We start from the raw sequence: 112,692 nt of genomic DNA on the forward strand, positions 1-112,692 counted from the left end.
CCTGCCGGACCCGGCGGACCTGGGCAAGGTGATCCTGGTGGCGGCCTTCGGCCCCGCGGTGGTGGCCTCCGGGGCCAAGGCGGGGGCCTTCATCGGTGGCATCGCCAAGCTTTGCGGCGGCGGCGGCGGTGGCCGGCCCCAGCTGGCCCAGGCGGGGGGGCGGGACGGCGCCGCCCTCGATGGGGCGCTGGCGGAGGCCCGTCGGCTGCTGACCGCCCAGCTGGGTGGCGGCTGACGCTCCCTGGCTGAGGCTCGCTGGCTGAGGCTCAGAAGCGGTAGTTCACCCGGGTGTAGAGCCCCTGGCCCAGGAGCCAGTCGTTCCAGGGGCCCAGGTTGTCGGTGGTGGAGAAGGGCACGGCCCAGCCCAGCTCCACCGACCAGTGGTTGCTGGCCAGCCAGCGCAGCAGCACGCCACCGGAGCCCACCGTGTCGCCGAAGCTGCCACCGCTGAAGCTCGTGCGGATGCCGCCGGCACCGATGAAGGGGACGAGCTGGAGGGCACTGGTCTTGCTGTCCCAGAAGGTCCAGACCGCTTCGGTGCTGGCCAGCCAGCCGCTGTCGCCGCTGATCAGCTGGCCGGGCAGCCCGCGCAGCCCCACATCGGAGCCGAGGGTGAACTGCATCGAGGAGGTCAGCGGGGCAAAGGCCAGCTGGGCGGCGGTCCGCAGGTTGACCTGCCAGCGGGGGGAGACCGTCCAGGAGGCGGAGAGGAAGCCGCCGATGGCGGTGGCCCGGCCCGCCACGATGCCCGCTTCGGCCAGTTCCTGGCGCTGGACGGTCGGGGTCGCCGCGGCGACCCCCTGCAGCAGGTAGGCGCTGCCGCTCCAGCTGCTGTGGCGGCTGGCGCCGCTGCCGTTGACGCCCAGCCGCAGGTAGCCGCCGGCGGGGGCGCGGACGCTGGCGGGCACCGAGACCGGCAGGGCGCTGCCCTGCTCGTAGATGTTGCTGCGGCTGTTGCTGTAGCCGGCGAAGAGGCTCCAGCGCTGGCTGAGGGATTCGCGGAACACCCACTCGAACTGGGCCAGGGCCTGGTACTGGTTCGTGGAGAACCCGTCGGCCGGGGCCGGCAGTTCCACCAGGTTGCGGCGGCTGAAGCCGATGCCGCCGGTGAGGCTGAGGTTGTCGCTGAAGGGGTAGGTGTAGCTGAGGGAGGCGATGGCGGCGCCCAGCTCGGGGGTGTCGGTGGCATCGAGCTCGCCGTAGACCAGCAGGGTGTCCCCGCGCCGCAGCAGGCTCGGCTTCAGCAGCGTGGCCACGGCGCGGAACTCCCCCGAGCCGCTGTTGCCGTCGTTGCGCAGGGACAGATCCCCCTGCCAGGGCTCCCGCGAGGGCTCCACGGCGACGCGGAACACCCCTTCGGAGGGGTCGCTGCCCAGCCGGGCCAGGGTGCCCCGCACGCTCTCGATTCCCGGCTGCCGTTTGAGCAGCTGCAGCTGCAGCTCCACCGTCGACAGCCGCAGGATCTGGCCCCGCAGGGGGCGCAGCAGCCGGCCGACGCGACGGTTCAGCCAGGGATCGCTGCCGGAGACCTGGATGCCGACCACACGGCCTTCCACCACATCGAGATACCCCGGCGCCGGGTCGCTCACCACATAGACACGGCTGCTGACGTACCCGTCGAAGACGAGCCGGGTGCTCAGGGCCACGGCGCAGGCCTTGAGCCGTTCCTGGGGATCGGTGATCCGGCTGCATTCGGCCAGGATCGTGGGCACCTGCTCAGGGGTGTAGAGCGTCAGCCCGCGGATCTCCGGCAGGGGGGCCGGTGCCAGTGAGGTGGGGGGCTTGAGGGCCGGTTCCGGGGCGGCGGGGCCAGCGCCGGCGGGCGGGGCTCCGCCGCCGTCGGGCTGGGGGGCGGGAGTCTCCAGGGGGAGGACGTCGACCGGAGGGGCCGGCTGGGGCTCGGCGGGAGAGGGCCTTTCCAGCTGGCGGGGCGGGCCCGGAAGGCGGATCGGCCCATCCTGCAGGGGCGGAGCCACCAGCTGGGCGAGAAGGAGGAGCATGCAGGGTGGGCCGAGTTCCCGCTCACAAAGAGAGGCTGGTAGCTTGCTGAGGTGTTGATGAGATCAGGTGGACTAACACCTGAGGCGTGAATGATGACCCAGCAAGTGGTTCAGCCATCGGCGCCTAGGGAACCTACCTGCGGTGGTGAAGAGTGGGGCCAATCTTGAGTAACAACCGCTACTTTTTGCCCGGTGAGTTGGTCCGGATCCGCCTCATTTGTCCGGCATGGCTGACGCAACGGCGCTCTCGCCTCCTGCCGCTGGGGCTCACGGTTGTGCTGGGCCTGCTGGCCTCCCCCGTTGCCGCCGGTGAGATCACCGCCACCGGCGGGATCCTCGGACTCGGCAGTGTGGTCAATGGCCAACTCGGCGGCAGCTGCTCCAGCGGGGCCTGTGCGATCCGGGGGGGCACCTCCGCCGGGGCCAACCTCTTTCACCGTTTCTCCGCCTTCGACACCCGCGGGGCGATCACGGGCGTCACGCTCGATGTGGGTGGGCATCGCAACGTGATGGTGGGGGTCACCCACCCCCTGGGCAGCTTCATCGACAAGGCCGTCACCCTCAGCGGTCCGGCCAACCTGGTCTGGCTCTCCCCGGGGGGGTTCCGACTCAGCGGCGCCGGCACGTTCACCAACGTCCAGCAGCTCAACCTGACGACCGCCACCACGTTGCGGGTGGGCGACGGACGCTTCGACGTGCTCGGCACCACGGCCGCCGCCGCCGCCGCCTTGACGGGCACTCCGCTTCTGGGCCTGTCCGGTCTCAGCACCGACCCGGCCAGCCTGGGTCAGCTGGGCCTCTCCGCCCAGGGGGACCTGGCCATCGACGGCGGCCTGCTCACCGTCGATGGGGGCCTTCTTCTGGATGCCCAGGGCGGCCATGTGCTGCTGGGGGGATCCCGGCTGCAGGCTCCTGGCGGCAACGTGGCCCTGCAGGGGCAGGCGGTGTCGCTCCAGGACAGCACGGTGGAGGTCTCCGGCCCGGACGGCGGCCGCATCCGGCTGGCCGGGGAACGGGTCTCCATGGCCGACTCCAGCCTGCGGGCGGATGCCAGCGGCGCTGGCCTGGGCGGGAGCATCGAGATTCTGGGCAAGCAGCGGGCCGAGGTCCATGGCGTCATCAGCGCCCGGGGCGGTCCCCAGGGCGGCGATGGCGGCTTCGTCGAAACCTCGGCCAACAGCCTGGTGCTCTCCACCGCTCCCGATCTTTCGGCGGCGCGGGGGCGGGGCGGCACCTGGCTGATCGACCCCCGCGACATCGACATCGTTCCTGCCGGATCCGGTGGCGGTCCTCCGCCCGGCGGTTCCGGTGGCGGACTGCCGGGCTCGGCGTCGCTGATCGACGTGGGGCTGATCAACACCGCCCTCAACGGCGGCCAGACGGTGATCGTGGACACCACCGACCCTGCCGGGACCCAGTCGGGGACCATCTCCCTGCTGGCCCCGGTGCAGAAGACGGCCGGGGCGAACGCCACCCTGGAGCTGAGGGTCGACGGCAACATCCAGATCCACGTCCCGGGCGTGGATCCCACGGCCTTCTCGAACACTTCCGCGACCGGGAGGCTGGATGTCAATCTCTGGTACCAGAAAAGTGCCGATCCCTCTGCCCCCGTGGGAGCGATCAGCTGGCAGAAGGGCGCGGTGGACATCAACACCGGAACCCTGCGCACCTTCCAGGGGGCGTCCCGGATCGACGGCAACATCGAACTCACCGGAGCCATCGAACCCTTCCAGCTTCGTTCCGGCACCATTCGAACCGGAGAATTCAGCTGGAGCCCCACAAGTTTCGGGGCCATTCAGCTATCGAGCTTCAATGATGGCCGGCCGGCCGTTCTGGATATCTCCAGGCGTTATGTCCAGGGGCCCGGCCGCAACGTCACCGCCTTCTCGACGGCGCTGCTGCAGATCGGCCCTTCGGCCCTGAGCAGCCTCATCGACGGCGGCACGGTCACGGATCTCACACCCGTCAAGACCACCCTGATCAATGTCGCCACGGGGGCGACCCTGGCGCTCAACCAGGCCACGATCGCCGGCCCGAATCTGGCCGTGGAGAGCGGGGCCCAGCTCCAGCTGTCGGGGGCCAACCAGCTGGCGGCCCTCGAGAACGCCGGATCGATCGTGATCGCTCCCGGCTCCACCCTCGACCTGCAGAGCGCGGCCGTCTCCCCCGGGGCCTCCATCGTCCTGCAGGGCACTGGTTCGGCGCGGCTCCTGATCGACGGCGCCGCCTTCCGGAATGAAGGAACGATCCAGGGATCCGGCCTGATCGAGGTGGGTTCCGGTCTGGGGACGTTCACCAACGGAACCTCCCTGCTGCCGGGGGCACCGGAGGCGTTGCTCGATCCGGTCGGCGCGCTGCAGATTCGTGCCCGCAGCCTCACGCTGGAGCCCAACAGCCGGCTGCTGTTCGATCTCTCCACCCCCGACGAGCTCTCCGTCTTCGGCGACACCTTCCTCGGCGGGGGGCTGGAGGTGGTGTCGCCCCCGGTCGTGGGGGTCATCACCCCCTTCGAGCTGATCCGGGCCCGTGGCATCACCGGCGCCTTCGATCCCGCCCAGATCGTCCTGCCGATCGGTTTCACGCTTCAGGGCGTCGTCACGACCGGCGATCCCCAGCTGCCATTCAGCTTCGGTGGCGATCTGGCGGCGACGCCGCCGCCGCCCCCGGCCCCGCCCGATCCGCCCGTCATCCCCACACCGCCCGTCACCCCGCTCCCACCCCAGGCGGTCACGCCTCCGGCAACCCCTTCACCGTCCTCCCCGCCGAGCCCCTCGAGCCCGCCGGCCCCGTCGTTCCTCCTGCCCGATCTCGGCTACCGCATCTTCCCCTCGACCCAGACAACCCCCTTCGGCTCCACCGTCAGCAGCAACCGGCGCGGGGTGGGCTCCGATGCCCTGGCGGTGAACCTCTCGGAGGCGGATTTCAGTCTCACCGGCGGGTCGGTGCCGGTGCCCGGCCCCCTCACCACCACCACCAGCAGCCTCTCCACGGCCCAGGTGGCCGCGGCGATCACCGACGGCGATCAGCAGCGCACCGAGGACGTGCGCCGGACCCTCGGGGATGTGGGAATGGCCGGAGATTCCGGCGGGACCCTGCGCCTCGAGGAACTGCAGCAATTGCTGAGCAAGGCCTCCCAGAAGGGGGACCGGGATGACGAGCGCTTCAATCCGGCCGTGCTGATGGTGTCCTTCACCGAACAGAAGCCCGCCGCGGGCGAGGAGCCCAAGGCCGCCGACTCCAGCGGCAAGAAACCGACCAACTCGTTCCTCGATCTGATCCTGCTCAGCCGCCGGGGGGAGCCCGTCGGCAAGCGTGTCGAGCTCTCCAGGGAACGCTTCGGGGAGCAGCTGCGGGCGCTCTACCGCCAGCTGGCCCGCCTCGAGCCCCTCCAGGTGGAGAATCCGGACTCCCCGTCACGGCAGATCCACCGGGCCCTGATCGAGCCCATTGCTGCGGAACTGCGGGCCAAGGGCATCACCACCCTGGTGATCGTCGCCGACCGGGGCCTCCAGGGCCTTCCCTTCGCGGCCCTCCACGACGGCACCAGCTATTTCGGAGATCGCTATGGCTTCTCGATCACCCCGTCCCTCAACCTCACCTCCTTCGGGCCTCCGCGCCAGACCCGGGGGCGGGTGCTGGCGGCGGGAGCCTCGGAATTCGAGGGGCTCAGCCCCTTGCCCCTGGTGCCCGAGGAACTGGCCGGCATTCCGGAGGGGGTCGGGGTCGACCGGTTCCTCAACAAAAACTTTTCCCCGGAGGTGCTGCTGAGCCGGGCCGCCGACCCGCGCTACGAGCGCCTGCACGTGGCCACCCATGCCGAATTCCTGCCCGGTGGCCCCTCCCAGGCGCGCATCTACACCGGCACCGGCTCGGTGAGCCTGCAGGAATTCGCCAGCCTGCGCCAGCAGCGCAGCGGCAGCCCGCTGGAACTGTTCGTGCTCAGCGCCTGCCGCACGGCTCTGGGCGACAGCGACAGCGAACTCGGATTCGCCGGCCTGGCCCTGCAGGCGGGATCCCGCAGTGCCATCGGCACGCTCTGGTATGTCGACGATGTCGCCACCTCCGCCTATTTCCTGCAGCTCTATCGCTTCCTCGACCAGGGGATGCAGAAAGCCGATGCCCTGCGGGCCACGCGCCAGGCCATGTCCACTGGCAAGGTGCGGCTGGAAGGCGATAAGGTCATCGGGTCCGATGGCGTTCCCCTTCTCACGGAGTTGAGCCCATCCCAGCGGCGTCGGATTGCGGCAGGCGTGACCCATCCCTACTTCTGGGCCGGGGTTCAGTTGATCGGGACTCCCTGGTGAGGCCTCACCCACGGGTTCCGTGGCCCGGTTCCCTCCCCCTGCCTCACCTGACGCGCCTCTCCGGCCACCCCGGTTCTTCATTCTGTGCCTGATCTTCCAGCCGTCTTCAACGTCTTTCTGATGCTGGCGATGGCCCATTTCGTCGGGGATTTCGGGCTCCAGAGCGATCGTATGGCCCGGGAGAAATGCCCCGGTTGCGGTGTGACCCTCGGCTGGGGTTGGTGGCTCACCTCCCATGCCGCCATCCATGGGTTTCTTGTGGGCGCGATCACCCAGTCCCCCCTTTTGGGTGTGGCAGAGTGGATCGTGCATCTGTTGATTGACTTCGGCAAATGCCGTCGTCTCTGGACCCTGTCGTTCGACCAGGCCCTTCACATCATCACCAAGCTCCTCTGGGCCTGGCTGGCCATCCAGCATGCATCGCCTGGGTTCTGGTTGTCATGAAACGTTGCCGTCAACTGTGGTCATGAAGACAGTTTTCATGCGGAAATCGGTTATTCAGAAAGCGATCCTGGACAGAGGGGCCATGAGCAAAGCCGTTGTCGACCAACGCCAGGCTGCCCGTCACACGGCTGTCCGTCATATGGCTGGAATTCGCCCCGGCCGAAGGGGCCTGATGGTGCTGGCGGCCGGCCTGCTGACCCTGGCCCCGCTGGCGGTGCTGGAGCCGCCGCAGGCGCAGGCCCAGAGCGAACTGCGCAAGACCTTCCCGGGGCGCCGCGTCGGCGGAGGAACCCGCGGTGACTGCTCCAGCCGCCTGCTGGCCCACCTGGTGCCGGACAGCAGCGTCTTCGCCCCCGGCAAGGACCGCTACCTCGGCCTGCTCGAAGGCCCCAGCGCCTCCCCCAGCCCGCTGGAAATCACCTTCCGGCCCCTGAGCGGACGCGGCACCGCGGATGGTTCGATGACCTCGGGCCAGCGCCGGGTGCTGCCGGCCTCCGGCCCGGGCATCACCCTGATCAGCCTCCCCTCGGTGAAGGTGCCGACGATGTGGGAGTCGAGCTACCTCTGCCCCGGGGCCGCGGCGACCGCCACCCCCGCCGATCCGCTCAGCTTCGTGGCCGCCGAATCTCCGCCGGCCCTCAGCCTGCTGGTGACCGATGCCTCCAAGGAGGATGGGGCCGTGCAGGCCTCCCTGGCGAAGCTGCGCCGCTCCTGCGGCGCCAGCGTGCCCCGGGCGGAGGTCGGCACCGCCTTCGGTCTGTCCGACCTGATCACGGCCCAGTGGCCCGAGCAGATTCCAGTGCGCTGTCCCGCCTGAGGCCACCCCGCAGCTCCCAGATCCGCAGGGGCTCGGTGCGCCCCTTGACATTGAGCTCCCCCCAGTCGAGCCACTCCAGCGGCAGGCCCTTGGGCAGCAGATCCAACGTGCTGGAGGACACCAGCACCCGGCAGAGATTGGTCTGACGCTGCTTGTCGAGGCTCTCCAGCCGGGCGGCGCAGTTCACGGCATCGCCGATCACGGCGTACTCCAGCCGTTCGCTGCTGCCCATCGATCCGGCCAGCACGGCGCCGGAATGGACGCCGATGCGCAGCCCCATCGCCGGCAGTCCCTCCTTCTGGAGCTCCTCGTTGAGGCTGTCCACGGCCCGCTGGATGGCCAGGGCGGCATCGATGGCCGCCTTGGCATCGGCCTCCTCGCCGCTGCTCAGGGGGGCCCCGAAAACCGCCAGCAGGCCGTCGCCGGTGAACTTGTTGACCATCCCGCCCCGGCGCGTGATCGCGGGGACGAACAGGGCCATGCCCCGGTTCAGCCAGTCGAGCAGCTCTCCGGGACTGAGCCGTTCCGACACGCTGGTGAACGAGCAGGTGTCTGACATCAGCACGGTGACCGGCAGCTGGCGCCCCTCGAAGCGCCCGTCGCTGAGCAGCCCATCCCGCTGGTTCCAGAGCTGGCGCGCCACGGCCGGGGAGGTGGTCTGGCCCAGCAGCCGCTCGATCTGCTGGCGCTGCTTCTGGCTGGAGGCACCGCGGCGCACCCAGCCCGCGCCGGCCATGGCGATGAAACCCGTCAGGGGCAGGCTCAGACCCACCCAGACGAAGTTGTAGAGCAGCAGCACGGCGCCACCGACCATCAGGCTGGCCACCAGCCCCACCACGAGCACGCTGCGGCGCAGCAGCAGGAAGGCTTCCCCCAGCACGATCCCCAGCACCACCGCCACCACTTCGGCGACCCGCTCCACCCAGCCCGGCAGCGTCCGCAGGCGCCGGGGGTCGCCGGCGACGCTGCGGTCCATCAGGGCGGCCAGGCGATGGGCATGGATCTCGACGCCCGGCACGAGCAGTTGACTGGCCCCGAGGGTGGAGCGGGTCTGGGGCACCGGGAACAGGTCCCGCAGGCTCGGCGCGGTGCTGCCGATCAGCACGATGTGGCCACGGATCTGGTCGGCGGGGATCGGCCGGCGGCCGAGCACATCCTGGAGGTTCCAGAGGTGGAAGCTGCCGAGCTGGTGGAAGGACAGCATCTGCTGGTATCCAGCGGCATCGAGCTGGTCGTAGCCCCCCGACGCCGGCTCCAGCCAGGGGCCCGGTTCGCTCCCCTTCTCGAGCCGCTGCCGCAGGCTCCGCTGGCCCTTGCCCACCTCCAGCAGGCGCAGGGCCAGCGACACGGTGGCTTCGTCCTGCCCGGCCACATGCACCAGATCGCGGCGGAGCACCCCGTCGGTATCCAGCACCAGATCGTTGAACCCCTGGCGATCGGCCGGCGTCCCGGGCACCGGGCCGATGGCTTCGGCCACGTTGAAGATCGAAACGAGGCGGGGATTGGTGCGGAACCGTTCGCGCAGGCAGGCCTGGTCGGGGCCCACGCCCTGGTCGCGGTAGATGTCGAGGCCGATCGCCACCGCCCCTCCGGCGCTCAGCCGGTCGATCGCCTCGCACAGCACCCGATCGTCGATGGGAAAGCCGTAGGTGGCCAGGTCCGACTCGTCGATGCCGATGATCGTGATCGGCTTGTCCGTGCCCGGCGGCGCCGGCCGCAGGCTGGTGATCAGGTCGTAGAGCAGCAGGTTGAGGGTTTCGTTGACGGGGCTGCGCTGCAATGCCAGCAGCAGCAGGCCGGCGGCGGCGTAGGGGACGAGCGAGCGGAGGCCATCCCCCAGATGCAGGGCCTTCAGCCGGGCCAGCCAGGTGGCTGCCTTGGAGTCGGGCGGGGTTCCGCTGTCCATCAGCTGCCCTTGAAGGCGTAGAAGAGTCGCTTCATGGTGTCCAGCAGAGCATTGGAGCGCTCCGCGTGCTGTTCGCGGTCGAGGCTCTTCAGTTCCGCCTGGCGCTCCTGGACCATGGCGGCGAAGCGCTCCAGCAGGTCCGGATTTTCGTCCAGAAGGCCACTGATGCTGTCCCGGTCCACCTCCAGCAGCAGGCACTCCTCGGTGGCCCGCACCGTGGCGCTGCGCGGGGCGTCGAGGAAGAGGGTCATCTCGCCGAACACCTCACCCGGCCCCAGCCGGCGCACGGCCACGGTGTGGCCCGGCTCCAGCTCCTTGAGGATCTCCACGCTTCCCCGCAGCACGTGGAACATCGAACGCCCCTCGGCCCCCTCCTGCACCACCGCCTCGCCGGGCCCGTAGGCCACCTGGTGGCTGCCTTCCACCAGGGTCTCGAGCTGCTCGCTGCTCAGGTCGGTGAAGATGCCCACGCTGGCCAGGGTCTGGCAGCACTGTTTGGGGGACGGCCTGGCGGGGAGCTGGGGCCGGTCCCGGGAGCGGCGGGGCTGCAGCTCACGCACCGGGAAGGGGATGCTCTGGCCTTCCCGGGCCAGGGCATACCAGATCTGCTCGAGCAGGTCGCTGCGCAGGTCGCCGATGGCGCCGTCCCCCAGCTCCCGCTGCCACACCTGCAGCTCGTAGGCGATGGCGCTGTCCTGGAACTCCTGGACGCGGATGCGGGGGGCGGGCTCCCGCAGCACCTTGGGATGCTGCAGCACCACCTTCTCCAGCAGGGCCCTGGCCTGAGCGGGCGGCAGGTCGTAGTCGAGGCCGACGCTGAACCGGTTGCTGACGGCCCCGGAGCGGCCCAGGTTGCGCAGCACCCTCTCGGTGACGAGGCTGTTGGGCACGACCACCAGCTGGCCGTCCATGTTGCGGAGCATGGTGTCCCGCCAGCTCACCTGGACCACCACCCCGCGTACCCCCTCGTCCAGCTCCAGGAAGTCCCCTTCGGTGAACTCGTCCCCCAGCTGCAGCTCCAGGCCGGCGAACAGGTCCTTGAGGGACTCCTGGGCGGCCAGGCCGATCACGGCGGTGAGCACGGCGGAGGTGGTCACCAGGCCCACCAGATCCAGCCGTGCCGACTGGCGCACCAGCACCACCGTGGCCAGGGCGCCGCTGCCGAGGGTGAGCAGTTGCATCAGCAGCTGCGGCGGCGGCCGCCACAGACCCAGGTGGGCGGGCACCTGCAGGGCTGCCCAGAGGGCCAGGAGGATGGCGGCGTAGGTGAGCAGCAGGTCGTCGGTGAGCAGCACCCACACCCGGTAGGCCGGCGGCAGCCCCTGCAGCGGCAGCGAACTCAGCAGGGCCCAGGTGGCGATCGCCAGCAGCGGCAACCGCAGCGGCACGGTGGGCAGGGCCCGGTGGCGGCAGAGGCGGGCCAGCACCAGCAGCCCGGCCGTGGCGGCCAGGGCGCCGATCCAGATCTGCAGCAGGGCCAAGGCGCTCGCTTCGATCGCCCCATCCTGCCGCCGATCCTGGCCGTCGGCTCCATGGCGGAGCAGGCTGGAAGCAACCGTCCCCCCCAAGTCGATGCGCCCGATCTGCCTGCGCTCCGTCGTCCCGCTGCTGGGCCTGACGGCGCTCGCTTCCTGGCCGGGCACCGTGGTCGCCCAGGTGCAGCTCCGTTGCGAGGGCACCCTGCTCGAGGCCAGGGGCAGCGCTGAACAGGAACGGCCCACCCGCCGACTGGCCTTCTCCCTGTCCCTCGAGGCCGAGGCCGCCACGGCCGATGGGGCGCTCCAGAGCCTGCAGGAGCGGCTGGCGGCGGTGCGGACCGCCCTGCAGGGGCAGCAGGTGGAGGAGCTGCGGGTTACCTCCCCGAGCACCTGGAAGCGTGAGGCCGAACGCAACCGGCCGGCGGCGGTGACGGCCAGCCTGCAGGTCAGCGGCCGGTTGGTGCCCCAGCGGCTGCAGGCCCTGATCCGGGAGGTGGGGGCCCTGAGCGGGGTGCGGCTGGCGCCGGTGGCCACCGAAGCCGATCGCGGCCTGGATGGGGCGGTGCGGCGCCAGCTGCTGCGGGCGGCCTACCAGGACGCCCTCGAGCAGGCCAGGGAGGTGGCCGCCGCCGTGGGTCTCAGCCGGCTGGCCCCCCTGGAGGTGCAGGTGGACGGCAACGACCTGCGGCCGATGATGATGCGGGCCGCCGCCGCCGAGGCCGCTCCCCCCTTCGATCCCGCCGAACTGGCCCAACCGAAGGATCGGCTGGGCCTGATGGTGCGGTTCTGCGCCCGTTGAGCAGAATGGGCCATCCGCACCGGAGCCCTGAGCCCATGCGCCGCCGCCACCTGCCGAGCCTCTCGATGGTGCCGATCCTGGTGCTCCTGGTCGGTCCCGCCCTCGGGCCCCTGCCGATGCGAGCCTCCGAGAGCGCCGTGGTGCAGGAGATCCTCGATGGCAACGAGCTGTTCATCGATGGCAAGACGGCCAAGGTGAAGGAGAAGGCCGTCGCCCCCCAGAAGGTCAGCACCCAGAACAGCCGGGGCCAGATCCGCTTCGACAGCGGCGCCGCCGGCCGCCTCAACCGTTTCGCCCTGCTCAAGCTGGGCCAGGGCTGCTTCCTGATCGAAAAGGGTCAGATCCTGGTCTCCGGCAAGCAGAGCGGCTGCACCCGCTCCGCCCGCCTCAGCGTGCGGGGCACCAACTACCTCCTCGACGTCAACGAGTCGGGGGAGGCGGAGATCTCCGTGCTGGAGGGGTCGGTGGAGGTGGAGCCCCTCGCCGACGGGGAACCCACCGGAAAGCCCGCCACCACCGTGGAAGCGGGCCAGAAGCTGCGGCTCTCCCCCGCCGGGGTGGTGCTGGCGATCCTGGGGTTGAGCGTCAGCGACTACAACAGCATCCTGGGCGGTCCCCTGTTCCAGGGTTTCCGGGTGCCGCTGCCCGCCTACGGCTCCCTGGAGAGCTACATCCGCTCCCGGGTGCCGGGGGTGAACCTGCCCGTTCCGGTCAGTCCGCCGTCGCTGCCCTTCGGCCTGCCGCGCTTCTTCTGAGCCGGTGATCCGACCCCACCGGCTTCTGTTGACGACCCTGGCGGCGGCCCTGGCCTGGCCCAGCGCCAGCGTGGCGAGCCCGACTGGATCGGCCGTCGTGCAGGAGATCCTTGATGGCCGGGAGCTGTACATCGAACGGCGCCAGGCCCAGGTGCAGGAGCGGGCCTTCACACCCGAGCTGGTCCGCACCCAGAAGAGCCGCGGCCAGCTGGGCTTTGCCGGTGGTGCCGCCGGCCGCCTCAACCGCTTCACCCAACTGCGCCTCGGCAGCACCTGTTTCCTGCTCAGCAGCGGCCAGATCCTGGTGTCCGGCCAGCAGAACGGCTGCACCCGCTCCTCGCGGCTGAGCACCCGGGGGACCAACTACGTGATCACCCTCCTCGACGGCGGCGAGCAGGAGGTGGCGGTGCTGGAGGGCTCGGTGGAGCTCCAGCCCCTGGCCGATGGACGGCCCCTGCCTGGGGCGCCGATCCTCGTGGCGGGGGGCACCAGGGTGCGGCTCTCCAGCCAGGGGGCCCTGCTCGGGCAGCGACCGCTGACGGCGGACGACTATGCCGCCATCCTCCGGGGGCCCCTGTTCGAGGGGTTCACGGCCCCCCTGCCAGGCATGGCGGCCCTGGAGGCCTTTGTGGAGCGCCGTTTTCCCGGGGTGATCCCCACCGCGCCCAGGCCGTCGGTCAGCCGTGACCCCCTGGTGGAGATCATCAACCGCTACCGGGCCCAGGCCGGGCGCCCCGCCCTGCAACCCCTGCCGGCGCCCCTGGCTGCCCAGAACGCCGCCTATCTGGCCCCGGTGCTCGAGGGGGTGCTGGCCAGCCGCGACTGCGACCACGACCGCTCCCGCTGGGGGGCGTTCCAGGAGCGGATGGCGGCGAAGGGCAGGCTCATGCCCACCAGTGAGGTGATCGCCTGCCCGATGCCGGCCGCCGCCTGGAATCCGGAGGTGATCGTGTCCCGCTGGATGGGCTCAGCCCTGCACACCCAGATCCTGATCAACCGTCCCAAGGCCCGGGCCATCGACTGCGTGCGGCTGGAGCGCTCCGGCCGGGCCGTCGCCATCTGCACGCTCTGGAGCCCGCTGCCGCGATGATGGCGCGACGCCGCACCTTCAGGGTCCTGGTGGTGGTCGTGCTGGCCTGGGTGGGGGTCAGCTCCGGCTGGCCGGGGCCCCGGATGCGGGTCTGGGAGCGGGGGGTGGAGCAGCAGTTGCTGCTGCTTCGCGGCCCGCGCCGACCACCACCCAAGGTGGTGCTGGTCACGGTCGATGACGCCACCCTCCAGCAGGGGGACTGGTTCGAGGAGGAAGGCAGGATCCCGGAATGGGCGAAGGGCGTCGGCAGCCTGCCCTGGCCCCGGGCCACCTACGGGATGGTGGCGGAGAAGCTGCTGCAGGCCGGCGCCAGGGCCGTGGCCGTGAATGTGGTCTTCGAGGGGCCCAGCGGCAAGGGGCCGGCCGATGACGATGCCCTGGAGCTGCGGCTGCGGCGCTACCCCGGCCGGGTCGCCCTGGCGGCGGAGATGCTCGAATCCAGCGACACCCAGGGAGCTGGAGCCCTCACCTTCGTGCGGCCGGAGCGCTTCCTGGCGGCCATCGGCGGCACCGGCTCCCTCGGGCTCACCAACATCCTCGCCGGCACCTCCAGCGAGCCCAGCCGCCACCCCGAGGCCTATGCCAGCGGCGTGCTCCCCGCCCGGGGCGCCGAGGGCCACAGCGCCCTCTCCTCCACCCTGCTGCGGCTGGGGGGCCAGCGGAGCCGCCAGGATGACCGGGCCAGCGCGCTCAATTTCTATGGCCCGGAGGGCAGCTTCCAGCGCCTGCCGGCCTGGGAGGTGCTCGACCCCGCGCGCTGGAAGACCCATGCCCTCCGCAAGGAGATCCAGGGGGCGCTGGTGCTGCTCGGCCCGGTGGTCGCCCAGGGAACCGACGGCTACCCCACCCCGTTCGGCACCCTGTCGGGACTGGAGGTGCTGGCCACCGCCACCGCCAACTCGCTGCAGGGGGACGGGCTGCAGCCCTGGCCCCGCAGTGCGCCGGGACGGGCCCTGCTGGCCCTGGTGCCGCTGCTGCTGGTGCTGGGGGCGGCCCGGCGCTGGACGGACCTGCGCTGGCGCCTCGCCCTGGTGGTCCTGGTGCTGGTTCTCCAGGGGGCCCTCGTCGCCGTGGCGCTGCAGCAGGCCAACCGCTGGCTGCCGCTGCTGGCGCCCTCCTCGGGCCTGGTCCTGCTGGGCCTGCTCTACGGGGGGGATGCCTACCTGCGGGAGGGGCAGGAGCGGCGGCGGCTGCGCCGCACCTTCGAGCGCTACGTGGCCCCCGGGGTGGTGGCGGAGATCCTCTCCGACCCGGAATCGGCCCAGGGCATCCTGCGCGGCCGCCTGCTGGAGGTGACCGTGCTGATGACCGACATCAAGGGCTTCACGGTGCTCACCAAGCAGCGCAGCGGCGAAGGCCAGAGCGAGCTGCACGTGCTCCAGCTCAACGAGTATCTGGGCGCCATGGTGGAGGTGGTGATGGCCCATGGCGGCACCGTCGACAAGTTCATCGGCGATGCGGTGATGGCGGTCTTCGGCTCACCGGTGAGCCGGGGGGTGGCCGAGGAGGCCAGCCAGGCGGTGCGCTGCGCCCTGGCCATGCGGACGGCCCTGGCCGGCCTCAACGAGGACTGGGCGCGGCGGGGCATCGCCACCCTCGACAACGGCATCGGCCTGGCCAGCGGCCAGGTGATGGTGGGCCAGATCGGCAGCCCCAAGCGGATGGAGTTCACCGTGATCGGCGACACGGTGAATCTGTCGGCCCGGCTCGAATCGGCCACCCGGACTGTGGACGCGGCGGTGGTCTGTGACGCCCAGACCGCCAGCCTGATCGCGGCCGACCCCGGTCTGGCGGCCCGCTCCCTGGGCCCACAGGCGGTGAAGAGCCTCGGGGAGGTGGAGATCTTCACCGTCGCCCTGGCGGATCAGGTCGTGGCCGGGGATCAGGCCTCCAGGTAAGTCGTCTGCTCCAGGCTGGCCTTCAGGTGGGCCATCAGGCGACGGGCATCGCTGATCGCCAGGTCGCCCCGGCCGATCGCCTGCTCGCTGGCCAGCCGCAGCCGCTCCAGCAGCAGGTCGGGGTCGTGCTCCATCGCCTCGAGCACCTCGGCGTTGGTGTTGCCCCGCACCACGTGGTCGACCCGGTAGCCGCCGCCGGCCGCCAGCCGGATGTGCACGGCGTTGGTGCTGCCGAACAGGTTGTGCAGGTTGCCCATCACCTCCTGGTAGGCGCCGCCGAGGAACAGCCCGATCCAGTAGGGCTCGCCGGGCCGCAGGCCGTGCAGTTCCAGCAGGGGCTTGACCTGGCCCCGGTCGATGAAGCGGGCGATCTTGCCGTCGGAATCGCAGGTGAGGTCGGCGAAGCTGCCCAGGCGGGTGGGGCGCTCGTCGAGCCGGTGGATCGGCAGCACCGGGAAGAGCTGGTCGATCGCCCAGGTGTCGGGCGCCGAGCGGAACACCGAGAGGTTGGCGTAGTAGGTGCCGGCCAGCGCCGCCGGCAGGGCCTGCAACTCCTGGGGGATCACGGTGCCTGGGGGCAGGCCTTCGAGCTGGCGGGCGATCGCCTGGCAACTGGCCCAGGTGAGGCGCTCGGCCGTGGCCCGCTCCGGCAGGCTCAGGTAGCCGAGCCGGAAGGCGGTCAGGGCGTCCTCCTTGAACTTGAGGGCATCGTTCCAGGCCTCCTGGAGCCGTTCCACCACTGCCCGCTCACCGGCGTCGTCCCCTTCAAGACCACCCTCGGCGGCGATCGCCGTGATCAGGGCGTGGGTGTCGCGCAGGTTGCGCAGGATCAGCGCCTCCCCCTCGGCCGGCGGCGGCACCGTTTCGCCGCGGCCGCCGGCCCCGAGCACGTCGAACACCAGCACGCTGAAGTGGCTGGCCAGGGCCCGGCCGCTCTCGCTCACCAGGGTGGGCGGGCGGATGCCGTGGGGCTCGCAGCACTCCCGGATCGTGGCGACGACGTCGTTGGCGTAGTTCTGCAGCGAGTAGTTGGTGGAGGCGGCGGTGGCGGTGCGGCTGCCGTCGTAGTCGATGCCCAGGCCGCCGCCCACATCCAGAAAGCCCATCGGCGCCCCCAGCCGGGTGAGCTCGGCATAGATCTGCCCGGCCTCCTGCAGGGCGTCCTTGAGGACGGCGATGTCGTTGATCTGGCTGCCGATGTGGAAGTGCAGCAGGCGCAGGTCGTCGAGCAGGCCCGCCTCCCGCAGGCGTTCCACCGTGGTGAGCACGTCGGGGATCGAGAGGCCGAACTTGGCCCGCTCGCCCACCGAGCTGCCCCAGCGGCCGGTGCTGCGGGCCGAGAGTTTGGCGCGGATGCCGATGAACGGGGCCCCGCCCAGGGCGCTGCTGGCGGCGATGATCCGATCCACCTCATCGGCCTGCTCGATCACCACCACCGGCTGGCGCCCCAGGCGCCGGGCCAGGATCGCCGTCTCGATGTAGCGCCGGTCCTTGTAGCCGTTGCAGATCATCAGGGCGTCGGGATCGTCCAGCAGGGACAGGGCGATCAGCAGCTCGGCCTTGCTGCCCGCCTCCAGGCCGAAGTGCCAGCGGCGGCCGCTCTCCACCAGCTGCTCCACCACGTGGCGCTGCTGGTTGCACTTGACCGGGAACACCCCCTGGTAGCGGCCGTTGTAGCCGTACTGGGCGATGGCCCGCTCGAAGGCGCCGTGGAGACGCTCGAGCCGGTCCTCGAGGATGTCGTCGAAGCGGATCAGCAGCGGCAGGGACAGGTCGCGGCCCTGCAGCTCCCGCACCAGCTCCACCAGATCGAGGGAGCCGCCGCGGTCGCCGCGGGGCTGCACGATCACGTGGCCCCGGGCGCCCACCCCGAAGTAGGGCTCACCCCAGCGGTCGAGGCCGTAGAGGGCCGCCCCGTCGGCGGCGCTCCAGGCGTCGGGCCGTCCGGAAGCGACGGAGGGCACGCCCGGGGGGCTGGTCGGTTCGGCGAACACCATCGCAGCCTTGGTTTGGCTCAGGCCTCAGGCGGGCAATCTAGGCGGGGCGCCGCGGCCGGCAGGCCCTGCCAGTCGCTCCAGGCGGCGACGGCGTCGTGCAGCCCGATCACCGGATCGACGAGCCGGCCCAGCTGCCGGGCCAGGGGGTCGCCGCCGGTGTCCGGGCGGGGGCGCTCCGGCGGGTCCGGGGGCCGGCTGTGCTGCTCCAGCGCCGTGGCCAGGGCCGCCAGCGACGCCGGCAGCCGCTCCCGCAGCGCCCCGAAGCGGGGCGGCAGGGGCCGACCGTCACGGCGGGGATCGCCGCGGCCCAGCACCACCGCGGCGTCGATCAGCCGCTGGCTGTGCAGCAGGAAGGCCATCAGGGGCACCGCCATCGCCCGGTGGGCGGGCTTCTCGCTCAGGAAACGCTGGATGGAGACATGGGCGTTGCCCATCTCCAGGCGCACCTCGGCTGGGGTGGCCAGCGGCCCGGGGGCGGCCTGGGGCGGCTCCTGCAGCCGGTCGAGCACCTGCTGCACGAAGCGGGCATTGCAGCGGAGGCTGGCCGCCAGCCGGGCCGGCAACTGGGACCGTTCCCAGCGCGGCAGCACGAGATGGATGGCGGCCAGGGCCAGGGCGGCGCCGATCAGGGTGTTGGCGATCCGCCACAGGGCCAGGTTCCAGTCCCCGGGCTGGTTGATGTCCTTGTAAAGGACGATCCAGGGGGTGAGGAAGAAGACGAACAGGCCGTAGTTCACCGGCAGCACCGCCATCATCACGAGGGTGAGAGGCACCAGCAGCAACACCAGCATCAGCGGGTGGGGGAAGCAGGTGGCCAGCACGATGGCCAGGATTCCCCCCAGCACGGTGCCCAGCACCCGCTGTCCGGTGCGCGACAGGCTCTCCCCCGCCGAGGGCCGCAGGATCACCGAGACCGTCAGGGTGATCCAGTAGCCGATCGGCAGGGCGAACAGGGTGTAGACGGCCACGGCGGCCGCCGAGGCCACGCCGAAGCGCAGGCCGTGGCGGAACACGCTCGACTCCAGGGTCAGGTTCGCCCGCAGGGTCGCCCAGCCCTGGGCCAGGGCGGCACGCCCCCCGGCGCCTGGAGACGTCGTCGGCGCCTGGGCCGGGGTCAGTGCCGTCAGCGGGATCGCCTCGCCGGCCCCGTCCAGGGTGGCGATCCAGTGGGCCTGGTTCGCCTGAATCTGCCGGTAGGTGTCGCGCAGCGCCGGATCGAGGTCCTCGATTGCCCCGGCGATCCCCTCCAGCTCCTGCCTGAGCTCCCGCAGAGCGGGCAGGGGGCCCCGCCCCAGCAGCGCCTGCTCCAGCTGCAGCAGGGCGTCGACGCAGCGGCCGTTGAGCGCCTGCAGGCGCCGGTGCAGGGGGGATGCCTCCGGCGCCGGCAGGGCCGCCAGCAGGTCCCCCAGGGCCGCGCTGGTCACGAACAGGGCGTCGCTGGTCTCGATCAGGCGGGTGAACGCCCCGTCGGCGGGGCTGGCCCCGAGGCGGCCGCTGCGGGTCTCCGCCAGGGTGGCCCGGGCGCTGCCGAGGGCGTCGCGGACCCTGAGCTTTTCGGTGAAGAGCTGGGCCTCCGCGGCCGGCGGGCCGCCATCGGCCGGGCAGGCCAGACGGTGGTACCGGGCGACGGCCCGATGGGCAGCGGCCAGGGCGATCCGCACGGGCCGGTAGGGCCGCAGCGGCCAGAGGGCGAGCGCCAGCAGGGTGGCCCAGCCCCCGCCGGCCAGGTAGAGGAGCGACCAGGCCAGAGCCTTGGCCGGATCGGGATCGCTGACGTTGATGCCGATCAGGAAGCACCAGGCCGTCACCAGCCCGATCAGGGCCCCGCTGTTGCCGTAGAGGGCCAGCATCCCGCAGCCCAGCGCCACGGCGGCCATCGCCGGAACGCACAGCCAGGGCCAGGCCGCCAGGCCGATGCCGCCGCCGAGGGCCAGGGCGCCGAGCAGGGAGGCGAGCCCCATCGCCGTGGCCTTGGTGCGGTAGGCCCCACCCGTGTCGGCCATGTTCACGTACAGCCCCCCGAGGGCCATCCAGATCAGGGCGGGTTCGTGCAGCTGGGCGGCGGCCAGCAGCGGCGGCACGCTGGCCAGGGTGGTGCGCAGGCCGAGCCGGAGATTGGGCCCGGCCCCCGGCGCCGCCAGCCAGGTGGCGCGCCCAGTTGCTGCTCCGGGCATCCGCGGCGGCCGGGGTGGCCCCGATCGTATGGCGCCCGGCGGTCACGGGGTTGCTTGCCAAGCGGCAGCCCCAGCGCGGACGATGGCCCGAACAACTTCCCTTCCCCATGGCCACCGAACGCACCTTCCTCGCCATCAAGCCCGACGGGGTGCAGCGGGGCCTGGTGGGCGAGATCCTCGGCCGCTTCGAGCGCAAGGGCTTCAAGCTGGTGGGCCTCAAGCAGCTGGTGCCCAGCCGGGAACTGGCCGAGAGCCACTACGGCGTGCACCGGGAGCGCCCCTTCTTCGCCGGCCTGGTGGAGTTCATCACCAGCGGGCCTGTGGTGGCCATGGTGTGGGAAGGGGATGGCGTGATCGCCAGTGCCCGCAAGCTGATCGGCGCCACCAAGCCCCTGGAGGCCGAACCCGGCACCATCCGCGGCGACCTGGCGGTGAACATCGGCCGCAACGTCATCCATGGCTCCGATGCCCCGGAAACCGCCGTCTTCGAGATCGGCCTCTGGTTCCAGCCCTCCGAGCTGTGCGAGTGGACGCCGGCCGACCAGGTGTGGCGGGTCGAGCCCTGAGCGGCCATTCTGGGGACCTTCGGGTCCCCAGGTCATGCTGCTGCGCAGAAGCCTCCGGCCTCCCAGGCTGATGAAGCTGGCGCCCGTGGCCGTGCTGGTCGCCGGCCTTGCATGGGCTCTGCCCGCTGCCGGCCCCCTCGCCGGGGCCACGGCGGCCCCCCGGGTGCCCCGGGTGGTGGAGGTGCCGTCACGGCCGGCCTATGTGATGCCGCCGGCGGCGCCGGAGCGCCCGGCCCTGGTGGGTCAGGTGCTGCGTCCGTCCACCGTGCTGCGCACCGAGAATCCTGGCCGGCTGCAGATCCTGCTGGCCGATGGCCGCAGCTTTCGCCTTGGGGGCAACGCCCTGCTGAGGATCGAGCCGACGCTGCTCGAACTGGTGCGCGGCCGGATCATCGCCTGGATCGCTCCCGGGACGAAGAGTCCCACCCCCCTGCAGATCCGGACCCGGGTGGGCACCGCCTCGATCCAGGGCACCACGGTCTTCATCGAGGACACCGCCGACTCGGTTCTCTTCCTGAGCTGGGAAGGGCAGGTGGAGGTGCGCGCCGATGACGGCACCGTCTACCAGCTGGCCAGCGGCCAGCGGCTGGAGGCCACCCCCGGGGGCTGGAAGGGCCCGCGCCGGATCGACGCCAGCGAGGCGAGGCTGCGGCGGCGCAACAGCGAGCTGCTGAACGGTTTCGGGGCGCCGATGGAGACGCTGCCGGTGCTCGAGCGCGAACTCGGACTCACCCCCTGATGCCCCCCTGGCCCGGGCTGGGGCGCCGGCTCTGGTGGCTGGCCCTGGCCGCCCCCCTGCTGGCGGGCCTCGACCGGGCGCCCCTCACGCCCCTGGGCCAGGGGCCGCGGCTGCTCGACGACCAGCTCCTCCAGACCTTCTTCCTGCTGCGGGGGGCCCGTCCCGCCCCGGCCGACCCGGTGATCCTGGCCATCGACGCCGACTCCCTGGAGCTGGGGGAGCTGCTGGCCCCGGGGGAGCGCCAGGCGTCGCCCCTGTGGCGCCAGATGGGTCCCTGGCCCTGGCCCCGGGCCCTGCAGGCCCGGCTGGCGGCCCATGTGCTCGAGCAGGGGGCGGCCCGGGTGCTGTTCAACATCGAGTTCAGCCAGCCCAGCCGCTTCGGCCCCGCCGACGACCGGGCCTTCGCCGCGACCCTCGCCCCCTGGCGCCAGCGGGTGCACCTGGCGGCGGTCTACGGGGTTCAGGAGGAGGGGGGGCTGGTGCAGAGCCGGCTGCGGCTGCCCATCCAGCCGCTGGGTGCCTCCGGCCTCACCACCCTGCTCCAGTCCCCCCGGGGGGTGGTGGAGGCGGTGCCGGGCCAGGACTGGATCGCTGCCCGGCTGGGCGATTTCCCGCCGCCCCTGCCCCGGCCGATGGCCTTCCTGGTGCGCCCGGCGCCGCCGCCGCCGGCGCCGATGGGGCTCGACTTTCCCGGTCCCGCCGGCACCATGCCCCGCGTTCCGGCCTGGAAGCTGCTGGAGGCACCGCCGTCCACCTGGCGGGGCCGCACGGTGCTGATCGGCGTCACGGCCCCGGGCCTGGGGGACCTGCAGGAGACCCCCTTCGGCCCCATGGCCGGCACTGAGATCCAGGCGGTGGCCCTGGCCAACGTGCTCCAGGGCCGGGGGCTGGGGCGGTTGCCCCTGGCGGGGGACGGGCTGCTGCTGCTGGGCTGGGGCGCCCTGGCGGGGCTGCTGCTGCGGCGCCCCGCCAGCGCCGGCGGCACCCTGCAGCTGGCGCTGGCCCTGGCAGGGACGGTGCTGGTGGCTGGCTGGGCGGCGTGGGCCCTGGCCCTGTTGCGCCTGCCCCTGGCGGCCCTGCTGCTGGCCCCCGTGGCCGGGGGCGGGGTGCGGGCCGTGGGCCAGGGGCTGGCGGAAAGCCGGGAGCGGGCCTACCTGCACCAGGTGCTGAGCCGGCGCGTCTCCCCCACCCTGCTGCGCGACATCCTGCGCAGCCCCGGGCCGGTGTGGAACCAGGCGGTGGGCAGCCGGGCCCGCTGCGCCGTGCTGTTCAGCGACCTGGTGGGGTTCACGCCCCTGAGTGCCGTGCTGGAGCCCGCCGAGCTGTTCGCCCTGCTCAACCGCTACTTCGAGGCCATGGCCGGGGCGGTGCTGGAGCAGGAGGGCCTGCTCGACAAGTTCATCGGTGACGCGGTGATGGCGGAGTTCGGGGTGCCCCGCAGCCGGGGGGATGCCGAGGAGGCCCGGGCGGCGGTGCGGGCCGCCCTGGCGATGCAGCAGCGGCTGGAGGCCCTCAACCTTGAGCTGGCGGCGGCGGGCATCCCACCGATGCGGCACGGGATCGGGCTCCATTTCGGCGAGGTGATCGCCGGCAACCTGGGCTCCTCCCAGCGCCTGGAGTTCACCGTCGTGGGGGCCAGCGTCAACGTGACCAGCCGCCTGGAGGGGCTGACGCGCCTGTTCCCCGAGCACCCGATCCTGGTCAGCGGCGATCTGCTGGCCCTGCTGCCGGAGGAGCTGGAGGTGCTGCCGCTGGGGAGCCACCGGATCAAGGGCTGGCCCGTGCCCCTGGAGGTGTATGCCCTCCAGGGGTTGCGGCCGGCGGCGGCCGGGCCTGGCTAGGCCGCCGCCGGGAACGGCCGGTCCCAGCGGAAGGGCGCCAGCAGGGCGTCGGGCGCCGCACCTGTCCCGGAGCCGGCCGCGGTGATCGCCGCAGCGATCCGCTCCGCCGTGATCGCCGCCAGCAGCACGCCGTTGCGGTGGTGGCCCGTCGCCAGCCAGAGCCCCTCGATGGGTCCGGGGCCCAGCAGTGGCGCGTCGTCGGGGGTGCCGGGCCGGAAGCCCCACCAGCGCTCCATCGGCGGCCAGAGCGCCGCCTCCGGCAGCAGGGCGGCGATGCCGGTCTGCAGCTGCTTCTGGCCTTCGGGGGTGAGGCCGTCGTCGAAGCCGGCCTGCGGTTCACTGGTGGCGCCCACCACCAGCAGGCCGTCCTCACGCGGCACCAGGTAGGTGCCGGGCCCGAACACGACCCGCTCCAGGCTGGCCCTGGGGCCCTGCAGCGACAGCATCTGGCCCTTCACCGGATGCACCGGCAGCGACGGCAGCAGCCGGCCGCTCCAGGCGCCGCAGGCGAGCACCGCCGTGGCGGCGGCGATGGCGTGCTCGCCCCCCTCGGCCCGGCGCAGCCGCACCCCCCGCAGGCACCCGCCGCCTTCGGTGAGCAGCTCCAGCACCTCGGTGCCCTCCTCGAAGCGCACCCCCAGGGCGGCGCAGGCCCGCTCCAGGGCGCGCATCAGGCGGCGGCGGTTGTCGATCTGCCCGTCCTGGGCGAACAGCAGCCCCGCCCGCCAGGCGGGTCCGATCCCCGGCACCTCCCGCTCCAGCCCCGCCCGGTCGAGGGGCTCGCCGAAGGGGGCCGTGGGGTAGGCCTCCCGCTCGGCCGCCCCGGTGAAGGGGACGACGATGCCGCAGGGGCGCAGGCCGCAGGGGAGGCCGCTGTCGGCCTCGATGCGGGCCACCCAGGCCGGCACCCGCTCCAGGCTGGCCTGGCCCAGGGCCAGCATCGGCCCGCTGAGCCCCTCGGCGTGGGGGGCCAGCATGCCCGCAGCCACGAAGCCGGCCGCCTCGCTGCGGCGGCGGCTGAGCACGGTGGTGGAGCGGCCGAGACGGGCCAGCTGGTGGGCGATGGCCAGACCCATCAGGCCACCGCCGAGGATCAGGACGGGTTCAGCGTCGGGAGGGGGGCCAGCCAGGGCGCTCGTCTCCAGCTCGGAAGGCCCCCATTCAAGCGGCCGCCTGCCGCTGCCTAGGATCGCCCCCAGTGCCTCCGGCCGAGCGCGGGGGGCCGACAGCGCCGGCAGGACTCGCGACCATGGCTGAAGCAAAGGAACAGGGGGCCTGGGAGGCCGTCATCGGCCTGGAAACCCACGTGCAGCTGGGCACCGCCAGCAAGATCTTCACCGCCGCCTCCACCAGCTTCGGCGACGATCCCAACACCCACATCGACCCGGTGGTGTGCGGCCTGCCGGGCACCCTGCCCGTGCTCAACCAGAAGGTGCTCGAGTACGCGGTCAAGGCGTCCCTGGCCCTCAACCTGCAGGTGGCCGAGCACAGCAAGTTCGACCGCAAGCAGTACTTCTATCCCGACCTGCCCAAGAACTACCAGATCTCCCAGTACGACCAGCCGATCGCCGAGGACGGCTGGATCGAGGTGGAGGTGGCCGAGAAGGGCAAGGAGACCTACCTCAAGAAGGTGGGCATCGAGCGGCTGCACATGGAGGAGGACGCCGGCAAGCTCGTTCACGCCGGCAGCGACCGCCTGGCCGGCTCCACCCACTCGCTGGTGGATTACAACCGGGCCGGCGTCGCCCTGGCTGAGATCGTCTCCAAGCCGGACCTGCGCACGGGCCGGGAGGCGGCCGAGTACGCCTCGGAGATCCGCCGCATCATGCGCTACCTGGGCGTCAGCGACGGCAACATGCAGGAGGGCTCCCTGCGCTGCGACGTCAACATCTCCGTGCGCCGCGGCCCGGACGCCCCCTTCGGCGTGAAGGTGGAGATCAAGAACATGAACTCCTTCTCGGCGATCCAGAAGGCCATCGATTTCGAGATCGCCCGCCAGATCAAGGCCTACGAATCCGGTGAGCCGGTGGTGCAGGAGACGCGCCTCTGGGATGAGGCCAAGCAGCTCACCAAGAGCATGCGCAGCAAGGAGGGGGCCAGCGACTACCGCTACTTCCCCGATCCCGATCTGGGGCCGATCGAGGTGAGCCCGGAGCAGCGCGAAAGCTGGCTGGCGGAGCTGCCCGAACTGCCGGCGGCCAAGCGCCACCGCTATGCCGAAAGCCTGGGGCTCTCGATCTACGACGCCCGGGTGCTCACCGATGAGCGTTCGATGGCCGAGTACTTCGAGGCGGCGGTGGCGGCCGGGGGCGACCCCAAGGCCGTGGCCAACTGGGTCACCGGCGACATCGCCGCCCACGTGAACGCCAACCGGCTGTCGATCGCCGAGCTGCCGCTGAAACCCGAGCAGCTGGCCGAGATGGTGCAGCTGATCGAGGCGGGCACCATCAGCGGCAAGATCGCCAAGGACCTGCTGCCCGAACTGCTCGAGAAGGGCGGCTCGGTGGCGGCGATCGTCGAGTCCCGCGGCCTGGGCATGATCTCCGACCCGGCGGCGATCGCCGCCATCGTGGCGGAGCTGCTGGCGGCCCACCCGGAGGAGGTGGAGGCCTTCCGCGGCGGCAAGACCAAGCTGCAGGGCTTCTTCGTCGGGCAGCTGATGAAGCGCACCGGCGGACGCGCCGACCCCAAGCTGGCCAACCGGATCCTCAGCGAGCAGCTGAAGGGCTGAGCGCCGCCTCCACCTGCGGCGCCAGGGCCTCCGGCCAGCCCCGGTTGTCGAGCACCACCGTGGCCAGGGCCCGCTTGCGGGCCAGGGGCCACTGGGCCGCAAGCCGGGCGCGGGCGTCGGCCTCGCCGAGCCGATCACGTTCCATCAGCCGCTGCAGCTGCTGGTCTTCGTCGCAGTCCACCAGCCAGGTCTCGCTGCAGAGCGTGTCCAGCCCCGCCTCGAACAGCAGCGGGATCATCAGCACCACGGCCGGCGCCTGCCGCAGCCGCTCCAGTTCCGCGGCGAAGCGCCGGCGCACCAGCGGATGCACCAGCTGCTCCAGCCAGCGGAGCTCGGCGGCGTCATTGAACACGATCCGGCCGAGGGCCGCCCGGTCCAGGGCCGGCAGCGGCTCACCGGGCTCCCCCGCTCCCTCCGCCACCACTCGCTCGCCGTAGCGCTCCGCCACGGCCCGGGCGCCGGGGCTGCCGGGGGCCAGGGCCTCGCGGGCATAGACATCCGCATCCAGCACCGGCAGGCCACGGGCGGCCAGAAGGCGTCCCACCGTGCTCTTGCCGCTGGCGATGCCGCCGGTGAGGCCGATGCGGCGCTGTGCCATGGAACGGTTGGGTGGCAGCGGTGGCTGGAGGCGTCGTCGTCGGGACGACGGAACGTGAGCGTTCGCCCGGGTCTGCGGACAGATCCGCCGGTGCGCCGCAAGCTAACGGCTGGCCCGTCCCCCGCCGGCGCGATGCAAGTCTTCAGCTCCTGGTCCGAGCAACAGGCCCGCCTCACCCGCTGGGTGCTGCTGGTGGGCTGGCTGGGGCTGATCGTCAGCCTGTTGCTTCCCGGCGTCGATCCCTGGCCGTTCGACCTGGATCGCTGCGGCCCCCTGCTGGAGTGCCACAGCCGGGAGGGCAACCAGATCTTCTGGGGCCTGGTGGTGCCCAGCGGTCTGCTGATCCTGGTGGCGCTCAGCCACGAGGTCTGGCGCCGCATCTGCCCGCTGGCCTTCCTCTCCCAGCTGTTCCGCGCCCTCCGCTGGCAGCGCACCGTCCCCGGCAAGGGCGGCCGCCGCGACGTGGTGAAGATCGAGGCGGACTCCTGGCTCGGACAGCATCACGTGCAGCTGCAGTGGAGCCTGTTCATCGCCGGTCTCAGCCTGCGGCTGCTGGTGGTGAACAGCAGCCCCCTGGGACTGGGGCTGTTCCTGGCGCTCACGGTGGCGGCGGCCCTGGCGGTGGGCTGGGCCTACGGCGGCAAGGCCTGGTGCCAGTACTTCTGCCCGATGGCGCCGGTGCAGGCCGTGGTCACCGGCCCCCGCAGCCTGCTGGGCAGCCCCGCCCACCTGGAGACCACCTCCCGCATCACCCAGTCGATGTGCCGCACCATCGGCGAGAAGGGCAAGCTGCAGAGCGCCTGCGTGGCCTGCCAGGCCCCCTGCATCGACATCGACTCCGAGCGGGCCTACTGGCAGACCTTCAGCGGCAAGAAGGGTCTGGCCTGGGCCTGGGCCTCCTATCCCGGCCTGGTGCTGGCCTTCTTTCTGCTGATCCGCGCCGCGGGGCCCGGCGGCATCGACTATCTGCGCAGCGGCCTCTGGGCCTATGACGCCCGCGCCGTCGATCAGATCGCCCAGCCCCTGGTGCTCTGGGGCTGGGACAGCGTGCTGCCCCGCTGGTTCACCATGCCCGCCCTGCTGGTGCTGGGCGGCGTCCTCTCGGTGGCCCTGTTCGGGGCTCTGGAGCGCTGGCTGCGATCCGGCCTCGCCGGGCTGCCGGCCGAGCGGGCCGCGGCCGTGGCGGGCCATCGCACCCGCCTGGCCGCCACCTTCCTGGCGGTGAACATCTTTTTCTGGTTCGCCGATCCCTCGCTCGGCCTCCTCGGCCCGAGGGGCGGGCAGCTGATCCGCTCCCTGGTGCTGGTCGTCAGCGGCATGTGGCTCTACCGGGGCTGGTCCCGCGACAAGGCCACCTACACCCGCGAGAGCACCAGCGCCAGCCTGCGCAAGCAGCTGGAGAAGCTGGTGCCGGAGATGGGCGATCTGCTGGACGGGCGCTCCCTGGCGGAGCTCAGCCCGGGGGAGGTGTTCACCCTCGCCAAGGTGCTGCCCAGTCAGATCAGCCAGACCAAGCGCGGGATCTACCGCGAGGTGCTCTCCGACCTGTTCGGCAGCGGCCGGCTCGATCGCGCCGCCGCCCTGGTGCAGCTGGAGGAGCTGCGCCAGTCCCTCGACCTCAAGGAGGAGGACCACCACGCCGCCGTGCGCGAGCTGGCGGTGAGCGATCCCAGGATCCTGCAGCTCGACCATCGCCAGCGGGAGATCCGCAGCCTGCGCCAGGAGGCCGCCGCCGAAGCGATCGAGGATCTGCTCGAGACCACCGGCCTCGGCGACCTGAGCACGGCCCTGGCCGACGGTGACCACGGCGATCGGCTGGAGCGGATCCGCCAGGAGTACGCGCTCGATGAGGCCAGCTGGTCGGAGCTGCTGGCCTCCTTCGGTCCCGCCTCGAGCTTCGCCCGCGAGCGGGCCGAGGAGCAGCTGCAGCAGGTCCGGGACAGGCTCGCGGCCCGCCAGGCCCTGGCGCAGGCCGCCGCCGGCGAACCCCTGCTGCGGCCGCTGCTGCCGGTGATCGACCGCGAGCTGGTCAGCCTGTTCGTCACCGTCGCGCCCTCCCTGCAGCCCTTCGCTGCCGACGACCCCCTGGTGGAGCGCTTCCATGGGCTGCTCCCCCATGTCCCGGAAGGGGTGCTCACCCAGCTGCGGCGCCAGGACCGGGAACGGTGGGCCCCGTCCAGCGCAGAGGCCCCTGCCCCCCTCGACCCGCTCCCCGACCCGGCGGACGTGCTCGATGGACTGTGGCGGGACCCCGATCCGGACACCGCCCTGTGGGCCCTGTGGGTGCAGGACCAGCGGGATCCGGCGCGGGCGGCGGCCTTGCGGCGGGAGCCGAGGGTGGGTCTGCCCAGCAGCGCGGCCCTCGACCGGCTGCGGTCCGGGGAGGGGCTCGCCCTGGGCGGGCGCCTCCGCCGGCTCCTCGAGGTGCCGCTGATGGCGGGATTGTCGCCGGCGGCCTTGATCAACATGCTGCACTGGGGCGAGGAGCGGCAGCTGCAGAACGGCGAGGTGCTGTTCTCGGTCGGCGATTCCCCCGACACCGTGGCGATCCTGCTGGAGGGCCGCTGCGAGGTGCGGCGCCCCTCGGCCAGCGACGGCGGGCTCGAGACGATGGCCCGGATCCACAGCGGCGAACCGATCGGAGAGGTGTCCTTCCTCGTGGACCATCCCCGCCGCGCCGCGGTGCGGGCCATCGACGGACCCGCCACGGTGCTGGTGTTCGAGAGTTCGGAGTTCGAGCAGTTGCTGCAGCAGTCCTCGGAGTTCAACCGCGGTCTGCTGCATACCCTCGCCCTGAGGCTCGAGGACTCCTACGGCAAGCTGGGCACCACCAACGTCCCCCGCTGAGTCCGTGACCCCTCCCTCTCCGTGGCAGCCGATCCCCGGAGGCGTCACGGCCCCGGAGGGCTTCCTGGCCGCCGCCGTCACCGCCGGCCTGAAGGCCTCCGGCCGGCCGGATCTCTCCCTGCTGCTCTCCCCGCCCGGCGCCGTCTGCGCCGGCACCTTCACCACCTCGCTGGTGCGGGCCGCCTGCGTGGATCTGTGCGCCGAGCGCCTGACGGCCGGCGGCGGCCACGCCCGGGCGGTGCTCACCAACTCCGGCCAGGCCAACGCTTGCACCGGTGAGCGCGGCCTGGCCGACAGCCTGCGGGCCACCGCCGAGCTGGCCGGGCGGCTGGGCCTGGCGCCCGAAGAGGTGCTGATCTGCTCCACCGGCGTGATCGGCGTGCCGATCCCGATGGAGGTGCTCGTGGCGGGCCTCGATCCCCTGGTGGCCGCCCTCGGCCCCACGGGAGGCGGCGCGGCGGCCGAGGCGATCCTCACCACGGATCTGGTGGCCAAGGAGATCGCCCTGGAGGCCCAGCTGGGCGGCCGCCTGGTGCGGATCGGCGGCATGGCCAAGGGCTCGGGGATGATCCACCCGGACATGGCCACGATGCTGGGCTATCTGACGTGTGATGCCGGCGTGCCGGCCGACATCTGGCAGGCGATGGTGAAGCGGGCGGTGGATCGCTCCTTCAACGCGATCACGGTGGACGGCGACACCAGCACCAACGACACGTACCTGGCCTTTGCCGCCGGTGAGCCCCTGGGCCCCGAGCACTTCGACGCGCTGGAGGCCGGCCTGACGGCGGTGTCGCAGCACCTGGCCCGGGCGATCGCCCGCGACGGCGAGGGCGCCACCTGCCTGATCGAGGTGCGGGTGGAGGGCGCCGCCGACGAGGCCGGCGCCCGCGCCATCGCCCGCACCGTGGCCGGCTCCTCCCTGGTGAAGTGCGCCGTGCACGGCCGCGACCCCAACTGGGGCCGGATCGTGGCCGCCGCCGGCCGGGCCGGGGTGCCCTTCGACCCGCAGGCCGTGGCCCTGTGGCTGGGGGAGCACCAGCTGATGGCGGCGGGCCAGCCCCTGGCCTTCGACCGCCCCGCCGCCTCCGCCTACCTCAAGGCCCGCGCCGCGGGTGCCTATCTGCAGGACGACACCGTGGCGATCCGGCTGCGGGTCGGCGAGGGCCCGGGCAGCGGTGTGGCCTGGGGCTGTGATTTGTCGGATCAGTACGTGCGCATTAACGCGGATTACACGACGTAGGGGGGCTTCTAGGTTGCTGCTGGGCCTGGCCTGCTGTTTCGCACGAGATGTCGGCACCTTTCGTCGGATGGCAAGAGACTGGGCAGGCACTTAGGCGGGACCGATGCAGCTGATTCAACTGGAGCGCTCTGACTGGAACTTCTTCTGCCCAGCTACTGGCCGGCCTGTGTACCGCGAGGACGGCGAACCCAACACCCCGGCGTTCCGAGGCAGCTGGTGTGACGACCTCCCCGAGGATCCGCTCCATCTGGCGGAGGAGCTCAGCCCGTTATGGGAAGCCCACCTGGAAGCCCAGGAAGCCATCGGTGCTCCCTCAGATGTGGTGGCGTTTCTCCGATCCTTGGATCAGCCGAACTGGGTCGCGTTTGAGATCAGCACATCAGGGATGGCATGCGGACCGGTGTGGAGCACCACCTGGACCGTGCTGGATCTCACGGGCCAGGGGGGTAGAAGCTGAGCGTTGAGAAGCTGCGGATCCAGCAGGTGGTCCACAATGTCCCTGACTGTGCCTATCGTCCATGGGCGGTCAGAAACCCTTGTGTCAGAGCGTGGCGGCGCAATGCCTGAAGTGTTCATCGGTGCCGCTAATCACGGCCAGACCAGCCAATCAGGCGTGACTCCATTCATGGGCCTCAAGCAACTCTGCACCCCCCGCCCCTCGGTCTTTGCGGCGGATCGCCGTGCCACGGTGCTCAGCCTCGACACCTTCCTCAAGGGCGAGGTCGATGGCCGGTCGTTTTTTGAGGAGAACTACTTCACCGGGGGGATGCTCACCCTGGTGGACCGGGCGTTCCGTCACCTGAGCGGATCGGGTGCCGGCTCCTCGGTGTTCCAACTCTCCCAGGCGATGGGCGGGGGCAAGACCCACAGCATGATTTCGCTGGGTCTGCTGGCCAGGGATCCGAATCTCCGTCAGGAGGTCTTTACCCAGATCGAGGGCGGCAACCCGGCACCGAGCCTGGGAGCTTGCCAAGTTGTGGGCTTCAACGGCCGCAGCACTGATGCCCCTGGAGGCATCTGGGGCTCGATCGCAGAGCAGCTGGGTAAGGGCGAAAAGTTTGCCAAGTACGTCTCCCCCCTGCTGAGTGCACCTGGACCGCAGGCGTGGAAGGAACTCCTCGGCGAGCAGCCGCTGGTGATCTTCCTGGATGAGTTGCCGCCCTACCTTGAATACGCCGTGGCGGTGCCGGTGGGCAACGGCAACCTCGCCACGGTGACAACGGCCGCGCTGGCGAACCTGTTCGTGGCGGTTACGGAGATGCCAAACGTCTGCCTAGTGCTCTCCGACCTGGGCGGCACGAACTACGCCGCCGGCCAGGACAACATCAACCAGGCGGTGAGCAATGCGATCCAGCAGCTGACGGGTGAATCGCGGCGGATCGCCGTGCCGATCACCCCGGTGAATCCCAACGGCGACGAGCTTTATCACATCCTGCGAAAACGCCTGTTTGCCGAGGTGGCACCTCAGAGCGCAGTGGATGGCGTCGCCAGCGCCTATCGGGAAGCGCTGCGAGAAGCCTCGAACATGGGGCTCACCACCACCACACCGGAGTCGCTCTACGCCCGGGTTCAGGACTCCTACCCGTTCCATCCTGACCTGCGGGAACTGGTGGGCAAGTTCAAGGAGAACGAGGGGTTTCAGCAGACCCGTGGCGTGATCCGCCTGATGCAGATGGTGGTCTCCGACTTGTGGAAATCGGAGAAGGCGACGGGTCTGGATCTGATCCACCCCTACGACCTCGACCTCAACCAGGACGAGATCGCTTCAGAGGTGCGCACGATCAACCCCAGCCTCAGCGAGGCGATCGCCCACGACATCGCCCATGGTGGCGACGCCGAGGTGGAGCTGATCGACGAGACCAACGGCAACAGCGACGCCTCGGACGCCGCCCGGCTGATCCTGGTGGCTTCGCTCTCCACCACCCCTGGAGCCATCCATGGGATGCGGGAGTACCAACTGGTGGACTGCCTGCAGCGGCCTGGCCGGGACCTCTCCTCCTTCAAGACCAACGTCCTCGACAAGCTGGCGACGCGGGCCTGGTACCTGCACAACTCGCCGGACGGCCGGCTTTTCTTCAAGAACCAGCAGAACCTGGCGGCCAAGCTGCGGTCCACCGCCCAGTCGCTCCACAACGAAACCGTGGAGCGGATGCTGCGGGAGCACCTAGAGAGCTATTTCGCGCCCAGCCTGCGCGACTGCTTCCAGGTGGTGAAGGTGCTGCCTCCACCCGATGAGGTTCAGCTCGATCAGGAGAAAACCACCCTGGTTATCACCCGCCCCGGCGGCCAGGCCAACGGGCTGCCGGTGTCGCAGGATTGGCAGGACTGGTGGCAGCAGCAACCGTTCAAGAACCGGGTGCTGTTCCTGAGCGGCTCCAAGGACACCTACATGAAGATCCTCGATGCCGCCCGCCAGTCACGGGCCCTGGTGAGCATCGAGGACGACCTCAAAGGCGAGAACACCCCACCGGACGATCCGCAGTGGCGAGCGCTCGACAGCCTGCGTGATCGGATTTGTCTCCAATTCACCGCTGCGCTCAAGGAGACGTTCGATCAACTCGTCTACCCGTCGGTGAATTCCGCCCTGCGGGCCAGCGCCATTGACCTGGCCTTTGCCGGCAACACCAACGGCGAGGCGACGATCAAACAGACCCTGATCACGGTCAAGAAGTTCACGACCGAGATCAGCGAGGACTCTTTCCGCAACTACGCCGAAGCCAAGCTCTTTGGCGCCACCGGCAGCGCCGTGGTGCTTTGGGCCGATGTGAAGCGCGCTGCCGCGACCCGCACCGATTGGCCGCTGCACAAGCCTTCAGCCCTGGATGACCTGAAAGCCGACGCGATCCAGCGCGATCGATGGAGACCTGAGGGCAACTACGTCCGCAGAGGCCCCTTCCCACTGCCCACGCCCAGCATCGATATCCGGGAGCTGAGCCGCGACGACGACGGGGATGGCCGCACCTATCTGCAGCTGGTGCCGCTGCATTGCGACAGCATCGTGTTCGAAAGCGGTGAAAGCGAACCCACCACCGCTTCATCGCCCGTGCCTTCAACGGCGAAGTTTGAGGCCAAGGGCCTGCAGTACAAGTTCCTGGCTTTCGACAGCGACAACCCGGAGCGGCAAAGCGAGGTGAAGACCTGGACCGCAACCCTGCGGCTGAAGAAGCAGCTCCATGACCGCGGCGATCACTACGAGGTGGAGCTGTTGGCCTTTCCGCGGGCCAATGGCGTGAGCATCCACTACACCACGAATGGCTCCTCGCCGATCGGCACCAATGCAGCGGTGTACGACGGGCCGATCCGGGTGCCGGACAGCTGCCGCAAGGTCTGCGCCGTGGCCCAGGCCCCGGCCTACTCGCTGACCTCCCAGGGGATCGTGCAGGACATCCCCAAACGGGGGGAAGAGGCACGCACCATCGACCCCACACGGCCGGCTCGGTGGGAGAAGGGCGGCAAGCTCGATGACTCTGGTGCTGTGTGGGACCTGATCACCCGGCTGGAGCAGAACCCCGCTGTGCTCGCTTACGACATCCACCTCACTGCCCAAAGCAGCGATGGCGAGCAGATCGTGGAGTACACGGGTTCGCTGGCCAACGGCTACTGCGGCGCCGAACTCAAGACAGTGGCTGGCAAGCTCCAGAACATCGTGCAGGACGGGACACTGCGGATGGAGATCGGCGAGCTGGGCTTCCCCACAGGCCAGGCCCTGATCGACTGGCTCAACGTGGTGAAGGAGCCGTTCAACCTCAGCTATGTGAGCCAGAACTGAGCCATGGCCAGAACCCCCGTGGCCACACGCAAGAGCATCGGCCTGGGCTTTGTGCCGGAGGAGAGCCGCCATGGCTTTCTGATCCACATCCCCAAGGGTTCAGGCAAAAGCGACCTGATCTCGATCAGCGAGTACCGCGGTGATCGATTCAGTGGAGCGGAGGTGACTGCGCTGCCGGCTCCCCCACCGTCAGACCCTGCCCTGCGGGTGTCATTGGATCGGGGCCGCTGGGCGGGGCTGGCGCCGGCGTTCTGGGAGGAAGCCAACCGGCGGCTACGGGCCAATGGTCTGACCACCGCCAAGCTCACCAAGAGCCCCACCAAGCCGATCCCGGTGCATCCATCACTGGGGAAGGAACTGTGCGTGCTGTGCTGGGCGGTGGAGGAAGCCTCGATCGACGACATTCCGAATGCCCTGCGCAACTGGGAGGCGCTGGCCCCCGAGGAGCGCTGGTGGCTCTACACGATGACGGTGGCCACGACGGGACAGGCGATGAAGAAGGGCGTGGGATGGCGCAAGGCCCTCCGCGCCGCTCTCGCCGATAACCCCTTCGTGAAGGGCGAGGGAATGTCACCCAAAGCACGCCGTGAATTACTCGGCCATTCGCAACTGACGCTGGAAATCTGAGATGCAGAAATCGTTTATCGAAACCCAGTTCCCGATCGCTCGTCTTTCGGCAGAGTCATTCAGAGAGCGCGAGGCCAACACTGGTCAGACGCTTACACGGTTGGGCAAATGGTGGGGACGCAAGCCCTTGATCCTAGTGCGAGCCTGCATCATTGGAATGTTGATGCCTGCGTCTGAGGATCCCCTAACGGATCGAGATGTATTCCTGAAGATCCTCACCATGGATGATGACGGCACTTGGAACCGACAAAAGGGTGAGATCCCCGTAAAAGCGTGGCGCGAAGCAGCACCAGCAGAGATTCAAGAAAAATACTTCGCAGCACAGGGCTTCCGGCGTGGACTAAGCGAGGAGCAAAAAGAGTTTGTGCGTGAAGAGATCTGGGAAAATCTGAATGATTTACAGCGTCAACAGCTAGACGATCAGCGAAGACGGCCTATCCCTGATCGTAGGACTTTCGATGCCATTCCCTATTCTGAGAGGATCAAGAACCTAGAGCGGCCTGAGAATGTGAAAGGCCCATCGGCGACAGCCTGGGCCGAGATCAACGCTCATCTGGGCACGAATGCTAAGAATTTATCTGAACTTGTTGATCAACTCGGCCGACAGCAGTTTGGCCACATTCCACGAGTGGGCGATTCCTTCTGTGGCGGTGGATCCATTCCCTTTGAAGCAGCACGGATTGGCTGTGAAGCCTTTGGGTCTGACCTTAATCCTGTGGCTGGGCTGCTCACGTGGGCAAGCCTGAATCTGATCGGCGGTGGTCAAGCGGTACAGGAAGAAGTGATGCGAGTGCAGGCGGAAGCATTCGCGGCTGCAGACAGCAGAATTACCGAGTGGGGTATTGAGCACAACGATCGCGGAGAGAGGGCGGACGCTTATCTCTACTGTGTTGAAGTGAAACCCGAGGGCTGTGACTACTACATCCCTCTTGCCCCAAGTTGGTTGATTGGAGAGAAATCCAAAGTGGTTGCACGCTGGCAGCGAGTAGCGGGTTCAGATCGCCTGTGCCCTGAGATTGCAGTCGTCAACGACAGCGAGTTGAGGCTCTACAAGGCCAAACAAGGAGCCACTGTCGTGGATAGCCGCGTGATCGATCCCTTCGATGCCAGTCGCTCCTGGTCGTTGGAAGCGCTCCGCGGCCCACAGGGCTTGCGGCGGTGGAGCAATGACGATGTGGTACCGCGAGCTGGCGATGTGTTTCAGGAGCGGCTGTATTGCATCCGCTGGATTAACGGTCGCGGAGAACGCCGCTACGCCGCCCCGGAGGCTGGCGATCTCGTCAGGGAAGCTAGGGTGCTGGAGCTGTTGCGTGAGCGTTTCGCCGATTGGCAACAGCAAGGCTTCATTCCGTCCAAGTCGATCCCTGAAGGCGGTGACAAGACTGAAGAGCCCATTCGCACACGCGGCTGGACCCATTGGCATCACCTCTTTACACCGAGACAGTTGCTGACCCATGGTGTGCTCGCTGAGATCAGTGAACATCTGGCGCAAACGAAGCCCGAAAAAGTGGGATGCCTACTGGGGATGGGAAGAATTGCAAACTGGGATTCCAGGCTTGCTGGCTGGGTTGCCGACTCAACAAAGGAAGGCGGCTCTCATACCTTCGTAAACCAAGCCCTTAACCCTTTGTTTAACTGGGCTGTGCGCCCATTCCCGAAGCTTGACACAGCCTGGCCAGCAATCAATCGAATTAGGCTGTGCCGTGCCACATCAAATTCGATAGATGTTGCCGACTCTCGCGAAATCACCGAGAAATGCGACATGTGGATTACAGATCCGCCCTATGCAGACGCGATAAACTATCATGAAGTAGGAGATTATTTTCTATCTTGGTACGACAAGCAACTTTCAAAGATATTTCCTGAATGGGTTCCCGACGCCCGCTCCGAGCTCGCTGTTCGTGGGGATGGAGAGGATTTTCGCCGCTCGATGGTGGAGATCTATCAAAACCTCGCACGCCACATGCCCGATACTGGCTTGCAGCTGGTGATGTTCACACATCAAGATCCTGCAGTTTGGGCCGATCTTGGAATGATCCTATGGGCTGCCGGTCTCAAGGCCACCGCTGCTTGGACCATCAGCACCGAAACAGAGGCTGCCGGTATCAAGAAGGGCAACTATGTACAAGGAACTGTTTGCCTTGTTCTCCGGAAGCGAACTGCTGCAGATCCGGGCTTCCTCTTTGATGTCTATCCCCTAGTTGAGGACGAGGTGCGCTCGCAGATACGTTCCATGCAAGCCCTTGACGAGGAGGGTGAGCCAAACTTCAACGATTCTGACTACCAGCTAGCCTCTTATGCTGCCGCGCTAAAGGTGCTCACCCAATATTCATCTCTTGATGGCAAAGATGTGGCCAATGAAGTCTTCGTCGTCCGCGCTAGAAATAATAAGAGTGACTTTGAGCAAGTTATCGAACGCGCCATCACCATTGCTTGTGATGCGCTGATACCCAAGGGACTCAACGACTCCTGGCGCGACCTCAACCTGATCGAGCGCTACTACCTCCGCGCCCTCGACATCGAATCCCGTGGAGAGCGCCGCAAGGGCATGTACGAAGAACTCGCACGGGGCTTTGGGGTCTCAGAGATTAGGCCCTTGCTCAAGAGCGACACTGCAAACGGCACCCGCGTACACACCCCTTCAGGATTTGGCACCAGCCTTCTGGCACCGATCGACGGAGCGGTTGCAACGGCCGGTGCCCTGCCCCGCCGAGGCCGCGCCGGCAGCAGCGGGCCGCACCCGTTTGCCACGACGCCACTGCGCCACCTCCTGTTCGCCGTCTGCGAAACCGCTGCAGCCGACAACGACCCCAACCAGGGGCGCCAGTACCTGCGAGACACCTTCGGTCAGACCTATTGGGGCCGCCGGGAAGGGATGGTGCGTCTGCTCGATTGGCTCGCCGCTCTCGGCAACTCTGAGGACACAGCTGATTGGGCCAAAGACTCAGAAGCGGCTCGCATCCTTGCCGGCCGCCTGAGGAACGATGACGCCTAATGCTCAAGCACCACTCCAGTAGGCGCAGCCGGCTCGACCAGGGCGTTCTCAACGAACGCCTGCAGGGGGCTGTGAGCTACGACCGCATCGCCGGCTACTTCCGCTCCAGCCTGCTGGAGGTGGCCGGAGAAGCGATCACTGGGGTGAGCGGCAAGGTGCGGATCATCTGCAATTCCGACCTCGATCCCGACGACCTGGCCACCGCCACGGCAGCCCAAGCGGCGCTCCGCCGCAGCTGGTGCGCCGGTGAGCCTGAGCTGGCACTACCCAGCGCCCTGCCTCGCTACAAGGCGCTCTACGAGGCTCTGCTCAGCGACAAGATCGAGATCCGGGTGCTGCCCGATACGGCCTTCGGGTTGATCCACGGCAAAGCCGGCGTGATCCGCTACGCCAACGCCAGTAGCACCGCATTCCTGGGCAGCGTGAACGAAAGCGCCAGCGCCTGGAGGCTCAACTACGAGCTGCTCTGGGAAAGCGACGAACCAGACACGATCGCCTGGGTGCAGGAAGAGTTCGACGCCCTGTGGAACGATCACCGCGCCCGCGCCCTGGCCGACTGCCCGTTCATCCAGAACGACGTGCAGCGGATCATCCACCGCCAGGTGGTGGAGCCCGAGAAGCTGCAGAGCAGCACTGTCATGGAGGCTGCCGCCGCCGCCGCGGTGGAAACACCGATCTACCGGCGGGAGCAGGGCCTCTGGCCCCATCAGAAGTACTTCGCCAGCCTTGCCCTGGAGCGCCATCGCCTCGGCGGCGCTCGCCTGGTGCTGGCCGATCAGGTGGGCCTGGGCAAAACCATCCAGCTGGCGATGGCTGGTCTGCTTATGGCCCTGGAGGATCCCCAGGGCGGCCCGATCCTGGTGCTGGCGCCCAAGCCTTTGCTACAGCAGTGGCGCGATGAGCTGATGGAGCTCCTTCAGCTTCCCTCCGCCTACTGGAACGGCCGCAGCTGGGTGGATGAAAACGATGTGGAACACCCTTCAGAAGGGGTGAAGTCGCTCAGCAAATGCCCGCGCCGCATCGGGCTGGTGTCGCAGGGCCTGATCGTGCGTGGGATGCCGGATGCGATCCGCCAGCTGCTGAACCAGCGCTACACCTGCGTGATCGTCGATGAGGCGCACCGGGCCAGGCGTCGCAACCGGCCCAAGATGGATGCCGGCCAGCCGGAGGTGGACGAAAGGGCCGAGCACAACAAGCTGATGGCTTTCCTGAGTCAGCTCGGTGGCAAGACCAAGAGCATGCTGCTGGCCACTGCAACGCCGGTGCAGCTGCACCCGGTCGAGGCCTGGGACCTGCTCTCGATCCTCTCTAACGGCAACGAGGGGGTTCTTGGTGGCAAGACCGCTACGAGCCGATGGTTCAGCGCTTACCGCACCATCCAGATCGCCACTGGGGAGCAGAAGGTGCCCGCCAACGATGAAGTGGAGGGCTGGGAGTTCGTGCGAGACCCTCTGCCTGCCGCCACGGAAGACCCCGCAATCGAGAAGATCCGCCGGCAGCTACGTGCACCAGACACAACGTGGCAATTCACGCCGGAAACGCTCGACAAGCTGCCTGTCGCTGTACGGCGTGTGCAGCTCAAGAACAAGCTGTTGCCTGAGTACGGCGAGCGCTTCAACCCACTGCTGCGCTGCATCGTGCGCCGTACCCGTAGCTACTTGGAGCAGGAGATCAACCCTGCCACCGGCACCTACTACCTCCCCAAGGTGGAAGTGAAGCTCTTCGGGGAAGACGAGAACGACGCGATCAGCCTCGGCGGTTACCTGAAGGAGGCCTACGAAGAGGCGGAGACATTCAGTGCACTGCTCCAGAAGCGGATGCGCGGGGCTGGGTTCTTCAAGACGCTGCTGCTGCGTCGCCTTGGCAGTTCCATGCAGGCTGGCCGCAACACGGTGGGCAGGCTGCTCCACATTTCCCCTGACACGGCTGACGACGAAGACGAGGATGACATCGACGAGGACCTTTTCGGTAACGAGGGCCAGGAACGAGCCAAAAGCGAGTTCCGCAACTTTTCCACCGACGAGATCACCTCCCTGGAGCGCTGCCTGAACCTGCTGAAGCAAGGCGGCAACCGTGACCCCAAGCTGGAAGCCATTCTTGGCTACCTACTGGCCACCAACCCCAATACGACCGAACGCTGGCTGGACCGGGGCTGCATCCTCTTCTCGCAGTACTACGACACCGTGCGCTGGATGGGGGATGAACTGGCCAAGCACCCCGACATCCCCAGCGATTTGACGATCGGCCTCTATGCCGGCAGCAACCGCTCAGGCTTCTGGCTGAGGGGGCGCTTCCAACGCTGTGATCGCACCCTGCTCAAAGATCGGGTGCGCAAAGGCGAGATCAAGATGCTGCTCGGCACCGACGCCGCTTCCGAGGGCCTCAACCTGCAGCGGCTCGGCACCCTGATCAACATCGACCTTCCCTGGAACCCCACCCGTCTGGAGCAGCGCAAGGGCCGCATCCAACGCATCGGCCAGGCCCGCAACCAAATCTGGATTGCCAACCTGCGCTACCGCGACTCTGTGGAAGATAAAGTTCACCGCGTGCTGGCCGAACGCCTGCAGGCGATCCATGAACTCTTCGGTCAGATCCCCGATACCCTCGAAGACGTGTGGGTGAAGGTTGCCCTCAACGACGAGGCCGAAATCGCTGAGCTGATCGATCAGACCACCGCCACCCGCAACCCCTTCGACAAGAAGTACAGCAAAGTAGAAGATGCGGCCTGGGAAACTTGCGCATCAGTGCTGAATCCGATCAGTGTGCGAGAACTGATGGAAACGGGGTGGGGCTAGGAGATAGATGTTCAAAGCCATTTGCTCCAGAAGGCCCGATAAGCGAGTCATCACTGCTGATGAAGCATTTTCTCAGGTCTCCAGGCTTGATGATTGGGGCTCGGTGCAAGTCAGAGACGGTTGGAGATGCGTTGAATGTGGCCAGCCGGTCTTTCTTAAGGGCCCCCACGAGCGAGTGAAAAAGGATCATAGCTATCATGTACAGGCTCATTTCTGCCATCATTCTGCTGTCGCGGCAGAGCAGTGTGAGCTGTATAAATCTGGAGAGTCTCGGGCGTCTTTGTTCGGCGCTGTGGCCTTGAATGAACGCCTGCAGAGCCTGAGGAGATTTCTTGATACTGCGGTTTATCCAGGAGGCTATCTTGAGGAGCTGCTCTTGTGTGAGGAGGAGGTGCTCCTTGAGCCCTCTACAGAGCTGGGGATGGGCTGCAGCTACTCTGGTGAGCTGTTAGGGAAAATGAATCTTCAGTTCCGGCCAACTTGCTTCTCAGCTGCTGATCAGATTAAAGCTTATGCCCAATTGGATAACTTTCAGTCGGGTGTCTTTTCTCTTGGTATGGGACAGAGCAGAGAGCTGCAAACAGGCTTCCTCGCGGAGAGAGGTCGTAGAAACTGCCTAAGACGACTGTTCATTAAGTTTGGGAAGAACCGAAAAAGGTATTTTGCGATGATCTCGGGAGAAGGGCTTGAGCGCGCCCACGACAGTGAGGCGCGCCGGCTCATTGGGACGTACTCCAAGGGTGCAGCTGCATGCAAAGAACGTGACTTTCCCCCGTTAAGCTCCCTTTCGAGGCTTGGATCTGCACTGATCGAGGCCCATGCAGTGGCATCCAATAGTCTCGCGTTGGATTGCTTGCAGTATCTCTATTCACTTCCGCTTCTTGGCGACAGGCTGATTGGGTTTGAGCGGGTCCTCCTTGATGCCGCAGTCCTCGAGCAGGAAGACGGCTTAGGAGCTGCAAATCAAAAGGTGCAGAACAGCAGCCCTTGGGCTCGATTCACGTCACGGGGGAAGTTGGTGATCGGGGGCAAGCCTCTTCGCCAGTTTGTGGAAGAAAGACCTGACAGTGATGGGCGCACCACCTTCATTCTCCCAGGTCCTCAACTGACGGACAACTTCTTCGTTGTGGTTCCCGGTGAGGGGATTTTACTGCTAACGAGTAACCTTCACTCAATCCATTCCGAAGACCCTGGCTTGGTTCCGCTGACAGCGGACATGCTGGCCAAGGACCCTGAGCTTCCCTCCATGGCTTGGACACAGCGTCTGTGCTTGAGTGCTGCCCACCCGCTGAATGCTGACATTGTCATTGACAGAGAATCTGTGCTTTCGCTGCTCCGTGCTTCTGGGAAGGATCTTGGCGGTTCCTTTCGTGTTAATGAAGCGGAGTTGAAGTGCAGATGTGTGCGAACGGGATTGCTGGTCTTTGTCGAGTGATGTTGCCATGCCATGGCCAACAGCGTTGGCGGGGCCCTGGCGATCCATAGCCTGCTCCTTCAGGGCCCTGTGAACCCGAATGATCAGCCCGGCAGCCGCGCCGAGAGATCCTCAGGCACCCTGAAGATCTCTCGGCGTCCATCCTTGCCTGGAAGCAGCAACCCACGGGCAGCCAGCTTCTGCAGATCGCTGCGGGCGGTCTGATGGCTCACCCCATGGCTGTTCTGGTGTGAGAGCACCGTGTAGCGGAAGCCGGAATGCCGAAGGGCATGGCGCAGCAGGGCCAGTTGGCGGTGGTTCAGCCCGTCCATCCCCTCCAACCGCTGCTGCAGGGCCCCCACCTCACCGGCCTTGCGTTCCAGGTAGGCATGCAGATTGGCGATGGCCTGCTGGATCACCTTCACCTGGGCCAGCAGGAAATAGGTGAGGCCGTTGTCGTCGCTCTCGCTGCCCTGATGCAGCATCGCCCAGTAGAAGAGCGCCCGGGCGGTTCGGCCGTTGCCATCGCAGAAGGGGTGGTCGTAGGCCAGCCAGAAGTGCAGGGCGATGGCCCGCACCACCGGGTGGATGAACACCTTCGGGGTCTCGCCGTTGGCAAAGCGGCAGAGCTCCTCCATTCGCTGCGGCAGCTCCTCAGCCGGTGGTGGCACATGGAACACGGTGCCGTAGGCGTCATCCACCACCACCTCCTTGCCGGCGGCTGCGGATCAACGCTTTGGCCACATCCCGTGTCGTGGCGGCGCCTTCCATCTGCGAAGAGGTGATCGCCTCCTCCATCAGCGAGCTCAGGAGGTAGCGATCCCGGTTGGAGCGGGTGTTGACGGCCTCGGGAGCCACCACGCTGGCGCCGGCTTGCATGTCGATCTCGTGCAGCCCTTGGAGCAGCACAGGCGGCTGCGAGAACCAGAAGGCCTGTCCGTCACTCGCCAGCAGCGGCAGCGCGGTGGGCCGGCGGGAGAGCTTCTCGGCCAGCCACCACTGCTCATGGCTCAGCCCCTCCGGCGGTGGGCGATGGCGCAGCTCATACCAGTGCAGGTAGTGATCGCCTTCCGCCGCGGCGCTGCAGCATCTCCTGGAGAGAAGGGGGCTTGCGGGGCAGCCGGGTGGACAAGCGCGATGAACTTCAAACTTGCTTCAAGTTAGAAGTTGGTTTGACGTGGCGCCCGTGGACCGATATCCGAGGCGGATGGGGCCTATGGCCTGGCCACCAGAGCCTGGCGGGCACTCGGTTGCGCCCATACTGGCTCGAGGATCCTGTCCGCCGGCTTGGATCATGCCCACCGCCCGCCGAACGTCCAGCCAGTCCCCTGCGGAGATCGGCAAGACCACAGCCCGGCGGTTTCCGCTGGTGCACCAGCTGATCCACTTCGCCGATCTGCGCAACTTCTACCGGGAGATGCGCGAGGCCCTGATCTCCGCCAACCGCCGCGCCGGTGCCCAGCAGGGTCTGGTGACCAAGGCGAAGAACAAGATCGCCCAGCTGGAGGCGGAGATGACACGCCTGGAGCAGGAGCGGGACGACCTGCTCGTCTACCGCCAACGGGTGGAGGAGGAGGCCAACCAGATCTCCGCCGTGCTGCCGCGCCTCAAGGGACGGTTGCTGCAGGTGCAGCAGATCGAGCAGGCCCTGGAGAACCTGGCCGACATCAAGGAGGCGGTCGATCAGCAGGAGCGCGCCCATGGTGGTCCCACCAGCCAGTCGATCCAGGACCTCAAGCTCGCGGTGGAACGCCTGCTCGAGCGTGCCGATGCCGTGGAGTTCTTCGAGGAGTCGATCGATGACGACCAAGCCTGAGCCCCGCAGGCGCCGTGGCACACCGATCAGCGACAGCCTTGGCGCCGATCTGCACACCCTGGGCACCATCCTCGCCAACCACACCCGCGGCCTCGACGACTACCTTCTGCGCCAGGCCGACCGTATCGAGGAACGCCACGGCCGACTCCTCAGCGAAACTGCCGACCTCCTGCTTCCCCCTGGTGTGGATCTGAACAGCCTCACCGCCGGGGAGTTGCAGAACCTCTGCCGGCAGCAGGGGTTGCGTGGCTGGTCGAAGCTGCGCCGCAGCGAACTGATCGCCTTTCTCCAGGAGCGAGGACACGCTGCGGAGGCCCCAGGCCCTGCTGCTGCCCCCTCCCTTCCCTACCCGCCAGAGGCCAACCGCACCCAGCGACTGCTGTTGCTGTTGCTGCGGCAACTGGGCACCACAACCGAAGCCATCGATGCAGCGTGGTGGGATCCCGGCCAACCGAAGAGCTGAGCAGCCTGTTTCCGTGAGCACAATGGATCGATGAGCCTCACCCTTGCCAAGCCCCAGCTGGACGCCATTGCCGTTGCCTGCCGGCAGCACCGGGTGCTGCGCATGCACCTGTTTGGCTCTGTCCTGCGGGGCGATTTCGACCCCAGCCGCAGCGACCTTGATCTTCTGGTGGAGTTTCAGCCGGTCGATCCTTGTGCTTTGGTGGATGCCTACTTCGGCCTTGAACGTCAGCTTTCCGCCATCACCGGCCAGCGGGTGGACCTGGTGATGGCGGATGCCCTGCGCAACCCGTACGTGCGGGCCGACATCGACGCGTCCAAGCAGTTGATCTATGAAGCGTGATCCCCGGGCCTACCTGCTGGATATCCAGGAGGCCGTCGAGGCTATCCAGTCGGCCGTTGCAGGCATCACGCTGGAGCAGTACGGGCAGAGTCGGCTGATTCGCTCATCTGTGGAGCGCGAATTTATCATCATTGGAGAGGCTCTTGCCCATCTCTCGCGCCGAGATCCTGATCTCTCTGCACGCATTGAAGAGGCACCACGGATCATCAGCTTTCGCAACAAGCTCACCCACGAATACGTCACGATCAACCATCAGCTTGTCTGGGGCGTGATCCAGCAATACCTGCAGCCGCTATACACCACTTGTCAGCAATTGCTTCAGCAGTTGGAAGCCCCCTGACGCCATGGCCGCCTCCGCCGATATCCGCTCCTGGCTCATCGCCGCCCTGCACAAGGTCGTAAGCTAACCAAAGGAACTCACGATGAGAGCCAAGACAATAATTAACCCCTGTTTTGTTCGGGTGAGGATATAGAGCGCTGTGAACGCAGGGTAAACTGGTTTTTTGCTGCAGAACGGCAGGGGGAGGCCATGGAAGATTCCCCCGTAGATACTGAGATTTTCAGAGCCGTTCCGGTCCGCGACACCAGGCAGGATGTGGAAGCGGCGGTCGCGGCTCTACTGGCGCTCCCGCGGATTCGCGGTGTCCGTGACGCCGATGTCGCCGGCTTCGTGAGCGAGGGGCGACGGTGAGAGGGGTTGCCCCTGCCCTTGGCAACCGACGCCTCGACTGCCTTGGCCCGCACCCATGGGTTCTCCAGCCACGACGCCAGCGATCCGGAACTGGCCCAGCGCCTCGATGCCACCCTCGCCAGCTTCGATCGCCGGGGCCTGAACCGCCACTCCGCGGCAAGATGGCAGCGCATGCGCTGATGTCGATGGTCACGGCCAGGCCCTCTTCCCCTCCCGGCGGTGCCCCTCCCCGGGGCGCGCCCCCCGGCGGCAAGCAGCGGGCGACGGGCCGCCCCGCCTGGGACTGGCGGTTGTGGGCCATCGTGGGGCTCTGCTTCGGCGTGGGCTACGCCGCCAGCCTGCGCCTGCTCAGCCTGGCCGGCCCGGAGGAGGGGGGCAACCGCCAGCGCTTCGATGTGCAGCCCGCCCCGGGGACGACGCTCGATTCCCTGCGCCAGCGCTTCGGCGGCGACGCCCGCGAGATCCGCGGCGATCTCGATCTGCTCGAGCTGGAGCAGGAGCAGAAACAGGAGGAGGACGCGATCGAGGAGCGTCGCCGCCAGATGGAGGAGCGGGACGCCCAGGAGCGCCAGCGCCTGCTCGAGGGCGCCGAGACGCCCCCGTCCGACCAGCCGGCCGCCCCCGGGGCACCCGAGGCCGAGCTCCCGGCCGCCCCTGTCCTGCCGCCGCCGCGCACGCCCCCGGCCCGCGAGCGGGAGTCCGCCGGTCCCGCGCCGATCGCCCCGCCTCCGCTGAGCGCCCCACCGGCCCCCGGAAGCCAGTCCTGATCTGCCACAGTTCGTTGAATCCATCGGCCAAGTCATGAGCGCGCCGCAGTCCCTCGCCCAGGCGGCCATGAACCGCCTGGCCGCCCGTCTGGGCAGCGGCCTGGCCGATGCGGCCGCCACCCTGGCGGCCCTCGCCCAGGAGGCCCCCGCCCGGGTGCAGCAGGAACTCACTCTGTTCTGGGAGGAGGTGTCGATGGAAGCGGAACGGATCGAGAACGACCGCGACGCCGGTGTCTCCGCGTCCCGAGGCGGCGCCGCCGAGGATCCCCAGGAGCGCATCGATGCCCTGCGGGCCAAGGTGGCCGAACTCTCCCGGCGCCTCGACCAGATGCCCGCCACCCCCGATGGTCCGTCGCGGTCTCCGGGGCAGGCCTGATGGCGGCCCTCTCCACCCCCGGGATCCTGCTGTCCCGCCTCTGGCGTTCGCTGCGCATCTGGCGCCTCGTGCTCCAGCTGCTGGCCGGCCTCTGGTGGGACGCCCGCCCCTGGACCTACCCGGGCGGACGCACCCCGCAAGCCCAGGCCGCCCGCCAGCGCCGCCGGGCCCGCTGGCTCACGGCCCAGTTCCTCGAGCTCGGTTCCGCCTTCATCAAGCTGGGCCAGCTGCTCTCGGCCCGCCCGGATGTGCTGCCCGCCGACGTGGTGGAGGAACTGGCCCATCTGCAGGACCGGGTGCCCGCCTTCCCCTTCCCCGTCGTGGAGTCCCTGCTGGAGCAGGAGCTGGGCGAGCGGCGGGCGGAGATCATCGATCTGGAGATCGTGCCGCTGGGCTCGGCGAGCCTGGCCCAGGTGCACCGGGCCAGCCTGCGCAGCGGCCGCCAGGTGGTGTTCAAGGTGCAGCGGCCGGGGCTGGAGCGTCTCTTCCGCCTCGATCTGGAGGTGCTCCAGCAGGTGGCGGCCGCGGTGCAGCGCCATCCCCGCTGGGGCGCCGGCCGTGACTGGGTGGGCATCGCCAAGGAGTGCCGGCGGGTGCTGCTGCGGGAGCTGGATTTCCGCCTCGAGGCGGAGCATGCCGCCCGCTTCCGCCAGCAGTTCCTCGACGACCCCGGCATCCGCATCCCGGCGGTGGTCTGGGAGCTGAGCTCCCGGCGGGTGCTCTGCCTCGATTACGTACCCGGCATCAAGATCAATGACCGGGAGGCCCTGGTGCGCGCCGGCATCGATCCGGCGGCCGTCGCCGAGAAGGGGGCGGCCAGCTACCTGCAGCAGCTGGTCCGCTTCGGCTTCTTCCACGCCGACCCCCATCCCGGCAACCTCGCGGTCGCCAGTGACGGGGCGCTGATCTACTACGACTTCGGCATGATGGGCCAGATCTCCGAGCGGCTGCGCAGCCGGCTTGGACGGATGGTGCGGGCCGCGGCGGCCCGGGATGCCGCCTCCTTGGTGGACGAGCTGCAGCAGGCCGGCCTGATCGCCGCCGGCATCGACCAGGGGCCGGTGCGGCGGCTGGTGCGGGTGATGCTCACCGAAGCCCTCACGCCACCGTTCAGCGCCAACGTCATCGACAAGCTCTCCGGTGACCTCTACGAACTCGTCTACGGCCAGCCGTTCCGGCTGCCGCCCGAGCTGATCTTCGTGATGCGGGCCCTCTCCACCTTCGAGGGGGTGGGCCGCAGCCTCGATCCGGGCTTTAGCCTCATTGCCATCGCCCGCCCCTACCTGTTGCCCCTCATGACCGCCAGCGGCAACGGCCCCAACGAACTGTTCAGCGAGCTCTCCCGACAGGCGGCCGAAGTGGGCAGCCGCGCCTTCGGCATCCCGCGGCGCCTGGACGAAAGCCTGGCCCGCATCGAACAGGGGGATCTCCAGGTGCTGATCCGCGCCGGCGAAACCGATCGCCTGTTGAGGCGCCTGGCCCTGGCCCAGCAAAGCGCCGGCCAGTCCGTTCTGATCGGGGCCCTGGCCGTCGCCGCCTCGGTGCTGGCGGTGAGCAGCCGCCCGGTGCTCACCGCCGTGCCGGTGGTGCTGGCTCTGCCCCTCACCGTCGGCTGGCTGAAGATGCAGGCTCGCCTCAAGCGGGATGGCCGCCTGGATCAGCTGCCCGGTGTCTCGGCCCCGACCCGGCGGGAGTGAGCGGGGCCGGGTGCGGCCTCAGGCCTTGCCCCGGGGTCCCCGGTCCTCCACGCCGGCGTAGACCGCCTGGCTGCCCAGCTCGTCCTCGATGCGCAGCAGCTGGTTGTACTTGGCGACCCGGTCACTGCGGCTGAGGGAGCCGGTCTTGATCTGGCCGGCCCGGGTGGCCACGGCCAGGTCGGCGATGGTCACATCCTCCGTCTCGCCGCTGCGGTGGCTGATCACGCTGGTGTAGCCGGCGCGGGTGGCCATGTCGATGGCCTGGAGGGTTTCGGTCAGCGAGCCGATCTGGTTCACCTTGATCAGGATCGAGTTGGCGATCCCCTGCTCGATGCCCTGCTGCAGGCGGGTGGTGTTGGTCACGAACAGGTCGTCGCCCACCAGCTGCACCGTGCCCCCCAGGCGCTCGGTCAGCAGGCGCCAGCCCTCCCAGTCGTCCTCGGCCAGGCCGTCCTCGATCGAGACGATCGGGAAGCGGGCCGCCAGGGCTGCCAGCTGGTCGACCATCTCAGCGCTGGTGTAGCTGCCGCCGCCGAAGGCGTAACGGCCATCGGCGTAGAACTCGGTGCTGGCCACGTCGAGGGCCAGGGAGATCTGGTCGCCGGGCCGGTAGCCGGCCTTCTCGATCGCCTGCATCAGCAGTTCACCGGCGGCGTCGTTGCCGGCCAGGTCGGGGGCGAAGCCACCCTCATCGCCGACCGCCGTGGAGAGGCCCTGGTCCTTGAGCAGCCCCTTCAGGGTGTGGAACACCTCGGCGCCCATGCGCAGGGCCTCGCGGAAGCTGCCCGCCCCGTGGGGCACCAGCATGAATTCCTGGAAATCCAGGTTGTTGGAGGCGTGGGCGCCGCCGTTGATGACGTTCATCAGCGGCACCGGCAGCAGGGTGGCCATCGGGCCGCCCAGGTAGCGGTAGAGGGGCAGGCCAAGGGCCTTGGCGGCGGCGTGGGCCGTGGCCAGGCTCACGGCCAGGATGGCGTTGGCACCGAGGGCGGATTTGTTGTCGCTGCCGTCGAGTTCGTTCATGGCCTCGTCGACGGCGCCCTGGTCGAGGGCGCTCAGGCCGCAGAGGGCCGGGGCGATGCGCTCCTCGATGTTCTCCACCGCCTTGCTGACGCCCTTGCCGAAGTAGGCCTTCTCGCCGTCCCGCAGCTCGTGGGCCTCATGGGCGCCGGTGCTGGCGCCGCTGGGCACGATGGCGCGGCCGCTGGCCCCTCCCTCCAGATACACCTCCGCTTCGACCGTGGGGGTGCCACGCGAGTCGAGCACTTCGCGGGCAACGATGGAGTCGATGACGAGGTCGAGGGAGTCGTACACAGGCGGTGTGCTGGTGGGCGAATCCTATGGGTCACCCTCCGCCCTCGCCTGTGTTCCCTGCGCCACCCTGGTCAGAATGGCCCCAGCTGGTGCACCGCCGATGCGACTCCTCCACACCATGCTCCGGGTGGGTGATCTGGAGCGCTCCCTGCGCTTCTACACCGAGGTGCTGGGCATGAAGCTGCTGCGCCGCAAGGACTATCCCGGTGGCGAGTACACCCTGGCCTTCGTCGGCTACGGCGACGAGACGGACACCACCGTGCTGGAGCTCACCCACAACTGGGGCACCGAGGCCTACGAGCTCGGGACCGGTTTCGGCCATCTGGCCATCGGCGTGGATGACATCTACGCCACCTGCGCAGCGATCGCCGCCAAGGGCGGGCGGGTGGTGCGGGAGCCCGGTCCGAAGCAGCACGGCACCACCGTGCTCGCCTTCGTGGAGGATCCGGATGGCTACAAGGTGGAACTGATCCAGACGTCGTCACGGTCCGATGCGCACTGATTCCCGCCTGCGTGACGACCGGGGAACTGGGGGCGCTGCGGCCAGCCTCACCGGCGATCCCGACCGCTTCAGCGACGCCGCCTGGGATCTGCTGATCGCCACCCAGGAGCAGGCCCGGCGCTGGCGCCACGGCGCCATGGACGTGGAGCACCTGCTGCTCACCCTGCTGCTGAACCGGCGCTTCGCCACCTGGGTGGACCCCCTGCCCCTCGACGAGGACCGGCTGCTGGACCGGCTCGAAGCCTTCTGCGCCGAACAGCCGGATGGCGGCGGCGGCACCCTGTACATCGGCGATGCCCTCGAGGACCTGCTGGAGGAGGCCGATCGCCGCCGCGCCGCCTGGGGATCGCGCCTGCTGGATGTGCCCCACCTGCTGCTGGCCCTGCTGGCGGAGCCCCGGATCGGGGCCTCCCTGCTGGCGGAGGAGGGGTTGAGCGAGGACCTGCTGCTGCGCCAGTGGCGACCCCTGCCAGCCGGGTCTGCCGTGCCCTCGGTCGCCCCCGCCCCGCCGGCGGCCCCGGTCGCGGCCCCACCGGCCCCGGCCCCGCCGCCGCCGGCCCCTTCGCGGGCGGCCGCGGCGCCCGCTCCCCCCGCCCCCGTGCGGCCCCCGTCGGCGCCGGAGCCCGCCATGACCCTGCAGCGGGAGGGGGAGGCCGAACCCGGCGCCCTCGACCGCTACGGCCGCGACCTCACCGCCGCCGCCCGGGCCGGCGAGCTCGATCCGGTGGTGGGCCGCGACACCGAGATCCGCCGGCTGATCCAGGTGCTCTCCCGGCGCAGCAAGAACAATCCGGTGCTGATCGGTGAGCCCGGCGTCGGCAAGACGGCCGTCGCCGAATCCCTGGCCCAGCGGATCGTGGCGGGCGAGGTGCCCGATGCCCTGCGGGGCCTGCGGCTGGTGGCCCTGGACCTGGGGGCCCTGATCGCCGGGGCCAAGTTCCGCGGCCAGTTCGAGGAACGCCTGCGAAGCGTGCTGGCCGAGGTCCGCGACAACGACGGGGTGCGCGGCGAGGACGGGGAAGGCGGCCGGGCCGGCGGGGTGGTGCTGTTCATCGACGAACTGCACACGGTGGTGGGCAGCGACCGCTCCGGCGCCGACGCGGCCAGCATCCTCAAGCCGGTGCTGGCCCGCGGCGACCTGCGCTGCATCGGCGCCACCACCCCCGAGGACTACCGGCGCAGCATCGAGAAGGACCCGGCCCTGGAGCGCCGCTTCCAGCAGGTGGTGATCCGCGAGCCCGATGGCCCCACCTGCCTCGAGATCCTGCGGGGGCTGAAGGAGCGCTACGAGCTCCACCATGGCGTCACCATCACCGATGGCGCCCTGGTGGCGGCCTCCCGGCTGGCCTCCCGCTACATCAGCGACCGCTGCCTGCCGGATTCGGCCATCGACCTGATCGATGAGGCCGCCGCCAACCTGCGCATGGAGGCCACCTCCAAGCCCCAGGTGGTGGAGGCGGCCGAGGCGGAACTGCGGCGGGTGGAACTGGCGCTGCTGGCCGCCGAGGCGGCGCCCCTGGAGGAGCGCGTGCAGCTGCAGGAGCAGCGGCGCCTCGCCCACGAACAGCTCGACCGCCTGCAGCGGCGCTGGGCGGGGGAACGGGAGCGCCTGGGGGAGCTGCGCGAGCTGCTGCAGCAGGACGAGGACCTGCGCCATGCCATCGCCGAGGCCGAGCGGGACGGGGACCTGGAGGAGGCGGCCCGGCTCCAGTACGACCAGCTGCACGGGGTGCAGCAGCGCCGGGCGGCCCTGGAGGCGGAACTGCAGAGCGATCCGATGCTGCGGGAGCAGGTGGAGGAGGGGGACATCGCCGACGTGGTGGCCCGCTCCACCGGCATCCCCATCCAGCAGCTGCTGGCCGGCGAACGCCAGAAGCTGCTGGAGCTGGAGCACCGGCTCGGCGAGCGGGTGATCGGTCAGCCCGAGGCGGTGGCGGCGGTGGCGGCCTCGATCCGTCGCTCCCGCGCCGGCATGCAGGCCCCCACCCGGCCGGTGGGGTCATTTCTGTTCCTGGGGCCCACGGGGGTGGGCAAGACGGAACTGGCCAAAGCCCTGGCCGCGGCCCTCTTCGATGAGGAGGAGGCCCTGGTGCGGCTCGACATGAGCGAATTCATGGAGCGCAACGCCGTCGCCCGCCTGGTGGGGGCCCCCCCCGGCTACGTGGGCTACGAGGAGGGCGGCCAGCTCACCGAGGCCGTGCGCCGCCGTCCCTATGCGGTGCTGCTGCTCGATGAGGTGGAGAAGGCCCATCCCGATGTCTTCAACCTGCTGCTGCAGGTGCTCGACGACGGCCGCCTCACCGATTCCCAAGGCCGCACGGTCGACTTCCGCCACACCGTGGTGATCATGACCAGCAACCTGGCCAGCCGCGCCATCCTCGAGCGGGCCCGGTCCACCCCGCCTTCGGGCGAGCCGGGGGATGCCCGCCCCGACGAGGGGGAGCAGGCCCGGGACCGGAGCCTCGATCTGGCGGTGGAGGAGGCCCTCTCGCGCCAGTTCCGGCCGGAGTTCCTCAACCGCATCGACGAGGTGATCCGTTTCCGTCCCCTCGCCCGGGCCGATCTCGAGCGGATCGTGCGGCTGCAGTTGGCGGAGCTGGCCCTGCTGCTGCGGGAGCAGCATCTGGAGCTGGAGGTCGACGAGGCCGTCGTGGTGGCCCTGGCGGCCCAGGGCTACGAGCCGGAGTACGGGGCCCGGCCCCTGCGCCGGGTGCTGCGGCGTCGCATCGAGAACCCCCTGGCCACCGAGCTGCTCGAGGATCACTTCACGGCGGCCAGGGGGGTGCGGCTGGAGCTCGCCGGCCCCGGCGAGGCGGGCTTCCGCTTCGTCCCGCTCGGGGACACCGGGGAAGGACGTCCGGTAGGGTGATCGTTTGTCGATGTCTGCCGACACCAGGGCAGCCATCGGAATCCACACCGTGGAACCCATTCCCCCCGTCACCACCACCACGAGCAGTCCCGACGGGCCCCTGGCCCGGGGGAACGGCGCGTCCGAACCCGACGACGGTCCGGACGGCTTCCCCTCCGAGGAGAGGGAGCCCACCGGGTTCGTGGCGGTCACCCTCGCCGAGCTGCGCAAGGTCGTCTGGCCGAGCCGTCAGCAGCTGTTCAGCGAGTCGGTGGCGGTGATCCTGATGGTGAGCCTTTCGGCCGCGGCGATCGCCGCGATCGACCGCTTCTATCACTGGGGATCGACCCAGATCTTCCGTTGATGACCCTTCCCCTGTCTGCCGTGCCTGAGATCGAACCCGACGCCCCCGAGGTGCTGGAGCTCCCCGCCGAGGGCATCGACCCCGCTGTGGAGGGCATGGACCCCGCCGGAGAGGGCGGTGCCGAGGCGGCCGAAGCCGCCAAGCCCCAGGTGGCCCGCTGGTTCGCCGTCCAGGTGGCCTCCAGCTGCGAGAAGAAGGTCAAGGCCACCCTGGAGCAGCGGGCCGTCACCCTGGGGGTGAGCAACCGGATCCTCGAGATCGAGATCCCCCAGACCCCCGGCGTGAAGCTGAAGAAGGACGGCAGCCGCCAGTCGATCGAGGAGAAGGTGTTCCCCGGCTACGTGCTGGTGCGCATGGTTCTCGATGAGGACACGATGATGGCGGTGCGCAGCACCCCCAACGTCATCAACTTCGTGGGGCAGGAGGAGCGTCGGGCCACCGGCAAGGCCCGCGGCCACATCCGGCCTAGGCCCCTCAGCCGCCAGGAGGTCGACCGCATCTTCAAACGTGCCGCCGAGAAGAAGCCCGTCCTCAAGGTCGACCTCACCGAAGGCGATCAGATCCTCGTCACGGCCGGTCCGTTCAAGGACTTCCAGGGCGAGGTGATCGAGGTCTCCGGCGAACGCAGCAAGCTGAAGGCCCTCCTGTCGATCTTCGGCAGGGAGACCCCGGTGGAGCTCGAGTTCTCCCAGATCAGCAAACAGAGCTGATCGAGCGGCGGCCGCCTCCCTGCGGAGGGCGGCCCCGGGTGGCCCCCTCGAGGGCCGCCATCCCGCCGGGCCGGCCAACGCCCCGGCGATCCGCAAGCCTCCCGCGAGGGAGTTCCGTCCCTCACTCCCGCAAGGGAGTTTCGTCCCGCACTCCCGCAAGGGAGTTTCGTCCCCCAGCCCAGCCGATGGCCAAGAAAGTCGTAGCTGTGATCAAGCTGGCCCTCCAGGCCGGCAAAGCGAACCCCGCACCACCGGTGGGCCCTGCCCTCGGTCAGCACGGGGTCAACATCATGGCGTTCTGTAAGGAGTACAACGCCCGCACCCAGGAGAAGGCCGGGTACGTGATCCCGGTGGAGATCTCGGTCTTTGAAGACCGCAGCTTCACCTTCATCACCAAGACCCCGCCCGCCTCGGTGCTGATCTCCAAGGCGGCCGGCATCGACAAGGGTGCCGCCACCTCCGCCAAGGGAGCCGTGGGTGCCATCAGCCGCGCCCAGCTCGAGGAGATCGCCAAGACCAAGCTGCCCGACCTCAACTGCAGCAGCGTCGAGTCGGCCATGCGCATCATCGAAGGCACCGCCCGCAACATGGGCGTCGCCGTCAAGGACTGACGGCCACCGGTCGTCGTTCCACCCCGTCCACCTCTCCGCTTCACCTCTCTGGGGGAGACCGATCACGGTCGTCCGCACCCCTTACCGCCATGACAAAAGTCTCCAAACGCTTCACCGCCCTCGCCGCCAAGGTCGAGGACCGCTCCTACGAACCGCTCGAGGCCCTCGAGCTGGTCAAGGACACCGCCACCGCCAAGTTCGACGAAACCATCGAAGCCCACGTGCGCCTGGGCATCGACCCCAAGTACACCGACCAGCAGCTGCGCACCACCGTGGCCCTGCCCCACGGCACCGGCCAGACCATCCGCATCGCCGTGATCGCCCGGGGCGAGAAGGTGGCCGAGGCCAAGGCCGCCGGTGCCGACCTGGCCGGCGACGATGAGCTGGTCGACCAGATCGCCGGTGGCGCGATCGACTTCGATCTGCTGATCGCCACCCCCGACATGATGCCGAAGGTGGCCAAACTCGGCCGGGTGCTCGGTCCCCGCGGCCTGATGCCGAACCCCAAGGCCGGCACCGTCACCACCGATCTGGGCGGCGCCATCAGCGAGTTCAAGGCCGGCAAGCTGGAGTTCCGGGCCGATCGGGCCGGCATCGTCCACGTGCGTTTCGGCAAGGCCAGCTTCGACACCGCCAAGCTGCTGGAGAACCTCAAGGCCCTGCAGGAAACCATCGACCGCAACAAGCCCAGCGGTGCCAAGGGCCGCTACTGGCGCAGCCTCTACGTCGCCTCCACCATGGGCCCCTCGGTGCAGGTCGACTTCTCCGCTCTCCAGGACATCAAGCAGGAGAGCTGAGCGCCCGCCGTGCCTGCCTCGTCATGGGTGCGGATCGGTGGCTGGGTGGCGGTGCCGCTCACGCTGCTGGCTCTGGGGTGGGGCCTGCTTTCCAGGTCCCCGTCCTCCTCCAAGGCGTCGCCGGCACCGGCTCCCCGCCGCGACGCTCCGGTCACCTTCGTCGGCGATTCGCTCACGGCCCAAGGCGACTGGCAGGCGGCCTTCCCCGATCGTGTGGTCTTCAACCAGGGCATCAGCGGTGACACCAGCTTCCAGCTGATGGCCCGCCTGCCGCAGATCCGCCGGACCGACGCCGGCACCTACCTGGTGATGGTGGGCATCAACGACATCGTCTGGGGCTACGACCCCGGCCGGATCGCCGGCCGCATCCAGTGGCTGCGGACCGGCCTCCAGATCGGCACCGGGGCCCGGGTGATCATCCAGTCCACGATTCCCTGCGCCAGCTTCCGCTGCGGTGCCGACGGGGTCCGCCGGGTGGCCGAGCTCAATGAGCTGCTCGCCCGCCAGACGCCTCCCCGGGACTTCGTCGATCTGACCCCGGTGATGGCGGATGGCGATGGCCTCAGGCGTGCCTACACGGTGGATGGCGTGCATCTCAACGCCGCCGGTTATGCCCGCTGGGTGGCACGGCTGCGGGAGCTGGGCCTGCCGTGATGTAGGTTCAAGAGCTGGATTCGTCCAGAAGGGCACGCGCCCCACCCAAGACAGCAGGTCGTCAGGGTCACCGATTCAGGTCGGTTGTTCACTGCCGTAAGCCCTGCCGAGGTTCACGCGATTGGTTTTTGCCTGTGCTGGGGTCTCCAACGGAGTCCTTCAGATCGGAGCGGAGCGATGAGCGGCCTCGAAGCCCCCCGCAAGGGATGGCTGTCCGGACCGCGTTCCCTGCTTGTTCCCCCGATCCGATCCACCTCCTATGGGCCGCACGCTGGAGAACAAGCAACAGATCGTCGAAGAGCTCAAGGGGCTCCTCGGTGAAGCCGAAATGGCGCTGGTCCTTGATTACAAGGGCCTGACCATCAAGGAGATGACTGATCTGCGGACCCGTCTGCAGGCCAGCAGCGGTGTGTGCAAGGTGACCAAAAACACCTTGATGCGCCGTGCCATCGATGGTGACAGCGCCTGGTCGGATCTCGATTCCCTGCTCACCGGCACCAACGCCTTCGTCCTGGTCAAGGGCGATGTCGGCGGTGCGGTGAAGGCCCTGCAGTCCTTCCAGAAGGACAGCAAGAAGTCGGAAGTGAAGGGAGGCCTTTTCGAAGGCAAGCTCCTTTCCCCAGACGACATCAAGGCCATCGGGGATCTGCCCTCCAAGGAGGTGCTCATGGCCCAGATCGCCGGTGCGATCAATGGCCTGGCCACCAAGCTGGCTGTGGGCATCAACGAGGTTCCGTCCGGTCTCGCCAGGGCGCTCAAGCAGCACGCCGAATCCGGCGAAGGTTGAGTTCGCAGCCGCGAACCCCTGGGCTCCACCGATCCTCCCGTTCTGTTGCTGATTCCCCCCCATGTCCGCTACAACCGACCAGATTCTCGAACAACTGAAAACCCTCTCCCTGCTTGAGGCTTCCGAGCTCGTCAAGCAGATCGAAGAGGCCTTCGGCGTGTCCGCCGCCGCTTCCGCCGGCGTCGTCATGGCCGCCGCCGCCCCCGGCGCTGCCGCTGAGGCGGTTGAGGAGCAGACCGAATTCGACGTCATCCTCGATGGCTTCGATCCGGCCGCCAAGATCAAGGTGCTCAAGGCCGTCCGCGAGGCCACCGGCCTCGGTCTGGGCGAAGCCAAGGCCCTGGTCGAAGCCGCTCCCAAGGCCGTCAAGGAAGGCATCTCCAAGGGCGATGCCGAAGCTCTCAAGAAGAGCATCGAAGAAGTGGGTGGCAAGGTCTCCATCAAGTGACCTGCCGTTGCCGGGCCTGCGGGCCCGGCAACCCACCTTCGTTTCCAGCCGGCCCTTCGGGCCGGCTTTTTTCATGGTCTGTCCATCAGGGCCCATTCATAAAAAAGAGCCCCGCCGAAGGCAGGGCTCTGGAGATGGAACGATTCCGGGAGTCTGTCCTCGTTTCGACCCTGGAAGAGCGTCCTTCACTCCTCACGAAATCAGATTAAGCGGCTGGAATGGGAGGTGGCGGCTGGGAGGTCCGGAGTTTCAACTGGCCACAGCCCACAGCCCACAGCCCGGACCTTGCCAGGGGCTCAGAGCCCTTCGCCGCTGCTGCTGTTGCCGCCGCTGTAGGGGATCACCTGGAGGGCGACGGCCCGGCCGGAGTCGCCCAGCGCCATGGTGTCCTCCCCCTGGCCTGCGGCCGGATCGGTGGCGGACAGGGCTGGAGGTTGGGTCCGGCCGGGGCCGAGGGGGCGGCGCCAGGTGGGGGCGCCGCCGGCGTTGGCGATCAGCTGATCCAGAGGGGTGGGGCTGGCGAAGTAGAGGTGGCTCAGGGCCCGTTCCCCGTAGGTGCGCCGCTTCAGATCCCAGCCCTGCTCGAGCCTGAGGGCCACGAAGCCGTCGCGATCCCGCAGGGGGATGTCGGCCCTGCCCACCACGAGGATGGCCGAGGTGCCCGGGGAAATGGCCTGGAGCTCCAGGCGGGATCCCACCTGCTGCACCCGCAGCCGGTAGGCGGTGCCCATGTCCTGCTCGGCGACCCGCAGGGAATAGCCGTTGCTGTCGAGGTAGCGGTTGCAGATTCCGGTGTAGTCGAACCGGTTCAGGGTGGGATCCACCAGGCCGTCCGGGCGGGCCTGCCAGCAGGCGGGCTGGGGGGTCAGCTGTTCCAGCACCAGCAGGGTCCAGTCGTTGTCGCCCACCGGGCGGGCCAGCACCGCGAAGCGTTCGGCGTCGACGTCGGTGCTCTGGAAGAGGCCGGCGGCCATGGCCAGCCGGGGCTGGACCATCGGCAGGCTGGCTCCGGCCAGGGCCAGGCCCGCCAGGGCCAGGTAGGTTCGCTGCATGGGAACACCTCCAGGGCCCGGGCGTTCTCCGGGAGAGAGGGTTCCATTCAAGCGATCCTGTCAAGACGTCTCCATGGGTGATCGACCGGTGCGGGTAGTGGCTGCCGCCTGTGACGGGGCCTGCAGCGGCAACCCGGGTCCGGGGGGCTGGGGCGCCCTGCTGCGCTTCGAAGACGGCTCCCGTCGGGAGCTGGGGGGGGCGGACGCGGCCACCACCAACAACCGGATGGAGCTCACCGCCGCCCTGGCGGTGCTGGAGGCCCTGCGGGAGCTGCCGCGCCATCCCGATCTGGTGCTGCGCACCGACAGCCGTTATCTGATCGACGGTTTCGAGAAGTGGATGACCGGCTGGAAGCGCAAGGGATGGCGCACCGCCTCCGGCGGGGCCGTGCTCAACCGTGATCTCTGGGAGCGGCTGGATGCCGCCAGGCTGCCGGGGCTGGCCCTGCGCCACGTGCGCGGCCACAGCGGGGACCCGGACAACGACCGCTGCGATGCGATCGCGGTGGCCTTCTCCCGCGGCCAGTCCCCGGCCCTGGCGATCGAAACCCAGGAGGTGGCCGATCCCCCAGCGGTGGCCGACCCCCTCGATCCGGCCCCGCCGTCGCTCCAGCAGTTGCTCTCCCGCCTGGAGCTGGCCGACCGGCTGGCGGCGGGCGGCTACAGCCTGAGGGCCGTGGAGCTCGCCAGGCTGCTCGAGGTGCCCACGGCCCGTCTTGAGGGGAAAGTGGAGCCCTGGCTCTGGCGCGACTGGCTCGTGCGACCCCTGGGCAACGGGTGCTGGCGTCTGGAGCGCGGCGCGGGAGGATTGGACACGCCGCAGTGAGAGGAGACAGGCATGCCGCAGGAGCCATCGACCAGCGGCGGCCAGGTGGGGACCGGCGCCCTCTATGCCCGGTTCGTCGAGCCCCTGCTGCGCCGTGATGACGGTGCCGATGCCGAGCAGCTGAGCCGCCTCACCCTCCTGGCCCTGGGCCAGGCGTCCCTGCGCCGCCGCTGGCCCCTGGTGAGCGGCAGCCTGGAGGGCCTCGGGGCGGAGCTGCAGCGGCGGGACCCCCGGCTGGAGCAGACCCTGTTCGGTTGCCGCTTCACCAATCCGGTGGGGCTGGCGGCGGGCTTCGACAAAAACGGGGTGGCGGCCGCCATCTGGCACCGGTTCGGCTTCGGCTTCGCCGAACTGGGCACCATCACCTGGCAGCCCCAGCAGGGCAATCCCCGGCCCCGGCTGTTCCGGCTGGCCGAGGAACGGGCGGCGCTCAACCGCATGGGCTTCAACAACGACGGGGCCAGGGGCGTGCGCCGGACCCTGGAACGCCAGGTGCTGCCACCCCCCGGCCAGCGGCCTGCGGTGCTCGGCATCAACCTCGGCAAATCGAAGGCGGTGTCGCTGGAGATGGCCCCGGACGATTACGCCGCCTCCCTGGAGCTCCTGGCCCCCCTGGCGGACTACGCCGTCGTCAACGTCAGCTCGCCCAACACCCCGGGGCTGCGGGACCTGCAGGAGGAGGCCCAGCTGCGGCGGCTGGTGGAGCGGCTGCGGCGCCTGCCGGCCTGTCCGCCCCTGCTGGTCAAGATCGCCCCCGACCTGGAGGACGACGCCATCGACACCATCGCCCGGCTGGCCTACGAGGAGGGGCTCGCTGGTGTGATCGCCGTGAACACCTCGGTGCACCGCCTCGGACTGGACGGACGCCGGCTGGTGGCCACGGGCCGCACCCTGGCCGAGGAAGCCGGAGGGCTGAGCGGCCGGCCCCTGCGGCGGCGGGCGGTCGAGGTGCTGCGGCGGCTGCGGGCGACCGCCGGTCCCGCTCTGCCGCTGATCGGTGTGGGGGGCATCGATTCGGCGGAGGCCGCCTGGGAGCGGATCAGCGCCGGAGCGTCCCTGATCCAGATCTATACGGGTTGGATCTACGAAGGTCCCGCACTTGTGCCCTCGATTCTGGAGGGATTGTCCCGCCAGCTCGACGGCCATGGATGCCGGACGCTTTCGGAAGTTGTAGGTTCGGGGATGCCTTGGCGCCCGTGATTCGGTAACTTTCGCAGGCACCGGATCGGAGCCTTGGTTTTTTCTGGCCTGATCGGCTTGAAGGATGATCTGGAAGATCGTCTGAGGCCCGTCCGCGCTCAGCTCTTCCCACGCCAGTTGCTGCTGGAGCTTCAGGACGATTCCCTGAAGGGCCAGGTGCTCAGGGGATCGGGTCCGGAGGCCGTGAGCATCGATCTGCCCCTGCCGCCCCTCACCTGCCTGGATGGCCAGCCCCTGGAGAAGGAGCCCCTCGGTGACCTGATCGGCGATCTTCTGGTGCGTGACGGCCTGCTCGATGCCGTCGTTCTGGCGTCCCTTCCCGAGGGGGCGGCGCAATGGCGTGTCATCGACTGGCCCTTCGAAGCCATCCCCGACGACCCCATTCAGGCCCTGCGGACCATCGACCCGCCCCTGAATCTCGCGGTTCCCCTGTCGGAGGCCACGATCGATCTGCGGCCCCTGGCAGGATCCACCCCCCGGCTGCTGATGGCGGTGGCTCCCCGAAAGCTGGTGGACGACTGGATCGATGTCTTCAACCTGGCGGGTGTGCAGCTCGAGCGGCTGGCTCCGGCCCAGTCCTGTCGTCTGGCGGCGGTCAGCTCCCTGCTGGAGGCGGCTCCGGCGGATGAACTGACCGTGCTGATTCATCCGCTGCCGGCCGGCGCCCAGCTGCTGCTGCTGCATCGGACCGAGCCGGTCTTCGACTGGCCGCTCCCCCAGGACGACGAGGCCATGGTGAGGGAGGTGAACCGCTGCGTGACCTTCTACCGTCGGCGGGATCCCTCCATCCATCGGCTCCGGCTGTTGCTCAGCGCGCCTCTCCCCAGCCAGGACAGCCTGCAGGACGCCCTGGGCGTGAGGGCCGAGATCCTCACCCCTGAGCCCTTCGGGTCCCTGGTACTCCAGGGGCTGGCGATGGCGGAGTCGGTCCGATGAGTCCACCGATCCTCGATCTGCTTCGGGAGAGGCGCAAGGAGCTTGGCCAGGAGAGCATGGTCTCGGCCCTGCAGGATCGACGCCCCCTGCTGCTGCGCGGTGCCCTGATCGGGGCGATTGTCCTGGGCGGGTCCGTCCTGGCCACCGCCCTGGTGTTCCTCCGCTTCCAGTACGTCCGGATGCAGACCGCCCAGCTCACCCGGTTCGAAGCCGAGTCCACCCAGATGCAGGCGGAGATGGCGGCCAGCCGGGCCAAGCTTGAGCAGCTCGCGGCCACCAACCGCAACCTGACCGAGGGCCTCACCACCCTGCGCACCTCGTCGGCCCTCCTCGCCGACCTGCAGCTGCGCACCCCCGAGGGCATCCAGATCCAGAGCGCCGAGGCCGAAGGCACCAACCTGGTGCTCAAGGGACAGGCCCTCGACCCCCTCGCCTTCGCCCGCATCAATGCCCTGCAGCTGGAACTGTCCCGCTCCCCGCTGCTGAACCCCAAGGGTGTCGCGCTCGTCAAGCTGGAGCGGGTTCCGCCCAGCGAAGCGCCGACCGGCCAGGCCGGAACCGCCGCCCCCACTCCCACTCCCACCCCCGCGACGGTCCGCTTCGAACTGTCGGGCCCGTTTGCGACCCTTCCCCCCGCCCGCCAGCTGAGCGTCATGCGCCAGCTGGGCTCGGAGGGCATGGTGCGCCGGCTGCAACTTCTCCAGGCGGAGGGCCTCATCCCATGACCAACCTTCAGCAGGGCTCCAAGCGCCTCCCGGTCGCCAGCCTGCGCCTGATCTGGCTGCTGCTGCCTGCGGGCGTGTTGGGCGGGCTCGGGCTGCTGGTGATCCTGGCGGGCCTGGTGCCCCTCTGGGCCGGCCTGCAGCGGGACAGCCAGCGCCTCCAGGAGCTGGAGCAGCTGCGGGACCAGGTGACGCTGATGCGTGGGCAGCTGGTGGCCACCCAGGAGAGCACCGAGGCCGCCATGGCCAGCAAGGCCAAGATCGAGCGGCTGATCACGGGCAACGGCGACCTGTCCACCTTCCTGGCGATGCTCGACCGCGAGGCCGCCGCTTCGGGCGTGGAGCTGACCCTGTTCGAACCCACCCAGGCCGCCCCCGCCGCCGGCACCCCGCCCGGGGCCGCCCCTGCGGCCCCCGCCGCTCCACCCGCCGGGGCGGCTCCGCCCGCTGGGGGTGCTGCACCGGCTCCGGGTGCCGCCCCGGCTGACCCCCTGGCTCTGCAGGGGCTCACCCTGCGCAACCTGCTGGTTTCGGCCAAGGGGACCTTCCCAGCCCAGCTGTCCTTTCTGCGGCGGCTGGAGGCCCTCAACGTGCTGGTGGTCCAGAGCGACCTCAGCCTCACGATCCCCGAAACGGAGCCCTCCGATCTGAACCGGCCCAGGGTCATCGCCAACCCTCCGGTGCTGATGAAGCTCACCCTGGGTCTGTACAGCCGCACCCCGGCCCCTGTCGCCGCCCCTGCCGCAGCGGCCCCCGCGGGGGCAGCCCCGGCCCCGGCGGCGGCACCCACGCCAGCCCCGGCGCCCGCGGCCGCTCCGGCGCCCGCACCGCCGGCAGCACCGACCCCAGCTCCCCCCGCCCCTTCCAACTGACCATGCCGATGCAACGGGATCCGGCAACTGGCCGTTTCGTCCGATCGCCGATACCATTCGTCGGATTCGGAGATCAGTGGAACGTGGCAAAACGTCAGTGGCGGCACGTTCTTTTCGCGTCTCTCGGCTTGGTGGCCCTCCAGGGATCGGGTGTCTCCGCCGCCTTCGCCGCGGTCGCCCCTGCACCCGCAGGTGGTGCCTCCGGCGCCCGGTTTTCGGAGATCGCCCAGGCCAGCGGCCCCCTCGACATCAAGCTCAGGCGGCTGCCTGATTCCGTTGAGGTGGTGATCGAGGGCACCGGCCCATCGCCGATGCTCCAGCAGACCACCCAGGGGGCCGTCTGGCTGGGCCGCCTGCAGACCGCCCAGCCGATGACCCTGCGCCGCGGCCCGGTGCAGCTCTCCCTTCCAGAGGCGGGGCTGCAGAGCATCAGCTTCGAGGGTTCGGGCAACGTCTTCGAACTCAAGGTCTCCCCCACCCCCGGATTCCCGGTGGGCCGGCCCGTGGTGAGCGGCGACGGCCGCAGCCTGATCCTCACCTTCAACGCTCCGGCGCAGACCACCCTCCAGACCCTCACCCCCAACGTCACCACCCCGGGACGGGTGCCCCAGCCCGGCTTCGTCCCGCCCCTGCAGCCGCGCGCGGTGGCCCCGCCGCTGGGGGACATGGCCGTGGGGACCATGACCATCAGCAATCCCAGCTACGTCAGCGTCAGTGGCCCGCCGGTCACCATGACCCTCCGCAACGCCCCGGCGAAGGATGTGCTGATGGCCCTCAGCCAGCTGGGCGGCTATGGGTTCGTCTATGTCGCCGACCCCGCCGCTGCAGCCACCGGTGGAACGGCCGCCGCAGCGGCGGCTTCTCCTGACCAGCGACCCATATCGATCTCCTTCCGTCGGGAGAACTACGGCCGGGCGATCAACTCGGCGCTTCTGGCGGCGGGCCTGCAGGGCAAGCGCGACGGCAACACGATTTTCGCCGGCCCCAACGTGCTGGCCAAGAGCTTCGGTTCCCAGCTCTCCAAGGTGTATCGGCTGAACCAGGTGCCCGCCAACTCGGCCGCCGACTACCTGGCCAACCTGGGCGCGCAGGTCACCAAGACCAACACGATCACCACGGCGGTGTCCGAGGGCGTCGCCGCCACGGCTGCGCCCACCGGTAGCCCCACGGCTGCCACCACCACATCCAGCACCACCACCACGGTGGAATCCTTCGGGGCCACCAATGGCCCCCTGATCGGCCTGCGGGCCACCACCGACACGCGCCTCGGCACCATCACCCTGGTGGGCGCCCCGCGGCTGGTGGCCATCGCCGAGCAGTACCTAAAGCAGCTCGATCTGCGCCAGCGGCAGGTGGCCCTGTCGGTGAAGATCCTGGATGTGAACCTCCAGAACGACACCGAGCTCTACAACAGCTTCGCCTTCCGCTGGGGCAACAATTTCATCGTCAACGACAACGGCACCCTGGCGGCCAATTTCGGCGGCGTTCTGGGTGGATCCTCCCTTCAGAGGGGCCTGGGTGAACCCCTGCTTCCGGGGCGACCGCTTTCTGGCTTTGTGGGGCAGACCAACCCGGGCGCTGCCGTCGGAGCGACCGGTCAGCCGCTGTACCCCAACAACAACTTCTTCGATTTCTTTCAGGCCCGCATCCTTGCTGATAATTCCAAGGTGCTGGCCAGCCCCACCCTCATTCTCCAGGAAGATCCATCCATCCTGCGAGAAGACTCCTCCGGTGGAGGAGGTGGAGCAGCAGGCGGAGGCGAAGGTTCCAGCATTTTCTCCTCTGCTTTCGATGACATCGATGCGCCCATCGGTCGCCGGAGGGGTAACGAAGGCGTGGTCCGGGTCGGAGTCAACGTCCCGACGGAAGTTTCCACCACCATCACGGGAACGGCCGGAGCCGTCACCTGTTCCATCGATCAGCTTTCCACCGCAGGTCTTGTGCTGGGGGCACGGGTTCAGAAGATCGATGACAACGGCTTCGTCACCTTCTCGCTCTCCCCAAGCATTTCTGCGGTGGAGAGAGAAATCGAGGCCGGTGGCTGCCCACCCATCAGCATCCTCCGGGTGCGTCGCCTGGATACGGGTGTGGTTCGCGTCCGCGATGGCCAGACCCTTATCCTCACTGGGGTGATCTCCGATTTCGATCGGGCCCTAGTGTCGAAATGGCCCATCCTGGGAGACATTCCCATCATCGGCCAGTTCTTCCGCGCCTCGAACAACCAGCGTGAGAAGAGGGAGCTCGTGATCATGGTGACGCCGAGGATCATCAATGACACCGAGGGCGGCACCTACGGCTACGGCTATCAGCCCTCCACCCCGGCCTCCCGCGCTTTCCTGGGAGGAGAGCCCCAGCCGGTCATGACCCCCTGATCGGGGACACGCCCTGATTCAGAAGGCCAGCGGCAGCAGGAACTTCATCGCCAGAGGGGCCACGGCCGAGGCGAACGAGGCGGCTCCGGAGAGCATCTGGCCGCCCATGCCGCTGCCCTGGTTGGCCTTCTTGCCGGGCTTCAGCAGGGCGGTGGCCACCTCGGTGAGCTGCTTCGCCTGGGCCTCCTCGCCGGCCTGGCCGTAGAGAACGGCGGCGTAGTTCAGGTCGGCGGCCGCCAGTTCGGTCTTGCCCTGTTCGGTGCGGCTGAGGCCCCGGGCCACCCAGCTGATCGCCGCGTCCGGCTGCAGCCGGATCGCCTCGGAGAACAGCTGCTCCGCCTGGGGATGGCGCCCCTCCAGGGCGGCGGTGACCCCGGCGTTGTGCAGCTCGGGGTAGCTCAGCACCGTGGGGGCCACGCCCCGGGCGTCCTGCCAGTGGCTGCGGGACAGTCCGCCGGGATCGATCTGGGCGCCGCTTAGGTCGCTCTGGCGCAGGTCGGTGCCCTCCAGATTCGCCCCGCGCAGATCGGCACCCCGCAGGGACGCCCCCTGGAGGCTGGTGAAGCGCAGGTCCGCCCCCTTGAGGTTGGCCCCATCCAGCCGGGCCTGGCCCAGGTTGGCGCGCTGCAGCTTGGCGCCCCGCAGGTCGGCGTCGCGCAGGTCGGCGTGCACCAGATCGGCATCCTGCAGCTTGCAGCGGGGGCAGTTGCGCTGACCCAGCAGCCGCATCAGATCGGCGTCGCTTCCCGCCCGTGCCGGGCCGGCCAGCAGCAGGGCCAGCAGCGCCGGGCCGGTGAACAGCAGCCCCGTCAAGGCGATGCGGGCGAACCCTTGGGGCCGTGTCATGGTCGCCTGTTCAGGGGTGGTCCCGTTGTACCGCCTCCGCCGGCCTGTTGCCGGTCCGCAGGGAACGGCGCAGCGCCCGTCCCAGACGATGGGCCGTTCGTCGTCCCGCCCGGCTGGGGGCGGCGGCGAAGCGCTGCTGCTGGTAGTTGGCCACAAAGGCCTCCAGGGGATCGGCCAGGGACGGCCAGCGCTGGCTCAGGCGCCGGGCGAAGCCGCCCAGGGTTTCCCCCGCCGCCGGTGCCATCCCCTGCCGGGCGAAGGCCCGCAGGGTCCGCTCCAGCTCCAGGCGCAGGGGATCGCCGCGGTGGCGGCGGCCCAGCCAGCCCAGGCCCCCCAGGCCGGCGGCCAGGCTGACGGCCACCGCCAGCAGCACCACCACCCCCAGCAGGTGCCGCTGTTCGCCCAGCAGCCGGGCCACCAGGGCCTGCTGCTGCTCGCCGTCGTACCCGAGCCACCAGCGGGCCCAGGCGATGTCGAGGCCCCACCACTGCTGCTGGATCCAGTCCAGCGGGCCGCCGCCGGCCCGGATCCCGGCGCCCGCCGCCCCTGGGCGCGCCAGGGGGTCCCCCGCCGCCCAGGCGGTGGGATCGACGCGCCGCCAGCCCTCCCCGGCCAGCCACACCTCACTCCAGGCGTGGGCGTCGGCCTGGCGCAGGTCCACGTATCCGGTGCCGCCCACCGGCTGCACCCACTGGCCACCGCGGTAGCCGCTCACCACCCGCGCCGGCACCCCCGCCGCCCGCATCAGGGTGGTGAAGGCGCTGGCGTAGTGGCCGCAGAAGCCCAGACGGCTCTCGAACAGGAAGTGGTCGAGGGGGGCCTGGCGGGGCAGGGCCCCGGGCTCGAGGGTGTAGCGGAAGGGCTGGCTGCGGAACCAGCCGCTGGCGGCATCCAGCCGCTCCCGGTCGCTGCCGAGGCGCCGCCAGCCGGCGGCCAGGGCCTCCAGCCGCGGGTTCTCGCCCAGCGGCAGCAGCAGGTCGACGGGGCCGGGGGGGGCGGTGCGCCAGCCGGGCTGATCCGCCGTCCGGGTCAGGGCGTAGACGCGTCGCTGGCTGCCCGGGGCCCTATTCAGCAGTTCGCCGCTGCGCTGCAGGTTCAGGTCGGCGGACAGGGGCCGGCCGGAGCCGCTCCAGGGCACCGCCGCCAGGCCGCTGGGTTCGATCAGCCAGAGCTGGATCCCCTCCCCCGGGGCGGCGGGGGGCGGCGGCGGGGCTGGCTGGCCGACCGCCGGCCGGGGGAAGGTGGGCGCGGCGCTGCGCCAGCTGCGGCCGTCGAAGCGTTCATGCACCAGCACCCGCCAGTAGCGCTGCTCCTGGGGCGGGGGCTCGCCGCCGAGGGGGAAGGCGACGCGGGCGGCGGCCTGGCGGCTGACGGCCAGCCGGGCGATGGAGCCCGGCTCCATGCTGTCGCTCAGGCCGGTCATCGCCCCCATGCCCTGGCCCGCACCGAAGTTGGTGAAAGGCATCAGGCGGGGCAGCAGCAGGAACAGCACCAGGGCGATGGGCAGGGCCGCCAGCAGCACCTGCAGGCTGCGGCGCAGCAGCGCCTTCCAGTCGGGACCGGCCCCCAGTTCCAGGGCCAGCAGCCCGGCCAGGGCCATCAGGATGGCCAGGCCCTGCAGCAGGCTCGGGGCCAGTTCGGGGCGCAGGGCCGCCAGCAGGCCGGCGCAGACCAGCTGCAGCAGGGCCACCACCCGCCGTTCCTCGAGGCTGCGGGCCTCACGCAGCTTCAGGGCCGTCAGCACCGCCAGGCCGAAGGCCAGCAGGCTCAGGGACAAGGCCGGCGACAGGCCCAGCAACCCCAGCGCCAGCAACCCCATGGTCAGCCACTGCAGGGGGGCGGCGGCGCGGCTCATCGGCAGCAGGCCAGGGCCGTCAGGCACTGGTCCCGGTGGAGCACCCCCCGGCCCGGTGGGACGGTCTGACCGTTCAGCACCAGGCCGTAGCTGAGGCCCCGGCCGTGCCAGCTCCAGATGCGCTCACTCAGGTGCTCGAGGGCCGTTTCCAGGGGCACCCCGGGTTCCGGGGCCAGCAGGGGGGCCGCTTCGGGGCGGTCCAGGAAGCGCTTGGCGTACTCGCCCCGCCCCTGGGCCAGCAGCTTCCAGGCCAGGCGGCTGGGGCTGTCCTGGGGGCGATGGGGGGCCAGGTCGCGCCAGTCGTCGCTGCCGTCCTGGTGGCTGGCCAGGGCCGGCTCGCCGACCACCGGTGCCGAGCCGGCGGGCAGCAGCCGCACCGGTCCGGCCCGACGGGCCGGGTAGATCAGCTGGGCCGTCTGCGGATGCCAGCGCGACCAGCAGCAGAACAGCCCCAGGGGCGCCGTCGTCTGGATCCTCAGCAGCCCGGGCCGTTGCCAGCCCCGGCCCGGCGGGGTCCAGGCCACGGCCAGCTCATGCTCCCCCGCCGCCAGCGACAGGGCCGGACCCGGGGGCTCGCCCCCCAGCCGCAGGCGCACCCCCTCGCTGCGGCCCGGGCACCGCAGCCGGACGGGATAGGGGACCGGCTCGCCGGCGAAGCCCGGCGCCGGCGCGCCGCAGGCCAGCTCCACGCCCTGGAGGTTGAAGTGGGTGAGGTGCAGGGTGAGCAGGAACAGGCTCAGCATCAGGAAGCTGAGCAGCAGGGTGCCGTTGCTCTGCATCTGGACCCCCACCACCTGCAGCAGCACGGTGCCCGCCAGCCAGAGCCAGCCGAACCGCGTCGGCAGGATGTAGAGGTTGCGCATCCGCAGGCGCACCCGTTCGCCCTGCTGGGGCCTACCGAAGTCCATCGACGCCTTCCTGGAGCCGCTGGCTCAGCTCCCCCTCGCCGCCGCCGCGCTGGCCGCCGTCCATGCGGTGCTCGCAGACGGCCGCCAGCACCGCCTGGACGTCGTCCGGAATCACATGGTCGCGGCCCTCCAGCAGCGACCAGGCCCGGGCGGCGGCCAGCAGCGCCAGGCCGGCCCGGGGCGAGAGTGGATGGGCCTGGGACGGCTGGCGGCGGCTGCGCTCCAGCAGGTCGAGCACGTAGTCCAGCAGGGCGGTGCTGCAGTGCTGCCGGTCGCAGCGGTCCTGCAGGGCCAGCAGATCCTCCGGGCCGAAGGCGCCGCTGAGGCCGTCGGGCCGCAGGCCCTCACCCTGCAGCAGGGCCCGCTCGGCCTGGCGGGGGGGGTAGCCGAGGCTGAGGCGCATCAGGAACCGGTCGAGCTGGGATTCCGGCAGGGCCGAGGTGCCCCCCTGGTCGAGGCCGTTCTGGGTGGCGATCACCAGAAAGGGCCGGGGCAGGGGATGGCTGGTGCCGTCCACGCTCACCCGACCGGCGGCCATCGCCTCCAGCAGGGCGCTCTGGGTGCGGGGGCTGGCCCGGTTGATCTCATCGGCCAGCAGCACCTGGCTGAACAGGGGACCGGGCTGGAAGCGGAAGCTGGCGGCGGCGGGGTCGAACACGTTGAGGCCCGTGAGATCCGCCGGCAGCAGGTCACTGGTGAAGCTCACCCGCTTGAAGCCGAGCCCGAAGCTGCGGGCCAGGGCCTCCGCCAGGGTGGTCTTGCCCATGCCGGGCAGGTCCTCGATCAGCAGGTGGCCGCGGGCCAGCAGGCAGGCCAGGGCCAGCCGCACCTGATGCTCCTTGCCCAGCAGCACCTCGCCGATCGCGCTGATGACCGGCTGGAGGGGGGAAGAGGGCACGGGGGAATGCGGTGCACCGATGGCCCACCCATTGCAGCAGCCCGGCCAGGCTTCCGTGTTACAACCGCCTTAATGTTCGCTGGAGCCGGTGCCAGCCCTCCACCCGGCGATGGGGACGCCTGAACCGCCGGATCCCCATGGCGGCAACCTCCAGGCGGCCGCCCGACGGCTCGGCTGTCGCCCGGAGCAGCTGCTCGATGCCAGCGCCTCCCTGGTGCCCTTCGGGCCGCCGCCCCGGCTGCGGCGCCTGCTGATCCGGGCCCTCGGCAGCGATCTGCGGGACTACCCGGACCGCGACTACACCTCCTTGTGCGAGGCCATCGCCGCCTGGCACGGCCTGGATCCGGCCCGGGTCCTGCCCGGCAACGGGGCCGCCGAGCTGTTCACCTGGGCCGCCCGGGACGCGGCGGCCGCCGGCCTGAGCCTGCTGCCGGCGCCGGGGTTCGCCGACTACCGCCGCGCCCTGGACTGCTGGGACGGCGCCTGGCGCCAGCTGCCGCTGCCGCTCGACTGGTCCGGGGCCGGACCGGGCCCCTGGCCCCTGGCCGAGGCCGCCACCAACGCCGCCACCAACGCCGCCGGGTCCGGCGCGGCCGTGCTCTGGCTCACCAATCCCCACAACCCCACCGGCCAGCTCTGGAGCCGGCGGTCGCTGGAGCCCCTGCTGGAGCGGTTCGCCCTGGTGGTCGTGGACGAGGCGTTCCTGCCGCTGGTGCCGGCCGGCGAGGACCAGTCGCTGGTGCCGCTGCTGACGGCCCACCCCAACCTCGTGGTGATCCGCAGCCTCACCAAGCTGTTCTCGATCGCCGGCCTGCGGCTCGGCTACGCCCTGGGCAGTGCCCAGCGGCTGGCCCGCTGGGCCGCCTGGCGCGATCCCTGGCCCGTCAACGGGCTGGCGGCGGCGGCGGGCCGGTTCCTGCTGGCCGATCAGGCCGGCCTGCGGCGCTGGCAGGGGCGGGTGCAGCGCTGGGTAGCCGGGGAGGGGGCCTGGCTGGCGGCCCGCCTGGCGGCGGTGCCGGGCCTGGAGCCCCTGCCTTCGGCCGCCAACTACCTGCTGGTGCGCAGCCGCCCGCCGGCCGCCTCGCTCCAGCCGCTGCGGCTGGAGCTGGAGCGCCGCCACCGGATCCTGGTGCGCGACTGCCGCTCCTTTGAGGGTCTGGGGGAAGACTGGCTGCGGATCGCCGTCCAGGACAGGGCCGGCAACCGGCGTCTGCTGGCGGCCCTGGAGCAGATCAGCCGCGGCCGATGAGCTGCTCCAGCACCTGCACCAGCCGGTGGTCGGCGTCCCGCACCGCCAGGGTTCCCATGCCGTCGCCCATGGCCACCAGGGGGTCGGCGGCGGCGGCGCTGCCCCGCAGGCGGGGCCCCAGCAGCCGCCAGACGGCCCGCTCCAGGGCGGGCTCCCCGGGGTCGTGCTGCCAGACGATCACCGCGGCACCCACGGCGGCGGCGGCGGCGGCGTTGGCGTCCTGATGGTGGTCGGCGGCCGCCGGGAAGGGCACCAGGACCGCCGGGGTGCCGCAGACCGCCAGTTCGCTGAGGCTGCCGGCGCCGGCGCGGCTGATGGCCAGGTCACAGTGCTGCAGCAGGCCCGGCAGCTCATCGCTGAAGGCCCGCTCGACCACCCCGTCGACGCGCAGCTGGCCGGCGTCCGGATCCTGGCTGCCGGTGAGGTGGACGACGCGGCAGCCGCTGGCCGCCAGCAGGGGCAGCAGGGGCCGCACCATGCGGTTGAGGCGCAGGGCGCCCTGGCTGCCGCCCATCACCAGCAGCAGGGGGCCGGCGCCCCGGGGCACCCACGCCGGCAGGTCCGCGGGGGTGAGGAACGACCGCCGCACCGGCGTGCCGCACACCAGGGGACGGCAGCGGGGCAGCCGTTCGACCGCCTGGGGCAGGCCCACCGCCACGCGCGTGCACAGGGGCCCCAGCAGCCGGGTCACCCGGCCCGGGACGGCATTGCTCTCATGCAGCACCACCGGCACCCCGCACCAGCGGGCGGCGAGAATCGCCGGCGCGGCGATGTACCCGCCGCTGCTGAACACCGCGCTCACCCCCTCGCGCCGGATCAGGCGCCGCACCGGCATCACGGCCAGCAGCAGCTGGAGCAGGTTCCAGAGCTTGCGCAGTCCTTTCCCCTGCAGCCCGCCGGCCCGCACCGTGTGCAGGGGGTAACGGCTGGGCACCAGCTCGGTCTCCAGCCGGTCCGGCACCCCCAGCCAGTGCACCTGCCAGTCGTCCGGCAGGGCTTCGGCCACCGCCAGGGCCGGGAACAGGTGGCCACCCGTGCCGCTGGCGGCGATCAGCAGGGTCGGCATGGGCGGGTGGGACGAGCGCGCCTAACTTAAAAGCCGACTCCGGTCCGCCCACCGCCGCCCCGGATCCCTCCCCCTCCATGGCTCCGTCCCGCCCGCTGAACGCCCCCCTGCCCCCGGTCCGGACGCCGCAGCTGCTCGGTGCCTGTCTGGCCGGCCTGGCGGTGGTGGCCAGCGTTGGCGTGGCCCCCGCCCTGGCGGCACCGCCTTCGGCGGCCCAGCTGCAGGCCCTGGAGAGCGCCCTCAACAGCAGCTCCGAAACGGCCCTGGCCGGCCTGCTGCAGGCCGGTCCCGGTCTGGATCCGGCCCAGCTGGAGAACCGTCGCCGCCTGCTGCGCCAGCAGTTCCCCGATGCCCGCTGGCAGCTGAGCTCCGGCACCCAGCTGCGGGACGGCCAGCCCACGGTCACCCTGCGGGTGGAGGGCACCCGGCGCCAGGGCGGCACCACCTACCGGCTGGAGGCGGAGCAGCTGCTTGCCCTGCAGAGTGACGGCACCCGCATCAACGGCCAGACGGTGCTGCGGGAGAAGTCCCTGCTGCGCAGCGGTGACAAGCCCGTGCCGGTGAGCCTGCTGATCCCCGATGCGGTGCTGACCGGCCAGCGCTACGACGTCGACGTGATCTTCGACGAACCCCTCGACGGTGCCCTGGCCGCGGGCGGCATCGCGGCCATCACCCCCCAGCAGCAGGCGTCGATGGCCAGCCCCAGCATGGAGCTGGGCGCCCTCGGCGGTGGTGGCCTGTTCAAGATCGTCCAGGCCCCCCTGTCCCCCGGTTCCCAGACCTGGGCGGTGCTGCTGGTCCATCCCGACGGCATCGTCAGTGCCACCAAGCGGGTGCGGGTCGTTGCCGACCGCAAATCGCTCGAGCCCTGAGCCATGGGCCGACCGCATCGGATCTGGGTGGTGGATGACGATCCGGAGCTGCGCCAGCTGCTGGCCACCTATCTGGGCGAGCAGGGCTACGAGGTCCGCTGCATGGGGGATGGCGCCCAGCTGATGGCCCGGCTCGAGGGCCAGCGCCCCGATCTGCTGGTGCTCGACCTGATGCTCCCCGGCGACGACGGCCTCACCCTGCTGCGGCGCCTGCGGGACGGGGCCGACGACCTGCCCGTGCTGATGCTCACCGCCCGGGCCGATGCGGTGGATCGCATCATCGGCCTGGAGCAGGGGGCCGACGACTACCTGGCCAAGCCCTTCCTGCCCCGGGAGCTGACCGCCCGCATCGAGGCCGTGCTGCGTCGCCGCGGCACCCTGCCCGGTGGATTGCCCCAGCCCGACGGGGCCCGGATCGCCTTCAGCGACCTGGAGGTGGACCTGGCGGCCCGCACCCTGGAGCGAGACGGGGAGGCGCTGACGATCACCGGCGGTGAATTCGCCCTGCTGGCGGCCTTCGTGCAGCACCCCCACCGGCCCCTGTCGCGGGAGCGGCTGATCGAACTGGCCCGGGGCCCGGGCAGCGACACCGACAGCCGCAGCATGGACGTGCAGGTGTCACGGCTGCGGCGGCTGATCGAACCGGAGCCGGCCCGGCCCCGCTACGTGCAGACGGTCTGGGGCTACGGCTATGTGTTCGTCCCCGATGGCAAGCCCCGTCAGTCCTGAGCGGGCCTGGCGGCCGCCGCTGGGTCGCACCCTGGGGTATCTGCTGGCGGGCACCGGTGCCGCCGCCTTCTGCCTGCTGCTGCTGCAGCTGCTGCTGGGTCGCCGGCTGGCCCAGCAGCAGCTGGTCCAGACCGGTTCGGAGGTGGCGGCGAACGTGGTGCTGGGGGAGGTGGCCCTGGAGCGCTTCAGCCCCGAGGTGCTGGGCCAGATCAGCGGCATGCAGCTGGTGGTGGGCCAGCAGCCGGAGCCGGGGGCCAGGCCTCGCCTCAGGGGGGACCGGCGGCTGCGCTGGCAGACCCTGCGGCTGCAGACGGAGCTCTGCCACCGCCTGGCGCGCTGTCCGGCGGTGCGGCCGGCCTCCTCGCCGCGGCGGGGGGTATGGGTGGAGATGGCCTCCCCCCTGGAGCCGGTGTGGCTGTTCGTCTCCCTGCCCTCCCCCCGAGGCTGGCCGCCCGATCCCCTGCTGCTGACCCTGTCCGTCGGCCTGGGGGCCCTCGGGGCGGTGCTGCTCTATCTCACCCTGGAGATCCAGCGGCCCCTGACCCGCCTGCAGGAGGCCCTGGCCGACGTGGGCCTTGAGGCGCTGCCCAGGGCCCTGCCGGACCAGGGGGCCCCGGCGGTGCGCCAGCTGATGGCCCGCTTCAACGCCATGCTGCTGCGGCTGGAAGACGCAGGCCGGGAGCGCACCACGATGCTGGCCGGCATCGCCCACGACCTGCGCAGCCCCCTCACCCGGCTGCGCCTGCGCCTCGCCCTCGCCGCCGAGGGGCCGATGGCGCCGCAGGAGCTGGAGCGGGCCCAGGCCGACATCCGCTCGATCGAGCGGATCACCCGCCAGTTCATGATCTTCGCCGGCGCCGAAGCTGACGAGACACCGGTGCTCGTGCCCCTCGATGCCCTGGTGGCCGAGGCGGCGGCGGCGGTCGGAGACGTGCCCCTGGAGCTGGATCTGGAACCGCTGGTGCGGCGGGTACGCCCGACCGCCGTGGCACGGGCGGTGGGCAACCTGCTCGACAACGCCCTCACCTACGGCCGGCCGCCCCTGCGGGTGGTGCTGCGGCCCCTGGGGCCGGGGGAGGGTCGGCCCCACGAGGAGGCTGCGGCGGTGGAGAGCGGTTTCGAGATCCAGGTCTGGGACTGCGGCGAGGGCATCGACCCGCAGCAGTGGAGCAAGGCCATGACCCCTTTCCAGCGGCTCGACCGGGCCCGCGGCGGCGAGGGGCACTGCGGCCTCGGCCTGGCCATCGCCGCCAAGGCGGCCCGCGACCATGGCGGCGACCTGCGCCGGCTGGAGGCCACCGCGACCGCCGAGGCGCTGCCGGGGCGCTTCGCCGTGGCGCTGCGGGCCTGGCCCCTGGCCGGGGGGTGAGGGGGCTTCAGTTGCATCCGGTCACATCTCGCCGGTGGCCAGTCTGATCGCCGTCACACCTGCCGGTCACGATGGAGACGTTCATGAAAAGTCCTCCCATGCCCTTCCCCCTGCTCCAACCCCTACGCGCCGCCGTGCTGGCGATGGTCCTGGGGTCCACCGGTGCCGCCATGGCCCAGAGCGGGCCCACCCCGGCCGGCCGCCCCACGCCGGCCCAGATGCAGAAGATCTTCCCCGAACAGAAGCGGCTGGCGCTCAGCGATCAGCAGGCCCGCATCGCCATCCTTCAGCGCGGTGAGCGCTGCCTGTCGGCCGCCGGCAGCAGCGAGGCCCTGCGCACCTGCATGAAGGAACAGCGCAGCGCCAGCCAGGGCCAGCGGGAGCAGCACCGGGCGGCGATGAAGGCCCTGTTCGAGCGCAACGGCATCCCCCTGCCCCAGTGGGGCAAGGGGGACCGCAAAGGGGGCTGGGGAGAGGGCCGTGGCCCCGGCTCCAGCAGCCTCTGAGGCCGGCCAGGGCCGGCCCTGAAGACGGGGCCTCAGGCCTCGTCGAGGGCGGCCACGCCGGGCAGCACCTTGCCCTCCAGCAGCTCCAGACTGGCGCCGCCCCCGGTGGAGATGTGGCTCATCTTCTCGGCCACGCCCACCTTCTCCACCGCCGCCACGGAGTCACCGCCGCCGATGATCGTGCAGCAGCCCTTGGCGCTCAGGTCGGCCAGGGTGTGGGCGATGGCGTTGGTGCCGGCGGCGAAGGCGTCGAACTCGAACACGCCCATGGGGCCGTTCCAGATCACGGTCTGGCAGTCGGCCAGGGCGTCCTGGAAGGTCTTCACCGAATCGGGGCCGATGTCGAGGCCCATCCAGCCATCGGGGATGGCGTCAATCGCCACGGTCTGGCTGTTGGCGTCGGGGGCGAAGTTGTCGGCCAGCACCACATCGGTGGGCAGCAGCAGCTGGACGCCCTTGGCGGCCGCCTTGGTTTCGAGTTCCTTGGCCAGTTCCAGCTTGTCCTCCTCCACCAGGCTCTTGCCCACTGCCAGGCCGCGGGCCTTGTAGAAGGTGAAGATCATGCCGCCGCCGATCAGCACCTTGTCGCACTTGTCGATCAGCGACTCGAGCACGCCGATCTTGCTGCTCACCTTGGAGCCGCCCACGATCGCGGCCAGGGGACGCTTGGGCTCATCGATCGCGCCCTGCAGGTACTGGAGCTCCTTCTCCATCAGGAAACCGGCCACGCTGGGGCTCAGGTACTTCGTCACGCCCTCGGTGGAGGCGTGGGCCCGGTGGGCGGCGCCGAAGGCGTCATTCACATAGACGTCGGCCAGGGCGGCCAGCTTTTCGGCGAAGGCGGCGTCGTTCTTCTCCTCCTCGGCGAAGAAGCGCACGTTCTCCAGCAGCACCACATCGCCATCGGCCATGGCGGCCACCTTGGCCTCGGCGTCGGGGCCGATGCAGCTGTCGGTCTTGGTCACGGGCTTGCCCAGCAGTTCGCTGAGGCGGGCCGCCACCGGGGTGAGGCGCATGGCCTCGTTCACCTGGCCCTTGGGCCGGCCGAAGTGGGCGGCCAGCAGCACCCGGGCGCCGTGGTCGATCAGGTGGCGCACGGTGGGCAGGGCGGCCCGGATGCGGGTGTCGTCCGTGATCGCCCCGGCCTCATCGAGGGGCACGTTGAAGTCGACCCGAACCAGCACCCGCTTGCCGCGGAGATCGTCGGCACTGAGGCTGGAGAGGGATCGCTTCGCCATGATTACGGATAAGGAAAGGCCGGGGGAGATTAGCGTCCGGCGCCTCCCGCGCCGCCGCCGCCGCGATTCGGTTCTTCCCACCCCCGCTCCCTGGCGGCCGCAACGGTCAGCGCTAGGACAAGAGGGCCGGGCCTTCCGCCATGTTCGACACCGTCCTGTTCCCCATCGACCAGAGCCGCCAGACGATGGAAACGGCGGCCGTCGCCCTGCAGCTCGCCCAGCGCCACGGCAGCCGCGTGGTGCTGCTCTCGGTGGTGGAGGCCGAAGAAGGGGTGATGCACGATCCGGCCGATGTGGCCCGCCTGCTTGAGCAGGCCCGCGCCAGCTTCACCCAGGCCGGTGTGGCCTGCGAGGTGCTGGAGCGGGAGGGAAAGCCGGCCTTCGTCATTGGCGATGTCGCCGATGAGATCAACGCCGACGTGATCGTCATGGGCACCCGCGGCATCACCCTCGACGGCGACCACCAGAGCACCGCCGCCCGGGTGCTGCAGCTGGCGCCCTGTCCGGTGCTGGTGGTGCCCTGATGGCGGACGTCGGCGACACGGTCCGACTGAGCACCGCCGCCCCACCGATCCAGTGGTACCCGGGCCACATCGCCAAGGCGGAGAAGGCCCTCAGCGCCAACCTGGAGAAGGTGGACCTGGTGATCGAGGTGCGCGATGCCCGCATCCCCCTGGCCACCGGGCACCCGCGGCTGCAGCGCTGGATCCGGGGCAAGCAGCATCTGCTGGTGATCAACCGCCGCGACATGGTCAGCCCGGCGGCGCGCATGGCCTGGGATGGCTGGTTCCGCCAGCGGGGGGAGGTGCCCTGGTGGTGCGACGCCAAGGTCGGCACCGGCGTCAAGCAACTGCAGCAGGCGGCGATCCGGGCCGGCGAGGCGCTCAACGCCCGCCGTGCCGGTCGGGGCATGAAACCGCGCCCCGTGCGGGCCCTGATGCTCGGCTTCCCCAACGTGGGCAAGTCGGCGCTGATCAACCGGCTGGTGCGCCAGAAGGTGGTGGAGAGCGCCCGTCGTGCCGGGGTCACCCGCAGCCTGCGTTGGGTGCGGCTGGGGCAGGACCTCGACCTGCTCGACGCCCCCGGGGTGCTGCCCCCCCGCCTCGATGACCAGCTGGCCGGGCTGCGGCTGGCCCTCTGCGACGACATCGGCCAGGCCTCCTACGACGGCGAGGCGGTGGCCCAGGCCTTCCTGCGCCTGCTGGCCCAGCTGGAGCCGGTGGCGGCGGCCGGGGTGGCGCCCGGACTGCTGGAGCGCCGCTACGGAGTGAAGGTGCCGCCGTTGCCCGGAGCGGACCCCGAGCGGCCGGTTCCGGATGCCGAAGCCTGGTTCGCCGCGGCCGCGGCTCGCCACACCAGCGGTGACACCGCCCGCATGGCCCAGCGCCTGCTCGATGATTTCCGCCGCTCCCTGCTGGGGCCGATCTCCCTGGAACTGCCCGCGGCACACGCGGCGGACACGGTCAGCAGCCCCCAGGGCTGATCTGGAGCTTCCCGTAGGGCATTCCCCAAGGAAGACCTCTGCGGCGATAGGTCAGGCATAGGGGCGTGTCTTCTCGACGGGAAAAGGCTGCCATCGAGGCAATCTTCGGGGAGATCTTCACGTCATACATGGTTCCCATGGAGGGTGAAATAGCCCGATAAGCCATCCACGTTTCCAGCCACTCCTGGGAGACATGGATGGATCCAGTCACGTAGTGATAGCCGGCACTGCGGAGGGCCTGCCGCTGGATCAGCAACACTCCGATGCCAATGTAGGACACCAGGAGCATGCTCATCAACGGGGTGAGATGGTTGCGATGTCCAGATGGAATGATGGTCGCAGAAGGGGAGTGGAAGATGACTCTGTACCCCTGCTCTGCTGCGAGCATCAGTAGCAGAAATGGAAAAGCACTGTAGGGAACAGATGGCCTCAAGCCTGCCTCGCCGAAGAAGATGATCTGAAAGGCGATGACGCTGAGGCTGCCGCAGGCGGCCAGGCCTGTGATCAGATGGTTTCCGGGGGGATCCTCTGTCCCGTCCCGTCTGTGCCGCCAGACGCGTCGGGCGGCCAGGCACACCAAGCCCCCAAGGGCCACGAGTCCCAGTTCCAGGGACGGTACTTGCAGGAGCTTGATCGTGTTGCGTCCGAGAAGATTCAGAAACGGAAGTGGGTTGGTTCGGATGCGCTCAATGGCGATGTCCGTCTGCTTTCTCGAGAGGGCTTTCCCGCATCCCGTCAATCCGATCTCCTTGGTCTCCTGCATGCCTTCGCGCCAGGTCTGACCGGTGGACATTCCCATCAACGAACCGCCCGAATTGGCGCCGATCGATCCGCAGGCGGATTTGGCCAGGGAGCGCTCAAGGGCCAGCTGCCCTCCCGAAATCAGCATCCAGCCCAGAACCGCGAGGATCACGATGGAGACGGCACGGCGCCATCGCCATGGGGACCGCTTCCCCTGGAAACCTCCGCTAGCGGCGGCAACGGCCACCAGGACCGTCAGGGCCGGGAGCAGACCCAGAGTCCCCGGGCGTTCCTGAAGCGCCAGACACAGGAAAGCAAAGCCGGCCGTGTTTTGAAAGGCACTCCTGCGGAAGCGGCCAGCGTCCAGAGCGTTGACCCCCAGCACAAACCAGGCGAGGGCCACATTCACGAAGATGAAGGCATTCAGCTCGGAGCCGTGGGTGTAGCCAAGGCCCTGACCGATGAGCTCATGGAGTGGCGATTCCCCCCACCTGGGCAGGGTGCTGAACAGGAGGACGCCGAGCCCTGCTGTGGAGACCAGGCTCAGGCGTGGCCGGAGTGCCGTCAGCAGGGTGGCGATGCTCGCCCAGGCCAGCAGTCGTTTGACCGTCAGGGCGCTCACCAGGGGATCCGGTCCGATCCGCTGCCCGAGCCAGAGGGAGGAAGCATTGAACGGCAGATTCCAGGGTCTTCGGACCCCGTAGTCCGTCAGGTAGCCACTGGCTGCGTCCAGGGACGCCTTCAGCCAGTCAAAGCCGTCCGCGACTGGAAACCGCCCCCCGAGGAAGTCATGAAAACTGCTGTCGTTGCTGCTGACAGTCAGGCTGATCAGGGTCAGGACGCCGATGGCTGTCCAGAACAGAACCTCGGGCCTGCGGCCAGCCGATCGGCTCCGCCTTTCGTGACGCCACGATGGGAGGCTGCGAGGTTTCATGACGCTGGCCTGAGGGGTGGTGGGTCATCGAGACGGCGCGCGGCTCACCGCTGATCGGGGTTCGCCGGCCGCTGGGGCCACCCCATCCAAGCCCCGGACCGGCGTTGGGACAGGTGGCCATGAACCCTTCGATCAGGTCCCGGCCCCGCTGTCCCTACCGTCGTCCTGCGGCTCTTCATGGGGAGAGGCATTCCAATGGGGTTCTGATGGCTGGCTTCGGGGAAGGCGAAGGGGAGCTGCTGACGCTCCATTACCCGAAGCCGCTGCCGATGCGGCTGGATCGCTGGCTGGTGTCCCAGCGGCCCGAGCAGAGCCGGGCCCGCATCCAGAAGTTCATCGATGCGGGCTACGTGCGGGTCAATGGCGTCACGGGCCGGGCCAAGACCCCCCTGCGCACCGACGACACCGTCGAGCTGTGGATGCCGCCGCCGGAGCCCCTGCCCTATCTGATTCCCCAGCCGATGGCGCTGGAGGTGCTGTTCGAGGACGAGCATCTGATCGTGATCAACAAGCCCGCCGGGCTCACGGTCCATCCGGCCCCCGGCAACAAGGACGGCACCCTGGTGAACGGCCTGCTCCACCACTGCCCCGACCTGCCGGGCATCGGCGGCGAGATGCGCCCCGGCATCGTCCACCGCCTCGACAAGGACACCACCGGCTGCATCGTCGTCGCCAAGAGCCAGGAGGCCCTGGTGAAGCTGCAGGTGCAGATCCAGAAGCGCATCGCCTCGCGGGAGTACCTGGCGGTGGTGCACGGCCAGCCCGCGGCGGACAGCGGCACGATCGTGGGCGCCATCGGCCGCCATCCAGCCGATCGCAAGAAGTACGCCGTGGTCACGGACACCACCGGACGCCATGCCTGCACCCACTGGCGCCTGATCGAAGCCCTGGGCGACTACGCCCTGCTGCGCTTCAAGCTCGACACGGGCCGCACCCACCAGATCCGGGTCCACTGCGCCCACACGGGCCACCCGATCGTGGGGGATGCCACCTATGGCCGCTGCCGCAAGCTGCCGGTGGCGCTGCCCGGCCAGGCCCTGCACGCGGTGCGGCTGGCCCTCGACCACCCGATCAGCGGCGAGCGGCTGGTGTGCGAGGCGCCCCTGCCGGAGGTGTTTGAGAAGCTCCTGCTGGCCCTGCGGCGGCGGTCGTCCTGAGGGCGTTGCTGCGGCAGACTTGAAACCCTGGATCCCGGTGTCATGGCCCCGCCGCCGCGACGGCTGTTCGTCGACCAGTTCTTCGTCGGCTGGGTGTATGGCCCCTGGGTGGTGGCCGGCCTGCTGGTGATCCTGGCGCTGCGGCTCCTGCTGGCGGAGGATTTCAACCTGCACAGCCACGCCTGGGGGCTGTTCGGCAACGCCGCGATCTGCTTCTCGATCGGTTGCGTCTGCAAGCTCTCCTGGGCCATGGCGCGGGTCGGTGCCGTGCGCCAGCTGGAGCTGCAGCTGCGCCGGGAGCTGGGCCTGCGCTGATGGCGATGACCCGATCCCAGCTCGGCCTGGTCGTCACCCTGCCCTGGCTGGCCGCCGGGGTGGTGCTGCTGGCGATGACGCGCATCGAGGGTGAGACCCGGGAAGCGCAGCTGGGGCTGTTCGGCAGTGCGGCGATCTGCTTCTCGATCGGCTGCCTGACCCGCACCAGCCTGGGTCTCCACGATCTGATGCAGGACCGCAACACAGCCCACCCTCCGGAGGCACCCCCTGTCGCCCCGCCGGGGGCCTCCGGCGGGGCCCGGCCGTCGTGATCCGGCGTCAGGTCCGACGCTGGCTGGCCCCGGTCCTGGGTCTGGCGCTGGCGGCACCGATGGCCCAGGCCTGGGGCCAGGAGCTGATCGCCGCCCCCCGGCCCCGCCGTCTGCCGCCCCCTTCCCCGGCGCTGCTGCGCAGCCTCCAGGGGTTTCAGGAGGATCTCGAACGGCTCGACCGCACCCTGCTGCCCGCCGCGCCCGAGGCCGACGCCACCGGGGGGCCGGACGCCACCCTCCCCGGCCTGCCCGATCCGGCGCTGCCGGCGCCGCCAGCGACCGCCCTGCCCCAGGTGCCCGAGGCGGTGCGGATCGAGCGGCGCCAGCGGCTCAGCCTGGCCGAGGCCCTGGCGGTGGCCGTGCGCAACGATCCCGATCTGGCCGCCGCCGTGCTCGGCGTGCGCGAGCAGCAGGATCTGGCCGGTTCGGCCCGGGGGCGCCGCTGGCCGGAGCTGGGCCTGAACCTGGCGGGTGGTTTCAGCCAGCAGCGTTCCTACAACCAGGTCTGGACCGACAACGCCGGCATCTATCCGTCGGGCTCCCCGTTTCTGGTCCGCAACCAGGGCTGGAATGTGGTCCAGTCCAATGTCGGGGCGGCCGCCGCCCGGGTGGAGCTGGCCTGGGAGCTGCTCAGCCCCTACCGCGCCGCCGCCATCGCCGAGGCCGACGACAGCCTCAAGGCCTCCCGCCAGCGCTACGCCGACCGGCTGCGCCAGCTGCAGCTGGATGTGAGCATCGCCTACTACGGCCTGCAGCTCGCCGACCAGCTGCTGCGAATCCGCCGGGCCGTCGTCGAGAGCGACACGGTGGTGCGCGACCAGGTGGCGGCCCTCCAGCAGGTGGGCCTGGTGCCGCGGCTGGACCGGCTCCGGGCCGAGGCCGCCCTGCAGCAGAGCCGCTATCGCTTCGAGCAGGCGGAGGCCCTGCAGCTGAGTCGCCAGCGCCAGCTCAGCAACCTGATCAACGTGCCCTTCGACGTCAGCCTGCGGGCCAGCGATGCGGTGCGGCTGCAGCCCCCCTGGCCCCTCGATCTGGAGCAGACGATCGTGCGCGGCTGGCAGGACAATCCCCAGCTGCGGGCCCTGCAGGCCGCCCGCGACGCCCTGCTGCGCCAGGCCGACCGCCGCGCCGCCGAGCTGCTGCCCAGCCTGCGGCTGGTGGCCACCGGTGGCTACGGCCAGGGGCTGATCACCCAGCCCGTGATCCAGCTGGAGGGCTGCTGCAGTTCGGCCCTCATCCCCCAGCTGCTCAACCAGCGCTCCGACTGGGCCGCGGGGCTGCAGCTGCACTGGCGCTTCTTCGACGGCGGCGTCACCGCCGGGGCCGTGGCCGCCAGCCGCAGCGCCGCCGCCCGCACCGACCAGCAACTGGCCCGGGAGCGCAACGCCATCCGCCAGCGCCTCGAGGCCGCCTTCTACGACCATCGGGCCGCCCTGCGCCAGATCGTGGCGGCCCGCGCCTCCTACAGCGCCTCCCGCGAGGCCTTCCGTGACGTGCGGGCCCGCTACCAGCTGGGGCTGGCGGACTACAGCGACGTGGCCGACACCGTCGCCACCCTCACCGGCGCGATGGAGGGGGTGGCCGAATCCACCACCCTGGCCAATGTCAGCTACGCCCAGCTGCTGCGCGAACTGCTGCCGGTGCCGGACCGGCCCGATCAGCCGGTGGCGCTGCCGCTGGTGCTGGGCGGCTCCTGAGCGTCGCCCTGGCGTTCCTGCAGCCGCTGCCAGCGGCGCTGACGCCAGGCGAACGAGCGCCACAGCAGCAGCACCAGCAGGGCGGCGAACCAGAACCACACCTCCGGGGCATTGGCATGAAGGAGCACCACCAGCAGGGCCCCCTGCAGCACCAGCCAGGGAAGTTCGCGGGTCATGGCAGGGCGTCCCGCTGCCGCAGGGCCGGCTGGTCCTGGCGCTCCTGCTGGCGCAGGGTTCGGTAGCTGCCGGTGAGGTCGCGCAGCAGCGGCAGCAGGTAGCTGACCGGCGGGCGCCATTCGACGTAGCCGTGGGCCTTGAGCGTCAGCCCCTCGCGGATCGGAAAGACGCTGCTGCCGCGGCTGAGGGTCCAGCGGTAGCCGTCGCGGCCGGAGCCGCCGGCTGTGGGCAGCAGGGCGATCTCGGTGCGCATCACCGGCCCGTTGCGCACCAGGGCCTCCGCCAGCTGGGGGTTGCCCATGGTGGTGTTGACGTCCTCGCGGGTGGCGGGCAGCAGGTTGATGTTGCGCACCCGCCCGCGGATGCCGCCGAAGCGGCCCCGCTCGTTCCAGTCCGGCACCACCTCCATGGCCAGGCCGGGGCGCAGGCGGCGGGCATCGGCCGGGGCGAAGTAGGCCACCGCCTGCAGGGCCTGGCCGCCGCCATCGGCGTTGCCGCGGTCCGCCCGGGGGCTCCCCAGGGTGCCGAGGCGCTGCCCGGGCTTCACCGTCTGGCCCCGCACCACCTGCAGATCGAGCAGCCGTCCATCCCGGGTGGCGGTGAGGGTGCCGTCGTAGGCCAGGCGGGTCTGGGTGACCCGGACGGCGCGGCGGGCGTCGTCGATGGCGAAACGCCGCCGCTGGGCTTCGGTGTCGATGGTGAGCCGGACCTTCTCCCAGGCGTCGATGGCCTCACGCTGCCGGATGCCCAGTTCGGCGACGCTGTTGTCGAGCTGGATGGCCCGGTCCTCGCTGGCCACCACTTCCGCGGCCAGGGGGGCCACCACCTCGCGGCGGGCCAGATGGCGGAAATCGGCCACCTTCTGGTCGTAGACCCGACGCAGGGCGTCCAGGCGCCCGCGGTTGCCCTCCAGCTTGGCCAGGGCGGTGTCCCGCAGGCGCAGGGCCGAGGCCAGCCGCGCCCGGTCGCGGCGGTCGAGATCGGCGTTGATGCGGATCAGTTCGGCCAGGTCCTTCTCCTGGCGGCGCAGCTGCTGCTCCAGGGTTGGCAGGTAAAGGCGGATCAGGGTCTGGCCCCGGCTCACCCGCTGGCCCTCCCGCACCGGCAGGCTGAGGATCTGGCCCTCGGCCCGGGAATCGATCACCGTGGCGCCGCCGGGCACGATCACGACCCCCCGGCCGACCACCTCGGTGGGCACCGGCCAGAACAGGAACCAGCCGGCCGTCAGGGCCCAGGCGCTGCCCAGGGCCACCAGCACCCGCCGTTCCGCCGCTTCCTCCGACGCTTCCATGGCCACCCTCAGCCCCGCAGCCGTTCCACCAGGTGGGTGCCCACCCGCAGGGCATTGGCGATGGCGGTGAGGGAGGGGTTCACGGCGCCGATGGTGGGCATGAAGCTGGTGTCGACGACGTAGAGGTTGTCGAGCTCGTGGGCCTTGCAGTCGAGGTCGAGCACCGAGGTGGCCGGATCGCTGCCGAAGCGGCAGGTGCCGGCCTGGTGCCCCACGGCGGCGATGCCCATGCTGTTGGCGATGTAGAACTGGCGCTCCACCAGGTGGTTGCGGAGATAGAGGCGGTCCAGCAGGCCCTCCAGGCGGCTCACCAGGCGCGCCGAGGCGGTGAGGTTGTTGGGGGTGTAGCTGAGCTGGATCTGGCCCGAGCTGGTGACGGTCACCCGGTTGTTCGGATCGGGGAGATCCTCGCTGGAGATCCAGAAGTCGAGCGCATGTTCGGCGATCTTGTCCATGCTCCAGCCGGGCATCAGGAAGGTTTCCAGTGGCGCGTAGCCCTTCATGATCGTGCCGTTGGTCTTGCCCGTCATCTGGATGTTGCCCATCGGGTAATCGAAGTCGGCATCCCCGAGATACCAGTCGTTGATCGACACCGTTTTCTGGAAGATGGTGCGGTTTGGCTCATGGGCCAGGGCCACCATCGCCTTGCTGTTGTGGAACATGTAGTGGCGGCCCACCTGGTCGGAGCCGTTGGCCAGGCCCCGGGGATGGCGGTCGTTGGCCGACAGCAGCAGCAGCCGGGCGCTGTTGGCGGCGCCGCAGCTCACCACCACCACATCACCGCTGACCGTCAGCGGCTCCCCGTCCCGCTCCAGTTCCACCGCCTTCACCGTGCGGCCGGATTCATCGGTGATCAGGCGCTTCACCTGGGCCCGCGTCAGCAGGGACACGTTCGGCTGCGCCAGGGCCGGCCGGATGCCCAGCACCTCCGCGTCCGACTTGGCGTGCACCAGGCAGGGGAAGCCATCGCAGCAGTTGCACTTGCGGCAACGGCTGAAGGCCATGTGGGCTTCATCCAGCTGGACGCCGCTGGGGGCGTGGAAGGGATGGAGCCCGGCGGAGCGCAGGTCGTCAACCAGCTGCTGCATCCGCGGCTCATGGGCCACCGGTGGATGGGGATAGGGACCGCTGCAGGGGGGCTCGGTGGGATCCTCACCGCGCTGGCCGTGCACGTGGTACATCTCCTCGGCCTTCTGGTACCAGGGCTCGAAGTCGGCGTAGCGCAGGGGCCAGGCCGGCGAGGTGCCGTCGAAGTGGGCGAGCTCCTCGAAGTCCTGCTGGCGCAGGCGGAAATGGGCGGCGCCATACATCTTGGTGGCGCCGCCGACGAAGTAATGGCTGCCGGGCTGGAAGGGCTTGCCGTGCTTGTCGAGCCAGGGATCCTTCGACACGTAGCGGTTCTGCTGGAACACCGCTTCGGCGTCCCAGTTCTGGGGCTCCTGGGGCAGCCAGTCGCCCCGCTCCAGCACCAGCACCTTCAGGCCCGTGGGGGCCAGGTGGCGGGCCAGGGTGCCGCCGCCGGCGCCGCTGCCGATGATCACCACGTCGAAGTGGGCGCCGTGGCTCACCTGCAGCTGGGCCGCCTCCGGCAGGGGCGAGCTGTGCAGGCTCGGATCCGCGATGGCGGCGATGGCGGCGCTGGGGGACGGGGTGCTCATGGCTGGATGGGGTAGCGATTGAGCTGGTTGAGCATCTTGCAGACCATGGCGCTCCAGCCGGTCTGGTGGGAGGCGCCGACGCCACGGCCATTGTCGCCGTGGAAGTATTCGTTGAACAGGATCAGATCGCGCCAGTGGGGATCGCTCTGGAACAGTTCCACGGCGCCATTGAAGGGGCGGCGGCCCTGTCCGTCGCGCCGGAACAGACCCACCAGCCGCTTCTCCAGCTCCAGGGAGGCCTCCCAGAGCGTCATCCAGTGGCCCGAGCGGGTGGGGAACTCCACCTTGAAGCTGTCCCCGTAGAAGTGGGCGAACTTCTGCAGCGATTCGATCAGCAGGAAGTTCATCGGCATCCACACCGGCCCGCGCCAGTTGGAGTTGCCCCCGAACATCGCCACCGGACTGTCGGCCGGGCTGTAGGCGAGCGTCTCACTCTCGCTGCCTTCGGTGTACGTGTAGGGGTGCTGCGCATACACCTTGGAGAGGGAGCGGATGCCGTAGGGGGAGAGAAACTCCTCCTCATCGAAGAGCCGCTCGCAGATGCGCTGCAGGCGCTCCCGGGGCACCAGGGTGAACAGCACCCGGTCGTTGTTCCAGATTCCCAGGTTCTCCACGATCCAGGAGGGCGTGGTGCGCTCATGGGTGAACCAGGCCAGGGTGTGGGTGACATCGAGCATCGGCAACCGTGCCACGGTGTCGATGTCGAAGCTCTGCACCGCCAGCAGGGGTACCAGGCCCGAGAGTGAACGGGTGCGCAGATAGTCGACGCTGCCGTTGGGCCGCTTGATCACGTCGTAGTAGAAGCCGTCCTCCTCGTCCCAGTTGAGGTAGTTGCGGCCGGCGGGATTGTTGAGGCCGATGGCCAGCTGCACGAAATCCACCACGAACCGCTCGCAGATGTCGGCGTACTCCGGCTCTTCGCGGCTCAGCTCCACGGCGATCTGCAGCAGATTGAGGCTGAGCGAGGCCATCCAGGCCGTGCCGTCGCACTGCTCGATGATGCTGCCGTCGGCCAGGGGGAAGCGCCGATCGAACACGCCGATGTTGTCGAGGCCCAGGAAGCCCCCCTCGAAGACGTTGTCGCCGGAGCGGTCGTTGCGGTTCGCCCACCAGCCGTACTCCAGGATCAGCTTGCGCAGGGCGGCGCGCAGGAAGGCCAGATCGGCGGCGTCGCTGTTCTTGCGATCGATCTGATAGATGCGCATCGCCGCCCAGGCGCCGATCGGGGGGTTGGGATCGGACAGGGCCCACTCATAGGCGGGGGTCTGGGCGTTGGGGGCGGTGTACTGGGGCTTGCGCAGCAGCATGCACTGCTCCTTGGCCGTGGCCGGATCGAAGACGGCGAAGGCCACGGAGTGGAACATCAGATCCCACTGGCAGAAGTAGGGGTACTCCCAGCAGTCCGGCATCGAGATCACGTCGTGGGCGTGCAGCCGTTGCCAGAAGGCGTTCTGGGTGTGACTCCGCTCGGCCGGCGGCGGCGTGCCGGTGGGGTCCCCCTCGAGCCAGCGCATCACGCTCCAGCCGTAGTACTTCTTGCACCAGAGCAGTCCGGCGGTGCCGGCCAGGTGGATGCGGCGGTCGTCCTCGGACAGCCCTGGCACCCGATGGTCGAAGTACTCCAGCCACTCCTGCTCGCGCTCGCTGAAGATCGCCCCAAACGCCTCTCCGAACGCCTCCCCGTGCTCGGCCGGGCCCGGTGCGGGGCCGTCGATCCGATGCAGGCGCAGCTCCACCAGCCACTCCTCGCCGGGGGCCAGGGTGCGCGCCAGCACGCGCCCCGCCTTGCTGCCCCGCAGGGCCGGATTCACCGCGCCGGCTTCGCCCTCGACCACATGGCGATGGAAGCCGTCCTTCTGGAAGGGTGTGGCGTTGGGCTGTCCCCAGAGCCGCGCGCTGTTGGTTTCGTTGTCGGTGAAGATCCAGGCGCCGGGCTCCCGGCAGTCGAGCTGGTACACCCCCAGATGGGGGAGCTCATCGGTGACGACCGAAGGGCCGCTGGCATCACCTCCATCACCGGCGCCGGCGAGCGGGCGGATCCCGTGCTCGACCTCATCGGGATAGCCCCAGCGCCAGGTGTTGCGCAGCCACAGGCTGGGCAGCAGGGTGAGGGGGGCAGGATCGGGGCCGCGGTTGGTGGCCCGAATGCGGATCAGCAGGTCCTCCGGTCCGGCCTTGGCGTACTCGATGACGACATCGAAGTAGCGGCTGTCGTCGAAGATCCCCGTGTCGACCAGTTCGTACTCGGGCTGGTCCCGGCCGCGGCGGCCGTTCTCCATCAGCAGATCGGCGTAGGGGAAGGCCCGCTGCGGGTACTTGTACAGCCCCCGCATGAAGCTGTGGGTCGGGGTGTTGGCGAGATGGAAGAAGTAGTCCTTGAGGTCCTCGCCGTGGTTGCCTTCGGGGTTGCCGAGGCCGAAGGGCCGTTCCTTGAGGATCGGGTCCACGCCGTTCCAGAGGGCCAGGGAGAAGCAGAGGCGGCACTGGTCGTCGCAGAGGCCCAGCAGGCCGTCCTCGCCCCAGCGGTAGACGCGGGAGCGGGCGTGGTCGTGGGGGAAGGAGCGCCAGGCGTCGCCGTCGGCGGAGTAGTCCTCCCGCACCGTGCCCCACTGGCGCTCGCTCAGGTAGCTGCCCCAGAGGCTCCAGGGAGCGAGGCCGTGGTCTCGCTCGGCCATGCGCCGGGTTTCCGACGGGGTGATGGCGTCGATGGCGGCGCGGCTGGGGACGCTGGCCGTCATAGGGAGGCCTTCAGGGCGGCGCCGATGCGCAGGGCGTTGGCGATCACCGTGAGTCCCACCCCCACCGACGGACAGGAGGGCAGCACGCTGGCATCGGCGATCCAGAGGTTGGCCAGCTCGTGGCTGCGGCCTTCGAGGTTCACCACCGAGGTGGCCGGATCCGAGCCCATGCGGCAGGTGCCGCAGGCGCCGCCGATCACCGGCAGGGGCGCCTCGCCGCGGGGATGGGTGGGGGCGGCCTTGGCCACCAGGGTCAGGGGGTCGGCCTCCACGGCCTTGAGGCAGTCGATCCAGCGGTAGACGAGGCGGTCGTGGGCTTCGCGGTTGTTGGCCGTGTAGTGGACCTGCAGCTGCTGGCCCCGCAGGGCGACCCGGTTGTGGGGATCGGGCCGCACGGCGCTCATCGCCCACCAGGTGATCGAGCGGGCGGCCAGCTGTTCGAGGCCGAAGTCCGGCAGCAGGCGGGTCACCAGGGAGAGCACCGGCGGCGACTCGGCGAACAGGGCGTCCTGCAGCACCCCGCCGCCGCTCTGGATCGAACCGAGGGGGAAGTCGACGTTCTTGTCGCCCCAGTAGAAGTCGGTGATGCCATGGCCCCGGCCGTAGCGGCCCGAGTTGGGGGCGGCCGCCAGCTGCAGGATCGAGGTGAGCTGGGGCTTCATCAGGTTGCGGCCCACCTGGTCGGAGCCGTTGGCCAGGCCGCGGGCGTGGTGGTCGGTGGCGGAACGCAGCAGGATCTCCGGCGTGCCGATGGCCCCGGCGGCCAGCACCACCTGGTGGCTGCGGAACAGCCAGCGCTGGTGGTCGATCTCCACCTCGACGCCGCGCACCTCCTGGCCCGACGGGTTGACGTGCAGCTGCAGCACCCGGGCGTTCTCCCGCACCGTCACGGTGCTGGAGCCCCGCGCCGGATCCACACCGAACAGCTCCGCATCGCCGGTGGGATCGACCGCCGAGTCGGACCAGCTCAGGGGCAGGTCGTAGGGATGGAGCCCCTGGCGCTCCAGGGCGGCCCGCAGTTCCACCAGGAACGGTTCCACCGGCCGCGGCGCGGCGGGATAGGCGCCCTGCATCGCCGGGGCGGTGGGGTCGGCACCGGCCACGCCGTGGACGCGATAGAGCGCTTCGGCCTGCGCGTACCAGGGGGCCAGGTCGCCATAGCGCAGTTCCCAGTCCGGGGACGGACCCTCCTGGAGCGCCACGCCGGTGAACTCCGCTTCCCGCATGCGTTCCAGCACGCCCCCCCAGATCTTGGTGTTGCCGCCGATGGCATGCACCATCTGGGGGGAGAAGGGATCACCGTCGGTGCCGAACCACTTCTCCTCGGGGTGGTAGCGGGGCTTGCGGAACAGCCCCACCTCGGCCACGTTCTGATCCGCCTGGGGCATCACGCCCCCCCGCTCCAGCAGCAGCACCGTGTGGCCCCCATCGGCGAGGGCGGCGGCCAGGGTGCCGCCACCGGCGCCGCTGCCGATCAGGATCACGTCGTAGTGGGTGTCGTCGATGATCATGGTTCAGGCTCTCCAGACGTAGAGCAGCACGAACAGGATGATCCAGATCACATCCACGAAGTGCCAGAACAGGGACGTGGCGATGACGCCTTCTTCACCCCGGTCGTAGTTGCCGGGGACGAAGGATTTGGCCAGCATCAGGCCCATCAGCAGGATGCCGGTGAGCACATGCAGGCCATGGAAGCCGGTGAGCAGATAGAAGGTGCCGCCGAAGGTGCCGGAGGTGAAGCCGAAGCTGAGGCCGCGCCACTCCACCGCCTGGCCGTAGAGGAAATAGGTCCCCATGGCCATGGTCAGCAGCCAGAAGCCCCGGAACAGCCAGATCTTCCCCTTGCCCTTGAAATGCTCGGCCACCACCATCGTGAAGGAGCTGGAGACCAGCACCACCGTGTTGATCAGCGGCAGGCGCCATTCGAGGCCGTCCACGCCGGCGGGCAGCCAGTCGAGGGCGGAGAGCCGCAGCAGGGCGTAACCGCTGAAGAACGCCAGGAAGATGACGCTCTCGGAGCACAGGAAGATGATGAAGCCGGTGAGGTTGTGGTTGGCGTGCTGGCCTGCGCCGTGGGCGTGGGTCGCGGCCGTGTCGCCGGGGGTGGCGGGGGTGCTGCTCATCGGTTGGCCTCCTGAAGGGTGAGGGCGCGCTCGATCTCCGCCTGGTGCTCCACCAGCGGTTCCCCGGTGCCGTAGCCGTAGGGGCGGCTGATCACGGTGGGAACGTGCTCACCGAAGTTGTCCTCCGCCGGGGGTGACGGCAGCAGCCACTCCAGGCCGATGGCGTTCCAGGGGTTGTGCGGCGCCCTTGGCCCCCGGGCCCAGGAGCTGATCATGTTGAGCAGGAAGGGGATGATCGAGACCCCCAGCAGGAAGGCCCCCAGGCTGGCCAGCACGTTCCAGAAGGCGAACTCCGGGTCGTAGGAGGAGACCCGCCGGGGCATGCCCATCAGGCCGAGGGGGTGCATGGGCAGGAAGTTGAGGTTGGCGCCGATGAAGGTGAGCACGAAGTGCAGCTTGCCGAGGCCCTCGTAGGGCATGCGGCCGGTGAACTTGGGGAACCAGTGGTAGATGGCGGCGAACACACCCATGACGGCCGCGCCATAGATCACGTAGTGGAAGTGACCCACCACGAAGTAGGTGTTGCTGACGTGAATGTCGATCGGCACGGTGGCCAGCATGATGCCGGTGATGCCGGCGAAGACGAAGTTGAACAGGCCACCCAGGCAGAACAGCATCGGGGTGGTGAGCCGGATCTTGCCCCGCCATAGGGTGCCCAGCCAGGCGAACACCTTCACACCGGTGGGCACGGCGATCAGCATCGTGGTGACCATGAACAGGTTGCGCATCCACTGGGTGACGCCACTGGGGAACATGTGGTGCACCCAGACGATCAACCCCAGGCCGACGATGATGAAGGAGGCCAGGCAAACATAGACGTAGCCGAACAGGGGCTTGCGGGAATAGACGGGAAACAGCTCCGAGAAGATGCCGAACACCGGCAGGATGATCACATACACCGCCGGGTGCGAATAGAACCAGAAGAAGTGCTGATACAGCACCGGATCGCCGCCCCCTTCCGGCCTGTAGAACGAGGTGCCGACGCTGAGATCCAGCAGCAGCATCACGGCGCCGCCGGTGAGGGCGGGCAGGCCGATCAGCTGCAGGGTCTGGGCGGCCAGGGCCGTCCAGCAGAACACGGGCATGCGGAAGAAACCCATGCCCGGCGCCCGCATCCGCAGGATCGTGGTGACGAAGTTCACCGCCCCCATGATCGAGGAGATGCCGGAGAGGGCCACCGCCAGCACCCACAGGAACTCGCCGTTGATCAGGTGGCCGAGGGGGTTCTGGAGACTCACCGGCGGATAGGACCACCAGCCGGAGGTGGCCGGGCCGCTGGGCACGAAGAAGCTGGCGATCAGCAGGATGCCGAACACCGGCACCAGCCAGAAGGCGGCGGTGTTGAGCCGGGGGAAGGCCATGTCGGGGGCACCGATCATGGTGGGGATCAACAGGTTGTTGAGCCCGTTGAGCACCGGAAAGATGAACAGGAACAGCATGATCGTTCCGTGCATCGTGTAGAGACCGTTGTACACGGTGCGATCCACCAGATCGGCCTCCGGTGTGATCAGCTCGCCCCGCATGATCATGGCCAGCAGGCCACCCACCAGGAAGAAGAAGAAGGCCACCACGATGTACTGGATGCCGATCACCTTGGCATCGGTGCTGAAGCCGAAGTAACGCCGCCAGGAGGCGGGCGGTTCGGGGGAGAGGGCGGTGCTGGTCATGGCCTCAGGCGTCGTGGGGAAGGGAGCTGGAACCGGGAGCGTTCACCTGGGGCGGGGGGGCCGGCACCACCGTGGGCCAGCCGCCGCGGGGATTGGTCTGGCGCTCGGCGTACTCGTCGGCCGCGACGCTGAGGCCGCGCTGCAGGGGGGCGGCGGCGGCCTGCTTCAGCCAGGCGGCATGGTCTTCGGCGGTCTCGACCACCACATCGGCCTGGTTGGCGGCGAACCAGGTGCCGCTGAACTGGGAATCGCGCAGGCGGTAGCGCCCGACGCGCGTGGGGGTGAGGCTGAAATCGATCGCCCGGCCCGGGATCACATCCTGCTTGAGCCGGAAGGCCGGGATGAAGAAGCCGTGCAGCACATCCTCGGAGACCAGGCGGAAGGTGACTGGCCGATCCAGCTCAAGGTGCAGCTCGGTGCTGGAGACCTGCTCGCCGGGGTAGCGGAACTCCCACGACCACTGCCGGGCGATCACCTCCACCTGCTCGGCCGGCAGCCGGTCGCCGGGGTACCCCCCCTGCTGCTCCTGGGGACTGCGCAGGTGGATGTGCTCCATCGGCCCGAGCACGCCGAGCTCGGTGTTCACCTGGATGGCGTACCAGGCGATGGCCATCACCAGCACCAGGGGGATGGCGGTCCAGACCACCTCGAGACGGGTGTTGCCCTCGATCGGCTCGGCGTCGCTTTCGTCGTACTTCTCGGCCCGGTGCACGAGCATCACCCAGGCCATCACCGAGATCACCCCCAGGAACACGAAGGTGCCGACCCCGGTTTCGAAGCTGAACAGCCCATCCACCAGCGGGGCGGCATTGGAGGCCTGCACCGGCAGCCAGCGGAGGGAGGCGCCGGCTACCCAGTAGCTGATCAGGGCCAGCAGGCCGATCCAGACGGCCAGGGCCGCCAGGGCGATGGGGCCGGGGCCGCGTGGGGTGGAGGAGGTCATGGGGAGGGGGCCCTAGCGAAGGGCGTCGCGGAGATCGGCTCCGCTGGCCAGGAGCTGGTCGGCGGTGATGTGGACGCCGAATTCGGCCGCCAGTTCGGCCCCGAGGGTGCCGTGCAGGCCGATCACCAGGAACAGGGCCAGGCCCACCAGCAGGTAGAGCCACTGCACCTGGCGCCCCATGTCCCGGCGCCAGAGAAAGCGCTGGTAGCCGCGCCAGACGGTCATGGCGATGATCGCCAGCAGGATCGCCACCCCGCCGACGCCATGCCAGAGCATGGTTTCCATGCTCTGGAGGCCGATGCTGCTGGTGACGCCGGGAATCGGCACCGCCAGCAGCATCTCGAAGAAGCCCGTCGCCACGGTGAAGAAACTGACGATGGCGCAGGCGAGCAGGTTGTACCAGCCCACGTCGTGGAAGCCGGCTCGGGTGATCGGCAGGGCCAGGAAGCGGAACACCCGCTTCTCGATCGGATAGAGGGCGCCGACGACGTCGAAGGCGATGGCGATCACGAACAGGCCGATCGTGAAGTGGACCAGATTCGGGTGGATCGGCAGGCTGTAGGGCAGGTCGTTGGGCCCCAGCCAGTCGCCCAGCTGCTGGATCGGGGCCTCGGCCGGGAGCATGGAGAGGGCCATCAGATCAACCCGGCCCGTCCGGCGGCCACCACCGGCACCGTGTGCAGGCCATATACCCAGATCAGCTGGTTGCCCAGGGTGACCTGCACCACCACCAGCGCGGCCAGCACCCCGCCGGCGGCCAGGAAGGGCAGCGGCAGGGTCTCGGGGTCCCGGTTGCGCAACACGTAGCGCCAGCCGGTGAGCACCGAGAGGATGCCGGCCAGGGACCAGCCCAGGGTGCTGTGCAGGTTGAGGATTGCCCGGGAGGCGCCGTACGGATCAGCGAGGCCGGCCTCCACCTGGCCGAAGATGATCGCCACGAAGATGGCCCCGGTGGCGAACAGCAGATTCCAGAAGCTGACTTCAAACAGATTCGGCCGCCGCAGCACGACACCGATCAGATCGAAGACCACGCTGATCACCGCCATGGCGATGACGAAGTGGACCACGATCGGATGGAGGGTGTCCATCCAGGGCAGGTTGTGGTCATTGAGGGCTGGCAGCAGTTGCTGCATGGGCACCGGCCACGCTGTGCCCCTTCACCATGGCCGGACCCCGAGAGCTGTCCTGGCTCTGTGATCTTTTGCTACAGCCCTGTGGCGATACCCCCACCTGGCGCCGAAGACCCGCGCCAGGGAGGCTTCCCGGTGGGGCCGTGCCCGCCGGGCGAGGGATTGCCCCTACCTTTCAGACATCCCGCGGACCGCATCGATGGCGAAGGAACGCTTCTTCCTCGAGCTGGAGCCGAGCGAAGCCGTGATGAAGAGTTGGCCCCATGTGGTGATCGTGGGCGGCGGTTTCGCCGGCCTCAAGGCGGCCCATCGGCTGGCCGGCCAGCCGGTGCGGGTGACCCTGGTGGACAAGCGAAATTTCAATCTTTTCCAGCCGCTGCTGTATCAGGTGGCCTCCGGCCTGGTGTCCGAGGGCGATGTGGCGACGCCCCTGCGGCTGCTGCTCGCCAAGGCGGCCAACGTGCAGGTGCTGCTGGGAGAAGTGGTCGATCTGGATGCCGCCTCCCGGGAGGTGGTCTTCAACGATCGCCGCCTGCGTTACGACAGCCTGATCCTGGCCACCGGCTCCGGCAGCACCTACTTCGGCCATGAGGAGTGGCGGGAACTGGCGCCGCCGATGAAGATCCTCGAGCACGCCGATGAGATCCGGCGGCGGGTGCTGACGGCCCTGGAGGAGGCCGAGCAGACCCCGGATCCGGAACGCTGCCGCTTTCTGCAGTCGGTGGTGGTGGTCGGCGGCGGCCCCTCCGGCTGCGAACTGGCCGGATCGATCAACGAGCTGATGCGCCACGCGGCCCAGCGCGACTTCCGCCAGCTGGACCCCGGGCTCTGCCGCGTCGTGCTCGTCGACCCCGGCGATCGGCTGCTGCGGGCCATGGACCCGTCGCTGTCCAAAGCGGCCGGCGATTACCTCACGTCCTGCGGTGTCGAGCTGGTGCTGGGAGGGCGGGTCCAGAGCATCGAGGCGGGCCGGCTCACGGTGGCCTTCAAGGCACCGGCGCCGGGAACGCCCAGCGAGCGGGTGCTGGAGGCGGCCACCATCTGCTGGAGCGCGGGGGTGCGGGCCTCCCATCTCGGCAAGCTGCTGGCGGAGCGCACCGGTTGCACGGTCGACCGCGGCGGGCGGGTGGTGGTCGAGCCGGACTTCTCGATCGCCGGCCATCCCGAGATCCGGGTGGTGGGCGACCTCTGCTCCTATTCCCACACGGCCGACGGCAAGCCCCTGCCGGGCATGGCCGGCCCGGCGGTGCAGATGGGGGGCTGGGTCGCCCAGGACCTGCTGGCCCAGCTGGCGGGTCGGCGCCAGGCCACGTTCCGCTGGTTCGACTTCGGCAGCATGGCCGTGATCGGTCCCCTCTGCGCCGTCGCCGATCTGCGGGGCCTGAAGTTCACCGGGCCTGTGGGCTGGCTGCTCTGGGGCCTGGCCCACCTCGCCTTCATGCCCGCCAACGAGAACCGCCTCACCCTGCTGACCAAGTGGCTGTGGGTGATCGCCACCCAGCAGCGGGCCAGCCTGCTGATCACCGGCCGGCCCGACCAGCACCTGGGGGTGGAGGTGGGGCTGGAACGGGCCGAACGGGCGGAGGATCCTGCGCCGGCCTGAAGGGGGGCGCCTCAGAGGCCGGGGCTGCTGTGCATCAGGCCCCCATCGGCGAAGATCGTGGTGGCGGTGATGTAGCTGGCGGCGTCGCTGGCCAGGAAGCCCACCACCTTGGCGATCTCCTCCGGCTGGGCCATGCGGCCCATCGGGATGGCGGCGTTGAGCTTGGCCAGCAGCTCGGGATTGTTCATGGTGGAGTCGTTGATCGGCGTGGCCACGGCTCCCGGGCCCACATTGACGATGGTGATGCCGTGGGGCGCCAGCTCCAGGGCCGCGGTGCGGGTGAGCATGCGCACGCCGCCCTTGGCACAGCAGTAGGGGGTGTTGTCGGGCATCGGCCAGTCCTCGTGCACCGAGGAGATGTTGATGATGCGGCCGCCGCCGCCCTGGGCGATCATCTGCTTGGCGGCGAACTGGGTGGCGAAGAAGACGCCCCGCAGGTTGACATCCAGAACCTTGTCGAAGTTGTCCGGGGTGGTGGTGAGGATCGAGGTGCGGGTTTCGATGCCGGCATTGTTGATCATCACATCGAGCCGACCGTATTTCTCCACGGTGGTGTCCACCAGGCGCTGCAGGTCATCGAGCTTGCCCACATCGGCCTGAACCCCGAAGCTGCTACCGCCATAGGCGCCGATTTCACGCTCGAGCTCTTCGGTGGCTTCGGGATGGGAGCGGTAATCGATCACCACCTTGGCGCCGAGTTCGGCCAGATACTCCACGATCGATTTGCCGATGCCGCTGTTGCCACCGGTGACGATGGCGACCTTGCCCTGCAGCAGGGTGGAGAGGGCCTTGCCGGCCAGGGGGTTGGAGCTCGTCATCGGGTGGGGCCGGGAAAGGAATGGGGAGGGATCTCCACGCTTTCATCCTAGGGACGGCCACCGAAACGGCCCAGTGAATTGTTGCTGTCAGCATCGGCAACTGATCACCAGGATGCGGTCACCGTGGCGCCACTCCTGATGGCCCCTAGTCTGTGGCGAAAGCGAGTGGAACCAGCCCGATGGACGGCGAGGCGTTGCAGGGGCCGGACAGCAACGGGAACCGGAACGGGTCGGTGCGCCCTTCGGTGACCCGGGGCGCGGCCCTGCTGGTGGCGGCCTTCCTGGCCAACACGTTGCAGAGCGCGTTTGCGCGGGCGGTGGGCAGCGGCATGGACGCCCTGATGTTCACCTGGCTGACGTTCATTCTGGCGCTGCTCCTGCTGATTCCCCTGCTGGTCGTGCGCGGCGGCCGTGATCTGCCGACGCGGGTGTTTCCCCTTCACCTGCTGCGTGGCGGCATGGGCATGGGCGGCTTTCTGCTGTTCATGTCGGCGGCCCAGCTGGTGAATCTTGTCAATGCCAATGTGCTGCTGAACACGACGCCGATGTTCATCCCGTTGCTGGCCTGGCTGGTGCTCAGGCAGCGCATTCCTGCCAGCCTCTGGAAGGCCCTGGCGGTGGGATTCGCCGGGATGGTGATCGTCGTTCAGCCCAATGCCAGTCTCCTGGACAAACCCGGTGATCTGCTTGGCCTGGCGGCCGGATTTGTCTGCGCCATTGAGTTTCTGGCGGTGAAGGCCCTGGGCAGGAGCGAGTCGGCGTTGACGCAGCTCGTCTACTTTCTGACCATCGGCGGTCTGGTCTCCAGCCTGATGATGGTGGGGCGCTTCCATGCCATCACGTCGGATCAGTTCCTGTGGGTGCTGGCTTCGGCCCTCTGCCTGCTCAGTTTCCAGTTTCTGCTGATCCGCGCCTACAGCTATGCCGATCCCAGTGCGATCGGGGCGTTTCAGTATGCCTCCGTGGTCTTCGCCGGCCTGATCGGCTGGATCTGGTTCGGCCAGATCCCGAACGCCGGTGTGGTGGTGGGAACGGTGCTGATCTGTGTCGGTGGGGTGCTGAGCCTGGTGGGGCAGAACCCGCCCCCAACGGTCCCATGACTCTGGCTGCCCCATGACTCTGGCTGTCCAATGACACTGACCCTTCCCCACATCGACAGCCTCGGTTTCACCACGGCCGATGCCGAGACAAGCGCCGCCTTCTTCGAGACCTGCCTGGGCTTCCGGCGCCTGGGGGAGGCCGTGGTGCTGGAGGGCGGCCCCTACGCCCGGTTGGTGGGCCTGCCCGGAGCCCACCTCCGGGTGCTGCGGCTGGCGATCGGCGCGGAGGTGCTGGAGCTCACCGAGGTGCTGGCGCCGGGGCCCGGTGCCCGTCCGGGGCGGCCGATCCCGGCCGGATCCCGCAGCAACGACCGCTGGTTCCAGCACGCCTGCCTGGTGGTCAACAGCATGGAGGCGGCCCTGGCGGCCCTGCAGCCGGCCTTCGCCGCCGGCCGGATCACGGCGATCTCCTCGGCGCCCCAGCGGCTGCCGGACTGGAATGCGGCCGCCGCCGGCATCGTCGCCTTCAAGTTCCGTGATCCGGACGGCCATCCCCTGGAGCTGCTGCAGTTCCCGCCGGACAAGGGGGAGGCCCGCTGGCATGGCGACGCCCCCGGGCCGGTGCTGGGCATCGACCACAGCGCCATCGGCATCGCCGACACGGTCGCCAGCGTCCGCTTCTACCGAGCCCTGCTGGGCCTGGCCGCCGGCGGGGACGGCGTCAACAGCGGCCCGGAGCAGGACGGCCTCGATGGCCTGGCGGGCACCCGGGTGCGCATCACCGGCCACCGCTGCCCCAGCGGCGCCGGTGTCGAGTGCCTCGACTACCGCGAACCCAACGGTGGCAGGCCGATGCCCGCCGACCAGGGCCTCCAGGACCTGGCCCACTGGCAGCTGCGCCTGCGGGTGGCCGACCTGGAGACCGTCGCCGACCGGGCCGTGGCCCTGGGCGGGCGTCCGATCTCCCCAGGGATCATCACGCTGGGGGATCAGGCGGAGTGGTTCGGGGCTGGTCGGGCCCTGCAGCTGGCGGATCCGGATGGCCATCGCCTGCAGCTGCTGCAGAACTGAGACCCACCACCAGCACCACGATCGAGCGGGGGCCCAGGGTGTAGGTGTCCGCCTCCAGGGATGGCGCACTGATCCAGGGCACGATGTCCTCCGGGCTGGGCCGGGAGGTGTCGATCCAGCGGCGCCAGCTCGGCTGGTCGCCCTCGGCGGCGGGCAGCCGGAAGCGCAGCGGCTCCCACCAGGCGTTGACCATGGCGTGCCAGCGGAAACGGTGGTCGACGCTGGTGATCGTCGTGGCGAAGGAGCGGGAGCTCTCGCTCCAGTCGGGCTGGTCGGGCTCGACCCCATGCCAGCGGACGTGATGGCGCCGCACCAGCTCGCCGAGGCTGAGGTTGCGGGCGTTGATCACCACGTCGCGGCGCTGGCGGTAGGCGAGCAGCTCCCGCACGAAGCGGTGCAGGTCGGCGTTGCGCTCAAGCAGCGACCAGTCGAGCCAGCTGATCGGGTTGTCCTGGGCGTAGGCGTTGTTGTTGCCCTGCTGGCTGCGGCCGAGCTCATCGCCCATGGCCAGCATCGGCGTGCCGACCGCCAGCAGCAGCATGGTCAGCAGGTTGCGGCTCTGGCGGGCGCGCAGGGCCAGGACCTCGGCGTCGCTGGTGTCCCCCTCGATGCCGCAGTTCCAGCTGGCGTTGTCGTCGCTGCCGTCGCGGTTGCCCTCGCCGTTGGCCCCGTTTTGCTTGGCGTTGTAGCTGACCAGGTCGGCCAGGGTGAAGCCGTCATGGCAGGTGATGAAGTTGACGCTCGCCTCGGCCTCCCGCTGCTTGTGGCCGTAGATGTCGGGGCTGCCCATCAGCCGCTGGCCGACGCTGGCCGCCAGGCCCCCGTCCCCCTTGATGAAGCGGCGCACATCGTCGCGGAAGCGGCCGTTCCACTCCTGCCAGTTGTCGCCGACGAAGCTGCCCACCTGATAAAGCCCGGCGGCATCCCAGGCCTCGGCGATCAGCTTGGTCCCGGCCAGCACCGGATCGGTGTCGATGTCCCAGAGGACCGGCGAGAGGGGGGTGGGTCGGCCGGTCTGGTCCCGGTCCAGCACCGAGGCCAGATCGAAGCGGAAGCCATCGACATGCAGGTGCTGCACCCAGTGGCGCAGGCTTTCGCGGATCAGGCGCCGCACCACCGGGTGGTTGGCGTTGAAGGTGTTGCCGCAGCCGGTGTCGTCGATGTAGGTGCCGTCCCCGTTCTGCAGGTAGTAGTCGCCGTCCGCCAGGCCCCGGAAGCAGAACGCCGGCCCTTCGGCGTCCCCTTCGGCGGTGTGGTTGAACACCACATCCAGGATCACCTCGATGCCGGCGCGGTGCAGCGCCTTGACCAGGTCGCGGAATTCGTCGATCACCGCCAGGGGATCGGTGCTGCAGGCGTAGCCCGGATGGGGCGCGAAGAAGGAGACCGGCTGGTAGCCCCAGTAATTGAGCAGGCCGGCGGGGGCCGCCAGGGGATCGAAGGCGAACACCGGCAGCAGTTCCACCGCCGTGATGCCCAGGTCCTGGAGGTAGGGGATCTTGCTGATCAGGCCCCGGTAGGTGCCCACCTGCTCCGGCGGCAGGCCGGCGCTGGGGTGGGCGGTGAAGCCGCGCACGTGCAGCTCGTAGATCACCGTCTCGCGGGAGGGCCGGTGCAGGGGCCGATCCCCTTCCCAGTCGTAGGCGCGCGGGTCGGCCACGACGCTCTTCATGGCGGTGCCCCAGTCGCCGGAGCTGCTGCGGCCGGGGGCGCGGCCGTAGCCCGGCGGCATCGCCAGGGCCAGCCCATGGGGATCGAGCAGCAGGTTGGCCGGATCGAAGCGCAGCCCCAGCTGCGGCAGCCGGGGTCCCTCGACGCTCCAGCCGTAGGGCTGGCCCGGCCCGATCCCCTCCAGCCGGCAGTGCCAGTAGTCGCCGGTGCGGTGCCGGTCGGGATCGAGGCGGAGGCGCTGGCTGGGCACGGCATCGTCGACGCGCGCGAACAGGCACAGCTCCACCGCCGTCGCCCGCCGGGCATAGAGGCTGAAGTTGACCCCGCCCTCGCTGACCGAGGCGCCCAGGGGGGCACTGCTGCCCGGGGACGGCAGGGCCGCCGTGCATGAGGTCATGGCGTCGGCAGGGGTGGAGGGGACAGGGGGCCCGCCCACCGCATGATGGCCAGGACCCCCGGTTTCGCCCGGCCCCGCCGCGGCGCCGTCCGTCGACCCTGCTTACGGTGAGCCGGCAAGCCCTCCAGCTGGTGCGCCCGCCGATGGATCTCGAGATCGTCACCCTGCTCGTGCCCACCGGCCCTTCGCTGGCGGCCGGCGCCGCGCTGCTGGTGCTGCGGCTGTTCGTGGGGGTGGCCTTCATCCGCCACGGCTGGCCGAAGCTGCGCAACCTGCGCACCTGGTCCACGGCGATGAAGACGCCGGAATGGCTCTGCTTCCTCTCGGCGGCCTCGATGTGGGGCGCCGGGATCGCCCTGATCCCTGGCCTGCTCACCCCCCTGGCGGCCCTGGCGATCCTGGTGTCGATGGCCTACGCCATGGTGCTGGAGCTGGTCTCCGGGTTCCCGTTCATCGCCCCGGATCCCTATCAGATTCCCGAGGGTGACTACGCCGGACCGATGGGTGTGGGCGAGCCGCCCAGCTGGGAGAAGGCGGCCATGTATGTGGTGATGTGCCTGGTGCTGATCACCTCCGGCGGCGGCCTCCTCTCCCTCGACAACCTGCTGATCGCCGACCTGCTGGGCGCGGTTCTCTGAGGGATCACTCGCGCTCAGGCGCTGCCGTGGGGTGATGGTCCTCCCGCTCGCCACCCCAGTACTTGAAGGCCAGCAGGGCCAGGGTCACCACGGCCATGCCGGCGCCGGCCAGGAAGATGTCAGAGCCGGCGACGGAGTGGGCAAGGTCCTCGGCGTCGAAGCTGTTGAGCAGCTCGAGGAAGGAGATCGCCATCGCCAGGATGATGAAGTTGGCGAACATGCCCTTCACTTCGTGGAAGTTCCGGAAGCTGAGGGTCTTCGGCAGTTTCAGCTCGCTGATGAACAGCGAGTACATGCCGATCGCCAGGGCCAGGCAGCCCGTTCCGACCAGCAGCAGGTCGATCCCTTCGAGGATGTCCATCTCGAAGCGGTTGAGGTCCACCAGGTCGGTGATGCTGACCAGGGCCAGCCGCAACTGCTCCAGGATCAGCCGGCTGCCGCGGATGAACAGGGCCAGGCAGCTGGCCAGCAGCGCCAGGATCGGCACCAGGGTGAGGTAGCGGGCGCGGACGAGCAGGCGGCGCAGCATGGCGGGCAGGAGTGGAAGGGGTGTCAGGGCAGGGGCGGCAGGCGCGGACAGGCCTCCACCAGGGTGCGGGTGATGGCGGCCTGGGGATGGGCCAGCAGCTCGGCCCCGGCCCCCTGCTCGACGACGCGGCCGCCGTCGAGCACAAGGACGCGGTGGCAGAAGCCGCCGGCCACCGAAAGGTCGTGGGTGATGAACAGCATGCCCAGGCCGAGCTGGCCCTGCAGGCGGCGCAGCAGGGCCAGCACGTCGGCCTGGACCTCGGCGTCGAGCATGCTGACGCTCTCGTCGCAGAGCAGCACCTGGGGGTCCAGGATCAGGGCGCGGGCGATGGCCACCCGCTGCTGCTGGCCGCCCGAGAGCTGGCGGGGCAGACGGTTTTCGAAGGATTCGGGCGGATTCAGCCCCACCAGGGCCAGCTGCTCCCTGGCGCGGCGGCGGGCCTCCTGCCGGCCGGCCAGCCCATGGATCAGCAGGGGATCGGCCACCGCCTCCCCCACGGTCATCTGGGGGTTGAGGCAGGCCAGGGGATCCTGGAAGACCATCTGCAGCCGGCGCCGGGCCCGCCGCAGGGGCCGTCCCCCCAGGCGCCGCAGGTCGACCCCCTGGAGCCGCACCGCCCCGCCCCGCACCGGCGCCAGCCCCATCAGGGCGCGGCAGAGGCTGCTCTTGCCGCAGCCCGACGCCCCGACCACGCCGATGGTTTCCCCCTCGTGCAGGGTCAGGCTCACCCCGTCGACCGCCTTGATCCAGCGCGGCTGCCAGGGCAGGGAGGGCAGCGGGTGCCAGCTGCGCAGTTCCTCCACCTCCAGCAGCACCGGCGCGGCGGCGGGGGCCTCGCTGCGCCCGCCCTCCCGCTCCCGGGCGGCGCCCACCAGCCGCTGGGCCAGGGGCGAGGCCGGGGCCGTGAGCAGCCGGTGGCTGGGGGCCTCCTCCACCAGCCGGCCCTGATCGAGCACGGCGATGCGGTCGCACCAGCGGCCGGCCATGGCCAGGTCGTGGCTGATCAGCAGCAGGGCACTGCCGGTTTCGGTGCAGAGCTCGCTCAGCTGGGCCATCACCTGTCCGGCGACGGCCACATCCAGGCTGGTGGTGGGTTCGTCGGCGATCACCAGGGGCGGCTGCAGGGCCAGGGCCAGGGCGATGGCCAGGCGCTGGCGCATGCCGCCGCTGAACTCGTGGGGGAAGCTGCCGTAGCGCTCCGGGGCGATCCCCACCCGGGCCAGCAGCTCCCGGGCCCGCTCCCGCCCCCCGCCGCGGTGGGCGGCCAGGGTGTCGCGCAGGTGCTCGCCGATGGTGAGCAGGGGGTTGAGCCGGGTCATCGGGTCCTGGAACACCAGGCCCACCGCCTCGCCCCGCAGCCGCCTGAGGGCGCCGCGCCTCAGCCGCCGGGGGTCCTGGCCCGCCAGCAGCAGCTCGCCGTCGCAGCTGCTTCCCGGGGGCAGCAACTGCAGCACGGCCCGGGCCACGGTGCTCTTGCCACAGCCCGAGGGGCCCACCAGGGCCAGCCGTTCACCGGCGCTGAGGGTCAGATCGAGCCCATCGAGGGTGGGCCGCTCACTGCCCGGGTAGCGCACCTGCAGACCACCGATCCGCAGCACCGGGGCCGCAGGCTGGGACGGGGCGGGCAGGGCCATGGACGACACCGGCGGCGCCCAGTCTGGATGGCCGAATGCGCAAATCCCCTGGTTCGTGACGATTGCCCCATACCATGGGTGGACCCTGAAGGGTGTGATGCTGAGGGTGGCGCCGGATCAAGGTTCCTCTCCGCTGGCTTACGCCTCGGCCGTAACTCCTGGTGCAGAGGGGATCCAGGAGGTGCAAGCCACCGCCGCCCCCGAGCGCGACTACGGCGTCCCCCTGCCGGCCTGGCTGCGCCAGAGCCTTCAGCAGTTCCCGCCCGCCGGCGAGGAGGCGCGCCCCGTCGACCCGGAGGCCCTGGTGGCCACGGCCTTCGACTTCGCCTACCAGCTCCACGACGGCCAGTTCCGGGCCAGTGGCGAGCCCTACATCGTCCATCCGATCGCCGTCGCCGGCCTGCTGCGCGACATCGGCGCCAGTGCGGCGGTGATCGCCGCCGGCTTCCTCCACGACGTGGTGGAGGACACCCAGGTCACCCCCGAGGAGATCGAGGCCCGCTTCGGCGAGGAGGTGCGCGCCCTGGTGGAGGGGGTCACCAAGCTGGGCGGCATCCATTTCACCAACCGCACCGAGGCCCAGGCGGAGAACCTGCGCCGCATGTTCCTGGCCATGGCCAGCGACATCCGGGTGGTGCTGGTCAAGCTGGCCGACCGGCTGCACAACATGCGCACCCTCGGCGCCCTCAAGCCCGAGAAGCAGCAGCGCATCGCCCGGGAGACCCGCGACATCTACGCCCCCCTGGCCAACCGCCTGGGCATCGGCCGCTTCAAGTGGGAGCTGGAGGACCTGGCCTTCAAGGTGCTGGAGCCCGAGTCCTACCGCGATGTGCAGCAGCAGGTCGCCACCAAGCGGAGTGAACGGGAGGAGCGGCTGGGGACCACGGTGCAGCTGCTGCGCGACCGGCTGGTGGCGGCGGGTCTGCAGGAGTGCGAGGTGAGCGGCCGGCCCAAGCACCTCTACGGCATCTGGAGCAAGATGCAGCGCCAGCAGAAGGCCTTCCACGAGATCTACGACGTGGCGGCGCTGCGGATCCTCTGCCCGAGCGTCGAGAGCTGCTACCGGGCCTTGGCGGTGGTGCACGACATCTTCCGGCCGATCCCCGGTCGCTTCAAGGACTACATCGGCCTGCCCAAACCCAACGGCTACCAGTCCCTGCACACCGCCGTGATCGGCCGGCACCGGCCCATCGAGGTCCAGATCCGCACCACCGACATGCACCAGGTGGCGGAGTACGGCATCGCCGCCCACTGGAAGTACAAGGAGGGGGGCTCGCCGGCCGCCGGCGACACGGAGCGCTTCAACTGGCTGCGGCAGCTGGTCGACTGGCAGAAGGATGACGGCGGCGAGGACAGCAGCGACTTCCTGGCCTCGATCAAGGAGGACCTCTTCGACGAGGAGGTGTTCGTGTTCACCCCCAAGGGGGATGTGGTGGGGCTGCGCAAGGGCTCCACCGCCGTGGACTTCGCCTTCCGCATCCACTCGGAGGTGGGCAACCACTGCCAGGGCGTGCGCATCAACGACCGCCTCTGTCCCCTGGCCACGCCGTTGCAGAACGGTGACTTCGTGCAGGTGATCACCGCCAAGAACGCCCACCCGAGCCTCGACTGGCTCAACTTCGTGGCCACCCCCACGGCCCGCAACCGCATCCGGGGCTGGTACAAACGCAGCCACCGCGACGACAACATCCAGCGCGGCACGGAGATGCTGGAACGGGAGCTGGGCCGTGACGGCTTCGACGCCCTGCTCAACGGGGAGGCGATCGCACGGGTGGCGAAGCGTTGCAACCTGGTGGGCACCGAGGACCTGCTGGCGGCCCTGGGGTTCGGTGGTGTCACCCTGCAGCAGGTGCTCAACCGCCTGCGGGAGGAGGTGCGCCTCAGCACCGCCGCCGCCGCCCCCACCCCCACCAACGAGGAGGTGGCCGCCGGGGTGGCCGCGGCCCAGCCGCGCCACGCCCCCCACGGGCACCCGTCGAACAGCCCGATCCTGGGCCTCGAAGGACTCGAGTACCGCCTGGGCGGCTGCTGCAGCCCCCTGCCCGGGGAGGGGATCGTCGGCACCGTGGCCCTGGGCAACCACGGCATCACCATCCACCGCCAGGACTGCGCCAACGTGCCCCAGGTGCCGGTGGAGCGGCGCCTGCCGGTGCGCTGGAACCCGCTCGGCGAGGCCCAGCAGCGTCGCTACCCGGTGCGGCTGCGCATCGAGGTGTTGGATCGGGTGGGGGTGCTCAAGGACATCCTGATGCGCCTCTCCGACCACCGCATCAACGTCAGCGATGCCCGGGTGCGCACCAGCGCCGGCAAGCCCGCCCGCATCGACCTGCGGGTCGAGCTGCTCAGCGCCGCCCAGCTGCGCACCACCATGGACCAGATCCGCTCGATGGCCGACGTGCTCGACCTCTGCCGCACCGGCATCGGCTGAACCACCGCGAGCCCTGCCGCCCCTAGGCGGCGGCCCGGCGGGCACCCAGCAGAACCTGCTTCATGCTGCCGTTGGCCTGGAGGGACAGCACCAGCAGATAGGCCGCCAGAAACAGAATCCCGCCCACCGCGGCCAGCAGGCCAAGGCCCAGTCCCTTGGCGGAGAAGTCATCTCTCCAGGCCACCCAGAGGCCCGTGAGCAGCAGCATGCCGAGGAAATCCAGATCGAACTGCCCGGGCCAGCCCATCGCCCGAACGTCCGCGATGAAGACACGCACCAGGTCGATGCCGTGGTGCGGCACCACCACCGCTGTGTAGCCGGCCACGGCCAGCCACAGCAGCACGAGAGCGGCACGAAAGGCGGTCATGGTGGCAGGGTCCAGCGGAGCAATCCTCCAGTCTGGAGCGATCCGCCGAATTTCTCGGCTCTCCCGATGACATGTCGGGGTGACGGGGCCATGCGGCCTGGCCGTCACTTCATGATCAGCACGTCCACCCCCGGGGTCCGGCTGCGCACCAGGACGCCCACGTCGTGGTCGCCGCGGTGGAACTGCAGGTTGATCTCCTCGTCCCCCAGGCGCAGCCCGTTGAAGTCGAGGACGTTCAGCCCCATCGGCAGGGTGGGGTTGCGCAGACGCACTTGCACACGGCCGCTGCCCTGGTCGCGCTCGATCGACATCCCGGTGATCGCCTCCAGCAGGCCGAACACGCTGGCGCTGGCCCAGGCCTGGGGGCTGCAGGCCACCGGGTAGGAGGTGGGCCCCTCCTCTTCCCGGCGCTGGAAGCCGCAGAACAGCTCCGGCAGGCGGTACATCGGCAGGGCACAGGCGGTCTCGAACATCCCCGTGAGGATCTGCAGCGCTTCGGAGCGATGGCCGTAACGGGCCAGGCCCATGGCGATCAGGGCGTTGTCATGGGGCCAGACGGAGCCGTTGTGGTAGCTCATCGGATTGTAGCGACGCTCCCGTTCATCGAGGGTGCGGATGCCCCAGCCGTTGAAGCTGGAGGGGGCCATCAGGCGCCGGGCGATCGCCGCCGCCGCCTGGGGACTGGCGATGCCGGTCAGGAGGCAATGGCCGGCATTCGAGGCGCGCACCTGGCAGGGCTCACCTGAACCATCCAGGGCCAGGGCATAGGAATCGATCGACGGCGTCCAGAAGGCCTGATGGAACCGTCGCTTCAGCGCGGCGGCCTCCTCCAGGAGCCCATGGGCCTCGCTGGTCCGGTCCAGGCGCTCCAGGATCGAGGCGTACGCCCGACGCGCCCCGTAGACATAGGCCTGCACTTCACAGAGGGCGATCGAGCCTTCCGCCAGACGGCCATCGGCGTGGTGGATGGCGTCGTCGGAATCCTTCCACCCCTGGTTGCGCAGTCCCCCCTGGGAAGCCCGCCTGTAGTGGACGAACCCATCCGCACTGGAGGCCTCGGCCCGGCGGATCCAGGCCATCGCCGCCTCCAGCTCCGGCAGCAGCCCGGCGATGAAATCGCGATCATCACTGCGGCGCAGATAGTCGCCCGCCAGCATCAGAAACAGGGGCGTGGAGTCGACGGCACCGTAATAACTGGCGAACGGCACTTCTCCGAGGGCCGCCATCTCGCCGAGCCGCGCTTCGTGCAGGATCTTGCCGGGCTCCTCGTCGTGCGCCGGATCCTCCACGAGGGCCTGGTTGCTGGCCAGATAGCCCAGCACCCCCCGTGCCAGGCGGGGCTCCACCATCAGCATCTGGCGCGCCGTGATCAGGCCGTCCCGGCCGAACGGACAGCTGAACCAGGGAATCCCGGCGTACGGGTAGAGCCCATCCTCCACCCGGCTGGCCAGCAGGTGCACATCCGAGAAGGAACGCATCAGCCAGCTGTTGAAGGCCGGGCTATCGGTGATCACGGAGGCCGCGCTGCGGCGGGCGTCGCGGAACCACTCGATCGTGGCGGTCATGGCGGCGCTGTAGTGCTGCTCCGCGCCCAGGGGCTGATCCGTGGGCTGGAAATCCAGCACCAGGTAGAGCCGGCGGGTCTGGCGCGGCTCCAGGGTGAGCACCAGAGCGACGTGATCCCCATCGACGTCCTGGACCGGATCGCTGAGCCGCAGGACCGTGAGTCGATCCTCCCCGTCCAGGCCCCTGTACGTGAGCGCGAGCGTGCCAGGCCCGCCCTGGACAATGCGGCCGCGCTGCAGGCGCTTGTAGCCCCTCACCTCGAAGATGTCCCGGAAGTCGGCATCCAGCCGCACGCTCAGCGGGATCTGGATGGGCTTCTCCTCATAGCTGGTGAAGCAGAACTGCTGCAGGAACGCCGTCGCCGTCAGGACCGTGCTGCGCTCCAGATGCAGGGTCATGGCGGCGGAGCCACCGGCCCCGTCCTCGTTGTTGCTGAGATGGCTGACCAGCACGCCCACCGCCCCACGCTCGGTGGCGCCCAGCACCACTGGCGGCCGGTTCCAGAGCAGAACCTGCAGCCGGCTCACATGGCGGGTGCCGCGGAAATAGATGCCGGTGTCGTGCTGCAGTTCCGGGCAGATCTCGCCGCGGGAATCCAGGATCGCGAAGGTTTCCTCGTTCTTGAGAACGTAAGGAGGCAGCGGATCAGGCATGCACCGGGATCCGGTGGACGTTGTTGTGGCAGCGACTGGCCTGGATCAGGTGCCGGTAGAGCTGCTCATAGTCCTCGGCCTGACGACTGACCGAGAAACAGACTTCGAAGTGGCTGCGGACCCGGGCGCGGTCCAGCTGCTCCAGCCGGCCGATCGCGGCAATGGCCTCCTCGATCGAATCCACCAGGAAGCCGTTGATCCCATCGAGAATCACCTCGGGGGTCGAGCCGTTGCGCCAGGCGATCACGGGCGTGCCGCAGGCGTTGGCCTCGATCATCACCAGGCCGAAGGGCTCCGGCCAGTCGATCGGGAACAGCAGGGCCAGGGCATCCGCCAGCAACTCCTGCTTGCCGTCATCGTTGACCTCGCCGATGAATTCCACCAGCGGATTGTTGAGCATCAGTGGTTCGATCTGCTCATGGAAGTAGGTACGATCCACAGGGTCGATCTTGGCCGCCACCTTCAGTGGCAGCCCCACCGCCGTGGCGATCGCGATGGCGCGATCGAGCCGTTTCTCCGGTGAGATGCGACCGACGAAGGCCAGGTAGGGGGAAGGGGAATCCTGGTAGCGATAGAGGTCGGTGGGCAGCCCGTGGTAGACGGTTCCCAGCCAGTTGGCCTGGGGTACGGGCAGGCGCTGGAACTCCGAGATGGAGACCAGCGGCATCTGATGGAAATGGCTGTACAGCTTCGTCTGCTCGGGGGCATGCAGGGGGCCGTGCACCGTGCTCAGGTGGGGCACCCCGAGCAGTGACGCCAGGGGGAAATGGCCATGGCCGTTGTGAAAGTGGAGGATGTCGAAGTCATCGTGCCTCTTCACCACATGATCAAGCTGAATGGCCTCATGAACGCTGGGATCACCGCCGTTTCCGCTCTGCCGCAGGGACTGCGGGACACAGGGGAACAGCTCCGCACTGGTGAGGGAGTCGCCGCTGGCAAACAGCACCACCTCATGGCCGCGGCGGACCAGTTCCTCGGTGAGGTAATGAACGACCCGCTCCGTTCCCCCATAGCCGATCGGCGGAACTCTCTCATGGAGCGTTGAAATCTGCGCGATTCTCATCATCACCCCTTCCTGCGTCAGGACTTTCACTCCCTTTAACCTTATGCAGGAATCCCCTGACGGATGCTGACAGTGCAGATCTGCTGCAGTCCGGCCGGTTGCTTTGCTCAGATCAAGGGAATGCGCTGCAGCGAGAGGCTGGAGAGCAGCACGACGGCTGCCCACAGATCGGAGGCCATGGCGATCGTTTCCTTCCCGTTGCGCTCGGCGCGGAACGTGTGTTGGACGCCCGCCAAGGCATAGAACACACCGCCGGCCAGGGCCGCGGCGGAGCTCCACGATGGCTGGATCAGGCTGGCCAGGCCAATCAGTCCGATCGACAGATTGGCAAAGCCGAGTTCCCTGACAAGCACCAGAGAATCCTCTGATTTGAGAGAAAGAATCACCTCGGCCGTATAGCGGGGCTGCAGAATCTGGCGCAGGCCCGCCATCCCCAGGCGAACGCCCACGGACCAGAACACGAACCACTTGCCGAGCAGGGCCGGCGTGAAGGCGGCCTGGCCCGCCAGCACCTCCACGCTGATGCCGGCCACCGGCAGAACGAGCATGAGGGCGAAGACGATGACGAAGTACATGCCGGCGGCCCCTGGGGCGGCTCCTGACGGTACCCAGATCCGGCCTACTCGGCGCGCTTCTGCTCGAGGACCCTGCCGGTCGCGGCATCGATGGTGATCTCCATCCGTCCGCCCGGACCGGCGACCTTGGCATCCCACACCCTGCGGCCGTTCTCCGTATCCAGATCGATCGCGATCACCCGGCCCCCGGGGACGGCGGCCGCGGCGGTCTGGATCGCCTGCTGGACGGTGACCGCCGGTCCGGGTCCCATGGCTTCACGGGGGATCGACTCCCGTTCCTGCCGGAGGACCGCCCCTGTGGTGGCGTTGAGGTAGATCTCGCTGCCGGTGTTGTCGGGCCTGCGGACCAGCACCTCCCACACCGCCCGGCCGCCTTCGAGGCCGGGATCGATGTCGACGACGGTGCCTCCGGGGACCCGCTGCAGGGCAATGGCGGCCGCCCGGGCGGCGGTGATTCCGGCGCTGTTGCCGGTGGCGCTGGCCAGCGCCTGAGGGGCGCCCAACCCCACGCCCACGGCAAGGGCGAGGGTGGGGATGGAGAGGCTGATCCGACGAGCCATCGCACCGGTCCGCAAGGCAGTCATCCGCGAGGCCATCAACGTAACGCTGCCGTCCGCGCCCCGCTCCCTAGGGTCGGCCACCGGCCCCGCCACCGCGCCACCCCCGCGCCAGTCACCGATGTCCGCCCGGCCCAACCCCCTGCTGGGGCTGCCCTTCGTGGGCGCCCTTGAGGATCTCGGGCCGGAGTACTGGGATGTGGTGGAGGCGGCGGCGTTTCCGCTCACGCGCCTGCGGTTCCGCAACGACCCCGTGCTCCACCTGCTGGGTCTCGACCCAGCCCGTGTCAGCGACGACGACATCGAGGCGGCCTACGGGCGATTCGAGGGCCGCATGCCCCTGCTGGCCCTCCGCTACCACGGCCATCAGTTCGGCACCTACAACCCCCTGCTGGGGGACGGCCGCGGCTTCCTCTACGGCCAGCTGCGCGATCGCCACGGCCAGCTGCAGGACCTGGGCACCAAGGGGTCCGGCACCACCCCCTGGAGCCGGGGCGGTGACGGCCGCCTCACCCTCAAGGGCGGGGTGCGGGAGGTGATCGCCGCCGAGGCCCTGCACCGCCTCGGCGTCACCACCAGCCGCACCCTGTCGCTGATCGAGACCGGTGAAGACCTCTGGCGCAGCGATGAGCCCTCCCCCACCCGCAGTGCGGTGATGGTGCGCCTGGCCCGCACCCACCTGCGCTTCGGTACCTGCGAACGACTGCTCTTCCGTCGTCAGCCGGCCCAGCTGGAGCGGCTGCTGCGCCACGTGGTTGCCGTCCACTACCCGCACCTGGCGGCGATCCACAGCGACGGCGAGCAGCTGCTGGTGGGTTTCTACGCCGAGCTGGTGCAGCGGCTGGCGCGGCTGGCGGCCGAATGGATGGCGGCGGGCTTCATCCATGGGGTGCTCAACACCGACAACATGTCGCTGGCCGGCGAGAGCTTCGACTACGGCCCCTTCGCCTTCCTCCAGACCTGGGATCCGGGCTTCACCGCCGCCTACTTCGACCACGACGGCCTCTACGCCTACGGCCGCCAGCCGCTCGTCTGCCAGCACAACCTGCGGCTGCTGCAGGAGCCCCTGGCGATGCTGCTGCCCCGGGCTCCCCTGGAGGCGGCGCTGGAGCCGTTCGGCGAGGTCTACGACGCCCACTACCGCCGCTGCCTGCTCCGCCGCCTCGGATTCGACGCCGCCCTCCTCCCTGCCGGGGGGCTGGCTGATCTCCCCGATCCGGTGCCCCCCA

General features: G+C 69.6%; 97 protein-coding genes (2 of these 97 running past the window's edge). 60 read left to right on the plus strand and 37 right to left on the minus strand.

Annotated elements, in window-relative coordinates; all coding sequences use genetic code 11:
• Positions 1-235: the final stretch of an alanine--tRNA ligase gene (gene alaS / locus H6G99_RS04995; protein WP_190610302.1), read on the plus strand. The gene continues 2,447 nt to the left of window position 1, outside the view; only the last 235 of its 2,682 coding nucleotides appear in the window; its start codon lies off the left edge, out of view; its stop codon occupies positions 233-235.
• A 31-nt stretch (positions 236-266) separates the two neighbouring features.
• On the opposite strand, the gene H6G99_RS05000 is transcribed toward alaS, so the two are convergent.
• A complete protein-coding gene (locus tag H6G99_RS05000; RefSeq protein WP_190610304.1) occupies positions 267-2,000 on the minus strand; it encodes a ShlB/FhaC/HecB family hemolysin secretion/activation protein in 1,734 nt (577 codons plus the stop codon).
• A 275-nt stretch (positions 2,001-2,275) separates the two neighbouring features.
• Here H6G99_RS05000 and H6G99_RS05005 point away from each other — a divergent pair, with 275 nt between their 5' ends.
• The 3 genes from H6G99_RS05005 to H6G99_RS05015 all read left to right on the plus strand — a co-directional run bounded on the left by H6G99_RS05005 (position 2,276) and on the right by H6G99_RS05015 (position 7,565).
• On the plus strand, positions 2,276-6,304 hold the full coding sequence (locus H6G99_RS05005; protein WP_190610305.1) for a CHAT domain-containing protein: 4,029 nt from the start codon (positions 2,276-2,278) through the stop codon (positions 6,302-6,304).
• A gap of 120 nt (positions 6,305-6,424) precedes the next feature.
• The gene (locus tag H6G99_RS05010) at positions 6,425-6,748 is read left to right on the plus strand and encodes a DUF3307 domain-containing protein (RefSeq protein ID WP_094585704.1); all 324 of its coding nucleotides are present in this window, start codon (positions 6,425-6,427) and stop codon (positions 6,746-6,748) included.
• Between the two features lie 139 nt (positions 6,749-6,887).
• Positions 6,888-7,565, plus strand: coding sequence for a hypothetical protein (locus H6G99_RS05015; protein WP_190610307.1), 678 nt, complete (start codon positions 6,888-6,890; stop codon positions 7,563-7,565).
• Here the strand turns inward: H6G99_RS05015 and H6G99_RS05020 are convergent.
• Positions 7,519-9,471 (minus strand): CHASE2 domain-containing protein, encoded by a 1,953-nt coding sequence (locus H6G99_RS05020; RefSeq protein ID WP_190610308.1) that lies wholly within the window; start codon positions 9,469-9,471, stop codon positions 7,519-7,521. The two genes, H6G99_RS05015 and H6G99_RS05020, sit on opposite strands and share 47 nt — an antisense overlap.
• Positions 9,471-10,952, minus strand: coding sequence for a mechanosensitive ion channel family protein (locus H6G99_RS05025; protein WP_190610310.1), 1,482 nt, complete (start codon positions 10,950-10,952; stop codon positions 9,471-9,473). Before H6G99_RS05025 ends, H6G99_RS05020 begins: the two co-directional genes overlap by 1 nt.
• Before the next feature lie 91 nt (positions 10,953-11,043).
• Between H6G99_RS05025 and H6G99_RS05030 the strand changes: the two genes are divergently transcribed.
• Genes H6G99_RS05030 through H6G99_RS05045 form a run of 4 tightly spaced genes read left to right on the plus strand, consistent with a single transcriptional unit; the run spans position 11,044 to position 15,491 of the window.
• Positions 11,044-11,748, plus strand: a complete 705-nt coding sequence (locus tag H6G99_RS05030; protein ID WP_190610311.1) for an SIMPL domain-containing protein — start codon at positions 11,044-11,046, stop codon at positions 11,746-11,748.
• A 35-nt stretch (positions 11,749-11,783) separates the two neighbouring features.
• Positions 11,784-12,503 carry a FecR family protein gene (locus H6G99_RS05035; RefSeq protein ID WP_190610313.1) on the plus strand — a complete coding sequence of 240 codons (720 nt, stop codon included), beginning with the start codon at positions 11,784-11,786 and terminating at the stop codon, positions 12,501-12,503.
• 4 nt (positions 12,504-12,507) lie between these two features.
• Positions 12,508-13,593 (plus strand): FecR family protein, encoded by a 1,086-nt coding sequence (locus H6G99_RS05040; RefSeq protein WP_190610315.1) that lies wholly within the window; start codon positions 12,508-12,510, stop codon positions 13,591-13,593.
• Positions 13,593-15,491, plus strand: coding sequence for an adenylate/guanylate cyclase domain-containing protein (locus H6G99_RS05045; RefSeq protein WP_286190990.1), 1,899 nt, complete (start codon positions 13,593-13,595; stop codon positions 15,489-15,491). The genes H6G99_RS05040 and H6G99_RS05045 overlap by 1 nt, the downstream gene beginning before the upstream one ends.
• Here the strand turns inward: H6G99_RS05045 and speA are convergent.
• Positions 15,476-17,488 carry a biosynthetic arginine decarboxylase gene (speA, locus tag H6G99_RS05050; protein WP_199296978.1) on the minus strand — a complete coding sequence of 671 codons (2,013 nt, stop codon included), beginning with the start codon at positions 17,486-17,488 and terminating at the stop codon, positions 15,476-15,478. The two genes, H6G99_RS05045 and speA, sit on opposite strands and share 16 nt — an antisense overlap.
• 17 nt (positions 17,489-17,505) lie before the next feature.
• Complete coding sequence (locus H6G99_RS05055; RefSeq protein ID WP_190610319.1) at positions 17,506-19,662, minus strand: FUSC family protein; 2,157 nt, start codon at positions 19,660-19,662, stop codon at positions 17,506-17,508.
• 107 nt (positions 19,663-19,769) lie between these two features.
• Between H6G99_RS05055 and ndk the strand changes: the two genes are divergently transcribed.
• The 3 genes from ndk to H6G99_RS05070 all read left to right on the plus strand — a co-directional run bounded on the left by ndk (position 19,770) and on the right by H6G99_RS05070 (position 22,808).
• Positions 19,770-20,228 (plus strand): nucleoside-diphosphate kinase, encoded by a 459-nt coding sequence (ndk, locus tag H6G99_RS05060; RefSeq protein ID WP_094585713.1) that lies wholly within the window; start codon positions 19,770-19,772, stop codon positions 20,226-20,228.
• 70 nt (positions 20,229-20,298) lie between these two features.
• The gene (locus tag H6G99_RS05065; protein ID WP_233133943.1) at positions 20,299-20,967 is read left to right on the plus strand and encodes a FecR family protein; all 669 of its coding nucleotides are present in this window, start codon (positions 20,299-20,301) and stop codon (positions 20,965-20,967) included.
• Positions 20,967-22,808 carry an adenylate/guanylate cyclase domain-containing protein gene (locus H6G99_RS05070; protein WP_190610321.1) on the plus strand — a complete coding sequence of 614 codons (1,842 nt, stop codon included), beginning with the start codon at positions 20,967-20,969 and terminating at the stop codon, positions 22,806-22,808. Before H6G99_RS05065 ends, H6G99_RS05070 begins: the two co-directional genes overlap by 1 nt.
• Here H6G99_RS05070 and H6G99_RS05075 read toward each other — a convergent pair.
• Entirely contained in the window at positions 22,805-23,938 is a 1,134-nt protein-coding gene (locus tag H6G99_RS05075) for an FAD-dependent oxidoreductase (protein ID WP_502707671.1), read from the minus strand. The two genes, H6G99_RS05070 and H6G99_RS05075, sit on opposite strands and share 4 nt — an antisense overlap.
• Before the next feature lie 119 nt (positions 23,939-24,057).
• On the opposite strand from H6G99_RS05075, the gene gatB reads away from it, so the two are divergent.
• Positions 24,058-25,539, plus strand: a complete 1,482-nt coding sequence (gatB, locus tag H6G99_RS05080) for an Asp-tRNA(Asn)/Glu-tRNA(Gln) amidotransferase subunit GatB (RefSeq protein WP_190610322.1) — start codon at positions 24,058-24,060, stop codon at positions 25,537-25,539.
• Here the strand turns inward: gatB and coaE are convergent.
• A complete protein-coding gene (gene coaE / locus H6G99_RS05085; RefSeq protein WP_190610324.1) occupies positions 25,517-26,137 on the minus strand; it encodes a dephospho-CoA kinase in 621 nt (206 codons plus the stop codon). The two genes, gatB and coaE, sit on opposite strands and share 23 nt — an antisense overlap.
• Before the next feature lie 132 nt (positions 26,138-26,269).
• On the opposite strand from coaE, the gene H6G99_RS05090 reads away from it, so the two are divergent.
• The 8 genes from H6G99_RS05090 (at position 26,270) to H6G99_RS05125 (ending at position 41,845) form a co-directional block, all read left to right on the plus strand.
• Positions 26,270-28,984, plus strand: a complete 2,715-nt coding sequence (locus H6G99_RS05090; protein ID WP_190610325.1) for a cyclic nucleotide-binding domain-containing protein — start codon at positions 26,270-26,272, stop codon at positions 28,982-28,984.
• Between the two features lie 4 nt (positions 28,985-28,988).
• Positions 28,989-30,224, plus strand: coding sequence for a bifunctional glutamate N-acetyltransferase/amino-acid acetyltransferase ArgJ (gene argJ / locus H6G99_RS05095; RefSeq protein ID WP_190610327.1), 1,236 nt, complete (start codon positions 28,989-28,991; stop codon positions 30,222-30,224).
• Between the two features lie 103 nt (positions 30,225-30,327).
• Entirely contained in the window at positions 30,328-30,681 is a 354-nt protein-coding gene (locus H6G99_RS05100; RefSeq protein WP_190610328.1) for a hypothetical protein, read from the plus strand.
• A gap of 3 nt (positions 30,682-30,684) precedes the next feature.
• Positions 30,685-33,993: a DUF499 family protein gene (locus H6G99_RS05105; RefSeq protein WP_190610329.1), complete on the plus strand. Its 3,309-nt coding sequence runs from the start codon at positions 30,685-30,687 to the stop codon at positions 33,991-33,993.
• Between the two features lie 3 nt (positions 33,994-33,996).
• On the plus strand, positions 33,997-34,620 hold the full coding sequence (locus H6G99_RS05110) for a DUF3780 domain-containing protein (RefSeq protein WP_190610331.1): 624 nt from the start codon (positions 33,997-33,999) through the stop codon (positions 34,618-34,620).
• A 1-nt stretch (position 34,621) separates the two neighbouring features.
• Positions 34,622-37,615, plus strand: coding sequence for an anti-phage-associated DUF1156 domain-containing protein (locus H6G99_RS05115; RefSeq protein WP_190610333.1), 2,994 nt, complete (start codon positions 34,622-34,624; stop codon positions 37,613-37,615).
• Positions 37,615-40,410, plus strand: a complete 2,796-nt coding sequence (locus H6G99_RS05120; protein WP_190610334.1) for a phospholipase D-like domain-containing anti-phage protein — start codon at positions 37,615-37,617, stop codon at positions 40,408-40,410. The genes H6G99_RS05115 and H6G99_RS05120 overlap by 1 nt, the downstream gene beginning before the upstream one ends.
• Before the next feature lie 7 nt (positions 40,411-40,417).
• The gene (locus H6G99_RS05125) at positions 40,418-41,845 is read left to right on the plus strand and encodes a hypothetical protein (RefSeq protein WP_190610336.1); all 1,428 of its coding nucleotides are present in this window, start codon (positions 40,418-40,420) and stop codon (positions 41,843-41,845) included.
• 83 nt (positions 41,846-41,928) lie between these two features.
• Here the strand turns inward: H6G99_RS05125 and H6G99_RS05130 are convergent, their stop codons facing one another.
• Together H6G99_RS05130 and H6G99_RS05135 are read right to left on the minus strand one after the other, a co-directional pair.
• Positions 41,929-42,528, minus strand: coding sequence for a Fic family protein (locus tag H6G99_RS05130; protein ID WP_190610338.1), 600 nt, complete (start codon positions 42,526-42,528; stop codon positions 41,929-41,931).
• Positions 42,518-42,703: a hypothetical protein gene (locus tag H6G99_RS05135; protein WP_190610339.1), complete on the minus strand. Its 186-nt coding sequence runs from the start codon at positions 42,701-42,703 to the stop codon at positions 42,518-42,520. Before H6G99_RS05135 ends, H6G99_RS05130 begins: the two co-directional genes overlap by 11 nt.
• Before the next feature lie 415 nt (positions 42,704-43,118).
• Here H6G99_RS05135 and H6G99_RS05140 point away from each other — a divergent pair, with 415 nt between their 5' ends.
• The 8 genes from H6G99_RS05140 (at position 43,119) to H6G99_RS05175 (ending at position 47,976) form a co-directional block, all read left to right on the plus strand.
• A complete protein-coding gene (locus H6G99_RS05140; protein ID WP_190610341.1) occupies positions 43,119-43,640 on the plus strand; it encodes a hypothetical protein in 522 nt (173 codons plus the stop codon).
• On the plus strand, positions 43,624-44,103 hold the full coding sequence (locus H6G99_RS05145) for a Rho termination factor N-terminal domain-containing protein (protein ID WP_190610342.1): 480 nt from the start codon (positions 43,624-43,626) through the stop codon (positions 44,101-44,103). Before H6G99_RS05140 ends, H6G99_RS05145 begins: the two co-directional genes overlap by 17 nt.
• Before the next feature lie 30 nt (positions 44,104-44,133).
• Positions 44,134-44,445 carry a nucleotidyltransferase family protein gene (locus tag H6G99_RS05150; RefSeq protein ID WP_190610343.1) on the plus strand — a complete coding sequence of 104 codons (312 nt, stop codon included), beginning with the start codon at positions 44,134-44,136 and terminating at the stop codon, positions 44,443-44,445.
• Entirely contained in the window at positions 44,435-44,785 is a 351-nt protein-coding gene (locus tag H6G99_RS05155; protein ID WP_190610344.1) for a HepT-like ribonuclease domain-containing protein, read from the plus strand. The genes H6G99_RS05150 and H6G99_RS05155 overlap by 11 nt, the downstream gene beginning before the upstream one ends.
• Positions 44,786-45,178: 393 nt before the next feature.
• Positions 45,179-45,316, plus strand: a complete 138-nt coding sequence (locus tag H6G99_RS05160; protein ID WP_190610346.1) for a PIN domain-containing protein — start codon at positions 45,179-45,181, stop codon at positions 45,314-45,316.
• Between the two features lie 5 nt (positions 45,317-45,321).
• Complete coding sequence (locus H6G99_RS05165; protein ID WP_190610347.1) at positions 45,322-45,903, plus strand: hypothetical protein; 582 nt, start codon at positions 45,322-45,324, stop codon at positions 45,901-45,903.
• 34 nt (positions 45,904-45,937) lie between these two features.
• Entirely contained in the window at positions 45,938-46,279 is a 342-nt protein-coding gene (locus tag H6G99_RS05170) for a hypothetical protein (protein ID WP_190610349.1), read from the plus strand.
• Positions 46,279-47,976 (plus strand): ABC1 kinase family protein, encoded by a 1,698-nt coding sequence (locus H6G99_RS05175; protein WP_190610350.1) that lies wholly within the window; start codon positions 46,279-46,281, stop codon positions 47,974-47,976. The genes H6G99_RS05170 and H6G99_RS05175 overlap by 1 nt, the downstream gene beginning before the upstream one ends.
• A gap of 18 nt (positions 47,977-47,994) precedes the next feature.
• On the opposite strand, the gene eno is transcribed toward H6G99_RS05175, so the two are convergent.
• Positions 47,995-49,290, minus strand: coding sequence for a phosphopyruvate hydratase (eno, locus tag H6G99_RS05180; protein WP_094585725.1), 1,296 nt, complete (start codon positions 49,288-49,290; stop codon positions 47,995-47,997).
• Positions 49,291-49,390: 100 nt separating this feature from the next.
• Between eno and gloA the strand changes: the two genes are divergently transcribed.
• The 9 genes from gloA (at position 49,391) to rplL (ending at position 57,011) form a co-directional block, all read left to right on the plus strand.
• A complete protein-coding gene (gene gloA / locus H6G99_RS05185; protein WP_094585726.1) occupies positions 49,391-49,792 on the plus strand; it encodes a lactoylglutathione lyase in 402 nt (133 codons plus the stop codon).
• A complete protein-coding gene (locus H6G99_RS05190) occupies positions 49,782-52,661 on the plus strand; it encodes an ATP-dependent Clp protease ATP-binding subunit (protein WP_190610352.1) in 2,880 nt (959 codons plus the stop codon). The genes gloA and H6G99_RS05190 overlap by 11 nt, the downstream gene beginning before the upstream one ends.
• Positions 52,662-52,671: 10 nt before the next feature.
• Positions 52,672-53,004: a preprotein translocase subunit SecE gene (secE, locus tag H6G99_RS05195; protein WP_094587448.1), complete on the plus strand. Its 333-nt coding sequence runs from the start codon at positions 52,672-52,674 to the stop codon at positions 53,002-53,004.
• Complete coding sequence (gene nusG / locus H6G99_RS05200; RefSeq protein WP_094587447.1) at positions 53,004-53,714, plus strand: transcription termination/antitermination protein NusG; 711 nt, start codon at positions 53,004-53,006, stop codon at positions 53,712-53,714. Before secE ends, nusG begins: the two co-directional genes overlap by 1 nt.
• Before the next feature lie 185 nt (positions 53,715-53,899).
• Positions 53,900-54,325, plus strand: coding sequence for a 50S ribosomal protein L11 (gene rplK / locus H6G99_RS05205; RefSeq protein WP_094587446.1), 426 nt, complete (start codon positions 53,900-53,902; stop codon positions 54,323-54,325).
• An 89-nt stretch (positions 54,326-54,414) separates the two neighbouring features.
• Positions 54,415-55,122, plus strand: a complete 708-nt coding sequence (rplA, locus tag H6G99_RS05210; protein ID WP_094587445.1) for a 50S ribosomal protein L1 — start codon at positions 54,415-54,417, stop codon at positions 55,120-55,122.
• A 9-nt stretch (positions 55,123-55,131) separates the two neighbouring features.
• Positions 55,132-55,776, plus strand: a complete 645-nt coding sequence (locus H6G99_RS05215) for a GDSL-type esterase/lipase family protein (protein WP_190610354.1) — start codon at positions 55,132-55,134, stop codon at positions 55,774-55,776.
• A gap of 259 nt (positions 55,777-56,035) precedes the next feature.
• The gene (gene rplJ / locus H6G99_RS05220) at positions 56,036-56,563 is read left to right on the plus strand and encodes a 50S ribosomal protein L10 (RefSeq protein ID WP_094587443.1); all 528 of its coding nucleotides are present in this window, start codon (positions 56,036-56,038) and stop codon (positions 56,561-56,563) included.
• Between the two features lie 61 nt (positions 56,564-56,624).
• Complete coding sequence (gene rplL, locus H6G99_RS05225) at positions 56,625-57,011, plus strand: 50S ribosomal protein L7/L12 (protein WP_094587442.1); 387 nt, start codon at positions 56,625-56,627, stop codon at positions 57,009-57,011.
• A 296-nt stretch (positions 57,012-57,307) separates the two neighbouring features.
• Here rplL and H6G99_RS05230 read toward each other — a convergent pair whose 3' ends face one another.
• Positions 57,308-58,063 (minus strand): DUF3747 domain-containing protein, encoded by a 756-nt coding sequence (locus tag H6G99_RS05230; protein WP_190610355.1) that lies wholly within the window; start codon positions 58,061-58,063, stop codon positions 57,308-57,310.
• A gap of 73 nt (positions 58,064-58,136) precedes the next feature.
• Between H6G99_RS05230 and H6G99_RS05235 the strand changes: the two genes are divergently transcribed.
• The 6 genes from H6G99_RS05235 to H6G99_RS05260 all read left to right on the plus strand — a co-directional run bounded on the left by H6G99_RS05235 (position 58,137) and on the right by H6G99_RS05260 (position 64,991).
• Complete coding sequence (locus H6G99_RS05235; RefSeq protein ID WP_094587440.1) at positions 58,137-58,889, plus strand: ribonuclease H family protein; 753 nt, start codon at positions 58,137-58,139, stop codon at positions 58,887-58,889.
• A gap of 12 nt (positions 58,890-58,901) precedes the next feature.
• Positions 58,902-60,089, plus strand: a complete 1,188-nt coding sequence (locus H6G99_RS05240) for a quinone-dependent dihydroorotate dehydrogenase (protein WP_190610357.1) — start codon at positions 58,902-58,904, stop codon at positions 60,087-60,089.
• Positions 60,090-60,206: 117 nt separating this feature from the next.
• On the plus strand, positions 60,207-61,025 hold the full coding sequence (locus H6G99_RS05245; RefSeq protein ID WP_158219584.1) for a type IV pilus biogenesis protein PilM: 819 nt from the start codon (positions 60,207-60,209) through the stop codon (positions 61,023-61,025).
• On the plus strand, positions 61,022-61,750 hold the full coding sequence (locus tag H6G99_RS05250) for a PilN domain-containing protein (RefSeq protein ID WP_094587437.1): 729 nt from the start codon (positions 61,022-61,024) through the stop codon (positions 61,748-61,750). The genes H6G99_RS05245 and H6G99_RS05250 overlap by 4 nt, the downstream gene beginning before the upstream one ends.
• Positions 61,747-62,619, plus strand: coding sequence for a hypothetical protein (locus H6G99_RS05255; RefSeq protein ID WP_190610358.1), 873 nt, complete (start codon positions 61,747-61,749; stop codon positions 62,617-62,619). Before H6G99_RS05250 ends, H6G99_RS05255 begins: the two co-directional genes overlap by 4 nt.
• Positions 62,620-62,750: 131 nt before the next feature.
• Complete coding sequence (locus H6G99_RS05260) at positions 62,751-64,991, plus strand: type II secretion system protein GspD (protein WP_353617177.1); 2,241 nt, start codon at positions 62,751-62,753, stop codon at positions 64,989-64,991.
• Positions 64,992-65,009: 18 nt separating this feature from the next.
• Here the strand turns inward: H6G99_RS05260 and H6G99_RS05265 are convergent, their stop codons facing one another.
• From H6G99_RS05265 to H6G99_RS05280, 4 genes are read right to left on the minus strand one after another with little or no spacing between them, the layout of a single operon-like run.
• The gene (locus H6G99_RS05265; protein WP_190610360.1) at positions 65,010-65,837 is read right to left on the minus strand and encodes a pentapeptide repeat-containing protein; all 828 of its coding nucleotides are present in this window, start codon (positions 65,835-65,837) and stop codon (positions 65,010-65,012) included.
• Between the two features lie 10 nt (positions 65,838-65,847).
• The gene (locus H6G99_RS05270) at positions 65,848-67,719 is read right to left on the minus strand and encodes a transglutaminase TgpA family protein (protein WP_190610362.1); all 1,872 of its coding nucleotides are present in this window, start codon (positions 67,717-67,719) and stop codon (positions 65,848-65,850) included.
• Positions 67,689-68,600 carry a DUF58 domain-containing protein gene (locus H6G99_RS05275; RefSeq protein WP_190610363.1) on the minus strand — a complete coding sequence of 304 codons (912 nt, stop codon included), beginning with the start codon at positions 68,598-68,600 and terminating at the stop codon, positions 67,689-67,691. The genes H6G99_RS05270 and H6G99_RS05275 overlap by 31 nt, the downstream gene beginning before the upstream one ends.
• On the minus strand, positions 68,587-69,498 hold the full coding sequence (locus H6G99_RS05280; RefSeq protein WP_094587455.1) for an AAA family ATPase: 912 nt from the start codon (positions 69,496-69,498) through the stop codon (positions 68,587-68,589). The genes H6G99_RS05275 and H6G99_RS05280 overlap by 14 nt, the downstream gene beginning before the upstream one ends.
• Before the next feature lie 109 nt (positions 69,499-69,607).
• Between H6G99_RS05280 and H6G99_RS05285 the strand changes: the two genes are divergently transcribed.
• Positions 69,608-70,747 carry a pyridoxal phosphate-dependent aminotransferase gene (locus tag H6G99_RS05285; RefSeq protein WP_190610543.1) on the plus strand — a complete coding sequence of 380 codons (1,140 nt, stop codon included), beginning with the start codon at positions 69,608-69,610 and terminating at the stop codon, positions 70,745-70,747.
• Here H6G99_RS05285 and H6G99_RS05290 read toward each other — a convergent pair.
• Positions 70,731-71,813, minus strand: a complete 1,083-nt coding sequence (locus H6G99_RS05290) for a UDP-N-acetylglucosamine--N-acetylmuramyl-(pentapeptide) pyrophosphoryl-undecaprenol N-acetylglucosamine transferase (RefSeq protein ID WP_190610364.1) — start codon at positions 71,811-71,813, stop codon at positions 70,731-70,733. The genes H6G99_RS05285 and H6G99_RS05290 overlap by 17 nt on opposite strands.
• A gap of 77 nt (positions 71,814-71,890) precedes the next feature.
• On the opposite strand from H6G99_RS05290, the gene H6G99_RS05295 reads away from it, so the two are divergent.
• The 4 genes from H6G99_RS05295 to H6G99_RS05310 all read left to right on the plus strand — a co-directional run bounded on the left by H6G99_RS05295 (position 71,891) and on the right by H6G99_RS05310 (position 75,289).
• Positions 71,891-72,685 (plus strand): DUF8623 domain-containing protein, encoded by a 795-nt coding sequence (locus H6G99_RS05295; RefSeq protein WP_190610366.1) that lies wholly within the window; start codon positions 71,891-71,893, stop codon positions 72,683-72,685.
• Between the two features lie 3 nt (positions 72,686-72,688).
• Complete coding sequence (locus H6G99_RS05300) at positions 72,689-73,414, plus strand: response regulator (RefSeq protein WP_094585735.1); 726 nt, start codon at positions 72,689-72,691, stop codon at positions 73,412-73,414.
• Positions 73,392-74,783 carry a sensor histidine kinase gene (locus H6G99_RS05305; RefSeq protein WP_190610368.1) on the plus strand — a complete coding sequence of 464 codons (1,392 nt, stop codon included), beginning with the start codon at positions 73,392-73,394 and terminating at the stop codon, positions 74,781-74,783. Before H6G99_RS05300 ends, H6G99_RS05305 begins: the two co-directional genes overlap by 23 nt.
• A 98-nt stretch (positions 74,784-74,881) precedes the next feature.
• On the plus strand, positions 74,882-75,289 hold the full coding sequence (locus H6G99_RS05310) for a hypothetical protein (protein ID WP_094585737.1): 408 nt from the start codon (positions 74,882-74,884) through the stop codon (positions 75,287-75,289).
• Between the two features lie 32 nt (positions 75,290-75,321).
• Here H6G99_RS05310 and H6G99_RS05315 read toward each other — a convergent pair whose 3' ends face one another.
• A complete protein-coding gene (locus H6G99_RS05315) occupies positions 75,322-76,527 on the minus strand; it encodes a phosphoglycerate kinase (RefSeq protein ID WP_190610370.1) in 1,206 nt (401 codons plus the stop codon).
• 140 nt (positions 76,528-76,667) lie between these two features.
• Between H6G99_RS05315 and H6G99_RS05320 the strand changes: the two genes are divergently transcribed.
• Both H6G99_RS05320 and ylqF read left to right on the plus strand, forming a co-directional pair.
• Positions 76,668-77,051 carry a universal stress protein gene (locus tag H6G99_RS05320; RefSeq protein WP_094585739.1) on the plus strand — a complete coding sequence of 128 codons (384 nt, stop codon included), beginning with the start codon at positions 76,668-76,670 and terminating at the stop codon, positions 77,049-77,051.
• Positions 77,051-78,010 carry a ribosome biogenesis GTPase YlqF gene (ylqF, locus tag H6G99_RS05325; protein WP_190610371.1) on the plus strand — a complete coding sequence of 320 codons (960 nt, stop codon included), beginning with the start codon at positions 77,051-77,053 and terminating at the stop codon, positions 78,008-78,010. Before H6G99_RS05320 ends, ylqF begins: the two co-directional genes overlap by 1 nt.
• Here the strand turns inward: ylqF and H6G99_RS05330 are convergent.
• On the minus strand, positions 77,991-79,685 hold the full coding sequence (locus tag H6G99_RS05330; protein ID WP_190610373.1) for a hypothetical protein: 1,695 nt from the start codon (positions 79,683-79,685) through the stop codon (positions 77,991-77,993). The two genes, ylqF and H6G99_RS05330, sit on opposite strands and share 20 nt — an antisense overlap.
• A gap of 206 nt (positions 79,686-79,891) precedes the next feature.
• On the opposite strand from H6G99_RS05330, the gene H6G99_RS05335 reads away from it, so the two are divergent.
• The 4 genes from H6G99_RS05335 to H6G99_RS05350 are packed head-to-tail and all read left to right on the plus strand — an operon-like array spanning position 79,892 to position 83,126.
• Entirely contained in the window at positions 79,892-80,842 is a 951-nt protein-coding gene (locus H6G99_RS05335; RefSeq protein ID WP_190610375.1) for an RluA family pseudouridine synthase, read from the plus strand.
• A gap of 42 nt (positions 80,843-80,884) precedes the next feature.
• The gene (locus H6G99_RS05340) at positions 80,885-81,157 is read left to right on the plus strand and encodes a hypothetical protein (RefSeq protein ID WP_094585743.1); all 273 of its coding nucleotides are present in this window, start codon (positions 80,885-80,887) and stop codon (positions 81,155-81,157) included.
• A gap of 5 nt (positions 81,158-81,162) precedes the next feature.
• Entirely contained in the window at positions 81,163-81,429 is a 267-nt protein-coding gene (locus H6G99_RS05345; protein ID WP_190610376.1) for a hypothetical protein, read from the plus strand.
• Positions 81,426-83,126, plus strand: coding sequence for a TolC family protein (locus H6G99_RS05350; RefSeq protein ID WP_190610378.1), 1,701 nt, complete (start codon positions 81,426-81,428; stop codon positions 83,124-83,126). The genes H6G99_RS05345 and H6G99_RS05350 overlap by 4 nt, the downstream gene beginning before the upstream one ends.
• Here H6G99_RS05350 and H6G99_RS05355 read toward each other — a convergent pair.
• The 10 genes from H6G99_RS05355 to H6G99_RS05400 are packed head-to-tail and all read right to left on the minus strand — an operon-like array spanning position 83,087 to position 94,856.
• The gene (locus H6G99_RS05355; RefSeq protein ID WP_190610379.1) at positions 83,087-83,302 is read right to left on the minus strand and encodes a hypothetical protein; all 216 of its coding nucleotides are present in this window, start codon (positions 83,300-83,302) and stop codon (positions 83,087-83,089) included. The two genes, H6G99_RS05350 and H6G99_RS05355, sit on opposite strands and share 40 nt — an antisense overlap.
• Entirely contained in the window at positions 83,299-84,594 is a 1,296-nt protein-coding gene (locus tag H6G99_RS05360) for an NHLP bacteriocin system secretion protein (RefSeq protein ID WP_190610381.1), read from the minus strand. The genes H6G99_RS05355 and H6G99_RS05360 overlap by 4 nt, the downstream gene beginning before the upstream one ends.
• An 8-nt stretch (positions 84,595-84,602) precedes the next feature.
• A complete protein-coding gene (locus H6G99_RS05365) occupies positions 84,603-86,252 on the minus strand; it encodes a GMC family oxidoreductase (protein ID WP_233133948.1) in 1,650 nt (549 codons plus the stop codon).
• A complete protein-coding gene (locus H6G99_RS05370) occupies positions 86,249-88,990 on the minus strand; it encodes an MGH1-like glycoside hydrolase domain-containing protein (protein ID WP_190610383.1) in 2,742 nt (913 codons plus the stop codon). Before H6G99_RS05370 ends, H6G99_RS05365 begins: the two co-directional genes overlap by 4 nt.
• Positions 88,987-90,501, minus strand: a complete 1,515-nt coding sequence (locus H6G99_RS05375; protein WP_190610384.1) for a GMC oxidoreductase — start codon at positions 90,499-90,501, stop codon at positions 88,987-88,989. The genes H6G99_RS05370 and H6G99_RS05375 overlap by 4 nt, the downstream gene beginning before the upstream one ends.
• Positions 90,502-90,504: 3 nt before the next feature.
• The gene (locus tag H6G99_RS05380) at positions 90,505-91,113 is read right to left on the minus strand and encodes a cytochrome c oxidase subunit 3 (RefSeq protein WP_190610386.1); all 609 of its coding nucleotides are present in this window, start codon (positions 91,111-91,113) and stop codon (positions 90,505-90,507) included.
• The gene (locus H6G99_RS05385; protein WP_190610388.1) at positions 91,110-92,780 is read right to left on the minus strand and encodes a cytochrome c oxidase subunit I; all 1,671 of its coding nucleotides are present in this window, start codon (positions 92,778-92,780) and stop codon (positions 91,110-91,112) included. The genes H6G99_RS05380 and H6G99_RS05385 overlap by 4 nt, the downstream gene beginning before the upstream one ends.
• A gap of 4 nt (positions 92,781-92,784) precedes the next feature.
• Positions 92,785-93,723, minus strand: a complete 939-nt coding sequence (locus tag H6G99_RS05390; protein WP_190610389.1) for a cytochrome c oxidase subunit II — start codon at positions 93,721-93,723, stop codon at positions 92,785-92,787.
• 12 nt (positions 93,724-93,735) lie between these two features.
• Entirely contained in the window at positions 93,736-94,359 is a 624-nt protein-coding gene (locus H6G99_RS05395; protein WP_190610391.1) for a DUF2231 domain-containing protein, read from the minus strand.
• The gene (locus tag H6G99_RS05400; RefSeq protein WP_015110318.1) at positions 94,359-94,856 is read right to left on the minus strand and encodes a DUF2231 domain-containing protein; all 498 of its coding nucleotides are present in this window, start codon (positions 94,854-94,856) and stop codon (positions 94,359-94,361) included. Before H6G99_RS05400 ends, H6G99_RS05395 begins: the two co-directional genes overlap by 1 nt.
• A gap of 196 nt (positions 94,857-95,052) precedes the next feature.
• Between H6G99_RS05400 and H6G99_RS05405 the strand changes: the two genes are divergently transcribed.
• Complete coding sequence (locus H6G99_RS05405) at positions 95,053-96,456, plus strand: NAD(P)/FAD-dependent oxidoreductase (RefSeq protein ID WP_094585753.1); 1,404 nt, start codon at positions 95,053-95,055, stop codon at positions 96,454-96,456.
• Between the two features lie 11 nt (positions 96,457-96,467).
• Here H6G99_RS05405 and H6G99_RS05410 read toward each other — a convergent pair whose 3' ends face one another.
• A complete protein-coding gene (locus H6G99_RS05410) occupies positions 96,468-97,274 on the minus strand; it encodes an SDR family NAD(P)-dependent oxidoreductase (protein WP_094585754.1) in 807 nt (268 codons plus the stop codon).
• A 233-nt stretch (positions 97,275-97,507) separates the two neighbouring features.
• On the opposite strand from H6G99_RS05410, the gene H6G99_RS05415 reads away from it, so the two are divergent.
• Positions 97,508-98,374: a DMT family transporter gene (locus H6G99_RS05415; RefSeq protein WP_190610393.1), complete on the plus strand. Its 867-nt coding sequence runs from the start codon at positions 97,508-97,510 to the stop codon at positions 98,372-98,374.
• Positions 98,375-98,404: 30 nt separating this feature from the next.
• Entirely contained in the window at positions 98,405-99,385 is a 981-nt protein-coding gene (locus tag H6G99_RS05420) for a VOC family protein (protein ID WP_286190991.1), read from the plus strand.
• Here the strand turns inward: H6G99_RS05420 and glgX are convergent.
• A complete protein-coding gene (gene glgX, locus H6G99_RS05425) occupies positions 99,291-101,453 on the minus strand; it encodes a glycogen debranching protein GlgX (RefSeq protein WP_190610394.1) in 2,163 nt (720 codons plus the stop codon). The genes H6G99_RS05420 and glgX overlap by 95 nt on opposite strands.
• A 143-nt stretch (positions 101,454-101,596) precedes the next feature.
• Between glgX and H6G99_RS05430 the strand changes: the two genes are divergently transcribed.
• Positions 101,597-102,091: a DoxX family protein gene (locus tag H6G99_RS05430; protein WP_190610546.1), complete on the plus strand. Its 495-nt coding sequence runs from the start codon at positions 101,597-101,599 to the stop codon at positions 102,089-102,091.
• Between the two features lie 4 nt (positions 102,092-102,095).
• Here the strand turns inward: H6G99_RS05430 and H6G99_RS05435 are convergent, their stop codons facing one another.
• Together H6G99_RS05435 and H6G99_RS05440 are read right to left on the minus strand one after the other, a co-directional pair.
• Positions 102,096-102,620: a YqhA family protein gene (locus H6G99_RS05435; RefSeq protein ID WP_190610396.1), complete on the minus strand. Its 525-nt coding sequence runs from the start codon at positions 102,618-102,620 to the stop codon at positions 102,096-102,098.
• Between the two features lie 23 nt (positions 102,621-102,643).
• Positions 102,644-104,254 carry an ABC transporter ATP-binding protein gene (locus H6G99_RS05440; protein WP_190610398.1) on the minus strand — a complete coding sequence of 537 codons (1,611 nt, stop codon included), beginning with the start codon at positions 104,252-104,254 and terminating at the stop codon, positions 102,644-102,646.
• A gap of 97 nt (positions 104,255-104,351) precedes the next feature.
• Between H6G99_RS05440 and H6G99_RS05445 the strand changes: the two genes are divergently transcribed.
• Positions 104,352-106,682, plus strand: coding sequence for a RelA/SpoT family protein (locus tag H6G99_RS05445; protein WP_190610399.1), 2,331 nt, complete (start codon positions 104,352-104,354; stop codon positions 106,680-106,682).
• A 22-nt stretch (positions 106,683-106,704) separates the two neighbouring features.
• On the opposite strand, the gene H6G99_RS05450 is transcribed toward H6G99_RS05445, so the two are convergent.
• From H6G99_RS05450 to H6G99_RS05470, 5 genes are all read right to left on the minus strand, one after another.
• Complete coding sequence (locus H6G99_RS05450; RefSeq protein ID WP_190610401.1) at positions 106,705-107,049, minus strand: hypothetical protein; 345 nt, start codon at positions 107,047-107,049, stop codon at positions 106,705-106,707.
• A gap of 104 nt (positions 107,050-107,153) precedes the next feature.
• The gene (locus tag H6G99_RS05455; protein ID WP_094585762.1) at positions 107,154-109,268 is read right to left on the minus strand and encodes an amylo-alpha-1,6-glucosidase; all 2,115 of its coding nucleotides are present in this window, start codon (positions 109,266-109,268) and stop codon (positions 107,154-107,156) included.
• Positions 109,261-110,331 carry a glycosyltransferase family 4 protein gene (locus tag H6G99_RS05460; RefSeq protein WP_094585808.1) on the minus strand — a complete coding sequence of 357 codons (1,071 nt, stop codon included), beginning with the start codon at positions 110,329-110,331 and terminating at the stop codon, positions 109,261-109,263. The genes H6G99_RS05455 and H6G99_RS05460 overlap by 8 nt, the downstream gene beginning before the upstream one ends.
• A 107-nt stretch (positions 110,332-110,438) precedes the next feature.
• Positions 110,439-110,906 carry a DUF6790 family protein gene (locus H6G99_RS05465; protein ID WP_190610402.1) on the minus strand — a complete coding sequence of 156 codons (468 nt, stop codon included), beginning with the start codon at positions 110,904-110,906 and terminating at the stop codon, positions 110,439-110,441.
• A gap of 44 nt (positions 110,907-110,950) precedes the next feature.
• Complete coding sequence (locus tag H6G99_RS05470; RefSeq protein WP_158219541.1) at positions 110,951-111,466, minus strand: PepSY domain-containing protein; 516 nt, start codon at positions 111,464-111,466, stop codon at positions 110,951-110,953.
• 118 nt (positions 111,467-111,584) lie between these two features.
• On the opposite strand from H6G99_RS05470, the gene H6G99_RS05475 reads away from it, so the two are divergent.
• On the plus strand, positions 111,585-112,692 hold the 5' portion of the coding sequence (locus H6G99_RS05475) for a protein adenylyltransferase SelO (RefSeq protein WP_094585765.1). Its footprint extends 356 nt past the window's final position; only the first 1,108 of its 1,464 coding nucleotides appear in the window; the start codon lies at positions 111,585-111,587; its stop codon lies beyond the right edge, outside the window.

Source organism: Synechococcus sp. FACHB-909 (assembly GCF_014698945.1).
Classification (GTDB): domain Bacteria; phylum Cyanobacteriota; class Cyanobacteriia; order PCC-6307; family Cyanobiaceae; genus Cyanobium.

Bases quoted from the DNA above. Each gene is read 5' to 3' on its own strand.
- H6G99_RS05000 (WP_190610304.1), bottom strand. From the start codon at position 2,000: ATGCTCCTCCTTCTCGCCCAGCTGGTGGCTCCGCCCCTGCAGGATGGG.
- H6G99_RS05010 (WP_094585704.1), top strand. From the start codon at position 6,425: ATGCTGGCGATGGCCCATTTCGTCGGGGATTTCGGGCTCCAGAGCGAT.
- H6G99_RS05015 (WP_190610307.1), top strand. From the start codon at position 6,888: ATGGCTGGAATTCGCCCCGGCCGAAGGGGCCTGATGGTGCTGGCGGCC.
- H6G99_RS05020 (WP_190610308.1), bottom strand. From the start codon at position 9,471: ATGGACAGCGGAACCCCGCCCGACTCCAAGGCAGCCACCTGGCTGGCC.
- H6G99_RS05030 (WP_190610311.1), top strand. From the start codon at position 11,044: ATGCGCCCGATCTGCCTGCGCTCCGTCGTCCCGCTGCTGGGCCTGACG.
- H6G99_RS05035 (WP_190610313.1), top strand. From the start codon at position 11,784: ATGCGCCGCCGCCACCTGCCGAGCCTCTCGATGGTGCCGATCCTGGTG.
- H6G99_RS05045 (WP_286190990.1), top strand. From the start codon at position 13,593: ATGGCGCGACGCCGCACCTTCAGGGTCCTGGTGGTGGTCGTGCTGGCC.
- speA (WP_199296978.1), bottom strand. From the start codon at position 17,488: ATGGTGTTCGCCGAACCGACCAGCCCCCCGGGCGTGCCCTCCGTCGCT.
- H6G99_RS05055 (WP_190610319.1), bottom strand. From the start codon at position 19,662: ATGCCCGGAGCAGCAACTGGGCGCGCCACCTGGCTGGCGGCGCCGGGG.
- ndk (WP_094585713.1), top strand. From the start codon at position 19,770: ATGGCCACCGAACGCACCTTCCTCGCCATCAAGCCCGACGGGGTGCAG.
- H6G99_RS05065 (WP_233133943.1), top strand. From the start codon at position 20,299: ATGAAGCTGGCGCCCGTGGCCGTGCTGGTCGCCGGCCTTGCATGGGCT.
- H6G99_RS05070 (WP_190610321.1), top strand. From the start codon at position 20,967: ATGCCCCCCTGGCCCGGGCTGGGGCGCCGGCTCTGGTGGCTGGCCCTG.
- gatB (WP_190610322.1), top strand. From the start codon at position 24,058: ATGGCTGAAGCAAAGGAACAGGGGGCCTGGGAGGCCGTCATCGGCCTG.
- coaE (WP_190610324.1), bottom strand. From the start codon at position 26,137: ATGGCACAGCGCCGCATCGGCCTCACCGGCGGCATCGCCAGCGGCAAG.
- H6G99_RS05090 (WP_190610325.1), top strand. From the start codon at position 26,270: ATGCAAGTCTTCAGCTCCTGGTCCGAGCAACAGGCCCGCCTCACCCGC.
- H6G99_RS05100 (WP_190610328.1), top strand. From the start codon at position 30,328: ATGCAGCTGATTCAACTGGAGCGCTCTGACTGGAACTTCTTCTGCCCA.
- H6G99_RS05110 (WP_190610331.1), top strand. From the start codon at position 33,997: ATGGCCAGAACCCCCGTGGCCACACGCAAGAGCATCGGCCTGGGCTTT.
- H6G99_RS05115 (WP_190610333.1), top strand. From the start codon at position 34,622: ATGCAGAAATCGTTTATCGAAACCCAGTTCCCGATCGCTCGTCTTTCG.
- H6G99_RS05120 (WP_190610334.1), top strand. From the start codon at position 37,615: ATGCTCAAGCACCACTCCAGTAGGCGCAGCCGGCTCGACCAGGGCGTT.
- H6G99_RS05125 (WP_190610336.1), top strand. From the start codon at position 40,418: ATGTTCAAAGCCATTTGCTCCAGAAGGCCCGATAAGCGAGTCATCACT.
- H6G99_RS05135 (WP_190610339.1), bottom strand. From the start codon at position 42,703: ATGCAAGCCGGCGCCAGCGTGGTGGCTCCCGAGGCCGTCAACACCCGC.
- H6G99_RS05140 (WP_190610341.1), top strand. From the start codon at position 43,119: ATGCCCACCGCCCGCCGAACGTCCAGCCAGTCCCCTGCGGAGATCGGC.
- H6G99_RS05145 (WP_190610342.1), top strand. From the start codon at position 43,624: ATGACGACCAAGCCTGAGCCCCGCAGGCGCCGTGGCACACCGATCAGC.
- H6G99_RS05150 (WP_190610343.1), top strand. From the start codon at position 44,134: ATGAGCCTCACCCTTGCCAAGCCCCAGCTGGACGCCATTGCCGTTGCC.
- H6G99_RS05155 (WP_190610344.1), top strand. From the start codon at position 44,435: ATGAAGCGTGATCCCCGGGCCTACCTGCTGGATATCCAGGAGGCCGTC.
- H6G99_RS05165 (WP_190610347.1), top strand. From the start codon at position 45,322: ATGGTCACGGCCAGGCCCTCTTCCCCTCCCGGCGGTGCCCCTCCCCGG.
- H6G99_RS05170 (WP_190610349.1), top strand. From the start codon at position 45,938: ATGAGCGCGCCGCAGTCCCTCGCCCAGGCGGCCATGAACCGCCTGGCC.
- H6G99_RS05175 (WP_190610350.1), top strand. From the start codon at position 46,279: ATGGCGGCCCTCTCCACCCCCGGGATCCTGCTGTCCCGCCTCTGGCGT.
- gloA (WP_094585726.1), top strand. From the start codon at position 49,391: ATGCGACTCCTCCACACCATGCTCCGGGTGGGTGATCTGGAGCGCTCC.
- H6G99_RS05190 (WP_190610352.1), top strand. From the start codon at position 49,782: ATGCGCACTGATTCCCGCCTGCGTGACGACCGGGGAACTGGGGGCGCT.
- secE (WP_094587448.1), top strand. From the start codon at position 52,672: ATGTCTGCCGACACCAGGGCAGCCATCGGAATCCACACCGTGGAACCC.
- nusG (WP_094587447.1), top strand. From the start codon at position 53,004: ATGACCCTTCCCCTGTCTGCCGTGCCTGAGATCGAACCCGACGCCCCC.
- rplK (WP_094587446.1), top strand. From the start codon at position 53,900: ATGGCCAAGAAAGTCGTAGCTGTGATCAAGCTGGCCCTCCAGGCCGGC.
- rplA (WP_094587445.1), top strand. From the start codon at position 54,415: ATGACAAAAGTCTCCAAACGCTTCACCGCCCTCGCCGCCAAGGTCGAG.
- rplJ (WP_094587443.1), top strand. From the start codon at position 56,036: ATGGGCCGCACGCTGGAGAACAAGCAACAGATCGTCGAAGAGCTCAAG.
- rplL (WP_094587442.1), top strand. From the start codon at position 56,625: ATGTCCGCTACAACCGACCAGATTCTCGAACAACTGAAAACCCTCTCC.
- H6G99_RS05230 (WP_190610355.1), bottom strand. From the start codon at position 58,063: ATGCAGCGAACCTACCTGGCCCTGGCGGGCCTGGCCCTGGCCGGAGCC.
- H6G99_RS05235 (WP_094587440.1), top strand. From the start codon at position 58,137: ATGGGTGATCGACCGGTGCGGGTAGTGGCTGCCGCCTGTGACGGGGCC.
- H6G99_RS05240 (WP_190610357.1), top strand. From the start codon at position 58,902: ATGCCGCAGGAGCCATCGACCAGCGGCGGCCAGGTGGGGACCGGCGCC.
- H6G99_RS05250 (WP_094587437.1), top strand. From the start codon at position 61,022: ATGAGTCCACCGATCCTCGATCTGCTTCGGGAGAGGCGCAAGGAGCTT.
- H6G99_RS05255 (WP_190610358.1), top strand. From the start codon at position 61,747: ATGACCAACCTTCAGCAGGGCTCCAAGCGCCTCCCGGTCGCCAGCCTG.
- H6G99_RS05265 (WP_190610360.1), bottom strand. From the start codon at position 65,837: ATGACACGGCCCCAAGGGTTCGCCCGCATCGCCTTGACGGGGCTGCTG.
- H6G99_RS05275 (WP_190610363.1), bottom strand. From the start codon at position 68,600: ATGGACTTCGGTAGGCCCCAGCAGGGCGAACGGGTGCGCCTGCGGATG.
- H6G99_RS05285 (WP_190610543.1), top strand. From the start codon at position 69,608: ATGGGGACGCCTGAACCGCCGGATCCCCATGGCGGCAACCTCCAGGCG.
- H6G99_RS05290 (WP_190610364.1), bottom strand. From the start codon at position 71,813: ATGCCGACCCTGCTGATCGCCGCCAGCGGCACGGGTGGCCACCTGTTC.
- H6G99_RS05295 (WP_190610366.1), top strand. From the start codon at position 71,891: ATGGCTCCGTCCCGCCCGCTGAACGCCCCCCTGCCCCCGGTCCGGACG.
- H6G99_RS05300 (WP_094585735.1), top strand. From the start codon at position 72,689: ATGGGCCGACCGCATCGGATCTGGGTGGTGGATGACGATCCGGAGCTG.
- H6G99_RS05305 (WP_190610368.1), top strand. From the start codon at position 73,392: ATGGCAAGCCCCGTCAGTCCTGAGCGGGCCTGGCGGCCGCCGCTGGGT.
- H6G99_RS05310 (WP_094585737.1), top strand. From the start codon at position 74,882: ATGCCCTTCCCCCTGCTCCAACCCCTACGCGCCGCCGTGCTGGCGATG.
- H6G99_RS05315 (WP_190610370.1), bottom strand. From the start codon at position 76,527: ATGGCGAAGCGATCCCTCTCCAGCCTCAGTGCCGACGATCTCCGCGGC.
- H6G99_RS05320 (WP_094585739.1), top strand. From the start codon at position 76,668: ATGTTCGACACCGTCCTGTTCCCCATCGACCAGAGCCGCCAGACGATG.
- ylqF (WP_190610371.1), top strand. From the start codon at position 77,051: ATGGCGGACGTCGGCGACACGGTCCGACTGAGCACCGCCGCCCCACCG.
- H6G99_RS05330 (WP_190610373.1), bottom strand. From the start codon at position 79,685: ATGAAACCTCGCAGCCTCCCATCGTGGCGTCACGAAAGGCGGAGCCGA.
- H6G99_RS05335 (WP_190610375.1), top strand. From the start codon at position 79,892: ATGGCTGGCTTCGGGGAAGGCGAAGGGGAGCTGCTGACGCTCCATTAC.
- H6G99_RS05340 (WP_094585743.1), top strand. From the start codon at position 80,885: ATGGCCCCGCCGCCGCGACGGCTGTTCGTCGACCAGTTCTTCGTCGGC.
- H6G99_RS05345 (WP_190610376.1), top strand. From the start codon at position 81,163: ATGACCCGATCCCAGCTCGGCCTGGTCGTCACCCTGCCCTGGCTGGCC.
- H6G99_RS05355 (WP_190610379.1), bottom strand. From the start codon at position 83,302: ATGACCCGCGAACTTCCCTGGCTGGTGCTGCAGGGGGCCCTGCTGGTG.
- H6G99_RS05360 (WP_190610381.1), bottom strand. From the start codon at position 84,594: ATGGAAGCGTCGGAGGAAGCGGCGGAACGGCGGGTGCTGGTGGCCCTG.
- H6G99_RS05365 (WP_233133948.1), bottom strand. From the start codon at position 86,252: ATGAGCACCCCGTCCCCCAGCGCCGCCATCGCCGCCATCGCGGATCCG.
- H6G99_RS05370 (WP_190610383.1), bottom strand. From the start codon at position 88,990: ATGACGGCCAGCGTCCCCAGCCGCGCCGCCATCGACGCCATCACCCCG.
- H6G99_RS05375 (WP_190610384.1), bottom strand. From the start codon at position 90,501: ATGATCATCGACGACACCCACTACGACGTGATCCTGATCGGCAGCGGC.
- H6G99_RS05380 (WP_190610386.1), bottom strand. From the start codon at position 91,113: ATGAGCAGCACCCCCGCCACCCCCGGCGACACGGCCGCGACCCACGCC.
- H6G99_RS05385 (WP_190610388.1), bottom strand. From the start codon at position 92,780: ATGACCAGCACCGCCCTCTCCCCCGAACCGCCCGCCTCCTGGCGGCGT.
- H6G99_RS05390 (WP_190610389.1), bottom strand. From the start codon at position 93,723: ATGACCTCCTCCACCCCACGCGGCCCCGGCCCCATCGCCCTGGCGGCC.
- H6G99_RS05395 (WP_190610391.1), bottom strand. From the start codon at position 94,359: ATGGCCCTCTCCATGCTCCCGGCCGAGGCCCCGATCCAGCAGCTGGGC.
- H6G99_RS05400 (WP_015110318.1), bottom strand. From the start codon at position 94,856: ATGCAGCAACTGCTGCCAGCCCTCAATGACCACAACCTGCCCTGGATG.
- H6G99_RS05405 (WP_094585753.1), top strand. From the start codon at position 95,053: ATGGCGAAGGAACGCTTCTTCCTCGAGCTGGAGCCGAGCGAAGCCGTG.
- H6G99_RS05410 (WP_094585754.1), bottom strand. From the start codon at position 97,274: ATGACGAGCTCCAACCCCCTGGCCGGCAAGGCCCTCTCCACCCTGCTG.
- H6G99_RS05420 (WP_286190991.1), top strand. From the start codon at position 98,405: ATGACACTGACCCTTCCCCACATCGACAGCCTCGGTTTCACCACGGCC.
- glgX (WP_190610394.1), bottom strand. From the start codon at position 101,453: ATGACCTCATGCACGGCGGCCCTGCCGTCCCCGGGCAGCAGTGCCCCC.
- H6G99_RS05430 (WP_190610546.1), top strand. From the start codon at position 101,597: ATGGATCTCGAGATCGTCACCCTGCTCGTGCCCACCGGCCCTTCGCTG.
- H6G99_RS05435 (WP_190610396.1), bottom strand. From the start codon at position 102,620: ATGCTGCGCCGCCTGCTCGTCCGCGCCCGCTACCTCACCCTGGTGCCG.
- H6G99_RS05440 (WP_190610398.1), bottom strand. From the start codon at position 104,254: ATGGCCCTGCCCGCCCCGTCCCAGCCTGCGGCCCCGGTGCTGCGGATC.
- H6G99_RS05445 (WP_190610399.1), top strand. From the start codon at position 104,352: ATGCTGAGGGTGGCGCCGGATCAAGGTTCCTCTCCGCTGGCTTACGCC.
- H6G99_RS05450 (WP_190610401.1), bottom strand. From the start codon at position 107,049: ATGACCGCCTTTCGTGCCGCTCTCGTGCTGCTGTGGCTGGCCGTGGCC.
- H6G99_RS05455 (WP_094585762.1), bottom strand. From the start codon at position 109,268: ATGCCTGATCCGCTGCCTCCTTACGTTCTCAAGAACGAGGAAACCTTC.
- H6G99_RS05460 (WP_094585808.1), bottom strand. From the start codon at position 110,331: ATGAGAATCGCGCAGATTTCAACGCTCCATGAGAGAGTTCCGCCGATC.
- H6G99_RS05465 (WP_190610402.1), bottom strand. From the start codon at position 110,906: ATGTACTTCGTCATCGTCTTCGCCCTCATGCTCGTTCTGCCGGTGGCC.
- H6G99_RS05470 (WP_158219541.1), bottom strand. From the start codon at position 111,466: ATGGCTCGTCGGATCAGCCTCTCCATCCCCACCCTCGCCCTTGCCGTG.